Genomic DNA, 115,343 nt, shown 5'->3' with positions numbered 1-115,343 from the left:
CAAGGTTCCAGCCCGCGTATACTCGCAGTCTTTGTTGGCGGGGCGTGTCCGTTAAGGAGCCAGTGACTCGCGCGACCCGGGTGGAGCCGTTCCAGACATACTTGGTCGGCACATCGTGGTCGCGAACTTCGAAGAACTTATTGACGTATAGAACGGAGGTCTGACCAGGACTGACCTGCACGGCAGAAATCGACGGAGGCGTCAACAACCACAGCGAAACCAGGACGAAGGCGAAGTGCAAAGATCCAGAATCGTGGCGCATCACAGCAGACTTTCTCAACAGGTTGTTCATTCGCAAAAGGAAGCTCTCACCCCTACGCAATCAACGGGCGGGCCGGCATAGGCACGTGCCGCGTTCACGTACGATTGAAGGGCCTGTTCGAAGTTACGATTAGCTTCATGGAACTGATCGACGGTCATTCCCGCCGCACCATGGTACTCAGGTAAGGGGTGGCTGAGTAGATAGTTGATGTACGCCCGACCATGTTGCGCTTCGTGAAAACGAAGCGACGTGTTGCCCGCGGCAGTGTCGTCATCGGTCGTGCCTCGACCATAGGCAGAGTAGGCCTGGGGATTCGCTCCCCTTCGGTAGACTGTCTGAAGAGAAACCGTAACTCTCGGCGAGCGCACCGACCTCACAGTTCCATCCCTTCGCACTCGAGCCGTCGGGGCAACCACCTGCCAACGCAAACCGGTTTCCGCACTCGATCTGTGACTCTCACCGGTTCGGCTCAATCGCCGCTGTGTGCGGTCATGCTCGATGACGATTTCAGCCCGTGGTCGATTAGGATTATCCGACCGTAGAGGGATGCGATTTCGACGTTGACGGTCCAAGGACGCACCGTCAGTGGGTAGAACCGGGGTGGTGGCATCCAGACCATCGGCATCCGTCCACCGAATCGGATTATTCCCAGCGTAGCCGTATCCATGTAAATGCATCTGCGGATTAAGTCGAGGGTCTGCGAGTCCCCGTTGAGTCCGTTCACTTTCGTTCAGAACCGCAGCCGGATCCACCGACAGAAAGCGCGCCACTGCAGACTGAAAGTACCTGGCTTCCAGATAGCCAAGGAAAGACTCTTGATCCAGCTCCTTCTGCACAAATCCATAGGCGTTGTCAGACGATGTCTGTCCGTCGGAACGCCTCACCCCACCAAACGGAAATCGGCAGGCAGAATGTTCTCGGCTCCCGGTCCCATCAGTGACCAGAGCTACGGATCCGATATGATCCAGGTGGAAATAATGGACGCTTGAAATTGGGTTCAGCTCAGGTAGATCGGTCACCATGCTCGGGCGTAGGTACAGCACCTGCCCAGGAGCCAGCTCCAGCTGCCTGTTCGGATTCGAGGACCAGCCGTATGGAAACTGTGCTAACCCGACCCCCGCGGAAGCATCGAAACCCCAAACTAAAGAGCCTTGGATGCCCGGAGCAACGACAGACCATCGTTCCAACCCGCCTTGAATGAAATCTCCATCCGTTCCAATGGATCGTCGCGCGGGCGGCAGGTAGTTTCCCAGTAGAGCCCAGTTGGCCTGGGTCGAGCAACGCAGCCAATACACCCCGGGCCCAGTCACCGCTTGCGCTGGATCCAGGGGCAAGAAGCTGGCGAGGGAGGCGCTCCACCGAAACCATGTGTCAGCGACGGGAACGGCGGTTGAGGATCCCGTCAACGCATCGGACACCGCTATGGAGATCGAGTTCCATCCGGGCCAAGAGCGAACACGCTGCACCCGTGGTCGGGTGGACAAGGATCCCGTCACCCGAGCCACACGTTCCTCAGCATTCCAGACGTACTTCGTCGGGACATCCCGTTCGCGGACCTCGAAGTATTTGTCAGGATAGAGCACGGAGTCGATGGGGGTTCGCAAGGCGCCTAAGGCGGAGGAGATACGGGAGTTGTTAGAGTCGGAGCGGGCTGCTTTTTTTTTACACGTTTGCTAATGCGCCGATCTGTGTAGTCGTAGCTATACTCGACCCGCATGGTCTCGTCCTCCGCAGCAACGAGGCGATCTTGAAAGTCCCAGAGGCAACTGAGCCCGTCGATTTCAAGCATGTTGCCGTTGGAATCGTAGGGATAAGATCGAGCCGAAGCATCAGACTGAGGGCTCCGGATCGCGGTAAGGGCATGAGGTCCGGGTGGATCAGCCGGGAGTCGACCGCGGCGCGATCGCGAACCAGCTGAGCCTCCATAGCTCATCGAACCCAGGTTGGCGAGCGGACGTCCCCTTTCGTCTCGATGATCCAGGTCGGAGGTCTGGGCCAGCATGTTCCCGATGCGATCGTAGCGATACTGAATCGCTCCATCGTTACGAGTCGCCTGTCCGGGCAAAGCGAATGAATACTGCGCCGACGTCAATCGGTAGAGGTCGTCGTAGTCGAAGATCTGGGTGTTCCGCCGTGGATCCCCCGCTGGCACCGCGCTCCCGGGCCGTTGATCGGTGATTTGTCGAATGTTCGAGGCATCATCAAACCTATACGTGAAGTGCAACAACTCGGTCTGCCCCAGGAGCGGGTTGACTCCGACCGTCATCAATCGAGTCAATCGGAGTCGAGTGTCGTGTTGGTAGCTGGTTCGAATCCCGTTGCCATAGTCCACCTGTGCATGTTGGCCGGATGGAAAGTAGGAAAGATTGGATATGATGGTCCCATTAGGGCCACCAGGAATGCGTTGCAGCAAACTTCGCTCGTTGTATTCGTAAGTGACCTCATCGTTGTCGGGATACACGACCCGGGTCACCCGATCGAGGGAATCGTAGGAAAAGCCGGTGCGATACGAGACCAAGGCCGGATTCGCCGGAGCGTTAGATCCCTGAAGCGTGGGATAGAAGACGGGGTCAGAGATCCGCTTCACAGTCGCGGCAATGCGGCCTCGGTCGTCGTACGACATGTGCTCTTCCCCGGCAAGGTCCCAGACATACGCCAGCATGGCGATGGTGTTTTGAGCGGTAGCGGTAGTGGTGTCTCCCTGGTCCAGAGCGAAAACCGGCGAATCATAGAAATAGGCGACATCAGGTCGATTGTTACGGGTGAGAGGAAGGGTGGGATCGAAGCGGCGATTCGCTGAAAACGGCATGCCTTCATCATGGTAGTCCTCAGTCAAGATGCGATTGGCTCCGTCGTAGGTGTAGCTGATCTTCTGCCCCTTGGCATCCGTACTCTCAAGAACATTGGATCCCTCGTCGTAGACAAGGAACATCGAGCCACGATTCGGGTCGTCCAGATGAACTTTGCGCTTCAGGCCATCGTAGGTGAAGGTCTTCGTGTTGCCTTGAGAATCCGTGATCGTCGTGAGTTGATCGTTAAGATCGTATTCGTAGCGTGTTGTCCAGGAGTTTACGGAGAGTGAACGCGTACCATCGTCGTTTAAATGCGACGTCTCCTGGACCGCGATCAATCGACCCAAACCATCCGTATGTTGGATCGATGGAGTACCAAACTGCGGTGAATTCGGGTCGATGTCGTTTTCATCAAAAAGCCGAGTGAGAAGGGGTTCATACTGCGTGGTTCGAAAGGTTCCGGTGGGGTCTGTAACCCTCAACGGCCGTAGCGTGGCGTCGTAGAGAGTGGAGGAATGCTGCGCCCCGGCCAGCCCAAGCTTCTTCAGCTCACCCCCATCCTCAAATGCTCCTTGCCATCCCGCTTCCTCGATATGCTCGTACCCGAGCTGTTCGTCCAAGCTGCCCCTGCGAAGGGAGAAGAACGGATTCAGAATTCGCTCGGGTTGTTGACGGGCGTTGAACATTACGGCTTCGGAGACGACCACGCGTGGAGCCGTAGTCCCCAACGCTGGCTCGGCTTCTTGTTTCGCGAGCAGCTTGCGACCGAGTCCGTCAGTAAATTGGCGACTGAGCAGATAATGATCCCGCTTCGTAGGCATGCTTCCAGGTGGCTTATCCAGGGCCCGAGTCTCCACGTAGTTTACAACCCCGCGATCTCCTGTGGGGACAGCCACCGCGTAGGAGAACTCCGCACTCGGATACTCCTCGGTGTCGTATGGCTTCACCAGCCGCGTCAGTCGACCAAAGGTGTCATAACCGTAGGTTGTTGAATGCCCATTAAAGTCGGTGGAGGACGTCACCACGGCGAATCCAACATCATAATTGGCCTGAAACGTGAAAGGCTCCTTCCCACCACCGACGTAGATGGATTCACGGATCGGGAAAGTATGGAAAGCGTCATCAAACTCAATAACCCGGACGTGTCCAGCGGAATGATTCACGAATCCCCCAGGAGCCGCGGCCAGCGGATCCAGGAGCATGACCGCGTTCCCATATCGGTCATACTGAGTTCGCGAAGCCTGCACCACCGCGGAAGAGTTTGAAGGAGAGATCCAGGCGCGCGTCAGAGTCAGATTGCCAACTGTGACTTGTCCAAAATTGTCTCCCGAAAAAGTCGGATCGTCGTAGAAAGAGTCAACTCGCGAGACAATTGCGCCCTGTTCGTCCGTCACCTCCTGACGCTTGGGCAAACGGAGGATCCAGGCATTTGTATTGATGGCATATTCGGTGACCGTGGCACGCTCATCATTCCACGCTGACCGATCACCGCTTTCGACCACGCCGTAGTTGACACTCCGCGTTTGATTGCCATATCGATCGAACTCAACCTCCGACTCGAGAAGCCGTTCCGTTCCCTGACCAAGTTCCTGAATCACCTTCCTCGATGCCGTGGGGTGCACCCAGTGGATGGGCTGTCCATTGGTCCCTTGGAAAAGCACGATCGGGGGCACCGTCCACGCAGTTGTCTCGTCGGTGAAGACCTTCCCGGCCTCGGTTTCAATGGTGGACCGCAAAAGCAGTCCCTTCATACTGTCATGGTTGTGCCCGACATCAAAATGGGATCGAGCCACGAGAGTTGGCGCGGTCGCATCTCCGAGCTCGATCTGCTCGACGCGGGCGAATCCGCGGAATTGCTTCTCCACCGCATCGTAATACCCATCATGATAGCGGAATCTCGTCACATACTGATGTCCCAGCGAATCGAGATTGGTGACGGAACTCACCACCGTAACCGGGAACGGAAGCGCATTCGTCCACGGCTGCCGAGCAGCCAAGTCCTCAAGCATGTAATGCGTGGAGGAGGCATAACCAAGAAGCGTAACCCGTCCGATTCCATTGGAAATGGCGGTGAGAATATTGGGCGCGAAACCGCAGTTGAGCAGTTTGCCCAGATCCACGATTCGTAGCCGCTGCTCGGCCGTCGAGTCAGCGTAGACCAGATCGGCGGATCCATCCCCGTCCAAATCTGCCCAGCGAACCACTGCAGTCGCACCCACCCCGGAGGGCAATCCCGTCATGATCTTGCGCGAGCTAAACCGGTAATTGCCCAGGTTGATCCAATAGTACAGCGCGCCCGGCGCCGCGCGTTCGATGACGAGATCGGCCAAACCATCACCTGTGATGTCCTGGAGCCTTGCGACGTCGCGCTGAGCTGACTCAATTCCCTCAGAAATCGGAACGGTTACGGCGGGGCCAAATCGACCATAGCCCAGTCCAGGGCTCACGGTGACGGAACCCAGCCCAATCCTGGTGATGTCCGGAACCCGATCGCCGTTGAAATCAGCGATCTGCACGCCGATCTGGGTGAAGAGTGCGCCGGAACCGTTTGAAACCGTACGACGTCGAGAATACTGATTATGCCCGAGATTGAACCACACGCGATAATCGACTCCCCCGCCCGACGCGACGCTCTGGATGATATCGATGCGCTTGTCAAAATCGATGTCCGCCGTCCGAACATCCGAATTACCAAATGGACTGGGAGGGGCCGAGTCCTGCACCGACATGGTTTGCCTGGATCCCCATTGGAGATTCGCCCGGTTCGCGAAATAGTAGACGTTGTTGTTGAATGAGCTCGCCACCAGGTCAGCAAGTCCATCTCCATCCATGTCGGCCAGATGAACGGCGTTGGAAGAGAGCGCAAAACTGTTAGCCCGGGCATCCCCGCCAAGGTCAATCCCAGCTGACCATTGCAATGCGGGACTGCCATTGGTCGCCGTCAGGCCCAGATTGAGATAGGCCCGATGCGGAGTCGCAGAACCTTGAAAGGTGCGCAACACATCCGGAAGCCCATCCCCATTCACATCCAGCAGATCGGTCAGTGGATTATCCATGACCGAAGGCGGAGCGTTCAGACTCGAGAGAATCGCATCCGTGGCCGTGAGGCGATCCGGCGGATTGCAGATTGAGTACCCAAACCTGGACGACGGCAGGGTGCTGACACCGTCGGCCCCCACCGGTGTTACGGCGGCGAGGAGAGACCAATGGGTATCCGCACCCGCATAGTCCAAATACGCCAGATCATAACGCCAGTTCAAAGAATCCGGAATGCCGTCCTGGTTAAAATCGCCGCGAGCGTGGTCTGCGAGGAGGGGCCCTTGGGTTCCGACCACGATGCGCTTCAGCCGCTTTCCAGTCCGCACGAGAAACCCCGAGCGCCCATCCTCGAACCAGTCAGCGCGATCTTCATACTCAAAGGAGACAAAATGGAAATGACTCCACGGGGGGGAGCCTGGCCCGTAACGGATCTCCTTGAGATAGACCTGATTTGTGTTCTCTGCGCCAAGACCTTTCGAGTAGGAATAGAGGATCACATTCCCTCTGGTGTCCGTCTCACGCTCGATCAGCCAGCAGAAGACCTTATTGGTATCTCCAGTAACCCTTGCGTCACTGTTCAGGCCGAAATCCAGTCGAGTCCCATCGGGAAGTGTGCCTTCCCAGGCTTCGCCCGTGCGTCGATACCGGACGAAAGGACCTTCGTTCTTGCAGAAATAGTCTCCATTGGCCAGCGGGACCAACTCCTCCTTCGAGTCATTGATGAAACTCTGATACCGTTTCGACCAATCATCAACGCTCGTCGGGGCGGGTTCCCCGTCGTACAAGGGAATACCCTGATCGGTGCGCCGTTGGATGCTAGCGATCGGCAGGTGCCAACCAAACCCGAGAATCCCGTTACCTCCGCCCCCCTCATAGGCCAGAGCCAGCGAGGGCGTTTGCCCCGCGGTCCCCGGAGGAACCTTGAGCGCCACGGAATACTTGGCCGTGCCCGTGTTCAAGGTAGGTTGAAATGATTCGCCCAACCCTTCAATGGATCCAGGTCCCTTCGGCACGGAAATGGAGTTTGCCGAGACTCCGGACTTATCCGCCCCGGGAAGTAACCCGCAGCAGAGAGTCATCCCGCTCAACAGCCAGGCTTTGGCCTGACGGGCATCGACGCGAAGCGGAAGTAACCGGAACATTGTGAGATCGGGCGAGAAGGGTTTAGTTCCCTGAATAGGAGTAGGTGGAAAACTCGAGTAGAATGTCCGCGAGTCCTTCTCCATCGCCCAAAGCTCCCTGGACGAAGGTGCGGATGCCGCGATCGGGATCTACACCGAGGAGATCTCCTCCCAGAATGATCAAGAGCCATCGAGTGTTCCAAACCGAGCGTCCCACGAGACGCTTATAGGCCTGCAACTCCGGATTTGTGGGCGTGCCGTTAAGCCCCCCATCGTGAAAAGCCCGCATCTGAGAATAGCGGCGGATAGCGAGGAAAGGCTCTCCTTGACTGTTGTCGGCGATCGGGGTCCACAGCGGAGCCGGGAAGCTGGACCGCAGATCCTCCGTTGAAAGGGGAGGAGGCATGAACTGGTCGAGAATCTTCCATTCGCGACTCACCGCCGCGCCTGCTCCTAAGGTGATTGGACTCAGCAGAACGTCGTTGCCAACCGGAACCAAGTAGACATAGGGCGTGCTGTTGAGGGCGGAGGCATCATAACCGATGAGGCGTACGCCCGCCGATCTGATCTTAGTCGCGAAGTAGGATGAGCTGAAGTTGGCGCCACCACCTGATTCCGGCCAACCGAAGAAGTTATGGCGGAAGAGAATCGCGCTGCCGAATGGGATGACAATGCCCGGCTCTTTGCGCCCACCCAGCCCAAATTGCGCCGGCGGTTTGCAGTAACGGTTGAACTCCGGTATCGCGGAGACATCTGGAACTACGAGGGAACTGAGCCACGCTCGCCAGTTGGCACTGCCCGCATCGTTGGTCAGCGAGCGGAACAGTCCGGCACGCATGGAAAACGTGAGCTGTTCCCTCGAGGCATTGTTGAACCCCAGTTGGCCCTTCAGGTTCCGTCCGGCATCGCTCCAATTGTTGTTCATCGCCCATAAGGCGGCGGCCAGTCCGCCATCCCCCCTCCTGCCCGCGCCTGGTCCGGGCTGGGGATTTCCCGTACCGTCGATCACCCCCACAGACCTGGCTCTCACAATGTCAGTGAGGAGTGCAGCGCCGGGAGTCCAGCGACTTTCCGTGTCGCGCAGATTCGTTTCAAAGTCGTAGGCCGCGGCCGCAAAGTAGACATAGCGCGCCGCCATGTCGAACTGAGCCCGGTACTGTTGTAGCGCCTCATTGCGGAAGACCCGAAATGCCATATCTTTGTACCGGTACTCCTGCACCTGTTCCGCCGTCTTTTGTCGAAACCGCAAACGCTCCTCCAACAACCGTTGCCCACGGCTCAAAGTCGACGCAAAGCGTCCGCTCGCCTGTTGCATCGCCTCCTGCTGGGTATAAAGCTCCAGCCGAAGCGAAGCTTCTTGTCTGAGTAGCTGCTCGATCTGTGCGATCTGTTGAAGGACACCTTGTTCGTGTCGCAGCGTTGTAAGCTCGATATTTTGAGCGTTCTGCGCGGATTCCTTAGCCTGCTGTTGAACTAGTTCGACCAAGGACTCCTCGTTCGCGAGTCCCGTGAAGATCTCCGTTTTGACCGAACTCGAAAGGAGAATTGCACTCCTAGCGAGGGACGTTGGATCGAATGAAAAACCCGCCGAGGTCGGTAGGGCCTCGGCGAGAGCATTGCCGAGCAGGCTTTCAATCCTCGCTGTCTTTTGGAAATCTAGCTGAATCGAACGGGAACGACGAATGCTAGCATTCAGGTTATCCTGTGCGGCCGTTCCCGCACGCAGCACTCCAACCTCGGACGCATCCAGGTTGTATTGAGCCCGTAGGAGCGCCGCTTGATCCTCGATATGCGCCAGGAGCCCTTCATACTCGGTGAGGGCTCTTCGAAAACGAGCCGTCACCTGGAGCAGATCTGAATGCGCCATCTGCAACTCCCCAGGGGCGCGTCGAGCGCGCGTCCAAGTGGAAGGCTTGACGAGGCCTAGCCCGTTCGCTGCGAGATGATAGGTCACGGGAACCGTCCTCCGCGTCAGGTTCCCATTGGAGTCCACTTCGGTATCAGTCATCAACACCGTGAACTCGCGTCCCAACGGGGGAACCTCCCCAGTGATCTCCGAATAGTCATGGTACATGTAGTGGAGCAGATCGGGTCCGTTCGGCGCGGCCGCATAGGCCGGATCGTCCGGGTAGGGGTAGCCGAAGACTTCGACTAGGCGGTTGGTGAAGTCGTTCTCACGATCCCTTACTGTGTCCTGAAATTGACCGATGGTGTCGGCCTGTCCGCGGAGGCGCTGGGTGGATGCGTTAGCCCGGTTGAACACTCCAATCGCGTTGTTCATGGATCGCCTCGCCCGGTCCAGGATCTGCTCAAAATGGGTCTCCCCCGCCTCGACTCGGGCCGGATCGATGTCGAATGGAATGACGTTCTTGGCGATGCCCAAGGGGTTCAGCCCGGCATCGGCCTTATCCAACTCATCCTGGATTGAAGTATAACTCCCAACGATCTCGCGCAGTTCTGTCACCGTGGTCCGATCAACCTTGATGGTGTCATCACCAATGGCCACGGGAGGTAAGAGTGCATTACCCGTCAGCCAGTCGAAAAACGCTCCCTGACCCGCGCGGGAAGCCCATTCAGAGAGGCCCCACGAACGCTCAAGGTTCGCATCAAGGTAGCCTTGCCATTGCCCATCAGGATCCTCAACGTAACGGCTCCGGTAGGTCAGGTTCACTAACTCAGCTCCGGTTCGAGCTTTCGCAGCCGCCACCTCGGCAAATTTTCGCTCGTGCTGATAATTGACGGGCACTTCCCCCACCCCACCAGCCAATTTCACGAATTCATGAGTCACCGTCCATTCAAACTCTGGATTCCGCAGCAAACGGTAGAAGTTTTGGATAGCGGTCAGATAATGGCCCCAGGCATCACCGTGTCCTTGGGGCCAGATTGTCTGCGCATCGGCCGCATCGACCCTTCCGTCTCCACTTCGGTCCTTGATATTGTAGTTCAAGACGTAAGCGGGCTCGGCCTGAAACCCGGCGGCCATGCTCGGAGGGAGCCGATTGTACACCGGGTGGACTCGCACATTGCGCCTAAAGGAATCATCAAGCCCCCGCAACAAGGCCAATTCCTCCATGAGCAACGAGTCAATGCCCGCCTGATCCATAAAGCAGTGCACAGACGAAGCCTCCACTCCGTAATCCCCGCCCGTGGTCACAAACCCAATGGTAGGATCCGCAGCGTCCGCATAAGCTTCATTGCCCAATAGAAGATAAATATTGGCGAGCTGAGCCGCGGCTTGAAGAAGAGCCCGATTTGCACCCATATCCTTGACCGGAGGGGTACCTTCGATACTCATCTCGATCCCGCGCTTCAAAATCGTCTCGTAAATCTCGATCAAGCCGAACTCCTCGGAGTTTTGGAGGGCTGCAGCGTTCAAGGGGACTTTACCCACCCAGCGAGTTCCAGCCTGGCTGATCACATTGACAATCGTGTCAGCACTCGAGTTCACCAAGTCTGCGTAGCGTTGGTTGAAGAAATTGATGTTCGCCAGAACCCTTTTGATCCACCCCTCAACCAGCGCCGGTTCGGTGAACGCGGTGAATCCCGTGCCGCAGGGATTGGCTGAGTTCGTAGTTCGCCAGCGGCAGCGATACCACCAGTCACCGAGGCTCCGAGCCCCAGAACCGCTGATCACTTGGGTCACGGCTCCTAGTTCCGGTGCCGGAGTGAGATTGATCCAAGCCGGAGAATCGGGAGCCGGTTTGGTCGGCCCGGCGTGATATTGCCAATCGAAGAGATAGCCGTCGGCTTGGCCACCGAAATCGCCGGAGTGACGCAAAGTCACTTTCTCATCGAACGGATCGTCGGGATAAAGCACTTTGGTGTCCCCACGATACAAGGGACAATTCACTCGAATAATATCGAGGCTAACCGGCGATCCGCGGCCAGCAGGAAGGCCTGCCTCGGCTTGGATCACGTTGTTGAACGCGAGCGTCACGTAGCCGGCACGGCTCGCCAACCCCGCAGTCAAGGCAAAGGTATCGGCGAGGGTTTGAACTGTGTTGTCTGGAACCACTCGCACTTGACCAGCACGAAGGGCGAGCTGACTCAATGTTTCCACGAAGCCCCCCGCATTACTGAGTTTTTTCAAATCGTCAAGATCGCTCTCGTTGAGGACATTCAAGAGCAAGTATCCCGAGGGTTCCTCAGTGCCGAATTCTTCGACGAAGCGCCCATTGAAGTTCAGCTTCCCTTCACTCGGCACCCACCAAACGCGAGAACGCAAATGCGGGGGCAGAGGAACGAAAAAGACCGTCCCATCCAGAAGATTAGTGACCGTCTTACCCGCCATATCCGGAGGCAATTCCTCCAGGGGGACAGAATAAAGATGGCTCGCGTCGATCAACCGTGCGCTGCTACCCGGAGCCGCACCGAGTTTGCTCGATTGCTCATAAACGACGTCGACACTGGTCTGCCCCCTGATGCTGGGAAGACCGAATTTTGCTTTGACGAGCGTTTCGCCAACCCGCAACTCCGGAACGTCTTCGGGCCAGGTGATCTGATACCGCATATCAGTCGGAACGCCTGGAGTTCCCCCCGGACGACGATCTAGCCATGGGATCGCGGTTCCGGCTGGTGCAAACCCGGGAGGGAAGAAGAAGTCATCTCGAACCTTGGGATAGAAGAACCGCATGACAATCTCCGCCGGCCCTCCGTCGTCACCTGCTGCGCGAGCCCAGTAAAACTGCTTTCGATCTCGCCAATAAGGGCCCCTCACAGCGGTGGTGTTCGTCTCCCATCCTAGGAACTGACTCACCGGATACGGAGGTTGGATGAGTCTTCCCGCTATCCCCGAATAGCGGAAAACTTGCGAATTGGTTTCGGCCACTACGCGATAGACCTTTATCGAGGGTTGGTTCGCCGGATTCAAATACGTCAGCAGGACGTAGGGCTCTGAATATTGCGGACTGCTGGTTCCCGGTCGATCCCCCAAGTCATCACGCAAGGCATAAACGGCCTGCGAGGGAAGCTCGTCGTCCTGCTCTGTGGCCGTCACTGTAACGGTGGAAACCAAGCCGCCGGACGCAGTCAACCTGAAGGTCGCTTGGCCATCCTCCAAATCCTGATCGTCCTCCGCACTCACGAAGATCGACTGCGGCACATTCCAATTCTCGCTTGTGAACCTTAGGAGTACTGGCCCAGCATCCAGATCGAGATCTCCTGAGAGGTGAGCAGCCCCAACCGATACTGGTGTCATCGGAGGCTGCGTCAGCCGCACATTCAATGTCCGCGATCCGCCTTCAGGAACACTGAGCGCCGTCGCATCCACGACCAATTGGAGCTCGTTCGTATCGGCCTCTCGGATCGGCACGGTGACTCTTCCGAACAAACCACCCGAGGCCGTCAGGGTGATGGCTGAGCTGCCGTTAACCGATTCCGCTGAATCGAAGTTGGTTCTTGCGAGGAAGTAAATGGTCTTGGGGTGGTTCCAATTAGCAGTAGTAAAGTTGGTTGCGGTGACAATGGCACTCCGATCGAAAGAGGCTAGTAACTCGGGCGCCCCAGTTCTCGACGGAGAAATGCTGACCACGATGTTCTCCGTAGGTGGGTCGCTGCCGAGGACGGATAAGGAAGCCGTGGCAACACTCCCCTCCACGACTACTACACTGTCCTTATCCAGTCGCAACTGAGGTTGTCGACCCCGGCCGGCAAACAGCAGAGCGTGCTCCTCGTTCGGGTTGAACCCAGGAAGCGCGGGATCGTTCTGAACATAAAGCGTAGGAGTTTTGAGACCAGCGAGACTTCCTCCTCGTTCGTTGGCAATGACGATCGTATCGGGACCTTCGGGCCATCGCGGCCTGTATCGCACCGCTTTGGATGGCCACCCGATATCTCCCGCGGATCCTAGGCTGGAAGTCAGGGGGTTCCAAAGCCGGCTGGCTCCTTCGTAGAGCACCAGGACTAGATCATCGGTCGCGGTGTCCGATCGGTCGCGGTTGACCGGGATGATAGGTCCCTGCCGAGTCACTGGATCATAGTAGCCGGGTGCCGCGCAATATCTGCTAAGTTGCCGCAGCGAGTTCACTAGCATAGCAGGTCCGCCAAACGCCAAATCATGGCCCAACCTTTCCGCATCAATCTCCTCTCCGATCGTCGCCTGAACGTTGTCCTGCAGATAGGCCGGATCGTCCCAGCGCACGGTCTTGACGAACTGAAAAGCGACATTTGCTGATGTTCTAGGATCACCCTGTGACAGGAGCAGCACGCTGCGCCCGGGGCCAGAAGCGCTGAATCGTCGGCTGGAGCTGACTTCAGAAGCATCAGTGCCTACCCCAGCCTCTTGGAAAACCCGTGCGTGAGTATAGAGCCCTCCATTGTCCAAAGCCACGGGAGGAGTCTGGGCGACATGAGTTTGAAAGCGGGTCGGATCATTCGGCCAGGAGACGGAATAGTTCATGGGAACACGAGGGCAGGAAGCTTCAGAAAGGCCCCAGGTGACCGACACGGGTCCTTCCTTTAGAGCGAACAGCCTGCGTGATGGGTTGTGCCAGATAGCGGCATCCGAAGGGTTAATCAGCGGCCCGATAGCCGGCACACGGCTCAGGTCAAAGCCATCCGGAGGCGGAAGCTGCGCTCCGATCGAAACGGATTGGGCCGGATTCGGATCTATGATGATCGGAACATCGAGTGGACGATCCTGGGGGTCCACCCATCGGATCAGAAAGCTACCTGAGTTGAGTGCATACAGCTTGCGCGTGGAGGGGTCCCAACAGAACGCATCCGCAGGGATGCTGCTCACGGGCCCATCCGGGTTCTTGGCATCGGGAGCAAAGGAGAGTGGAGGTCGACTTATAGATTGGCCTATGGTGTAGCGAGCAGCACCATGAATTCGACCCAAGTACGTCAAACCGGCTTTCCCAAGTTCGGTAAATTCTCCTCCAATCAAAATTTTTCCATCGCGTGGCTGGACGGCCAAGGCCCTAACATTCCCGTTAGCACCTGGGTCAAACTGGACATCGATGCTTCCATCGGGATTCAGACGCCCGATACGCGAGCGGGCCTTCCCCGCGAGAGAACTGAAGAGGCCTCCGGCCACAATTTTCCCATCCGGCTGCAGGGCGAGTGCGGTCACACTGTTGTTTGCATTCGGGTCGAAGGTCGAATCCAGTGTGCCGTCCGCGTTCAGGCGAGCGATCCGATTCCTGGGAATTCCGTTAACGGAAGTGAAGGATCCTGCAAGCAGAACCTTCTGATCCGGCTGTATCACCAGCGCACTGATCGCACCGTTTACCGGACCAGCCGGCACATAGGAAACATCTAGACTCCCATTGGAGCCAAATCGGGCCAGGCGCATCCGAGCAGCCCCGGCAATTTGTGTAAAGCCACCTCCCACCAGGAGCCTGCCATCCGGGAATTCACCAAAGGCGTAACCGAGTCCCAAATCGTTCGGTCGTGGATTGAAAGCGGCGTCAAAGTCACCCGTCGCACTCAATCTGGCTAGATGCCCCCAAGGCTGGACTCCAACAGAGGTGAAGAGCCCTCCGATCGCAATCTTTCCACTGGACTGGATAAACAATGCGCTGATTGGGAAATCAACCTCCGGCCGGAAAGTTGGATCAATCGTTCCATTTGGCATCACTCGTCCTAAGAAGCTCTGAGCCTTACCGTCCAGTTTTTCGAAATCACCACCAAGCAACACTTTTCCATCCACCTGAACGGCTAGTGAAGCGACTGTTGGAAAGAAATCTGCTGAGCCGAGCATGGATGGTTTAAAGGCATTATCCAGGGCTCCGTTGGAACCCAAGCGAGCAAGCCCGTCTCTCCGTGTTCCGCCGACCTGAGTAAACGAACCACCGGCGAGGACTTGTCCATCGGATTGCACAGCCAGGGATGCGACGAGACCATTGGGTTGCGGTTGAAAACCAGTATCAACATCACCAGGATCCGCGGATGCGGCGCGAGCCTCCAAACTCCTGAACAGAAGGACTAGTAGCGAAAAGATCGTCGACCACTCGCGTTGTCCCACTCGAGGTGCATGATACATCCTATTCCAAAAATGTGGTTTCATGAGAAGTCATTCACTGAAATGATTTGCTAGTCACCGCCCATCATTCAGAACGGGGACATGAGAGGCACGATGCATCCGGAAAGTGCCGGTGCAGACCAGAGGCGTGGCGTGCAACCCCTGAACCGTCTCCTCGTAGACGCCACCGACCTGGGTATCACCCCATCCCGACAAGGCAAACCCGTCGGGATCGCTCGCGCCAAACTGAAGCCGGATCAATCGATCCACCGAGGGCGATTCCGAAGTAGAGTGTTGTCCGGAGGCACTTACCTTCACCTTGAGAGAAGCTCCACGATCGTCTCGGTTGTCGTGATCCGGATGATAGGAGTGAACGAACGGGTTCAACGGGTCCGCGTAGTCCAAGTGCACACTGCAGCTGAGGACGGTACCCGCGGATCCAAATGGACCGTCACCGGCGAACAGGACAGGCTCACGAAAAGAGAAGGCGGCGGAACTCAATCGCCGCCCCACAGCTTTGCCATCGCGTAGAGCCGTCCCTGTAAACGCCGCTGAAATCTTCGCTTCGTCCGTCAACAAGACATAACGTCCGGGAGCTGTAATACTCCCAGCCGCGTTGGTCTCCCCGGGCCGCCACATCTCCAGAACCCGCTGAAGCAACTTGGCTTGCCCCCCCGAATCCAAGTGAACAAGGATTCGGAAAGAAAAATCCGCTCCGGTTTGAACCGGTTCGGAAGGGTTGGCGGAACTTGGTTGGCTAACCTTTTTGATGGAAACGTTCCCCACCCACAACCCTGCACGAGGATCGGGCGACGTCACATCAGCTAAAGCAGCCCCGGCACGGCCCCCACCCTGCGGTCCCTCCGATTTCACAGGAATCAGCATCCGGGTCGTGCTGGCGGAGTCGGTGACCTCCAGCAAGGATTGGAACAACGGCTTCGCGCTCCCAGTCGTCGAGGCGAAGCGCGTCATGTCCCGGCGACGCACCTCCAACCTTAGGTCCCAAGCTCCGCCCGGAGGGATCGTTTGAGTGAGCTCCGACGGCAGATCTGCCCAACCCAATTTGCGGCCAGCGAAATCGTTCAACCAGTAGGACATCGGCACGGAACCCGCCAACGGGGGGAAATTGGGTCCCGGAGGTGAGGTCGACGCCAGCTGGCGGATAGTTACGGTCCGAGGAAGAGTGGTGGACGAGTTTCGAATGTGGAGAGTCTCCTCGGTCAGACTTTGGCCAAAATCCAAGCCGATGCGGCGATCCAATTGTACTTCCAGTGGGCCGGCATAGTCCGGTAACCCAGTCGAGCGAATCCAGAATGCCTCACCACGTACCATGGGGGTTGAGTTCGGTTGATTCAGCTGGATCCAGAGTCCCGAGGCATTCAACCGATAGATCCTTCCGGTCGCTAGGGCCGGCGAGTTGGTGAAAAAGGCCTGGAAAGTCGGCGTCGCACTGGTAGGAAGAGAGAAGCCAACGAAGTTGAGCGAATCCGCGAGCCAATCGGGTTTACGCACGACCGGCGTGCCTCTTACCACCCATTCCATCGGTACCGCGTCGTCTGCCAGCTTGATCAAATAAGGACGCCCGCCTTCCAATGTGAAAAGCTTGTTCTGAGAAAACAAGGCACTTCCGGGCGGAAACCACGTCAGCCAATTGGGCGCATTGGCAACCAACTGACTCGGATTGTCAATGAACTGGATCGCCGTTTGGCGTCGGCTGAAACGCCAGGCGCTCTCGACTCGCAAACCCGCGAACAGCGTCTCACATTCAGCCGGCTCTGGCTGCACCTCCAAGTAGACCGCGTTCCACCCAGGGCGCAAAGTGATTGGCTGTGATGCCCACTGCGCACTTGCCGTAAGCGTGATGCCGAAGACAACAACCACAACCGATCGACTCCACCATTCTCCAAAAAGGGATTTCATGGTTCGATCTCCAATCGATAAAAATAGTGTCCTGTCCCGCTGGCACCAGGGTCGATCACCGTATTAACGGGCGGAGTCGCCACTAAGTTGCTGCGAACCAAGGTCAGTCCTAAAGCGGAGGGAAGACTCGCAGTCGCAACGCTCGCAAGGTTCGTTCCACGCCACAAGCGATAGGAACGCCCGTCCACACTTTCCCAGTCGACTTGCATCCCACCGGCAGGAAGAGCTGCGTAATTCACGAACTGAAACACGGAGCGCGCATCGGTCGGGTCCGTGCCAGCCTCGAACTCCGTTCCATTTCGCATCCCATCGCCATCGTCGTCCCCTTCAGGGTCCGCGCCGATCGCGCCGAAGTAACGAAGTTCCCAATCGTCACAAAGCCCGTTCCCATCGACATCCGAGCAAGGAATAGAGACCGTCAAATCGACACGCTCGATTCGGCCGCGGGAACGGGAGGACGCTGAGAACGAGGACTGAGCGGGAGCTGAGAAGGACACCAGCAGCCCATTCACTCGAACGTGCGAGTGTTCGAAAACCACTGCCGATGCGGTCAAATCGAGAGTGTTGGTGGTTACCGGGCCCGTCACGACAGTTTCAGCGGGGACTTCCAAAATATAAGAAAACCCGGGATAGTTACTCACCACCGTATCCAGAGAAACCGTGCGCCCGGTGGTCGACTTGCGGATTTGCCATGTCAATGAGCCGCTCGAAAGACGTAGGTTATGCTGGGCGAGGTTGCGAATCGTGCCGTAGAAGATCAGGGGAGGCTCGGGGATCCCCTGCGCGAAACCACCTTCATAGCAAAAACATAGGACTGCTGAAAACACGGTGCGAGCGAGACCTACTGAAAGCTTAGGAGAGTTTTTCACGCAATATCTTCTTTCCGCACAAGTTCAACGTTCAGCAACTGTGTATCCGAGACTACCTGGGACGCTTGATCATCCAGACAGCCGGTTCGCTACTTACAAAAGGAACTACCAGCGGAAGTCACAAAATTTATTGCAGGCCAGCTCCTGGGTCGCGGACCATCGGAACGAGCTTTGCGGAGCGCGGCGCTCAATGAAAACGGTGGTCTTGCTGAGGATTTAAGGGATCATGCCTGGGGTTTTGGGCCCGTCTTCGCCCCTCGGCGGGCTAGGGGCGTCCGCCTACGTTGAAACTTCTAGCACAGCCGATCGGCCCCTTGAGCCTTCAAACGATGGAAAATCATCAGTTAGATCTCGTTCACATCCTAGACATCGGAGTGCTGGTAGTCACCCAGGCTAAAATAGAAGTAGCCCTCCTCCCGCCACTGTCCCAGCGTCTTGGTGACTTGCTCATTCTTGCGTCGATCGCGGTAACGTCTACTACCGCAAGGTTCTGTTACCCTAGGACCCCCACATCCCGGTGGACTCGGTCTGGCTCGGTTCGCCAGTCGATCTCAACTTCGATCCAATAGAGCTGTCCGTCCCTAGTCTCGAACAACCAGCACAATCGCTTGGGATTTCCTGCACGCAGCTGCTCGCGCAGATTCTTGAGAATACCGCCATAATTCTTGTTGCCCTTGGTGTTCGGCCCGCCCAGCGCGGAGATGAGTGCCTGCTCGAGGTTATTGAGGTAGTTCGCCGCTGAAGCCTCCTTCGTGGTCACCTGCAGGACGGCCACGATCCGCTTCACCTTGTCGCCGTGCTCGGCCATCCGCCGCCGGATGTCCACACTCTGTCCGACGTAATACTTTCCATCAGGCCTCTGATACACATAGATGCCCAGCACCTTGCTGGCCGCATCCAAGGCCACCGCCTCAATGGCGAAGTCGACCGCCAGATCGATTCCGAGTTTGGCCACACAGCGCGCCGTGGCGACCGCAATCCGTGACAGGATCCCGCGCTCGATGGCGGCGGTCAGTCCAAAGCGATCGCTATAGTTCGGCGGACTGTTGTTCAGGAAGGCATACAGGTTCGGCAGGCTTCCCTCCTGGCGCAGCGGGTCCTCTTGCAGGAAACGTCCCAGCACGGGATCGTAATAGCGAGCCCGGTAATAGTACAGCCCGGTCTCCGCATCCCACTCATGCCCTTGAAACCCAAAACGCCCCACCAATCCGGATTCATCCGGGTTGAGGATATTCCCGAAGGAATCATACCGGCGCTGGGCAATGAGCCCGCCGGTCGCATCGCTCACCCCCAGCACCGTCTCCTGATCGTCCAACAGGGCCCAGACGGGTGTTCCGTTCGCAGCCCACCGAACGTGATGTTCGTCGGGCCGATCGCCGTGCCCGTATCGAGCTATTACATTGCCCTGCGCATCCAAATCAGCCCACACGTCCAGCAGGTTGTGCACTGACCGGGTGACTTGTCCTCCCGTCCGGCGCGTTACGCGCCGGTTCAATAAATCATACTCGAATGACGTACGACGCACCTCGGCGCCCCGCAGGTCCAGGTCGAGCACCTCAGTCATCCGATTGCGATGGTCATAGACATACCGAGTCGTGAGCCCCGAGACCCGATTGGATCGAGCGATGATATTGCCCTCGCCGTCGTATCCGAACACCCATTCCTGAAACTCCGTTATCCGGTTGTTGCGTCCTACCCGGAAATCATCCCCTACCCGATTCTGAGCAAGGTCGTAGCGATACACCTCGGCGGGTTGGGCCGTATGGAGGACATTGGTCAACTGGCCTGCGGCGTCATAAGCGAACCGCGACACTTCCGTCCCTAGACTGCGCTCCAGCACTTCTTGAGCAGCGTTGTGGCGATAGCGTAATCCCAGGACCGACGCGCCAGCCGCGCTGCGATGCGTGACGTTGGTCGTGGAGCTGAGGCGGTTGTAGGCATAAAGGCTCTCGCCAACCCGCTGCTGACCACTCAGCCCCAGTCCTCTCACCACCGAAGTGCGACGTCCGGCGACGTCATGGTCGAACCGCGCAAACACCGGGGAGAATCCGTTGCCCTGCCACCGACGCGTCTGCAAGCGTGACCGATTGTCGAACGTGGAGTCGACGCGGAAACCCAGGGAATCCGTTACTGACAAGATGTTGGTAAACGCGTCGTAGTTGTAGTTGAGCGAGAAAGCAGGCACGCCCGGAACCCCGCGACGGGTCGATTGCTTCAGCCGGCTCAACGGGTCGAACACGAACTCTTCCACGATTCCCCCGTCCCGAGCCTCCACCAGCTGACCTTCAGCATCGTGCCGATAGAGAATCTCCTTCACCTTCACCGCCCCGTCCCACCAGACCTCGTTCGTCGGACGGTTGGCGGCGTCGTATCCCATGGTAATCCTACGCCCATTGCGATCGATCGATTCCGTTCGGTTGCCGACAGCGTCATATCGGTTCGTGAAGCCACGACCAAATGGGTCGATGGCTTCCGTAACCCGGTTCAATGCGTCGTAGCGGAACGTCGTGACGTTGCCCTCGGGATCCTGGATCTGGGTTCGGTTGCCGTTGGCATCGAATTGGAAGCGAACCACTCCGCCGGCTGGATTCGTGATCGAGGTGATCCGCCCGACGGTATCATAGCCGAAGGCGGTCGTCCGTCCCATGGCGTCGGTCCGGCTGGCGAGCAGGTTTCCTCGATAAGTGAAGCGGAGGACCTGACCCTCCGGGTCGCGGGAACTCAGAACCCGACCGGCGTCGTCATAGGTGAGCACGGTCTCGTTCCCCAACTCATCGACCTCCCGAACTAGCGCGCCCAAAGAGTTGTATTCGAAGGCACGCACACTGCCGTCCGGTTGAACGATCCGTGACGGAGAGCCGCACGCGCAACCGTTGTCATATAGAAACTGCTCTGAATGCCCATTGAAATCACTCACTGAGGAGAGCCGCCCCTGGGCGTCATAAGTGCGGCGGGCGACCGCTCCCAGCGCATGGGCTACGCCCGCAACGCGTCCCTTGGAGTCCAAATCGAAGGCGACAGGGGCTCCGCCCGGACCGGTGATCATGGTGGCCCGTCCGAGGGAACCATAGGTCAACCGGGTGACATTCCCCAATCCGTCCACAACCGAGGTGAGGTTCCCCGTGGAGTCATACGTTTTGCGAGTGACCACTCCCCGGGCGTCCCGCTGCAACACCTCGTTGTCGTTGGCATCATACTCAAACTCGGTGACTCCACCGAGGGCATCCACCCGCCGCACCTCGTTGCCCCGATCGTCATAAACCGACCGCGTCGTGTGGCCATTGCCATCCGTAAGCACACCGGTCAGGCTGTCGGAATCGAACTGCTGCCGGATCGGGTTCCCCGCTCCATCCCGGACTGCCAGCAGAACGCCGTTGGCGTCGAACTCAGCCCGAAGGATCGCATTACCGAGCGCATCCACCACATTCGTCAGCAAGTGCGGCTGCAGCCCATGGTAGTCGAATCGCACGGTATTGCCTACCTGATCGTTGAATCGGCGCAGATCCCCGACGGCATCATACTCGTACCGCAGCCGTTTGCCGGCGGGATCGACGATCTCCGATATGCGTCCCGCTGCATCCCGCACGAAGGCAATGAACTCGTCGGGTTGAGTGGCACCCGCAGGATAATGAAAGACCCCCTCCTTCCGGTATTCGACGCGATTTCCCGTCGGATCTTGAACGCGTCTAAGTCCGAACGCCTGGTCATACTCGTAGACCAACCCATCTCGCGTTCTCAGCCGATAGCCACTGGGATCATAACCGACCAACCCAAATCCCGAAGTAAAACTCCCATCCGACCGCACCTGGTAAGCCGCCGGAGCCTCCAAAGGCTCCAGTCGATCCAGCACGCCGGGATCTGACACGAACGCCGGACGGTAGAACGCTCCGAACACCAGCGCACTCGACGCAAACTGGGGCTGGAAGGTAAACCCAAGCCGCCGTCCATCAGGTGCGGTCAAATAAACCCGAGTCTTCACGGTGAACGTGCTGCCCTGCCCACTGAGGCCGACGAAGGCCTTTTTCCCCGTCTCCAGCACTTGTGCGTCTTGCACCGCCAGCGACCAACCATGCCCAAAGTCACCCGACCGCTCGCTTTGCCGACTGTCATACGCTCGCGTGATCGTGATCGGGATGCCGGCAAGCGGCACTTCCAAATCGACATACTCCACGGCGAGTTCCCCGAACTTTAAACTGCCCGCCACGCTGATCTGAGCAGCTTCCTGTCGTCCCTGGCCATTCCGATCGAAAACGCTCAAGCGCAGGACATACCCCCCGTTGATCAACCGAGTGGGGTCAAACCGGCCCAACGTGGCATTGGAGACAGTGAATGTGTTGGCTGGGAATGTTCCCCGGCTAAGCGCGCGAAATCGCAGTCGTGGATCGCTGGTGCTCAGTTCGGCGCTGGCGAAATCGCCATCGAGAGGAGCCACCTCCAACACATAATTCCGCAGCTCCGCAGAACTCGTGACACTGGCAATCACCGGCACGGGCCGGGTCACCACCGCTGAGTTGGTCGGTGATTCGAGCAGGATCTGCACCGTGCCCACGGCGTTGGGATCCACCACGAAAATGCGGTTGGTGATGGACGTGCGATTGCCGGAAGCATCCACGGCACTGGCGATAAGGTCCACATCCTCCGAGACGGGAAACTCAACCAGAGCCAAACCCTCCGCTGACAGCACCACCGGAACCGGGCCGATCGTCAGACTGGTCTCCTCGACCCCCACATTGTCGGTCGCGTCCACCCGAATCGCCACTTCGGTGCCCGCCCGAACAAAACGCACTCCCTGACTGTCGGTTAGGTTGTAGGCCACCTGCACCGCCACCACCGGCGGCTCTTGATCGGCCGCGAGACGGACGAAGGACTGCTGAGTGTTGGAAGCACCATACTCATCGGTTACTATCCAGGTCACCGGAAAGGATCCCGTGGCACTGGCGGAGGGAAGCCATCGGACGCGTCCCAGGTTATCCACGTTTATGCCCGCAGGCCCCTGGACCGCGAACGATAAGCGATCGTTCTCTGCATCCACGGCTTGGATGACGTCCGTGAACAAAAGTCCGGGAACCGCATTCGTCTTAGGACGCGAGACCAGTTGCGGCGCGGAGTTAGGACGGGCCACGACGTTGAATTGCTGTGCACCCGAAGCACGGGCCGGGTCACGAGCCACCAGAATCAGCGTCTCGGATCCCGCTGAAGCAGGTGTCCAAACGAGCCGAGCCTGCGTTCGACCCGGCAGGGCACTCACCGGCGTCAAGGTGGCTCCCGACGGCAAGCGCACCGGCTCGATCGAAACGACGTCGCCGTCCGCATCCGTCGCCTCCACCACATAAGTATAGGGACGCCCTACCCCAGCCCCGCGCAGCGGATTCGAAACGATCACCGGCGACCGGTTGGCATTGAAGTTGAACGCATAGAGTGTGTAGCGCTGTGTCGCTTCACCACCCCGCCCGTCCGAAACGACCAGTTCCACGACATGAGGCCCAGCCTGCGCGGCCGTGGGGGTCCAGGTAAGTGCTCCCGATCGGGAGTCGAGCGCCATGCCTGCCGGCAACGGCGCGACTCCCACCCGCCAGGTCAACGCATCCCCGTCCGGATCCGCACTGCGCGGCACATACAGATAGACCGTGTCGAGTTGGGCTTCCGTCAACGGAATAGAGGTGATCTGCGGCGGACGATTGGCCCACAACACGTCTATTTGGAATTCTTGAACATCCGGTTCTCCATACGAGTCGCGGACCTCCACCACAACGGTTGGCTGACCCACTTGATCCGATCGAGGCACCCACCGCAGGGTCCCCAGGATCGGATCGATCGACAGCCCGGTCGGACCCGAAACGATCGACCAGCGCAACGGGTCGTTCTCCGGATCCACCGCCCGCAAATCATAGGCATAAACCTCACCTACCGCGGCGCCCGACACGGGGCGACTGACAATGGTCGGACCTTGGTTCTGGATGGAGGTCTTCACCTGAACTGCGAATGGCAGATCCGCACTCCCGCCACGCCCATCGGTCACCCGAAGTTGAACTCGATTGCTGCCCAAGTCACTCACACCCGGTTGCCAGGAGATCATGGCAGCCCCCAGCGGCGCTTCCGCGCTGGTGACCAAACGCATTCCCGCGGGGGCAGACACCAGAGTAAACGCAAGCAGATCACCATCAGGATCCTCGGCCCATACAACCGAACTGTAGCTGCCGTTCAGATGCGTCTGAGCTCTCGGTTGGCTCACGAATACCGGAGGTTGATTGTTCGTATCGGTGACCACTTCAATCACGAAGGACTGTCGCGCCTCCGCTCCGCTGGGATCCGTCACTCGGACCTCCACGGGATACGATCCCAACTGCGCGGACGACGGCGTCCATTCTAGAATTGCCGTGAAACCGGAGAGGCTGGACGTGCTGAGGGTCAGGCCCAGGGCGGCAGGGGCGGAAAGTTGGAAGGAGAGGAGCGAATCCTCAGCGTCCTGGGCCCGAACTTCATAGCGATAGGGTCGATTCGCCGGCGCTCGAAGTTTGGGTGCCGAGGCGATGATGGGTGCCGAGTTCTCGGCCAACACCTCGAGGGTGTAGGATTGCACGGCCAGGCCTCCAAACGGATCCTGAGCACGAATCACCACTACATGACTTCCCAGTTGAGACAGGGAAGGCACCCAAGACACCACGCCATCCCCACCCACCACCAAGCCTGCGGGTGCCAGGACCACTTCGAATCGAAGAGCGTCCGCGTTCGCATCGGTGGCTTGGGCCGTATACACATAGGGCCGCCCAGCGAGTGCTCGCTGGGCTGGGGTAGACACGAATACGGGCGCAACATTGTCCAGACTGCTCCGAACCTCGATCCGATGAGAAACAACGGCCGATCCACCTCGACCATCGAGCACGCGAAACTGGACATCGAAGCGGCCCAATTGCGATTCCGTCGGCCGCCATTGGATTCGTCCGGTCTGAACATCCAGAAGCATTCCCGCAGGAGCGTCGGTTACTTCGAATCGGAGAGGATCCTGATCAGGATCCCGGGCGCCAAGCACTGCGGAGAAGAGCCGGTTGACCCCGGCAAGCGATGGGAGTGTGCCCTCGAACAGGGGGGCTCTATTCGTGCCGGAAGGTCGTATGGTGAACTCCTGCACCGTGCTCCCTCCACGTCCGTCCTCCACCCGGACTGCGAAACTCACTGGATCGGACGAATCGCCGCGCCAGCGGAGCAAGCCGGTAATGGGATCCACCACTGCCCCAGTCGGTCCATTCACCAATTTGAAGCGAACCGGGTCGCCTTCTGGATCCAAAGCCCGAATCGGATACACATAGTCCAAGTTCCAGCGAACAGGGATTGACCCAATCACGTTGGTGGTGCCCGGTCGGATGAACTGAAGCTCGAAGGCCCGGGCATCGCCCGTGCGAGTCACGCGATAGGTAAAACGAGCCGTATCGCCCGAGCCAATCCCACTCACGATTCCAGTACGGTTGCTGAAGACGACCGAGGGATCGGACGCGATCAGCTCGAGGCGCAGCTGACGCTCGATGCCCTCGACGTTCACCTCCACGAACGCCCGGGTGAACGACAGGGCGTTCGATCCACCCTGTCGCAGTAGGTTCAAATCCCAAGTCGCCCCGCCCGTTTCGAAAGCGAGGGGCACGTATTGTTGTTGCAAGGCCGGCGCTCCCACAAAGACACCGTTGGACCCGATTTGAAACCCACCCGAGCCATCGGGAAGGTAGGCGTTACCCACCGCATCCAAGCCTATGCCAGTAGTGCCAACTCCATCACGCAGGGGTCCATCGAGAATGGTGTTCATGCGAACTCGTTGGTTCGCCGCGACGTTCAACAAATTGCTCAGAGTGACGGAGGCATTGACGACATCGCGATCCTCGTCGGTGACGAGCACGAGGTTCGCTGCGGCCGTCAAGCGGAAGGGCAGTTCCGCCAGCGCCTTAGCTACTCCGTCGTAGCCGTCCTCAACCCCTGATCCCGACGTACTGAGCAACCGAGTGGCGCCGGCAAAAAACGCGGCGGAGCCGAAGTAGTTGCCCACTTCGCCATAATCCAAGATGAGGCGTTCCCCGGCGCGCCCCTCCAGCCAAAACACATCGGCTGACAACCCGGACTCGAGGGCTCCAATATGGCTCACCGTCGCCGTTCCCGGATTCAAACGCGAAGGTTCCAAGAGTCGAAACTGGTAGGCCGAAGTCGCGTCGCCCACACCGTCGACCGTCAGTCGGTACTCGGCAGGCACCAGATCCAGCAGGCTCAACGGATTGGAGGGATCCACCGTCGAGAATGGTCGCGCCGATACTTCCACGCCCGCCGGCCCTTCGAGCGACCAGGTGAGAGATGGAGTGGGACTGACGGAATCGAAATAGAGTTGGGTTCGCGTCGGGAGACGAAACCAATACACATCGCGTTCTCCGGAAGCTGCAATGTTTCCACGGTTCAACTCGCCCAGGGTCAGAGGTTGCTGCGAGTCCGAGTTCAACTGGAGGGTGAAGGCCAGGGTCCGCGCCGCCGTTTCGCCAATTCGTCCTTCCAGCAAGAGATAGTGTTGCCCCGGTAGGGCGAGTGCTCCCAACTCGATATCACTGCCGAGCACCGCATCCCCCAGGACTTGGCCCAGCCGGTTGAGGACGCGCCATCGACTGGTGGTCGTCCCGCCCGTAAGGCCTCGTCCATTGAGGTAGAGACGCTCCCCCGCACCGCTGAAACGGTAGAGTTGCGTGGAGTTCGGCGGATCCATGCTCAGCTCCACCGGCACCCCGGGAAGCAGCTCAGTGGCCTCGTCCAGTCGGCTCAGGAAGAAGCGATAGGATCCAATGTTCGTTCCCACCCCATCGACACTGAGTTGGTACTCACCAGCAACCAGATCGAGGGTCGGGTTCGGAGAGAGATCAGCCGAGTCAGACTGATCGAAGCGTCGGTTGACAACATTGCTGCCCGCGGGACCGCGCAAGCTCCAGATGAACCCGCTTCGGAATGTGCGGGAGTCAAAGTAGAGCAAGGATCGGCTGGCGAGATTGAACCGATACGAATCCACCTGGTTGGTCGCAATCAACGTGCCCTCCACCGGCTGGCCCAGCGGCAGCGGCGTTCCCACCAGTGGAGGAATGGGGAGACTGTTGGTCGGCACCAGACGGAACCGAGCGGACCCCGGCAGCGCATCCAGTCGCGAGCCCTCGATGAGCAGGGAGTAGCCGCCGCTTTGGTTCAAAGCGACATTCGGAACATCCGTTCCTAGCGCGACGTTGAATAGGATCGAGCCGTAGGGACTCACCAATCGCATCCGGGCATTGGCAAGGTTGGTGCGAGTCAGGGCGTCGAACGTCAATCGCTCGCCAGCAGCGGCCTCTAGGCGAAACACCCGAGTCTGGTTGGCGGGGTCGAGCTCGACTGTGGTAACGGTGTCGATGGAAAGAGGACTGCCATCGGAAAGATCCAGCCAGCGGAAGGCAAATGAACCGGTCGCTTCAGCCACTCCGTCCACCGTCATCCGATAGCGCCCGGCCGGCAGATCTAGAAGAGGATTGTTGTTGTCCCCCGCATCGGTCTGGTCGAATCGGCGGCGATCCACGAGCAGTCCGGCGGGTCCGTTCAGAGACCAGACCAGGGTGTTGGTGTGAGCCAAGGCATCCAAGTACAGGAGGGACCTCGTAGCCAGATCAAACTCGTACACCGTCTCTTCACCGGCTCGCGCCACGGATCCTTGAATCCGTTGCCCCATTGCGAGCACAGCTTGCGCTGGACGACTCAGATCGAGTCGGAACACGAAGTCTCGCGGCGTGGCGTCGGCGGGGGCTCCCTCTATCAGGAGCGTGTAGTCTCCGCCCTGGGGTAGAGCAACAATCTCGAGATCGGTCCGCAGCGAGGCCGCTGCTGCGACCTGCCCGAACGGATCGATGAGCCGCCACCGACCGGTGTTGGGGCCGGAGACGGTCCGCATCTCCAAGTAAATGCGTTCCCCCGGTGCGGCGCTGACGCGATACAGCCGCGTCGCATTGGCAGGATCGAGCTGCCCCGCCGTATCCCGAGCTGCTTCGAGAGCCAGAGCAGCCGAGAGCGGAAGCCAACGAAAAGCGTACGCCCCCACCTGGCCGGAGGTTCCTGCGACAATAAAGCGATAGTCGCCCGCCGCGAGATCCAAAACCGGAGTCCCATCGAAGCCCGTGGAGTCGGTGCTATCGAATCGCCGCGCGTTCACAACCACTCCCAGGGGGCCATTCAGAGTCCAATGGAGCGCGCTATTGCTGAGCGAGTCGACATAGACCAGCGTTCGTTCTGGCAGGGACACCGTGTACGTATCCTGTTCGCCGGGGCTGGAAATCTCCCCGGAAATGGGTGCCGCCGAGGCAAGCGCTTGGACGGAATCCTGATACTGGTTCAACTGAAGAGAGAAATCGCGACTGACCGATTCATTGACTCGGCCCTCCAAAGCGAGCAGATAGGTACCGGCATGCTCCGCCGGCCCCCAAACGAAATCCGCATCAAGATTTGCGGTCACCAAAGGGGAGCCGACCGGATCAAACCAACGCCAGCGGCTACTCGTCGCCCCACCGGTCAGAAGCAGCATGTCCCCGTAGATCCGCGCTCCCGCGGCCACTTCCACCTGATACAACCGAGTGCTGTTGGGCGGATCTAATCTACCCGACAAGGTTGTGTTCGGACTGAGGACCGGAGCCGCAGCGGGGCGACGAAGCGCGAAGGCATAACCGCCGATCCCATTCGCCGCCGCCGACACGGTGAGCCGGTAGAAGCCTGGAAAACCGGTGAACGTGGGATCAGAGTTGTCGGACGAGTCGGAGCGATCGAATCGCAGTCCGTTGATCACCGTCCCCGAGGGTCCAATCAGGGTCCAGGTGAGCGACGACTGATTGGTGAGGGAGTCAAAGTAAAGCAGTTCCCGCTGGGAGAGCCGGAACACATAGGTGTGCTCTTCCCCGACCCGAGCCAATCGGGCGAACACCGCCTGATCGAGCGTGAGCGGAAGCTCGTTGGTCGAATGCAGCTGCAACCGGAAGGTGAAATCACGGCGGTTGGTCTCGCTGCCCCGCCCCTCCAACAACAAAGCGTAAGTTCCACTCATCACCAGCGGCCCGCTCTCGAGGTCGACACTCAGTAGTTCATTCCGCACGATTCGACCCAGGGGATCCACCAACCGCCATCGGGCGGTGGTCGTGCCTCCCGAGAGCGTTCGTTGGTCGACGTAAACGCGCTCCCCCGCTTGGGCCGGAAATTGATAGAGCACGGAACGATTCGCCGGATCCAGCGCCCCGGAAATGTCGGTATCGGGCGTCATCATTGAGCCCTGATTGAGCTGCGAGAGTCGGAAACTATAGGCTCCCACATTGGTTCCCGTCGCATCGACAATCAGTTGGTAGTCTCCAGCCACCAAATCCAAAACGGGTGAGTTCTGGTCGGCCGAATCGGATTGATCGAAACGTCGCAAGAGCACATTGGTGCCCGCGGGTCCCGCCAAAGTCCACAGCCAGGGACTGCGATGGGTGAGCGAGTCGAAATAAGCAAGGGTCCGGTTGGTCAGGGTGAACCGATAGGCGTCCACCTGATTGGTGGCCACCAGATTACCCTGCACCAGCTCCCCAAGGTCCAGCGCAACGCCATCTCGGGGGGCCACCGGCACGGAATTCGTAGGTATCACCCGGAAGGAAAAATTGCCCGGGGCACTGTCCTGCCGCGAGCCTTCCACGAGTACCACATAGCGGCCGGTCTGATACTGCCCCTGCACTCCTCCATCCTGCTGCAAGCCCAGACCAAAAAACACCCCCCCATAAGGTCCAACGAGACGCCACCGGGCATTGGGCAAGTTGGTTCGGGTGAGGGAGTCAAAAATCCATCGGTTTCCTGCGGCGCCATCGAATCCAAGCATTTGGGTTTCAAACCCGCGTTCCAGCGAGATGGTGACAGGCGTGTTCAAACCGGCGGTCGGAGCGTCCGCGAGATTCAGCATCCGGAATCCATACGCGCCTGTGAAGTCACCCACGCCGTCGACCCGGAGGTCATAGTTCCCCGCGACCACTTCGATCACCGGGTTGGCAATGTCGCCGGCGTCCGATTGATCCATTCGACGCACGTCCACCACCACTCCCGAAGGCCCGGTCAAGGTCCACACCACGCGATTGGTGTTCACCCACGAGTCCAAATAGAGGAAGGCGCGCTGAGCAACGGCAAATCGGTACACCTGCTGCTCTCCTGGCAGCGACAGTGCTGCCTGCACGGCCTGCCCCACGACCAGCGGGCTGGTGGTAACGACCGGCTTCGCGACTCGGAGTTGGAACGAGCGACTGTTGGTTTCACCAATCCTGCCTTCGACCAAGAGCGAGTATACTCCCGTCACGGGCGCAGCCGGCACCTCCAGATCAGTCCCCAAGACAGTGTCGCCCACGGTCACGCCCGCCGGGCTGATCAACCGCAAGCGGCTGGTGGTGTTGCCGGCAGCCACCGATAACACATCGACATACAGGCGCTCTCCCTCGTTGGCGACAAAGCGGTAGGCCTCCGTCCGGTTGGGGGGACTCAATTGTCCGTTTACCGTCTCACCCAAGGTGAGGGGGACAGCATCCAACAGGTCTAACAGGCGGAATCGAAAGGGACCCACGGCATTACCGGAACCCGACACCACGAGCCGGTAGTTCCCAGCAATCAAGTTCAGCACCGCCCCGTCCTGATCATTGGAATCCGTCTGCCCGAAGGATCGATCCCGAACGACCTGTCCCGGCGGGCCGAACAAGTTCCACACCAAGCCGGCGGATGGATGTAAGGAATCCAGATAGAGCAGCCGGTTGCTCGCCAGCACAAACCGATACTCTCTCTGCTCGCCGGGACTGACAATCGCCCCCTGAACGTCGTCGTCGAAGACCAGGACGGAAGGGCCGTTGGTCTCGCGCCGCGTCAACATCTGGTAAGAGATGGGATTGGGATCAGTCCCCCCTGAAACCACCACTCGATAGATGCCATCCACGGGCAAAGGAACCGGCAAAGGATTGGAGGCACCGGAGAAGGTGCGACTGGTCAGCAAAACGTTGTCGGGGCGGTAAATGGATACAGTCCACGGACCACCCGCGACGGGAAATATATGGCTGTACTCCTGCCCCCCAGGATGCGAGAAGCCTACCAAGGCATAACGATTGGGTCCAATGCCACGCGACGTGAGCGCCCGGTCCAGATCGTCGATCATGTCCCCAATCCAGGCCTGTTCTCCGGCCATGGACCCAGACTGATCCACGACGAACGCGACGTCCGCGGAACCCGCCAGCGCATTGGTCGCAGGCAGTTGAAAAGTGACCGTTCCTTCGAAGGATTCGCCATCCCGAAGCGGTAGATCCAGGACGGTCGGTGTCACCGTTCCTTGGGGAATTGTAATCGGACCGGCGTATTCGAAGAAGGGAAAGGGTTGGCTGGTAATGATGGGCGGTTGGTTGTCGGGGTCGCCAATCACCTGCACGACCCAACGTTGCTCCGCCGCGCCGCCTCGACCATCGGAGACTTCGACCACCACCGACTGAGCACCCGTTACCAAGCCTCCATTCCAGCGAACCTCGCCGGTGTCGCCCCCTACGGTCATCCCGATCGGGCCCGTACTGAGAGAATAGCGCAGCGTATCCCGATCGGGATCCTCGGCACGGGCGATGTAGCGATAGGGCTGCCCGAGCAGATTGGTCACCACCGGATCCGAAACGAAACGCGGCGGACGGTTGGAGCTGAGTGTGCCGACGCGCAGCAGATACCCCTGCTCTGCCGAACCACCCCGATCATCGCGAGCCAGAATTCGCACCTGGTGAACTCCCAGATCTGCCGGACCAGGCGTCCAACGGATCGATCGCCGCGCAGCATCCAACGCCATTCCCGAAGGGCCCACGACCAGCTGATGACTCACGGGGTCACCGTCTGGATCGGCCGTCAGGAAGAGATACTCATAAGGTTGTCCCACGGTCGCCTGCGCCAACGGCGCGGTGCGGAATTCGGGCGCTCGGTTCATCCGTCCCAGCACCGCGGCGTCGAACCGGAAGGGCAGTCGGTCCGGGTTGAAGAAGGCCAGCGTCCGCGGAGCAGTCACTCCCCCCGGAGGCAGCCCATCGGGCGGGAGGGCAACGCTGAAGTCATAATAAGGCAGTCCATCCTCGCTGAGTCCATCCTCGCCCACGAGTCGCACTCCGGCAGCAGAAAGCCCGCGGCTGCCTACGAACAGTGGTCCGTGGAGTGTGGACAAGGAGGCATTGCTGAGCACCGTCTCGACATAAAAACGCTGGGAACTGGGATTGAATGAAGTGCGCCGGAAGTGCAACCCAATCCGAGAAGTGACATCCTCTAAACCAACGACGCCGTTGGTGCAAAGAACCCCAACGAAGACTTGGGTGTTGGACACAGACGAATATCCAGGCGCCGTCGCGACCCATTCCAAAACATTGCGTCCGGGAAGAACCTGCCAAGCGCTGAGCACTTGTCCTCGCTCGTCGATGTAGTCCACCGGCTGGCCATTGACGGTGATGGAGGCACGCACCTCGGGCGACAGATCCACCGCCACGACCTCAGCCTCCAGCAGCCGGGGTCCGACCGGCACCGACTGGTGTTGGGCGGGGGAACGAAGTGTCAGCCGAAGCACGCCTCGGTCGCCCGATATGGGTCGGCCTTGAACCGCTGACAACAACTGCGGCTCGAAGCCGGAAAATGAAAAAGAATCGACTCCGCATGGACGAGCATCCAGGCCCGCCAACAGAGTGGACAAGGCAGGCGGAGGAGACCCGCGCAGGTCCAGGCCGGAGTCCATGGCACCCACGCTCACTTCAGTGATCGTGACCCTGGATCCAGTATCAACATCGTTGTTCAGCAAGCGAATGACCAAGGTGTAGGGAATGCCCGGGACCAGGGTTCGGACATCGACTGCCAGGACCCCCGTGGTGAGCGTGGGACCCGCCGGGACCAGCGCTGTTCCCGGAGCCAACGCAGGGGGGAAACCCTCAGTCACCTGAAACAATCCGTCCAAAAGGGGTGGTAGTGGGCTGATCGAACCGGCCGCCTGGGCGTTCGGGATACCGCCGCCCTGCAGCGAAAGTAGAACCGAACTCCCGACCATATCCAACAGGGAGACTTCGAACGTGTCACCCATGCCCGGTCCGGAAGACCGATCAAATCTCAGATCTTCGAAGCGGAGGCGCAGCGCCTCGGCTCCGAGCGGGAGAGTGAACACTCGTTCGATACCCGTGACGAAAGACCTCCCCTCAGTGAGCACCGCGTTACAGGAGCCTCCCGTTCCATAGCTCACTGAACCAAGCTCGCTCGTGCCCGGCCAATGGCCCGTGACCAAGCGACGCCATTCGCGGCCATCGTTCGCGAAGGCGCAATCTCCCACCACCACCCGCACGTCGTCGCTCACCGTGGCATCGCCATCGAAAACCGAGAAGCGGAAGACATAGTCCCCCGCGGAGGAGAACGAGACGCGGGTGACCTGGTTGTCCACCCGCGCGAGTGCGTCCACGAGGGGCCCCGAAACCTGAGTCCACCACGAGGTCAGCGTGTTCAGTGGAAGTCCATCATCGGAACCCATTCCCGACAGCAGGGCCTGGTTTCCTAGGGCTATGAACTGATCGGGGCCGGCCTCGGCGTTCGGGATGGAATGGTAGATGACTTGAATGCTGGCGGAGTTGGTGTCCTGGCTGTCTCCCACGGAAAGTCGGAACACATGGGATCCCCGCTGGGCGAGTGTGACGCGGGTAACCGCCGAAGTGGGGCTCTCAATCTGCGCCGTTCCCGGACCGCTCAGTCGGGTCCAAGCGTAAGTGAGGGGTTTGCACGCAGCGGGCAAGCCGTCGTCCGTCGCTCGTCCGACCAGCAGCACCTCCGGTTCTCGCACGACCAACTGAGGGGGCAGATCGATGGTCGGGGCCTCGTTAGTGGGGCCGACGCTAAACTCATAGGCCCGGAAGAATCCACGGGGGTCGGTCAAGTTCGCACAACAGACGAGAAGAGCTGGGCCGGTCAGGGGCACCCGACAAACATCGCGCCACGACGCACCATCATGCACGTTCGTCGTGCCCTCAATCTGATAAGTCCGCCCGGGCCGGCCGTAAAGAATCAACTGAGGCTTCTGGTCCGACGTGAGCGAGGCTTCCAGCATCCCCCCCTCTCCGGAGATTACCACCCGCCCCACCTGAGTGGTTCGATTGGTCAACGTGCGGCCAGACGCGGTCTGGATAACGCTGTTCCCGATCAGGATGGTGGCCGCGCGGGTGGGTTGACCTTCGACAGCGGTGAAGCAGAGATCGGCGACATCCCCTCCGCTCGACACATCCAGCGGTTGACCGGCACAGGTGGACAATCGCACGAGAGCTTGGGTGGGGGACAGAAACGTGAGGTTGCTCGCGCACAGTTGGGGAGCGATGGGTTGAACGGAGAGGTTGGTCAATGTGCCCGCCGGAAATGTCACCGTAAACTGGATGTTCGTTACGGGCTCGTTGGCCGCCTGGGCGATTCCGATGCACGAGTCCTGACCAGCCAACACCACCGTCGTGCCAATCGCCACTTGGGCGAATTCGGTCACCACCACCTGGAATTGCTGGGTGGATGACAGACTAGGCTGTCCGCCGTCGGAAACCTTCACCACAAACCGATTCGTGCTCCCGGCACTCTCGCGGGACGGGGTCCAAGCGATCAAAAAGTTGGTACCGCGCAGTACCCGCGTGAGGGTGTTGCTGGGTGCCTGAAGAAGTTCGAAGCTCAGGGCCTGCGCCGGAAAGTCCGGCTCAATCGTTCGCAACGTGGTGGTAAATCGCTGACCGATATTGATTGTTTGATTGGTCACCAAGGACAGGAGCACCGGCGGGGAGTTGGACTCCGGGGGCGGCAGCACCACGACCGGTCCCGTTGTGTGGGTCAGAGTCGCGAGGAGGGGCGCGCCCGGGGAAGCCGTCGACACCAGCAAGGTGGGCTCGGCCACCTCAGGAAGGATGGGGATCAACTGAAGGGTCGGCACCTCCTCGGAAGCAAAACCGACTGGCAAGCCCGCACTCGGAGCAAAGTCCCCCTGCGCCTGAGGTAGGATGGCAAGCAGTCGCAGCGACAGGCAGAAGAGCAGGAAGACGTTGAGGAAGATCCGATCGAGCAAACAGCGCTGGAGCATATAACAAATGACGTTGGTGCGCAGACATCCCACGACACCACCCACCCGCTCAGGATCGGTGACGTCGCCTGAATCTACATTCTTTAAAATTAAACAAGGTTCAGACCAGTGGCAAGCTGTGGGTGGAAGAATGTCGGCCGACGATGCGAACTGGGCGTGACTATTTCCGGGCGCGGTAGAATCGACTGGATTTCGATCGGGTGCCTAAATCCAAAACCGCCGTGGGGGATTCCTGGAGAGTGATGCTCAACCAGGGGGTCCAATTCACCCCGTTCCCCACGCCATCGTTTCGCTCAATTATCAAGGATTCGCCAATGGGCCCGTAACAATCGAGTCGAAGGCCACTTTCGTCACGCTGGGCGCGCAGAACCGGCTGGCGGCGAACTCCCGTTCCAACCCCGCTGTTCGCTGGGTTGCCCAGATGCTTGACCCAGGGTCCCGGATCGATCGGGCCCGTCCCTTGGATGCAATAGAGCGTGTGGTCCTGCACTCCCACGAAGATCGATCCGTCCGACCCCATTGCCGGTGACGTCGTCACAGGCCCGATGTCAGCCTTCCACTGAGTCGTTCCATCAAATCCGTCCAGCGCAAGCAGCCCAGTATCCGTACCCAGGTAAAGAGTGGCATCGGCTCCGAGGAGCGGAACGCCCGTGACATGGATCGGCGGGTCTGACTCAGCCGGGGATGATCCTCCCCAATAAAGTTCACCCGTCCGGGAATCCATGGCAAAAGCCGATTGACGACCGGTTTCAATGTCACGCCTGACTCCGTAGAGGGTCCCGTCCGCCGCGGCCACTAGGAAAAGCACAGCGAAAGCATCTCGGCGCCATGGCGAGGCACCGTAGGCCCAATTCAAGGATCGGAGGCTCGGTTCGCCCACTTGGGGGAATGGCCCACCAAACCTACGAAAATTGTTCCCCACGAAAAGGGTGCCATCGGCCTGCATGGCTACGGCGCTCGGTAAGAATTCCGCAGGAATGGACCACAGGGGCGCACCGTCCGTTGCTCGAACCGCATCGAACGTTGCCGATGTTGCGAGATAGATCGTTCCTCCGGAGTCGACAAACGGGGGCAACTCCGGGACGAAATTCAGCGGTTTACTCCAGTTCTCCTCACCCGTCAGCGCTTGGAGAGAAGAAAGAGTGATGCCACTCTCCGAGGAACGCACCACGAAGAGCGTTCCCTCCGGCGTCACTGCCGGCGGGTGCCAAACGGTCCCTCCACCCTGTCTCCATCGAGTCCGTCCCGATTGAGCGTCGAGGCAAATCACTTCACCCCCTCCGAGGCGACCAGAAGAACCCATATACAGCGTTGAGTCGGGTCCGAGAACCGGAGCAGTGAGAGCCGCTGCTCCCGTCTCCACACTCCATTTGGAGAAACCGGCGCGCCCTTCGAGCGCGAAGACGTGACCTCCCGCTGTTGTGACAAAGACGGTATCGTCAGGTCCGACCGCCGGGGAGTTCATGGCCTGCCCGCCCCTTTCTAAACTCCACTTGATCTCACTTTCCCGCACGGAAAACACAGCAGCCACTTCCCGATTGCGGTCCATCGTGAGCGAGAGCGAAGTACTCAGGCCGGCCGCATCGCCTTCCCAACCGAGAAACTGCCGCCTGCTCGCTGGAACCGCTCGCAAGGAGACGACCGTGCGCGGCGAGTAAACCGACTCGGCGGGTGTGATCTCCACGGAACCAGGACCGACACTCCGGACCGCGAGTGTGTAGCCGATTTGGACTTGGAGGGAGTCGCTGTTGACGGATCCCAAATGATTCGAGACCACGACGTGATAAGTCCCGGCGTCCACTTCACCGGCAGCGAATCGCAACAGAATCGAATTGGTTTCGCCTGCAAGAGGTATGCCGTTTCGGAACCACTGATACGTCAGCGACGAACCTGCAGCGATGACACCCACTCGCACTTCCTGGCCGACCGCAATCCGGGTGGACCTAGGCTGGCGGACGATGCGTGGAGGCAACGGCTCGACGGAGACCGCCGCACCCGTGTTCCTCAGATCGGCACGAAACTTTGGCCAGGCGCTGGGGGCCAACGCAGCAGTCCCCTGGATGGCCAGCAACTTCGTCGATGCTGCCACATACACCAAGCCATCCGGGCCGATGGTAGGAGCGCCAGAGAATGCGGTCGGGGACCGGTGTCGGAAAAGCTCCTGACCGATGGAGGCATCCAAAGCCACCAGGGATTGGTCATTCTGGGCGATGAAGAGGGTTCCGTCTGCCGCTAAAGCCGGGCTGAACGAAGTGCCCGAGGACGACACCCAGGTCCACTTCTGGACACCGGAGTCCGGATTCACCGCCATCGTGCGACCCGAAGTATTCACAAAATACACGGTTCCATCCTCGCCGATCACGGGCGACTGCGAAACGATTCCGAATCCAGTGATCGACCATCGCTCATGCCCCGCCGCATCGAGCGCGTGCAACCCGCCAAAATCGTCGCTGAAATAGATCGATCCATCCGCGCCAATCGCAGGAGAACTCGAGATGGAACCCGTTGAATAATCCCATTCCGCCTTCCCCACGGGCGATACGGAGTGGAGCTTTCCTCCTCGGCTTCCGAAGATGACCGATCCAGAGGCAGTGACCGCGGCCGAAGAGGAGATGGAAGCACCGGCCTGAAACTCCCATTTGAAGGCAGCGTTGGGTCGAAAAGAGGCAAGATGGCTGACGCCGTTTTCCGTTCCGACGTAGATGCTGCCATCCGGACCAATCGCGGGCGATGCGCTCACGGGATAGGAAATGCCTATAGTATCCTCGAACCGCCGAAGGCCGGTGGTCGCATCGAATCCATAGAGATGACTGACATAGCCGTCGTCGAGATTGGATACGAGGTAAAGAATTCCGTTGGTCCCAATGGCGGGAGAGGAATCAATATGACCCGGCACCTGCTTGATCCACGCAAGACCTCCGGCGCGCGTCTCCAGGGCGATCACTGTTCCAGCGCGCGTGGTCACATAGATGAGTCCGTTGGACCGGATCGCCGGTGTCGCTGTGATCGCAGCCTGGGCGTCATACTGCCAGACCACGTCTCCGGGAAGAGATGCGAAGGTGGCCACCAGATGCATGTTCGATCGAAGCGTTAACACCAAGGGATTGGCGTTCCCCGAGGCATCCCCTCCCCAGCCGAGAAACGGCCGACCTTCTTGCGGCTTCGCAATCACGCTGACTCGGCTTCCGGGAGAATACATCGATTGTCCTGGCGAGAGCTCGACGGTGCCGGAGCCACGCGTCTGGATCGAGATCGAAACCCCAACCACAACGGCTATCCTCCTACTCCGCGCGAGGCCTTCGGTGTTCGTGACGTCCAAGGAATATGTGCCTTCGTTGTCGCGAAGAACCTTAGGAATGACATAAATCGGTGCTGTGGCCCCTTGGATCGGCTTTTCGTCACGATACCACTGGTAGCGCAGGTCTCCGCCTCCCTCGGCCACACCGCGCAAAATCCCCAGCGATCCTTCAACCGCGAGCAAATCGTCGCTTTGAGCGACGATCCGCGGTTGCCCTCCACCAAAACCTCGTTGCAGCCCGTCGTTCGAAAGAGCATTATGGAACTTAGGCCAGGCCGCGTCTGCGAGAGGCGCACTTCCGGCAAGGGCGTAAAAGGTGGATCCAGCCCCGACATAGACCGTCCCATCCTCGCCGATGCTGGGCGAACTGGTAATCGGCCCCGCACCGCGAAACCGCCATCGAACCTGGCCGGTGCTGCTGTCCAAGGCAAAGAGAGTTCCTTCTTCGGTTCCAACCACGATCGTGCCATCGGCTGCCACTGCGGGAGCTCCGCGGATCGTGGTTCTGGCGTCGAACTGCCACCGCGCTTTTCCGGTTAACCCATCCAGCGCGAACAGCATTCCGTTGTCGGTGCCACAATAGACGGTATTCGCAGCATCGATCACCGGGGATGAACCAACGGGGCCGGCCGCGTTGAATCTCCAGAGCAGCACACCCGACTTCATGTCGAATGCGTAGATGAAACCGTCGTCCGAGCCTATGTACACGGCGCCGTCTCTACCCAGCGCGGGAGAGGAACGGACTCGGCCGGCCGTGAGAAAGCTCCACGCCAGGCCTAAGCCTGACTTCTTCACGCAATAGACTTGCCCATTATCACTTCCGAAAACGATCAGACCAGCCGAACTGATGGCTGCCGAGGATTCGATGGAGGCATCGATGCGGTAGCTGTCGGCCGGAACACCGCTTCTCGAAAAGCGTTGGAACGCTGCGCCGGCGGCACCCGGCCCATCGCCTTGATATCCGAATCCGTCGTTGTCGACCGCCGGCGAGGCGTTTAGTTGCACATAAAGTCCCAGGGGGTAATCCCAGAGAATCGAGCCTGTGGAAGCATCGAGTGCGATCCGCCGCCCACCGATCGTGCCTCCGTTCGCGCTCACGATCAGCCGGTTATCTTTCGTGAGCGCTGGGGAGACCGGGACGGATCCACCGATGCGTGTCTTCCACAGGAGCCTGCCCCTCTGTGTATCCCACCCGCGGACAAACCCATCGTCCGCACCAACAAACACCGCACTCGCATTCAACGCGGGAGAGGAACGGATAGCTCCTCCAACGTCGGCGCGCCAAACGAGTTCTCCCGGCTCCATCTCGAATATCGCGGTGATGCTCTTGTTCCCGTTCAACGGCACGAAGAGCCGGTTGGTCGTGCCTGATGCATCTCCCGACCAGCGAACGAAACGCCGGCCCGCCGTTTCGAGTGCGAGCAGCACCGCGGCTGGCTCGTTAGCCAGATACGTGATCTGCACCTCTCCTTGGCCGCGCCGAAACACCTCGAAGCGATACCCAACACGGAGCGTTGCTGGAGCGGTCTCCACCGATCCGAAGAGGTTCGTCACGCTCACGTGGTAATTACCCGCCTGATCTTGACTCGCGTGTGTGAAACTGAGCGCCTGGTTGGTCGCCGTAGGAATCTCCTGACCGTTGACATACCACTGGTATCGCAACGGAAGCGCACCGCTTGCCAGCACCCCGAACTGCACGAGTTCCGATTCGGCCGCGACCACGCTCTGAGGCGTGGTTATAATCCTCGGGGGACCGGAGAACTGGAAGTTACCTGTGCCGTTGTTGGCGGCGTTCCCTCGAAACGTCGGCCATCCCGTGCTGGCCAACGGCGCTGCACCGGCGATCGAGTAGAAAACGTTTCCGGCACTCACGTAAACCGTTCCATCGGGTCCTACGTTCGGGCTGCCTTGAACCGAACCACCCAGCTCCACTTCCCAAAGAGTTGTCCCATCGGAAGCCTTGAGGGCGCTGAGTATTCCGCTGGTTGACGCGGTATAGAGCGTTCCATCAGCGGTCAACGCGGCCGATCCTGCGATGGGAGCGCCGGGCCCTCGACGCCATTTGGTTACCCCGGTGTCCCCATCAATGCCGTAAAGATACCCTGCCTCCGTTCCCAAGTAGACCACGTGATCCGGTCCAACGATGGGAGATGCGCTGATCTGAGAGTAAGAAAGAATTGGGCTGGTGCCATAACCCTCAAGTTCGATGTCCCATCTTTTCACTCCCGTCGCGCCATCGAGCGCATAGAGTTTGGAGTCATCGGAGGCGATAAAGACCACGCCGTCATCACTGACCGCTGGCGAGCTTCGGATCGCTCCCCCTGTCCCGAACGACCATTGTTCCGCTCCAGATTGCCCGCTTAAGGCGCGAAGCTGGGTGTCATAGGATCCGACGTACACGGTCCCATCAGGGCCGAGCGACGGCGAACTGACCACCCAACCGCCGGTCGCGACCCGCCAGCGCACAGTGCTGCCTCGAACCGCGGTGATCTGCTTTCCTTCCTCGCTGCCGAAGAAGATCGTACCGTCGGGTGCGACGGCCGGGGAGGAATTGACCGAATCCTGTGGGATGTAGGCGGGAAGGCGCTGACCCGTTCTTCCATCGAACAGGGCGTAGATCGCGCTGACATTTCCGTCACTCGTCACCGCCGGAGAAGCCGACTGGTAAACCTCTGATCCCTCCCAACGTTTCTGTCCCGTTAAGGGATCAAGCGCATAAATTCGGTCGTCGAGTGGAATCTTCAGAAACACAGTGCCATCCGGACCAATCGCGGGGGTCGTGGGGGTGCCCGAACGAGTTTCGAACCGCCATCTCACCTCGCCCGGCTTGAACTCGAACCAGGCAGAAATCTTCTTATTGGAATCGATCACCAGGCTGACTTCATCCGTAGTCTCAGTTAGATCTCCGTTCCACTTCAGAAACCGATGATCATTGGTGGGTGACGCTCTCAGCGTCACTTTTGTTCCAGGGAGATATAGCTGTTGTGGTGGATCCACCTGGACGAATCCCTGGCCAACGATCTGCACATCCAAAGAATAACCACTCGTGAGCTCGGCAGCACGGCTCAGGGTATGTCCGGCGAGATTGGTGATTTCGACCTGATATCGGCCGCTGTTCGTCAAGCTGACACGGGGGATATAGTAGGCAGAATTCGTGGCTCCCACGATCGGGTTTCCTTCGAACAGCCATTGGTAGCCCATGGGAGTTCCGCCAGTCGCCATGACATACATTGTCGCCGGTGCCGACTCCGCCACGCGAACATCCATTGGTCCAGAGAGGATCTGTGGACCTCCGTTGGTCGGTTCCAGAAGGGAACGCCCGTTACCCAGTGGATTTCCCCTATATTTTGGCCAGGGCGAAATCGCAGGCCCAGCGGTGCCTTCGAAGGCATACAGCAAACCGTCATTCGAAGCCACATACACCGTGCCGTCGGCGGCGATGGCTGGGGAGGAAACCACCACTTCTCCGGTTTTGTGCTTCCATAGCACTCGCCCGCTGGCCCCTTCAAACGCGTAGACATATCCATCGTTGCCCCCCACGTACACCGTGTGATCGGCGGCCACGGCTGCGGTGGACCAGAACTGCTGGTACGATTCAAAACTCCACTTCATTCGACCCGTATACTGATCCAAGGCGAAGAATTTGCCGTCGGCCGACCCGACATAAACTGTGGCGTCGGGACCCAGCACCGGGGAAGCGAGTGTGCCGTTGCCAAAAGCCCAACGGCGAGAGCGTGTGCGAGGTTCAATGGCGACGCACACATTCTGACCGGTGGTCAGCAGGAGAGTGCCGTCGAAGCCGATAGCCGGCGACAACCACTCGCTGGAATCGATGGCCAGCGACCAAAGCCGCTTTCCGGTGGGAGAGAGCGCCGTGAAATCACCAAACCGCCCCGCCACATAGATCGTCCCGTCGTCGCTCACCACAGGTGAGCAGTTGATTTGCCCGTTGAGTGGGAACGACCACTTCTTCGATCCTGTGGCCGCATCGAGCGCGTAGATTTTCCCATCAAAGGAGCCGATGAGAACGGTGCCATCCTCGGTGATGGCCGCCGAAGACTCGATCTGACCATCAGTCGCGAACTCCCACTTTTTCGCGCCGGTCGCTCCGTCGATTGCGTAGACGGACTGATCGATGGAGCCAAAGTACACCGTTCCTTCAGGCCCGATAGCTGGCGTTGATTGAATCCGATGCCTCGCGCTGAAGTTCCATTTTTGAGCACCGTTTGATGGATCAAAAGCGAAGAGCGCCAGCCCGCCGATGTAAATAGTCCCATCGCGACCGATTGAGGGTGAAGAAATCGTAGCCCCACAGGGTGCCGTCCATTTGACTCGGCCGGGTTCCGCGCTCAGCCCGTATTCAAATTCAAATCCCAATACAAGAAGCGCAGCCAAGACCGCACCTCTGCCAGTTTGAATGGGGCTCCAAGTCATGGTCGACATTTAGAAATGCCGCACCTAGGGTCAAGCTTGAAACAAACCTCCACCATTTCGCGCGGCTCTGATTATTTCAGGGTGAGGCTCGGTCTTTTGTTCGAAGTTGATCGAACACAGAGTCCTACCCATCCGACCTGTTGCCCATATCAACACCGTGCCACTCTCCCTTTGAAAGTTTAAGGAAATAGGCGAGATCGGCACGAACCGATCTTCACGGATCGAAGAGTCCAGCAGGCCCATATAGCTGCAAATCGGGCTTGGCCAGCGGAGTGATCGGAGTCGCGGCGGGAGCCAGTCACATGGTCGCCCTCAAGGAGGACGGTAGCCTTGAAGACCAATGGGGGCGTCATCGCCTGGGGCAGCAACGGCGATGGGCAAGCCACCGTACCGACGTCCGCGCAGAGCGGCGTGAGTGCGATTGCGGCAGGTGGTTTCCACACGGTGGCGTTGAAGGTTGACGGCAGCGTCCATGCGTGGGGACTGAATTCTGCAGGCCAGACGACGGTACCGATTGAAGCGCAAAGCGGGGTCATTGCCATTGCCGCCGGGACATCGCACACGCTGGCGTTGAAAAACGATGGGCGGGTCATTGGGTGGGGAGCGTCGGGCATCGACTACGGCCAGGCCACCGTACCACTGGGAGCACAGCGTAACGCAATAGGCATTGCGGCGGGAGGTTTTCACTCCGTGGCACTCGTATCTCCATCGGCCCCCGCCATCATGACGTCGCCTACGAACTTGACCGTGTACGCGGGGGAGCATGTCACCCTAAACGTCGTGGCGAACGGCTCACCATTGACCTACCAGTGGCGCAAAGATGGAACCAATCTGATGGGAGCGACGGACGCTACCCTGAGGTTGCCCGGTTCACGGTTGGCCGATGCGGGCACCTATACGGTGCGCGTGAGCAACCTGCTCGGGAGCGTGACGAGTGACGTGGCGCTGCTGAGCGTAGCCCCTCTCCTGCCTGGCACCGTCGTGGCTTGGGGACGCAACGATGAGGGGCAAACAACGGTGCCCGCTGCAGCTCAGGGCGATGTAATCGCGATTGCGGCCGGACACGGGCACACCGTGGCTTTGAAGAGCGAGGGAAGCGTTCTTGCCTGGGGCCGCAATACGGATGAAGACGACGAAGTATCGGGACAAACGGATGTTCCGATCATGGCGCGGAGCGGGGTGATTGCGATTGCGGCCGGAAACTATCACACGGCGGCCTTGAAGGAGGATGGGATGGTCCTGGCCTGGGGCGACAACCATTACGGCCAGACGACGGTGCCTCTGGCCGCGCAAGCCAACGTCACCGCCATCGCCGCGGCTGCGAACTACACCCTTGCCTTGAGAAATGACGGAAGCGTGACGGCGTGGGGAGCCGTCTTCGATGTCCAAACGCCCGTTCCCAGTGAGGCACGGACGGGGGTCATCGCGATCGCGGCAGGACGCGATCACGCCTTGGCCCTCAAGCAGGATGGGAGCGTGATCGCATGGGGACGGAACACCTTGGGTCAAACCACGGTGCCGGTGCAGGCGCAAAGCGAGGTGATCGCGATCGCAGCAGGTGCGAAGAACTCGATGGCCATAAAGGCTCATGGAGGGATTTTGGTGTGGGGAGACGACGATTTTGATCAAATTCCTGGGCCTCTCGCCGCCCAGCGGAATGTGGTTGCGATCGCTGCTGGTTACGCGGTGCTCTTTGCTTTGCGAAGCGAGGGAAGCGTCGTGGCCTGGGACGTTTTCGGCGAATACGGCGAAGGGATCGTGCCATTCCTGGCGCAGAGTGACGTCACCGCCATCGCGGCGGGACCCTATCACACCGTTGCGCTCATCGGAGGGCCCGTCGCATTACAGGCCAGGCGCAGCAGGCAAGACCTGATCCTTTCCTGGCCCCTGGATGGGTTCTCCTTGCAATCAACGTTCAGTCTGAAGACACCGGTCACTTGGACGGATGTTCCCACTCCCCCAGCGCGATCGAGCGCGCATTGGGCAGTCACCAACACGTATTCCGGAAGCGAGCAATTCTATCGGTTGAGGAAGCAGTAATCCTCAGTTTTCTACGAGCTGAAAAGCCTGCAAGAGTTCGGCGAAACAACCGCCCAGTCCAAGACTGCATCCCCCCGTGACGGTTGAAGACGGCTTCTCATAGTTTTGACTCTTATAAAAAGACAGCCGAAACGTTTACGGCAGCGATTGAACCGATCGGTGTGAGTGCCGAGGAACCACCTCATAGGCACTACCAGGATCGGCTGGGGAGTTCCTACCATCATATTCAACCTGAAGTTCCCCCTTGTTGAGTGGGTCCGTTCTGATTGATAGTGATTGAACAGGAGTAGCGGAATCTGCTTAACTGTAATAATGCTCTCCAAGCCTGCCCGGGAACGTTACGCCCCTCAGACTCAACTGGGGTTTATCAAAAGTATCGTCAGTGAACTCCGCGCCGGGTGGGGAGTCACACCCTTCACCGGTGCAGGAGTGTCCGCTAGATCGGGCATTATCACAGGACTTCAATTTGTGGACTATCTGACGTGGACCATCTTCAGAAGTGTTGCCTCCGCCAGAGATCTCGAAGCGTGCCTCGGCTCCGGTGCCGTCCGGTGGAACGTCCAACTCGACGGGTGGCCGCGGATCCCAAAGCCTTCGGAAGTGGACACCACCCGAGAGTGGGTATTCAGGGAGTTCGCCCTACTTTGCCGACAGCATGGTCTGAAGGCCATCAGGGATGATCAAAGCGCTACGCTGGTCCTTGCGCGCTTGATCCCCGAAGACGCCGACTCCTCTCCTCAGCCGGAGTTCACTGCGGCGAACCTGGATACCCACCTTCGAAGGCCACTTGTTCCGGCGATTCTCCGCTCTTGGCCGCAAACGAACGTTGACGATGTCGGCCTCAAGCAGTTGCTGCGGTTATTTCACGCAGAGGACGAGGCCCGCGGGGTGCTCACCCGGGTTGGATTCTCCCCTGAGTCGGAGGAGGCGGTGGTAGAGCAGGCCATCCGATCGCTTCATGACTGGCGAGGGATGCTGGAATTTCTGGCCCGATTGAGAATCCGCAGACCAAGTGGGAAAAGGAAGGAGGGAGGCAGTTTGGATGAACGGGCCATCGGAACTACTTTTGTCGGGGAGCGTGATCCAAGTGTCATTGACCGGTTCAACACGCACATCACCGTTGGAAGGAAGCCGAATCTGACACATTCCATGATCAGTCATCTTTCCGGCCCATTTCGGGCGAGGATGGTGCTGACGACAAATTTCGACGATCTCCAGGAGCAGGCATTTCAGCAACTCGACCTCTACTACAGGGAGATTCCAGTGAGCAATAAGGGAGAACTTCCCTCGGCCGACACCGTGCACTCCATGAACTGTATCGTGAAGCTCCACGGGTCCCTCATCGAAACTCGGGCAGACTTCTCCCTCGACGAGATCCCACTCCAGCCCGACAAGGAAAAATTCTTCGATTATGTCCGAGGGCGCTCACCAGCCGCGGAAGGGCACAAGTCTGGGGAAGAGGGCTTCCTTCCAACGCATCTTCTCGTTTGCGGTTACTCTGGCAACGACGCCCGCTGCATCTCGATGATCAAGTACGTCCTGGACCGTTCTCCAGACTCCAAGCTTTTCTGGGTATGCTATAATCGCAATGATCTCGAGAGATTGGGGTCACTCTTTCCCGAAGAAGCCTACTGGAATGGTCCGAGGCAGCGGATTTTCGCCACGATCACCGACCGTAGCGACCTGCTATTCCTGGAGCTTTACCAAGAAATCACCTTGAGCCTGCCCAAGGGTGGTTTCAGCTATCACTATTCCCATGATGTTCCTCCAGAGTTATGGGATCCGTCCCAAGGCGCAACCAAGGGTTCTGGCCACGCCAAGGAGGTGAACAACATTGTTTCTCGAGTGGTCGCTCGAACGAAGGAGGTCGAGGATCACTTGAGGCAGTCCTCTGATAAAAAGTCAATCAACCCGAAATCACGAGCCCAATCTGCAAAGTGGCTGCCCTTCTGCATAGAGGCCTGCCCGACCGATCCCAACTCCGCAGCTAACAGGGGAACAGGCCTCACGGGGATTCTCAAGGACGCACTAACGGAACTGGCGCACCGAAAATATTCGTCGATCTGGCTTGAGATGGAAGACTTCGCCGACGCCGAGTCGCTGCTTCACAACCTACTTCAAGTCATTTCCCTTAGGCTTGGGCGATTTCAATTGGAACATGCCGTCCTCTTACCCATACGCCTCAAGCAGATGGTAACGGAACCCCAGAACGACTGGGATGGGCCTACCATTGCGGCGTGGCAAGGAATCGTTCAAAAGAGTGTAAACTACCTGGGAATCCAACCTGAAAGGTTCGCGATATGCCTCTACGGTCGGAACGTCCCGGGGATGTGTGCAGGGTGGGACGGTTCACCTTGGACCGAAAAAAGCTACCGGACATTTCACTGCATCATCACCGCTCTTTCGAGGCTTGGGTTTGTGATCATCTACGCGCCGCTGACTCGGCAACGGGTTGACTCCTGGAAGGAGAAGGCGGCCGAACTCAACCGAACAGCCGACGCTTTGCGAAGGCTGGCTTTAGAGAAACGGGGCCGCTTTCTGCGGATGAAGACCCCTCCATCCATGAGCCACAAGCCTGAGGCGGAGAACATCGAGCCAAGAGCTGACTGGGCTGATCTGTCCATTGAAAGGGATAAACAGCGGATAATCCCAGATCGGATGGAAGTGATCCGATGCAAGCCAACGCAGACTGAGAACCCGATCCTTAAAACCTTGGATGCAGTTGTAACCGACCGGCTCTGGAAAGCCTATATGCACTCAGGCACGCATGGGGACGAAGACTGGGGTGGCATCGTCGACGAGATGCGGTTTCTCTACATGTCGACACTGTACCGCCGGTCTCGACCACACAACGTCTTTACGACCGAACCTGTGATGCCTTCGCCCTTCGCGAGGAGCAGTTGCGGCCTGGACAACGATTGGGTCCGAAAACGGGACGCAGAAGCGTATCTCGAAGTCTATCGAGATCGTGGCCTGCTTTGGCGAAAGCCAGGTGGTAACCATTGGTATTACCGGGATGGCAGGCTGGGCGTAAGACATTTGCTGGAATCGGCGGCAGGGCTTCCGTCCGGAGACCCCAATGGTAGTGACAGGGTTACAGACTGGCCTGCTCAGCTGGAGGCGCGGGGACACTATTGGGCGGCGAAGTGGTATTTCCGAGCCTATTGCACAACCTTCCACGCGGTGCCGATGTGCGAGGCCTATTACCATCTCTTCCAAAGTATCAAAGCAGTGCCGATCGCACGCAGGCCGAGCAGCCCGATGACGCCGGAAGAAGACTCACCAGAAAGCATCACGCGTTACCGCAGATTCCTGTTCGTTCGCGCCCTCACGGAGCTGGTCAAACTGGTAAAGCTGGGGCGCACGTCGCTGCTGTTCTGGCTGGACCGCCCGGCAGCGGAGGCGTGGTTCAACGAGGAAGCCATCGCGCAAACACTGGGCAAGATCAGCCAAGTGCATGAAGACCTCTATGGCGCCACCTCCTCAGGTAGCCAACCCCTCAAGGATGCCAAGTTCGCGAGTGCCGAACATGGGCTAGCTTTGGTTCGCGAGCTAGCCGACGAGCTTACCATCAGCCGGCACAGTTTCGCGCGGGAACTCGCACTCCCAAGCTCGCCTTTGCTGGCTGCCTGCCAACTCCAAGGTAACCAGGAAGGTGCCAGCGTGAGCGAACTCGAGATTGAGAAGCCCGAACTGTTCGCAGAGGCGACCACAAGCCAGAAAGCTAAGGACTGGCGACGCAACTTCAAACTGAAAGCCCCCGCTAAAAACCCAAGTGCGCGGCTCCTGAACGAGACTCTTGAATCGGTGGTGTCCACGCTGATCAAGAAGCCGGATAACATCTACGTCAGCCTGCGAAAATCGATTCACGGGAAGCTCAGCGAGGCGGGCGTCTGCGAGTTGCTCCCCCCGCTCATCTCAGCACTTGATAAGCTGGCCTATCAACACGTTCGTAGGGCGAAGATCCTGGACTTTGTGCAAACGCTCAAGTTGAGCGAAAAGCCTGAAGATCATACTATCTTCCTGATTCCTTCTAGCTTAGCAGGTCGGGAGGTATGGAAGGAGTTAACCATTCTAACACGGATCATCTCCGATCTTTGCGACCTTTGCCCCCCATCCCTCATCGAGTTCGAACGATCACTGCGCAGTGAGGGCTTATGCCTTCTGGCCCTGGCGTTAGCCCGGCTTGGGAGGTTTCACCAGGCGTACCGGCGGCTCAACGAAGCGGAGGCATTGCTCTCCAAGCTGCCCCGAAAACAGGAGGGCGGGGAGATCGCGATCATAGAGCTGCGGCGCGGGGAGGTCCATTTACAGCAGGCGCTAATGATTCAAAACCTCCGCTGTCTTGGAAAGTTGGAGCCGCGGCAGCAGACCAAGGCAACGAGAAATGAAGATCAGGGCCTGATGCGAGCCCTGACTTATTGGCAAACTCCCCGAGGAGCGCGATCAGATGCGAAGGCAAAGACCCTCGCCGACCAATGGAGTGAACAGTATGGCCCATGGGAGGAACTCCAAGGTATTCAGGGGGAGCGCCTCCTTACGGCCAAGCTGGATGATTGCTGGGCAAGTTTGGAAAATGCTGAGAAGCTGCTTTCGGGAAAAATTCGCACGACGCAGTGGTGGGGGCGTCTCTGCACGCTGAAACTGAGGCTATTCGCCTCCCTTCCACGAGAAGAAGATCTTCACTACAGGCCTCTGGCATGGAGAAAAAACGTGGAGCGTCCGGAGGAGCTGCTGCGTATCGTAGAGCTGGGGCGGGCTGTGTGGCCTGATGACCCGTTCCGGCGACTCAGGCTGGCATTCTACTTTTCCAAAGCTTGCGTAAGGTCGGACGGAGGTCGGATGCTAAGGGAGAACCCGGCCGCGTCCGACGTCTTAATGGAAAAGTTCGAGCTCGTTGGAGGCTACGAGGTGGGTAAGATGCCTCTGCTGAAGAACTGCATTGACGGGTTAGCCAAATTCAGAGAGCAGCTCAGAAAGCGGAAAACCGTACGGCCATTACGGAAGTCCCGCCGGAGATGAGGTTAGGTCGCGTGGAGAAACGAAATTCGAGAAACCGCTCCAGGGAGGCTGGCGATGCCCCGAACCTACTTTTCAACAACCAGCCCATATCGGCTTGCCATTCTGTTGACGGAAGATCGCTAGGGGACGCGCAGGGGCAATAACGAGTGGCGAGAAGGGACGGGCTGGAACGCTGAACAGAACAGGAGGTTGTCTGTGCCCCCCACGGTGTCAATGCGGACACAGACTATTTTCCATGCACCACTTATGAAACATGGATCATCAGCCAGCCACTTTCATGGCACAAACGGGAAATCCAAATTCATGCTGCGCAGTTGCTCCCGGATCCGCCGAAGGTCCCAAATCTCCACGCCTCCTGTCTCCCCTGAGAATAAGAGTTGTGCGTCGTCCCTGGAAAACATCAGGTTGCGCGGAAGGGCCTGGTGGGGAAGAATTGCCAATTCCTCCCAACTGTCAGTCGCCACCAACCGTATGTGTTTGTCGCGACAACTCAATGCCACCATATGTCCATCGTGACTGAACTCTGCAGTAAATTCTCGTTTGAGCGGCGAGGCCAATTCAGTATGGATATTCCCTGTCCGAGTGTTGTAGACTGTCCACCCGTCTGAATTATGGTGGCGAGCCAACAACCACCGACCGTCAGGACTTAGACACGGGGAAGCCTCACCGACACCATGAGGCAGTTGGTGAAGCAATTTCCCAGTTTTACCATCCCATAGGCAAAGAATCATCGATTGCCGACCTTTATTCTGAGTGCCAGCCACCAGTTTTCCGTCACCACTGATGGTCAGGTCGGAGTAACCGCTAGCTTCTGGTTCTACAATGGAGGGAGGGTCTCCGAGGTGCAGAAGTTGAAAACCTCCACGATGCCGAATCACGGCATGCTGTTCATCCTCGGAAAGGCGAAACCAATCATAGCCGTATTGTGAGAGAGGCCAGCGTTGGGCGGACATCTCGAATATACTAACAGGGACAGCTTCAACAGGGGTAGGAATCTGCATCCAGAACCCCTTTCCATCCTTGGAATTTCCAAGACAATAGAGGGAATTGAAATCGCCGCTGAACCTTGCCGCCTGCGTTCCTTTGGGCAAGTCAATTCTCCTGCTTCCCGGTATGAGTGCCAAGAACTGTGCGCCATGTTCTTCGTTACCACCGGCAATCAGCCCCCGCGGGGATAGATCCACAACCCAGCCGCCCTGTTCCAATTGCGTGCGCCTCAGTTCAGGTGCCACACTACACTTCCATACATCCCACCGCGGCAGCTGATAGTCCCTCCAGCACAACCTCTCACCGTCCCGGCTGATCTGAAGCGCATTTCCAGCCCATTGAAGTTCCAGCAGCTTCTCGCCCGTGCCGGAATTCCAAAAACATGTGCTTGCGTCCCAAGAGGTGGTGATCAGAATTTCCCCTGAAAATTCAGTCATCCCAGAAATGTGATGAAGGTGTCCCCGGATGGAATTCCGCTTCTGCTTGGTAGTCACATTCCAAAGATGAACCATACAATCACCAAGCTTATCATCCGGTCTCTCAGCAACCGCGATATGCTCTCCATCGGCCATCCAAATGGCGCAGGTAATGGCGTGGCCTCCACTTGCAGGCAACTCAGCCATGGTGGCACCATGGACGACATCGAAAATCCTCACACTTTCTTCCGCGTGTAGCATCCATCGATCCCCTCTTGGGCTGAACAGACTGGCTCCGCTAACACCTTCGACGAAAAATCGGCGATGGCCCGTGGAAATCTCGTGATACTCAGTCCCTCCGGGATGAACACTCATCAGCCCTTTTCCATCCGCAGTAACATCGAAATAGGAGGCCGCCCGATGAACCTTTAGAAGTCGCATCGGCGGGACCAAATGTTGAGTATTGCGAGGGTTCCAAATAACAAAATCCCCACCTTGGTAGAGCCCATATACCGAAGAATCATCCTTGGACCAGGTCCAACGAGCCAGCTTAGGGGTTGACACTTCCAAATCACTCGGCGGCGCAAGTTGAGAAACGATCTCGTCATTGTCCACCGACCGAACGATCAAACCGCCAGATGGATCGTTGGTGGCGTAAAGTCTCAGATTGGGATCAAAAGCCAGCCCACGCGTGGGTCCTTTACGAAATGAGGGTATCGTGCGCCAAGGCATGGCGTCGGGTAAGGAAAAGGCTCGGAAAGCCAGAGTCCGCAACGCCGTTGAATTGGTATGCTTGGCCGCCTCTCGAATGAGATCCAACGCCCGGAATCGCTGTCCTGACGTTCGAGTTTGAAGCAGGGCATGAGCGAGATTCATTTTGGATTGAAAAAGCGCTTGTTCTGCAGCAAGGCGAGCCTTGGCTTCTGCTTTTTGCATGGCTTCCAATTCTTTTCGAGCCGCATTTGCCTGCTGTTCCTTGGTTGCTGCATAGTACCAACCTGCACCTACGAACACCAGAAGGCAGGCTGCTATCGCAACCGCTCTTGTTGCCGCAGCCAGTCGCCGCTGAAGCCTATGAAGCTTTTTGACCGAATGCCCGGCGCGCAGTAGGAGTAAATCTTCCTGCATCGCCCGCGCAGATGGATACCGCTGCTTAGGATCGTAGGCGCAAGCCCGAGCAATGATTTCATCCAATTCCAGAAGCTGATCGGCGTCCGGACAGGAACCGAGCTCAGTGATGGGCTCGGGGTAAGACTGTCGATCCTTTCCCGTACTGATCTCATAGAGGACCTTGCCCAAGGAGTATATGTCGGATTGAGGTGTCCCGGTGCCTTCGGGCGCGGCAAACCCCTCGGTACCAACATTGGACATCGTTGCGTCCACCCCGGTCACCAAACCGATGTCAGCCAATTTCGGAATGCCATTAACGAAGATGATGTTGGAAGGCTTTACATCGCGATGCACCAGTCCGCTCAAATGCAGGTGATGAAGCGCTTTGGTGAGAGAAAGTGCGATTTCCAAACACTCGGCTACCGGAAGACGCCCCAGTGCCGATTGAGCCAATTCTGATTTCAGCGTGCGCGGGAGATAGTTGCGGATGGATTCGGTTTGGAGTGTTTCCGACACGGATGCTTCGTCACTCGGAAGGCCCTGCTTTCTCAAGGGAGGCAAGTCTCCGCCATCCACAGGATCAGCCAACTCCATCACGTAGTAAAAATAGCCTTCAGTATCGTTGCGGCCCACGTGGAGAATATCCACCTGGCTTTCGTGGGAACGCGAGATGGGCTCAAACCGCTGGATACCCCGAAACTCGCGATCATAGGGGCGGTCGTCCGTGAAGGTAGATCGATACACCACTTTCAAGGCGCGGTAAGTGCCCATGATGTTTCGGGCAAGCCATACCGTCCCATAGCTCCCGGAGTCGATAATGCGAATCAACTCATGGTCAGGGATATGAGGTGAAATAGTGGATGGATGGACTCTTGGTTTGGCCGAGGAAACTCCTTCGAGTGCCATGAAAATCCTTGTGTCGGAAAAGTGTTAAGGAACGCTGAAGATTTGTGACATCAGCGAGCCGAAGACACAAGTGCAAGTTTGGAGAAAATTGCCTTGAGGCCGTGCACTCGGATCACGGCCCGCGCGGACCCGGATGTTGAAGCGACGCAATCCGGAATCTGAGGCTTACGATGGCTCCCGATCCTGAAGTTTCTTCATTTCCCGCCTGAGCTGCAGCCCAAGCCTGTGCTTGACCAGATAAACCTGGGCGGCGCTCACTCTTAGCGCCTTGGCCACCTCAGACGCGGGCTTCTCCTTAATTACGGCCAGATAATAAATCTTGAAGTGGACGGGATTGACCTGGGTTTTGAGACTTTCGATCGATTTGTCGAGCAGTGCTTGCCTCCACTCCGTCTCCCAAACCGCCGATAGATCGGCCTCCCGCTCTGGAATTCGCGAAACGGGCGGCGTCCCAGTCCCGGGGCCACCCATATCCACAAATCGCCCCTGCGGGGGACGCTTACGCATCTGGTCGACTGCCCTGCGCCGAGCAATGGTAAGAAGCCACACTCCGAAGGATCCCTGATCGGGATCGGTGTCGAAGCGTGAAATATCTTTGGACACTGAAATCAGTGTCTCTTGCACCACTTCCTGGGCTTCATCATGGGTACAACCTAGTTTCATTGCGAATCCATGGACAATTCCGCCGTAAAGCGAGCTGAACTCCTTCCATGAAGCCGGGTCTTTCCGCTTGAGGCTCTCAATTAAAGACAACCTCGTCTGAAGTCGGTCGCCAAGCTTACGATCTTCACGCTTACTAGACATAGAGATAATCCATTCCAGAATAAACTCGGGGCAAAAACGCAAATCTTTCAAAATTTCTGCCTCTCTCTTCACTCGGTGGTGATGGCATTGTTGCCTGGAGCTTTACCCCAGCTTCCACTGTGGAACCTCAAATCCCCCCATTCAGACCTCAAGCTCAAAAGAGCATCCGTAGGGGGTCTGTCGCTTCAAGACTGAACTAGGATTCGTTGATGTCGGCCGACCTCATTCCAAAATCTAACTCCGAGCCACTTAGAATCCCTTTAACATTTCTTGGCCGGATGATTACATCGGTGTCCGTGTTTCGTCGTATGACTAAGCCCCTACGCCTTAGTTCTGGCATCGCGTGTCTGACCATGCTAAGTCTAAGCCTCAGACTCCTACACCCAACGTTACCTACCAACCCTATGAAACCTCAGAAGAGCTACGCGATGGGCATTGCCGTCCTTTTGCTGCTTGCGTTCCTTGCGCTACGTACAGTGGCTGATCCAACTAGCATCCCAGGTTTAGTCTCATGGTGGCCAGCGAACGGAGATGCGAACGATCACGCAGGCTCGAACAACGGAACCCTTAGCGGAGGAGCTTACTACTCTACGGTTTCAGGATCAGCTTTCAATTTTGATGGCCAGCAGGATTATATGGAAGCGCCAACCGACAGCCTGCCGGTAGACGATCAAGATCGAACCATGTCTTGCTGGTTCCGGATTGAGGAATTCCAACCCGAAGTTGAATCGATGCTCGTTGGCTACGGAAGATTCGGCAAAGAGCAGCAAGCGTTCGTCATCGGTATGGTAGCCGATGGCCGGGTCTACGTATCGCAATGGGGAGACGCCGTCTTTGGTCGAGCCGTCGAACCAGGGCTTTGGTATCATTTAGCAGGGACTGTTGAGAACTCCAACGTGCACCTCTTCTTGAACGGTGTTGAAGTTGCGAGCAAACGCATGCAACTGAAGACCACTCAGGGGCAATCGCTAGTTGCGGGGAGAGTACCAGGCCCCCTTGGCAACATCAGGCGGACACACGGACAGGTGGACGATATCGCCATTTTCGATCGCGCACTCTCACCAGAAGAACTAGGAGCGCTTTTTGCGGACGGATCGAAAGAGCATTGCGACTCACCACGGGTTTTGGACCCAGTCCAATCGATCCTGGTGGCAGTCGGTGAACCGTTCAACCTATCCCCGCGGGTGTCCCGTTGTCCTGGGATGGTGTTCCAATGGATGAAGGACGGAAAGAAACTTGATCTCGAGTCCAACGCTACGCTCTCACGGGATAGCGCCACTACCGAAGACGCGGGATCTTATGCACTGATGCTCACCGACGATTTAGGAACCATCACATCCCCAGTAGCGTCAGTTGAAGTGATCCCCATTCGGATCACGAGGCAGCCAATAAACCTTTCACTCCTGGTCGCCGATCAAGCCACGCTCGAGGTAGATGGCTGCTGCTCGGCAAGCACCCTACAATTTCAATGGTTCAGGAATGATCTCCCAATGGCCGGGGCAACGAACCGACTGCTGATTCTTCCAGCCGTGACCTTTTCAGACTCCGGCGACTACTCAGTTGTCGTCGCGAACAGCCTCGGTTCAACCACCAGTAAAGTCGTCCAACTTGTCGTAGGCTTAGAGGAGAGTCTGGGGCTGGCCCTTGGAGTGCCTGAGCTTGAGTGGACAACCTCGGGAAACGCCCTTTGGTTTCCAACTACCTCCGTTGGGGGACATGCGTCAAATAGAACCGCACAAAGCGGCGACATCTCCGACGAAGAAACGTCGGAGATGTCGGGCTCGTTTACCGGACCAGGCATAGTCACTTATTGGTGGAAAGTGTCGTCCGAGCAAGACTACGATTTTTTATCGATCGCCTTGGATGACGCACCTCCTATTCACAGCATCTCTGGGGAAGTCGAATGGAGCCAGGTCACCATCCCGATCTCGGACGGAGTCCATAAGCTGTCCTGGTGGTTTGCGAAGGATGAGGCGGTGAGCACGGGAAGCGATGCAGGCTGGGTGAGCGAGGTTCGATTCGTCGGCAGCCCAGTATTGAGTGGAACCGCGCTGCGTCCGAATCGTATTCAGCTCAGCTTTCAACCCACGAGCGGAATTCCCTACCACCTCGAATCTTCGCCTGAAATCTCGGGGCCATGGTCGCAGGTAAATGCCCCATTCATCGGAAGCCACGAGCGTTGGTCAACAGTGATCGAGGGGGAAGGAGTATCCAAAGTCTTTTATAGGATTGTTCTGGATCTTTGAACCCGTTGCGCCGCGCCAACTGGTGAGGGGTAGGCGTTGATGTAACCCCGAAACAGCGGTTCATCGTAGTCCACCGGCTCCAACCCTGGCTTTGTCGCTCTGACGGACTTTCGGCCACCGGGGGTGTCGGAGGAACACCTTGCTGGAAACGGAGAGGCTCAGTCAGTGAGCTTGGAGTCAAGAAACAGATGTACCTCAAACTGCTTCGATCCATGAATACGGGAGCTCCCATGCATGCACGAATCAGCTTACGAGACTGAACTCACCCAGTGGAGTGGCCATCGCCTCGGACGGAAGTCTGGTCCTATCGGATTAGGGGAACCATTCCGCGCGTCGGGTGACATTCAGCGCGCCAGTCATTAAACCACTCAACTTTGGACAGATCTCGATTGAAATGATCCCAACGCGTGGAGGCGGTTTTACCGTGCTTCGCGCGTTTCACAGTGACCTACCCTTTCTTGGGAGCTGTTTCGAGCATCCATTCGTAGACGGGTTGAACCTCGAGTTGCGGGGAGTTCAGCCCCGCCACGGCATCACGGTCTAAAACGAGTAAACGTTGTACGGCATTTCGATGATGGCCGCCCGCTTCGGTGAGTGCGCGCAACTCCCGTTCCTGCGTGTCCTGATTACTCAGGTCCGCGCACACCTGAATCAATTCCTCTCCAGAGGCCGGATGACGTGCCAGGAAATCCACTTCCAGTCCGCTCCCGGTCTTCACGTAGCCAACTTCCGCGCCACGCCGCTCCAGTTCGAGCAGCACGGCCGTTTCCAGCGCATGCCCCACATTCGAGCGTCCACTGGCATCGAAGGCCCGGATCAAGCCAGTGAGTTAGATGTGTCCTTCTGTAAAGGACAGGTATTGGATAATCCAACCTTTCAGGAAGGCCACCCTGTTCTGTGCGCAACACCGGGTTCGAAAAGGACCTGAAGTCAGTGCAAAGGTATAAACATGACCTCAGCAATCCAGCCGGATCACTGAAGTCGGACGTGCCACCGGTCAGGGTGCTGGTGCTGATCGGAGCCCAACTGGTCCACGGTCACCCACACTCGCTGGGGTTGTGTTGGCAGCTTGTAAACCGCTCTGGGGCCCATCATCTGACCAGGATTCGGGGAGCATCGGGGGAGAATCCCGCATGCACACCACCTTTTAAAAACGGGAAAAACAATTCCAGTGGAAAACGTCGCGAAGAGACAGCGGCTTTTGCTGGAGTTTTTGAAGTTTGAATGGTGCGCGATACAGGGCTTGAACCTGTGACCCCCACCGTGTCAAGGTGATGCTCTACCACTGAGCTAACCGCGCATCCAAAGAGGTTGGTCACCGCTTTTGAATCGCAGTGACTCGATGAAAATAATGGCCGACGGCGGGAGTGGCAAGGCTTTTATATCAAGGTTTTAGGTTTTGTAGGGTCTAGCTCCACCCGACCCATACCCACCCAAGCCCACGCACGGAAATAGCCCCGCTGTGTCCATTTTCCCGGTCCGGCAGGATTCCGTCGTTCGGCGGCCGCGAAATCCGTAACAAACAGGTTGGTGCTTCCTATCCAAGGTGTTAGTGTTCGCTACCCCCCCGCTGGAGGCCTTGCCCCCATCTGGGGTGAAGTCGGCTGACATCCCGGATGGGCGCCGTCATCTTTTATCGCCGTCCACTGGAGACGGTCGTGGTCACGTGGTAAAACTATAAACAGGTCTCGTCGGACCTGCCGCTGGCGCTCGCTGCCAGGGCGCGTCTGCCGGTTAAGCCTCACCGCCGAAGTCTTATGTTCATTCTGTTCAGCCGCGCCTGCGCCTCGGGTAGTTCTCACCGACAACGCCTGCTGCTTTGGGTGTTGGTGTGCGGGTTAGGATTCCTCTCCGCAAGCCGATCTACCGCAGCAGAAGGCTCCACGGTCAATGTCGCGTCGGGCCGACCGGTCGCCACTTCCGGCCCTACCTGGAACGGCCTGGTCGCCAGCTCCTTGACCGACGGAAATCCCGCCACCTTCTCCCATCCGCTGGCCAGCTCCGGCACCCTTAACTATTTCTTCGAGGTGGACCTCGGCCGATCCTACAACCTGGAGCGCATCCTGATCCGCAACCGTAACGATGGCTGCTGTCCGGAGCGACTTTCCCGTTACGGCGTGGAAATCTACTCGGGCGCGGGCGACGTCGTCGGCACGCTCAACTGGAGCGCCACGATCCGAGCCAACAATTCGAACTCAGGGGTCGGCGGCGTGGATACGATCGTCGCCACCAACAGCCCCAACGGAAATTTTCAGGGCCGATTCATCCGTATCGTCAACCGAAACAGCGCCGCCTACAGCCCCCAACTAGCCGAGGTTGAGGTCTATGGCACCCAGCCTCCCCTCGTCAAGCTGCTGGAATCCGACGACGACACACTCATCACAGGACAAAGCACAACCCTCCGCTGGGAGCTAATCAATGCGACAACCGCCACTCTCTCTCCCGGCATCGGACCGATCGCTCCCACCAACGGTTCCGTCACCATCCAGCCCAGCACCACCACGGTCTACACCCTGACGGCCAGCAACGAGGCCGGAATCGTGACGGCCTCCCTTCCGATCGGAGTGAATGTGAACTTGGCCCCCCCGAAAATCACTGAATTCATGGCCAGCAATGGAGGACAACTATCGGATGAGGATGGTGACAAATCGGATTGGATCGAGCTGCACAATCCCAATCCTTATAGTTTGAAGCTGGGCGGCTACTCCCTGACCGACAATCCCACCAACCTGACGCAATGGACCCTGCCCAACGCCCGGATCAAGCCCTACGGATTCCTGATCGTCTACGCCTCGGATAAGAATCGCATGGATCCGGCGGGGGAACTCCACACGAACTTCAAGCTAGACGCGGGTGGTGATTATCTGGCCTTGGTCGCTCCCGACGGAGCCCAAATTCTGCAGCAGTTTCCCACTAACTTCCCCGCGACCAAACAGTATCCGCGACAACGGGAGAATGTGAGCTACGGCATCGAGACCAGTGGAAAGCTCGGTTACTTTCGGCCCGCCAGCCCGGGAGCCACCAACGGCGTGGCTTACGATGGAGTCGTCGGCGATACCTCCTTCAGCCTGGACCGGGGGTTTTACGAGACGAATATTGTGGTGGCCATCACCAGCTCCACCGACGGTGCTCAGATCCGATACACCGTCAATGGCAAGGACCCGAGCCCAACCAACGGCACCCTGTACACCCAACCTATTCTGATCACCAACACGACGCTGCTTCGGGCGATGGCCTACAAACCAGGCTGGGCTCCCACCGATATCGATACCCAGACCTACCTCTACCTCAGCAACGTGGTCAAAGCCTCGGTGATGAAGACTTCGATCACGCGACACGCGACCTACGGACCGCAAATGATCCAAGCGCTGCGGGATGTGCCTTCGATCTCCTTGGTGACGTCCTCCCCCGCCAACGACACCACCGAGGTGGCCAGTTCCTTCGAGTGGCTCAACCCGGATGGGTCCCCCGGGGTGCATGCCCGGTGCGGTACTCGCTGGTTCGGCGGCGCCTTCACCTTCTTCGAAAAGAAGAGCTTCCGGCTCTACTTCCGATCGGAGTATGGCACCAGCAAACTGCGCTATCCTGTTTTCAAAGGCTTCGAACAAGGAACCACGCCGGTGGAAGAATTTGATGAGCTCGAGCTGCGAAACGGTTCGCACGACATGGTGGATCGGGGATTCTATATGTCCAACGTGTTCACCGACGACACCCTGCTGAACATGGGCCGACTCAATCCACATGGACGCTTCGTGCACCTGTATCTCAACGGCACCTATTGGGGGCTGTATCACCTGCGCGAACGTTGGGGCGCTGCGATGCATTCGAGCTACCTGGGCGGAACCAAGGAAGACTATGAATCCATCAACGGAAACTGGAATGTCGGAGGCTGGGCGGACCCCGGCACGCCTTATGATGGAGACGGCACGACCTGGGAGAAAATCAAAGGCCTCCGCCGCAACTATGACGGAGTGAAACCCTATCTGGATGTGCCTGAATACATCGATTACATGCTGATGTGGATGTTTGGAGGGAGTGAGGATGAATACCGATGCGTCGGTCCCAAGGGTCCAGGCAGCGGGTTTAAGTTTTATCTGAACGACGCGGACGGTTGGTTCTGCGGCTCTTTCTATTGCGCGGCCGGCGATCGCACCAGCCGCGGTGCTCCAGGAAGATCCGCCGGCGACGGACCGGGGAGCCTGTTTTCAATGCTGTACGCCGAAAACAATCCCGAGTACCGCATTCTCCTGGCGGATCGCATTCACGCTGCTCTTTTCAACGGCGGACCGCTCACACCGGAAAGCAACCTGGCGCGACTCAACCATCGCTGCGACCAGATCCAACGAGCGTTCTACGCCGAGGCCGCCCGCTGGCTCTATCTCAATCCAGCCGACTGGGCTTCACGACGCGACGAGATGCGCCGAACCTGGTTACCGGCTCGAACCGCCCAGGCGCTGACCGAATGGCGCAACGCGGGATTCTATCCCAAACTCGAGGCTCCTTCCCTGTCTCAGCCGGGCGGAACGGTCCCAGCGAATTACGTCCCGGAGTTCAAAGGTCCCACCAACAAGACGATTTACTACACGCTGAATGGGGAAGATCCACGGCTACCCGGAGGGGCTCTCTCGGGCCAGGCCCTGCCCTACCTACTCACGTCGACGAACCAATTCTTGGTTCGCGCAGGTTCCACCTGGCGATGGTTCACCGACAAGGCCGGCCTGGGCCGCAGCGACGTCATTCCGGGCAACACCAATTGGTCCGCCGCCAACTGGAAGCATCCAGAGTTCAACGATGTCAGTTGGGGCGCAGGACCGGCCGAGCTGGGTTACGGCGAAGGAGACGAAGCCACCGTCATTCCTTCCGCAGAAGGAACCAACCGGTTTTTCACCGCCTACTTCCGTCACGCCTTCGACGTGCAGCAGCCTAGCAGCATCACCACCCTCAGCCTGCGTCTGAAACGCGACGACGGGGCGATAGTCTATCTCAACGGCAACGTGGTCACCCGCAGTTCCATTGCCGGAGGAGTGGTCACCGGCGCCACCCAAGGCACCACGGCGGCCGATGATGGGAAGACTTTTGTGATCGTCACGGTCTCCCCCGCCCTGCTCGTGTCCGGACGCAACGTTCTCGCGGTGGAGCTGCACCAAAACATCCAGGGAGATGACGCCAGCTTTGATCTCGAGCTGATCGCAGCCCGTCCCCGCGCCCTTTCCGAGATGCTTCCGCCCCTCGCTCACAGCACTCTCATCCGAGCTCGGACGAAGGATGGCAACACCTGGTCCGCTCTGAACGAGGTTTTCTACCAGGTCGGATCCTCCGCCGTCGCTCCGGGCGAAGTGGTGGTCAGCGAATTGAACTTCAATCCGCCGGGCGCGGATCAGAGCGAGTTCATCGAACTGGCCAACCTTTCGGATCGGGCGGTCAACCTTCGCGGCGCTCGCTTTACCAATGGGGTGGATTATGCGTTCGCCGACAACCGCAACACCGTCCTGATTCCTGGTCAGCGATTGATCCTGGTGAACGACCTCTTTAATTTTCAGCAACGCTACGGCATCGGAGTGCCGGTGGGAGGCTCCTACTTCGGAAGCTTGAACAACGGCGGCGAGGAACTGACGTTGGTAGGCCCCTCCGCCGAGGTGATTGCCTCCCTGCGCTACGACGGGGCTCGGCCTTGGCCCGTGGAGGCGGATGGCGGTGGATATACCCTGGTCCTGGCTCACCCGGATCTTGGCCTGGATAATCCCATCGCCTGGCGGACCAGCACGAGCACGAATGGGAGTCCGGCGGACACCGATGCAACCTTGTTCAGCGGTTCGCCAACCGAGGACCGGGACCTGGACGGTCTGCCGGCGATCGTGGAATACGCCTTGGGAACGAGCGATGAGGATGCCAACTCCGGCCCGGGGTCCATTGTGCCCCACCTGGATGAACAAGGCCGGTTCACCGTCACTCTACCTCGTCGCCTAAGCGCCGACGACGCCCGCCTCGTCGTAGAAACCTCGGCCGACCTGGCGCAATGGACACCGGCCTTATTGCTGTCCACCCGAACCCTGTCGGGTGGGGTGGCCGAAGAGACGTGGGGAATGCCCAACGTCCTGCCGCAAGCGTTTATCCGCGTGGTGGTGAAAGCTCGGTTTTGAGATCGGGACCAGGTTCAGAGATACCACATTCACCTGGCGGCGAAAGGTCGCCGTCACTTCTTCACCGGAAGCGGACGGATCTTGATATTGCGGAAGGAAACCTCGCCATGGTCACCCTGAAGCGCTAACCAGCCGCTCGACGCCTTGGCGAACTTCGGCATCGTGCCAAACTTGCTCTTGGCAACCCGCGCTTTGAAGTCGTCGCTTCCCACGACGTAGTTCACATAGCGCACGCCGTTCATCTCGTGAAAGCTGCCATCCGGGCTGATCACGATGCGCAAACGGTTCCACTTGCCCGGAGGCTTAGTTGCGTCGATGGGCTTGCCGGTCTTGGGATCATTGGCTGGCTGATAGAGCGCATAGAGCCATCCCGCTTTCTGACCATCCTTGCCGCCAATATTGTCCTGCAGCTGAATCTCGGGTCCGGTCTGCCAGGCGGTGTCACCCTCCTCCGTTACGTGGAACATGATACCGCTGTTACCGCCCACCGAAATGTTGTAGTCCAGCTTAAGCTCGAAGGCGTCAAACTTGTCCGCAGTGACGATGTCGCCAGCGTTGTGCGGATCGACACAGGCCAGTGTTCCGTTCTTAACCTGCCAGCCAGGTTTCACTCCCTGAGCCTTGAAATTGTGCCAGCCCTCCAGCGTCTTCCCGTCGAACAACAGCCGCCATCCCGCCTTCTTCTCGGAAGAAGACAGACGGTTGTGCGCGGCGGAGCCGGAGGTAGCAATCCCTACCACCAGGGAGCAAAGGGCGACTGAGAGTGTAAGAGAACGGTGTTTCATGCGGCGAACGATACAGAAACCCGGAAGCCTGACAACCGTTTTGGCTCATCTGTGAGTCTACGCACGCCCGATGGGCCGAGACGGCCCACACTACAGCCGAGGATCCGGATCGTATCCGCTCACCGGGTCACCAACCGGAAATACCTCGCGCCCAGGCTGACCGATGGCAGATCGACGGGGCTGGTGGCAGGATCGGCCAGAACCGTCCAGCGCACCATGTCCGCAGATTCCTCGAGCCGCAGCGGTCCCGCGGAAGGAGCAGACTCAAACACGAGCCGAACGCCTTGAGGAGTCGTAAGGATACTAGTGAAGTACGGCTCCGGCACACCCGATCTCAAGATCATGCCATTGTTCCCGACCGTGTAGAATGAACCATCCGCCGCAGCGAGCACATCATGCAGATTCTGAGAGGTGCGGGAGCGATGGTGCATCCAATCCTCCGTGACCCCGGTAAAACTCACCATGACGCCATCGTTGCCGACCACAAGAAACCCGCTCTCAGAAAACCGAACTCGGCGCAGGTTGACGGACTGGGACCCGAGCGGCACCAAGTGAGGCGCCGTAAAGGCTCCGGTGTGACTGAAGGGACGGGACGGATCCCCGGTGGGAACCAGGACGACCACCTGACCGTCGTTGCCCACCGCGACAAATCGTCCATCTCCAAACGCGACATCCCGCATGCGAACCCCGACATCGAGCGAAAGGTACTCCCAATGGATCGCATCCGTAGAGTAAAAGAAAGTGCTCACAGCGGGACCCGTGCCACCATTTCGGAAATAACCCCCTGCGACGAGCCAATAGCCAGCGCCGTAAGCCACCCCTTCATGGTCGCTCGGGGGATCGGTCCTCACCGCGGACCACGCGATGCCATTTAGCGACGTAAGGATGTCCCCTCCTTCACAAACCGCCACCCATCGGTCGGCCCAACTCAGGCGCTGCACATAGTTGGTCGTCTCGGAATTCCGGTTGGACCAGCGAACGGCATCTGGTGAGGTCATGATCCTTCCGCCCCGCCCCCCCGCGACCACCAAACCAGCGGCAGAATGCACCGTGTGCAGGTTGCGTCCGCTTGACGTCACTTGGCGCGTCCAGGTTTGACCATCCAGCGAGGTAAGGATAGCGCCGTCGTCGCCAGCCACCACCACCGTATCTCCATGCTGAGTCAATCCGTAGTAATCCACCGTGTTGGCAGTGAGGCTGGGGGACCAGTCGATGCCATTGCTGGAACTCGAGATCGTTCCCGCCTCTCCAACCGCCCAGAACCGGCCTTCCGCAAAGATCACCGATTCCAACTCCTGGCGTGTTCCAGTGTCGCGTGCCGTCCACTGCCGTCCGTCCTCTGCGGTAATGACGGTGCCTGCTGGAGGATAAAAGTTCGAAGGGTTCTCGTCATCGTGATAGACCGCAGCAACAAACCGTCCATTTCCAAACACCAAGGATTGAATCCCCTGGTAAGTGCTCATGAACGGGAGCCACTGATCTCCGTCCGCCGAGATTTGACCGAACTGCCCATACCCTCCCAACGCAACATACTGGCTGTTCCCAAAGGCTACAAAGCCAGTCGGCTCCCCCAAGAGGCTGCGCATCGCAGGTCGCCATTGAGCTCCGTTGGCGGAGCGATAGAGATACCCTTGATCACTGGCCCAGAACTCTCCGTTCACAAAGTTTACCCGATCGGACCGCGTCCATCCATTGTATTGGGGCGTCCAATGGATACCGTCAATGGAAGTATAGTTAAACGCCGGAGTGACGCCCTCTGGACTCCCAGTGAGGACAAAAACCCCATTCCCAAAAGCGATGTCCACTGGAAAAGAAGAGGGGCACGGAACTGACGTCCAGCTCTCTCCATCTGTGGACGTCAGGATGATTCCACTGAAGAACGAACTAACGGACGTGCCGCCGCCTGGGAAGGGATAACCCGTAACAGCTCGCGTCGTTCCTACAGTCACGAAACGTCCCTGCCCGTAAGCAACCGCACCCAAATCGCAGTCCGCCTCGATGATCGATCGATCCCATCGCACGCCATCCACGGAAGTCACCACGTTGCCTGACCTCCCCACGGCGACGAATCGGCCGTCGCCCCACGCAATATCCAGCAACCGGCTTCCTTGAGGACGCGGCAAGTTCCAATCCCATCGATCAAGCCGCGTGGCATCACGCAAGCTCAGTGAAAAGGAATAGCGGGCCTCGCCGGCGGTATTGCGGGCCACGATCTCGTAGTTTCCAGCATCCTCCGCCTGAGCACGCTGCAAAACCAAGGTCGAATTGGTCTCGCCAGGGAGGTCGACTCCACTTCTCCGCCATTGATAAGTAGGCAGCGGCCCTCCCACGGCCCGTGAGTGAAGGGTGACCACGCTCCCAGCGACTTCGGTAGTGTCCACCGGAACCACGACGAACTGGGGTGCTTGAGCCACGACATCCAATTGAAGCCCGGCGCTCAGCGCTGAGTGCAGAGAGTTGGCCGCCTCCACCGTGTAGAGGGCGGAGTCGTCAGGGCTCACATTGGGAAAAACGAGCGTCGCGTTGGTAGCCCCAGTGATGGGGGAACCATTTCGATACCACTGGAACCGGGGCTGAGGCGCCCCTGAAATGAGAGCTCCGAGAACCAAATCGTCGCCCAGCACAGCGGGGAGCGGATCGCTCGCGCTGATGCTCACATTCAGTGGATATGTTTCGAGCAACACGCGCGCCACGACACTGGTCGCGCTGCCGTAGGTGTTGCTCGCGACGAGGAAGTAGGCACCGGTGTCCCCCGAGGTTAAGGACGGAAACAGCAAGAACGCATCTTCGCCGCCTACGACCTTCACACCTTCCCGATACCATTGAAAAGCCGTCTCTGGAATGGCTGTCGGTTGCGCCCAAAGGAGCGCCCGGCCTCCCTCCGAACCTGACACATGGACTGGGCCATTGAACAGCGCGGGGACCACCTCCACCTGAGCCAACTGGCTGGTGACGGCCCCAAACGAGTTGGCCGCGACGACTTGATAAGTCCCCGAGTCTAAAGACGTCGCCGCGGGGAACCGGAGCCGATTGCTGGTCGCGCCGGCGATGGGCGCCGAATCCTTCAGCCACTGGTAGCGGATCGGTTCGCTTCCCTTGGCCAGACTATAGAGTTCCCCGGAAAACCCCGCCGCGAATCGCGTGGTCCCTATGGGATAGCCCTCCAACACCGGCGGAACAGGATTCACCGTAACCTGCGCGACCCTGCTGGTGACGCTACCGTACTTATTGCTCGCGACGATTTGGTAGCTGCCCGAGTCCTTGAGTGAAATGGGTTCAAAACAGAGGAAAGGAACAGACCCAATCTTATAGACTTCTCCATCGCGGAGCCAGGTATAGCTGGCCAGCGACGAAGAGCTCGCGACCACGGACAGGCAGTATCCGAACATCCCGTCCGGCGCAGTAAACCCGGCCAACTCAGACAGCAACGTGAGCGGCACAACCTCCAAGTCGATCGTTGAAGTGCTCGCCATGCCGAGGTCGTTGCTCGCGCGAAACTCGTACTTTCCCGCCTGAGCGGGCAACGCCGGATTGAAGGAAAGGATGCCCTGGGTCTCTCCCGGAAGGGCAACTCCATCCTTATACCACTGGGTGGTCAAGGGTGCTCGACCGCAGGCCACCACCGACAGCGACTTGGTGCCACCCGCATGGACGCGCGTGCCGGTCTCCAATGAGAACACTTGGGGAGCCTGCGCGTCGCTTCGGTTCAAAACCAGCCCATGGCGGTTGAGCGAATCCATGAACCGAACGCCCCCCAGGACGTCGGTCGCGCCCACCTTCACGGGAACCGAAACCCCGACGGCAACACTCCGGCCGCGAGCCGCGTTGATCCAGGCCAGGCCGGCCTCCGTCAGTGGGATTGCCACTTGCAGATCAGCGCCGAGTCCGTCGAAGGAGGGAGGCTGCGCCACGAAATCGCGACTCCCCAGAAGTTCTCCGTCCGCCAGATCGGAAAAGGTCTGGGCACGGTCGCCCGAGAGGTTGATCAGAAGGTCCAGCGGCGTGACCACGGGACGCAGCTCGATGCTCTCGCCCCCTGAAGGTGCCGTCGCGGAATGGATGGACACCCGCAACTCAGCGGAAACATAGGGAAGCTCGGAGGGAGGGACATTGAACACGAGAAACCCACGGTACTCACACGGATTCCCCCCCGGCAACTGGCCAGCAACCAGGAAACCCGAGGCATCGAAGCACGCGGATCCGTAGCTTCCGATCCGAATGGGCGGGGTCACGCTGACACAATCCGCCGCGCCCACTTTCGTGGAAGCGGCCAGCCAAGCGATCACCGCAACGAGGAGGAAACACGCACAGGGTAAGGGACGTTTCATAAAATGATTTCGAAATGGTTCTCACTCTTCCATACGACATCACGGACCAAAACCCGACACACTCGCTGGAAAAAGACTGGTTGCATCAATAGTTCAAGTTGGGATCCGACTTCGGATCGGTAGTCCAGACCAGGCTCGTTTGAGGCAGAATCGCGTAACCACCCTCTACCACCTCCGAGCCTCGCTTCGTTTCCACGTGGCCGTCCAGGAAACTAAGGGTTCCCCGCTGCTGATGCCGGGTGACAAATCTTGAAGCGTAGGCACTCGGCTGCCCCAGGTCCTGATCAATTTGTCCGGGATGAACCTTCGGTTCGTCGGGCAGGCGGTTGTCCAGAAAGGCCACCGTCGACGAAGGCCGCACCACCGAGCCCAACATGACCAGCCCGGGCGAACTGGGTCGAACCAGCTTGGAGTTCATGGCGACTGAGAAAAAAGTCACCTGATCCTTCGCCGCACCGGAGGGGAAGGTGGCCGAGGGACAATGCATCAAACGCTCGCGCCGGTAAAAGTCGCCGCGGACCGCCGAAGGGGCAAAGTCGGCCGCCTCAGGCTGGTCAATAAGCCGCGGCAACGCATTGTACCAGACATCGGCCGCCAGAGGATGCCTCACCTGAGCCCACAGATTCAGAACCGTGCCACCCGGAATGAAACTCTCCCGCGGCAGCCGATCCTCGCTCTCCGCGGCGTACATCGTCAGAGCGACGGTCCATTGCCGCATTCGGTTGACACAGGAGATCTCATGAGCGCGCGCTTTTGCACGAGTCAGCGCCGGCAGCAACAGCGAAGCCAGCACGCCTATGATAACTACAACCACCAATAACTCGATCAAGGTGAAGCCCCTGTTCGGCACTGTGCACTGGGAACGAACTGGGTTCATGGCGATGGCAAGTTGGCGATGACTCGATAAAAGCGCAGCCCTCCCCGCGCATCCCCATCCGTGGCTTTAAGCGAGACTCCTTCAGCGAGCAACGACAGCAGAGGAATCCAGTCCGCCTGGCTCAAGTCGTCACAGTATTCGAGGGAATAAAGGTATCCCGCTTGGGACGTCCACGTGACGGTCACACTTTCTCCTTCCGGAACGATGGAGATCAGGCGGGGTTGAAGCACTCGCGGGGGCGGCGCGGTGATCCAACCTGGCGATCCGATATCGTCGCCCGCGACGGCTCGAAAGGCGCCACGCTGACCTTCAATGCTTAGCTCACCAAACTCAGCCAACACCGGATCAAACCATAAGCTGACGCCGCGCGTATCGTTCACGAAGGACAGGCTGACGATCACGTCATCCCGCGAAGTCGCCGTCGCATTCCACAGATACAAGGAATCCCCCAAGGCATCGAAAGAGTTGCCTGCAAAGGAAACGATTTGCACCCCGGGAGGAAGGTTCTCGGCTCCCCACCAGTTGAGAAAGTCCTGCCGGGAAAGGTCAGAAACAAACAGTATTGATTCGCCAGGTTCCACCCAGATGGCGTTGGTGATCACGACCGCTCCGGCAATCACCCCGGGTGTATCGTCGAAACGGTAGCCTTGAAGGGACACGCGATTAGACTCGAAATTCGTCAACTCCCACCAATCCCCATGTCGGTGCAGCGCGTTGTTGGTGGAAGCGGCCGCCATCACTTCCGTCACCCGCAGGTCGGGAGGGTCCACCACCCGAAGACGGGCGACGGCGCTGGTCGAACAAAGAAAGTTGGCTACTTCCACCGAGACCACCCCGCTCATCCCTGGACTCACGAAGGGCAAGGCAAAGACGGCATTGGTGGCGCCTGGAATAGCAGCCCCATTGAACCTCCATTGATAGGTCGGCAGGGGAAACCCTCGCGCCAGCACTGAAAACACTGCGTCCTGCCGGGGAGTGAGTTCCAGGTCCTCCGGTCCACGGATCACTCGAGCACAGGAAAGCGCGGTGCTCACTCGAAGCTCGGCTGGAGCGCTCAGCAATGTTTCCACATCATTGTTCATTTCCACGGTGTACAGCCCAGCCGAGGCGGCGACAGCGTGGGGGATGGTCAGTTGGCTCTCGTTCGCCCCCGCAATGGGCACGTTGTTCCGACGCCACTGATACCGCGGTTTCGGCATGCCCAATGCGCTGACAGAAAATGCCACGGGGGCTCCGGCATCCACTTCGACCGAGGCTGGGGCTTGCAGAATTCTCAGCGGCACCGGGCCCATGGTGCGGCCCGGAGACCCGACGTCGAGTCCCCCCGCAGCGCGAAACGCACCCCGTTGCCCCACTCGGCTTAAAGAATCAAGCAGGCCCGTCTCTGGATCGTAGGTATGGGTGGCACCCGGTGCTGCGGAGTAGAACTCAACGCGATCCACCAAGCTGGTGGCCAAAGCGGTCACTTTCCACAACTGAACCGCATCATACTCCTGACTGAACCCGGGGCCGCGATAGAACAGCACTTGCAGCGGCTGTGGAAGGTTTCCCACTCCCCACCAGTCGTAAAACTGTTGAGGAAACAACGTTGTCACCACGTTGCTGCGCACCAGGATGATCGACTCACCGGGGCCGATGCTCTTTCCCTGAAAAAAGTGAGGCTCTGCCGCCTCAAACCCGGCGCTGTCGCTCCACCGGTACGCGCTCAAGTCGATTCGCGTGGATCCAAAGTTGGTCAATTCCCAAAAATCCGGCCGTTTCGGAAGGACCGCTTCGGAGGCGTCCGACATCACTTCCGTGATGGCCAGTTGCGCCGAAGCTTGCGGAAAAAGGGCAAGGCTGAACAGAACGGCGGCCACCACCCAAGGCTGCAGAGCGGTTCGATTTCGGAACCAGCATGCTCTGTCACTGACGATTCCAGGCCGCATCGTTAACGTCGCGCTGAGTCGGACAACACGCGAGCCGGGGGAGAAGGTTTGAAGGGAAAGGAATCACCGATTCGCGACAGCCAGCTTTCCTCCAATGAGAACGTGGCGGGCGTCATCAGCTCAAAGCCCACCGGATGATCGGGCAGCAGTGCCATCCAGGGCTCCCCGCGCAGCGAAGTCAGCGCCTCCCGTAGGCCATTCACCACCCGCTCCTCCAAGCCAGCCCGGGCGACCCACATGGATCGACTGCTCACAAACTCACTGTCAGAAATGGCGGCAAGGCCGCGACTGTGATTGATTTGGAAGGCTCGGAAGGCGGCAACCCCGGCATCGTAGCGTCCGCTCAGCACGCCCTCGATGACCTGAGCGTGGCTATGCAGGTATCCGATGCGGCGAATCGCCTCCTCAAACCCCAGTTCGCGAACCTCCTCGCCAAACTCCAGGCTGGAATCCAGAAAGTCGTAACCCCCGAGTTGCGCGGCATCGATTCCCCGGCGCGCCAATTCGATCTGAGCCCGGAAGCTGACGGTGGAGTTGGTCTCACCAAACGCCACCCGACGTCCTTTGAGGTCGGCAAGAGATCGGATCTCCGAGCCGGCGCGGGTGAAGAGCACCGCGAGCTTCGGATCGGTGACTGGCACCGCGATGGGCTGCAATCCGGGCACCTGTTGCCGGGAGCGAAGGAAGGGCAACGCACCGCACCGAACAAAATCGAGCTTTCCAGCGCACAAATCGGCACGACAGTCACCAAGGTATTTATAAAATCGGACGTCCACCCTCGCCGGACGCCCCACCCGCAACTCGAGTTGCTGCTCAAGATAGGCCAGCAGATCGGCGTAACGCTGAGCGCGGCCCGTCGGCGAGTCCTCGGCCATCAAACCCAGGACGTAGCGGGCTGGAGCCAGCTTGCTTGAAGTTACCGCGACCGGTCGATTGGCGATGGCTGCGATCTCATCGGATCCCACCAGCATGGAGTTGCGCTCACCATTCGACCACAAGGTCTCGAGATTCTCGCTGACCATCCCGACGGCACGAGCCAGCAAACGCGTGGACTCCCGGTTGGCGAACTTGAGCTCCGTGGCGAGCAACGCTTGCTTGTTTTTCTCCCGATTTACCTGGATCAACAAGACCGATGTAGCCGTGAATCCCAGGACCAACGTGAGCATGAACGAGGCTAGCAGTGGGTTCCGCCGAGCCCAGCGCGCCGATCGGACCAACAACGTCTGCGGCTTGGTCAGGATGGGCTCACCGCTTTCCCAGCGCTCGAGATCCTCGGCCAGCGCCAATGCCGAGGGATAGCGATGACGCGGATCCTTCTCCAGACATCGCAGGCAGATGAGCGCGAGAAACGTATTCACCTGGGGTCGGATGGCCGTTGGGTGCAACGGTGCCTGCTCGATGACCTCGCGCAGCGTCTGCACCGGTGACTCCGCTCGAAAAGGAGGTTGTCCAGTGAGCAGCTCATACAGAATCGCTCCCAAACCATAGACATCCGTGGCTATCGATGACCCCTTCCCGCATGCTTGCTCGGGTGCCATGTAGCTCGGAGAGCCCATAACATCGGCTGTGCGCGTGAGACTGCCATCCTGAATCAGCACCTTGGCCAACCCGAAGTCGATGAGATGCGGCTCGCCGTCAGAATCCACCAGAATGTTGGCCGGCTTCAAGTCCCGATGCAGCACCCCGTGCTCATGAGCATAGTGGACCGCGCGCACGATTTTGCAGAACTGCACGAGGGAGAAAGAATCTCCCAGAGACCCATTCACCCGAGTTCCTGCCTTCACCTCCACACCGGAGGGAAGGAACGCACCGGCCAAGCGGGTCGAGAGCGGTTGGCCGTCGATCAGGTCCATGCTGAAGAACCAGACCCCGTCACAAAAGCCAACCTCATGGATGGTCACGATGTTGGGGTGGTGGAGTTGGGCAGCCGCTTGAGCCTCGGTCTGAAATCGACGCACTTGAGTCGAATCGGCGGCCGATCCGGCTCCAATCACCTTCAGCGCCACGACACGGCGAGTGGAGACCTCCGCAGCTCGATAGACCCTCCCCATTCCGCCGCGCCCGATTTCACTGAGCACTTCATAGTTGCCCAATCGGGCCCCCACGACCAAATCCTTCGTCAGCACCGGTGAGCCAGGGTCAGCGCCGAAAAACGCAGTGGAATCCTCGCTCGCGGCCAGCAAACCTTCCACCCGCCCGCGCAACTCCGACCGGCCCTGGCAGGCAGCCGCTAGGAACGCCTCCCGAGCCGTCCGATCGGGTAGCAATCGGGCGGCATGAAAGAGGGCTTCCTCGACCGAAGCCGATTCTGAGGTATCGCGCGACATCATGCGTCCATCCTCCATACGTCGTTTTGAGGTCAAAGCCGACAGCTCAGCCCAGAAAAAGCGTCAGCTCGGTCGAATCCGGCCTGCCGCCCAACGGTGGAAAAGGATCAAGCCGTTCACGCCGACTCCCGAATCGCTTGAATCAGCCAGGCCTTGGCATAGGCCCAGTGACGTTCCACCGTGCGTTCAGAAAGCCCGAGCGCCTCGGCGACCTCCCGATCGGTGAAGCCCACGAAGAAGCGCAACTTGACGACTTCGGCCTTGATGGGATCCATGCCGGCCAACTGGTCCAACGCGTCGTGGACCTGCAGCATCCGTTCGTCGGCCTCGGGGGCAACGAGTTCCAGCTCGTCGAACTCCACCCGGTCTTGCTCGCCTCCATGACGAATCCGCCGACGGCGACGCGCCTTGTCGATCAGGATGTTGCGCATGGCCTCCGCCGCTGCCGCGAAAAAATGACCTCGATTGTCCCAGCGTCGTTCTCCGGGCGGTCCGAGTCGAAGCCAGGCTTCATGCACCAATGCCGTTGGCTGAAGCGTCTGGCCCGCAGGGCCCCCCGCCATCTTGTAAGCCGCCGTGCGACGGAGTTCCTGGTACACCTCCACCAGCAAAGCCTCGGCCGCATGGACGTCCCCCCGTTCCGTTGCCCGGAGTAGTTGAGTGATGTCCTGCATAACGAGTTTTGATACGGTCAAATAAAGTCGTGGCGACAGCTTGAACGCTAGCAGGCTCCGGTGATTTAGCCAGCCGAAAACCGTGCGTGGTCCCGACGGGTGGCACGGCTTTCAGGGTGCTGCTGAATAGGGGGCTGACAGACCGGGGGGGGCGCTGCGCTCCACACCCCAGCTTATCTCTTTGAACCCGGCGGGTTCTCGGCTTCGGCCTCCGGAACTCCGGCGAACGGGGGGTGTGGCGATGGGGCATCTGAGTGTGAGACCCCTCAATCGGGAGCCACCAACGGGACGGAAACATGCACGCGGGTAAAGCTTCCGGGCTCCGATTGGATGGTGGTGGTGCCGTGGAGTTCCTTGGCGCGACGAATGAGATTGGCGGTCCCGTTGCCGGAATGGCCAGGTGATGGCAACAGGGTCATTCCACAACCATTGTCCCGGATGGTCAGTTGCAGCATCCGGTTATCGATGACCGCCAGCGTCACGGCAATCTCACTCGCTCCGGAGTGTCGCAGCGCATTGTTGATCGCCTCCTTCGCCATGAGGATGATGTTGCGGCGGAAGGTCGAGGAGAGGCTCATCGCGGGTAAGGATTCCTGAAAATCGAGCTTCATGCGGACCCCGCTGTCCTCGAGCTGCCGAGCGACCTGCTCCCGGAGATAAGCCGCAAGATTCTCAAGACTATCGTAACTTGGATTCGTAGCCCAGTTGAGGTCGCTGATGCTGGCGGCCAGCTCGCGAGCGTTTCGGGCGATGCGGTCCAACGTCGGAACAGCCGGCGATCCCGAGGGGGATTGGAGCTTGGCGGATTCCCCTAAAATGGCGATCTTGGTCAGGGTGGGACCGAGGTCATCGTGAAGGTCGGATGCAATCCGGACGCGCTCCGCGGCCATGGCTTCTCTCCGCTGCAAGTCATGCTGCTGGCTGAGCGCGACCACCCGCCGCCAATGCAATCCCAGGACCGCCAAGATTATGCCGACGATGACCAAGCCTAGGAAGAGACGGGTTTCCCAGAAATAAGGTGCGATGGTAAAATCCAGAATAGATTCCCTCTCGCTCCATTGGCCGCGGTTTCGGGTTCCTTGGACTCGGAAGCGGTAGTTTCCCGGTTTCAGATTCATGTAAAACGCAGCCCGCAGATGCCCCGGCTCCGACCATTCGCTGTCGTAGCCGTCCAGGCGATAGCGAAAGGTAATGCCTTCCAACCGGGTGAGGCAGATGGCTGCAAAGTGGATTTCCAGCTGGCGCCCCGACCCTTCGGGCAACTCAAATTGAAGGTTTTCGCCATCGGATTGTGGCTCCGCGGACACGTCAGAACCAACGGCGTTGTGGGCCGTAAACGCGAACTCCCGCTTGTTGACGAGCAAGCGCTCGATGACGATCGGCAGGGGCTGCGTTTGCAGGTCGACCCGTCGCGGATCAAAAGTGGCCAGCCCGTTACGGGTCGCCACCCAGATGTGGTTATCAGGCGTCCTGGCCAAGGTGGGGTTTCGCGCCGTTGCACATTCAGGCGTCAAAAGGCCCTCAGGTACGCCCAGGGTCAGGGAGGAAATACGTGGTGTTTTCCCGTCGAAGAACGCCCTCAGTTCGGACGGAGAGACTCGGTGGATCCCCTTCCTTCCGGTGAGCCAAACATGTCCCAACCCATCCTCGATGGCTCCCGACACCGAATCATCGGGGAATCCCTGCTCGGAGCGCACGATTTGGAATCGTCCGTTTCGGTAGCAACTGAGGCTCGCCTGCCCCAGCACCCAGAGAGTGCCCTCGCGATCGAACAAAACGGGAGAACTGGAATCACTCGCCAGACCGTCCGCGGTTGTAAACGTCTCCTTCTTGAGGATGCCGGTCGGGTGATCGAGGGGAGGAATGCCTTTTTGGTTGTTATCCGGTTTGTCCACTGTCAGCCGGGTGACTCCACCACCTCGGGAGCCAATCCAGATGCAGCCCGACTTATCTTCCACGATTCCCACCACCTGCGCATCGGGAAGCTCTCGGCCTATGCTCCATTGTCCGGCAGCCCTCCCCTCGAACTCGGGTTTCGGCTGCCACTTTCCGCCTGGGGTTCGCACGTAGCATTCAGGCCAGACCCACGCCAGCCCGTTTTCGTGAGCGATCCAAAGCCGGCCATCTTGACCGGCCAGCAAGGTGTTGGCTGGGTGGAACCGCAGGCCGGTGATCAGCATTTCCACCTTATTGCTAGAAACCACCCGCCCCAAGGATTCGCCCGACGGCGAAAAGACGCACCAGATTGTGCCATCCCCCGTTCTCGTCTGACAAGCGACGTGGTGAGGAAGGATGGCTTGCGAGCTTCTTCCCGGCTGCCAGCTCTGCAAAGCGAGGGTGCTCCCGACCCATAGGTTCGTCCCTTCGGTCACGCTGATGGTGTGGATGTCGTTGGCGGCCAAACCGTCCTGAGTGGTGAACACGCGGATTAATCGTTCCTGAACCAAGTGGAGACCATCCTGCTCAGTTCCGAACCATAGACCGCCTTCCCGAGTTTGGCAGAGCGAAACGATATTGGGAGCCGCTGGAAGTTCGGGGATCGCTATGGATTCCAGTTGGTCGCCCCGAGCCCTCAGCAACCCGCTGCGCCCACCCAAATAGATTTCGCTCGGGGAACTCCCGGCCGTGAGCGTGGCGTTGAGGGTGCTACGAGGCACGGACTGCCAATGGAAGGACGGCAAGCCCTTGTCGGCATACACCTCAGCCCACCAAGTGGTGATGGGGTCGCCGGAAATCCAGATCCGAAGCTGCGTTTCCGGCGGGAGGCACTGAGCGCTCGAGAGATGCACGGAAGGCGGGCTGCCGGTGGCATCGGACCACAACCCGGTGCTCAACTTGGCCGCCACCGTGAGGGAGTGAGCTCGACCGTCCCAGAAGAGGAGTTGAGCGGGCTCAGCGGTCGCGATCCAAAGCCCCTCCGGCGTGGCCTGCATCCGCTCCACTCGGCCGGGGACCGCCACGGAGCCGGAACTGACTCCGGTGGCCGGATGGTAGCGTCGCGCGACAAAGGGACCTCGCGGAGATTCGTTTCGCTCCCCTGCCATCCAGAGCCAGCCGTCGTCAGCAGGGAGGAGATGCCGGATGAAGAGCTCAGGTAAGCCGTTGGTGAACGCCGTGATCTCGATTGCTCCTACCAGGCTGGTTGCGGAGGTTTGATGGGAATCGATCGCTGGGGACCCGACCAAACTCTGGCTGTTTTCCCGAACCGGTTTCGCTCCACGAATGCGCAGCAATCCGCCGAAGGTGCCTGCCCAGAGGGTCCCGTTCTTCTCCTCCGCCAGGCAAAGGATGTCGTCCCCGGTAATACGCAATGCGGGAGTGGTGCGTTGATCGAAGGACCGAAAGTTCATCCCATCAAACCGTGCTAATCCTCCTTCCACGCCAACCCACAGATAACCTTCCCTGGATTGAAGCAGCGCCTGGACCATGTTCCCGGGCAGACCTTGCTCCGTGGTATAGCGCTGATAGAACCAGCCGTGCGGCCGATTGGTGGAGATGAGTCGCGATACCTTCGGGGACACGGGGCGAGCCATGGCTTGGCTGCGGGCAGCGGAGCCCCCCGGGACGCTGGCTGGAGGCACGCCAAAGGAATGGATCAGCTTGATTTCCGTGTCGGTGAGAATGCGATCGTAGACGCCGAGGGCGCGCATGGCCGCATGGGTCGGTTGGTTGCCCCGGATCGAGTTGCCCACGAGGAGTGCGGAAGCCTCAGAAGGCCAAGGTCGTTTCACCCGTCCGACCAGCACACGCTCGCCATTCTTCCAGACTCTGCTGGTGCCGTCGTCCAGGTGAGCAACCGCCAGATGATGCCACTGCCCCCGCTCCAGCATGAAGCTTTCTGGATTAGGCTCTTCGGTTTTGCCGAGTTGGCTGATCATCAACACAAGCTTATCGTTTTCGTTGCGCGTCTCCCCGAACAAGCGCCAGTTCGCCAACCCGGCCTCCTGACTGAACAACGTCCAGCGGAGGGCACTTGGAACGTTCAGATGGACCCAGACCGAGATCGTATGGATTGCGTTCGTAATGGGCGGCTTGAGTTCCACCCAGCCCGTGGAGCGCTCAAAGATCGTCTCCTGATCCAGGGTTGGCGTTGGGGGAGGGAGCACTCCCCTAACAGTGCCTTCCGTGCCAGTGACCTGGTCTCGGGCATCGAACAGGTTGTGCCAATATCGGATCAAGCCTGCGGTGATGGGCGGTTTGGGCACCAACACATTCGACCTAAGATCCTGATGTTGAATTTGATCTGTAGAAGCAGCAGCGGGAGCTAATAGGGGCGTAGTGGGCGATCGGTCGTCCACCGTCTGAGCGATGCCGTTGGTAATGGTTAAGGCGATGCAGCAGCCGATTCCCCCCACAAGAACACCCCTTAATCTAATAAACCTTTTAAGTCGCTCAGAAACCACGTCTCAGATTACGTCAGCGGTCTCGATGGGCACAAGCCTGGAACCGGCTGCCGGGCTCGACTCACACGTTTAGGGGACTAGACGATCGGCCTTAAATCTGTAAACTAGATAAAGATCCTTAAAGGCCGCTCCGCAGGAGCGCCAAGGCGTAACTGGATCTGCATCAAAGTGTTCAATTTATGCCGGGGAGGTGGGGGAGCCTGGAGATGTAGGTGGGGCCGTCCAAGTCCGGGTCAATACCCGAGGCACCGGCAGCGAGCTGTATTCTCCGTCGATGCTCTTAAGCTTGCTGGTCTACAGCTATGCCACCGGGGTGTTTAGCAGCCGCCGCATTGAGCAAAGCACCCATGAAAGCGTGCCGGCTCGCATGGTCGCTGGGGATAGCCATCCGGACCACGACACCCTCTGTGCCTTCCGTCGCAACAACCTGGCCTTGATCAACGAGAGCTCAGGAAGAAGCGGCAATGAATTGAGGCGAAATGGACCGAATCTGACCAGTTAGACTCAGTTTCCCCCACCCCGACTCGGAGTCGGGGTGGTTCTAGCAGGCCGACGCCCAGCAAGCCGTGGAACCAACGGATAGCCCTGGCGGGCACCCTGCAGAACGATATTCAAAGTCCGACGGCCTGCTAGGCGTGGAGCCTCACTCCAACCTGCCAAACGCCTTCATGACTGCTTCCGTTCGGCTGCGGACATGCAGCTTTTCATAAATGCTGTGTAAATGGGTTCTCACCGTTTCCACACTCAACTTCAATTCCTCGGCGATTTCCTTATAGAGGTAGCCCTTGGCTAGCAAACCCAGGATCTGGGCTTCCCGCGGAGAGAGGCTCGCAAGATCCTCCGAGGTTGATGCCGGCTTAGCGGAACGCGGTTGTTCTCGAAAGGCATCTACCAACTTCCGGGCGATCGGGGCCGACATGGGAGACCCGCCATTATAGAGTTCGACGATCGCTTCTATCAACCGAGGCGGGGCGGTATTTTTCAAGAGATAACCAGAAGCCCCTGCTTCCAGGGATTGAAAGATCCGGTCGTGATCCTCGAAGATGGTCAACATCATCAGCTGGATCTTGGGGTGGGTGCGTTTGAGCTCGCGAATCCCATCGATTCCAGAAGCGCCTGGCAAGTGAATATCCATGAGCACCACTTCGGGCGGGGGTGCCGTTTGGATTTGAGCGAACGCCTCCTCCACGCTTCCGGCCTCCAGCACGCACCGGAGTTGTGAAGAGCTATCGATCACCGCCTTAAACCCGTTTCGCAGAGTGCTGTCGTCCTCGACGAGTCCAACAAGAATGGCATCGGTAAGTGCTGTCATGCGTCGCTCCCCGATGATGCACTTCCTGAGAGGAAGGACAACATCTGAAACGGGTGTATTTCCTCGCTTGACCCAACCGGTCATTCGATTACTTTTTTCTAAATCACGCCCGAAAAAGGAGGAGAGGGGTCGGACGCGTGACGACCTGGTCTTTGCTCCCCCTGCGACGATGGATACGTTTATGAATCCGAGATCTACCTTGGGTGCGCTTTTGAGCGCTTTGCTGTTGCTCTGGACTTCCCCTGCCCGGCTGGCTGCCGCAGGTCCAGGTCCGGACATCTCACTGGCCACGGTGTCCCCCCACTACGAAACCAGCACCGCCTCCGTGTCTGCCTGGCTCACCTCGGTGTTTGAAGTGACGTCGGTCACAGCCACTCTCGACAACGGCCAGGTGACGCTCTTTTCAACTTACCCCGGCATCTGGACCAATTCAGTTGGTTTAGCCGGGCTGCGGCCAGGGACCAATACGGTGCTGGTGGAGGCCGTCGATGTGTTGGGAAATCGCACCCGCTACACCAACTCGTTCCGCCTCGACCGACCGCCGGTCGTGAGAGTTCTCTCGCCGGTCGAAGAAGCGGTGGTGCGAGGTCCCTTGCTGGAAGTGGAGATAGTCGTGGAGGACGACGAACCCGATCCGGAAGTCCGGATCGAAGCCTCGATCTTCGATGGCACCTCAACTCTGATGGCCCGCATCGCTCCAGCCACCAACCGGGTGCACACGCAACTGACGCTGAGCGGACCGGCTCCCCACACGCTGGTTGTGTTTGCCTACGATCGTGGGAGAAATCGGACGACGCTGACGCGTCCGATCTACGGCGGGGTGAACTGGGACTTTTTGCGTCCTGTGGTCCAAGACGCCGGGCGGATTCTGGATTTCGTGGGAGATCGAGTGCTCTTTTCCCAGGGACGCGCGCCGCAGGATCCAGCCATTCGGTCGTTTGTGGTGAAGACCCTTCGCGGCGAATGGATATCCCGAGTCGATTTCCCCAAGCTTTCGGGATCCTCCTGGACCGAACATCCCGCATTCCTGGCGGACTGGGGCATCCTGTTGCCGGGCACCGATGATGGGTATGAGCTGAAGGATGGCCGGATCTCGGACCTGGCCATAAATCGAAGCTGGCCCGCGCAGGTTCGGGATGGATTGGCATTCTGGTACGCTCGGGGTGGATACCCAGTGACGTATTCCTTGGGAACCTTCGGATTCTTGATCGGCAGCGACGGCAAAATGCCGTTGGCGTTGAGCGCCGGGCGGGATGTTTTGCTCGCCTCGATCACTCCGCCCGGGCAGTTGGATCTTTACCTGAGCCGTCCGGATGATCCTTCGCGCCCGTTAGTGAATCGGCAAATCACCCAGGTAACCACCCTGAGTTCCGAGGAACAGGAGGGTTATGTGATCCCCTCCTCCGACTCCCCCTTGGGATTTCGCTTGAGTCACGAGCTGAGTCTGCCCGCCACCGACGGGACCAACGTCGCTTTCTACAAGAATCTTCAACTGCGCCTCTTCACGCCCGCGGGTGAGGTATTGCTGGCCGACCGGGGCCAAGTGGCCCGGAAGAGCGGGGCGCTGGACGTTCAGGTTGAATCGGGTTGGGCGGCCTATCCGAAGTTGAATCCGGTCAATGGAGCGACTCAGATATGGACTCGTTCTCCGGATGGGACGGTTCAACAGCGTACGTTCTTTAGTGCCCCGAGTACTCTGGAAAAGCTCTTCCCAAATGGCTGGCTCACCTACGTGAGTGGCACCGTTCCAGCCTTGGACCGATACCTCTCCATCCCAGGGCAGCTTCCCCTGCGGCTCTCCGGTGAGCAAGGGCGCGTGGCCATGGTGGACGGCACTCTGTATGTCGCGCATCACAACACCCTCTTTCGTTTTGTCCCGAGCCGATTGACGGTATCCCGCTCCGACGGCTCGTTTTGGGAGCTTCGGGTTGAGGGCATTGGTTCGACTTCGTATCGGGTGCAGAGTTCGGAAAACTTGGTGGATTGGGTTGATTTGGCCGAGTTGTCGGTCGGCGGCGTATACCGCGATCCTGCTCTCGATTCCTCGCGTAAGTTTTATCGGATGGTTCCGAAACCCTAAATATCAGGAAGCCCCGAAAACGCGGGGATCTTCATGTTCTCTTAATGCTTGTGGTGTAGAGTGAGCATCATGAGAACTTTGATCCGCCTGTGTATTTCGGTGGTGTTGAAATGCCTGGTGCTCGGTTCGTGCTGGTACGTGGCAGCGGCAGATGGAACGGTTGTGCTGCAAGTGACTGGCGGCGAGGTGCGTTTAAAGGTGGATGGGGACAAGGACGAGGATTGGCTCCTATCCACCAGCAGCAACTTGTCGGACTGGATTACCTTGAAACAGCTGGGGCCGCTGCTGTCCGGCAATGACACCAACGCGGCCTGGCGAACGGTGGGAACGGCCGGGGAGCCTTCCGCCTTCTTCCGCGCGGAGAAAACCGCGGGGCTCTATGACCCCAAGCTGTTTCGGACAATCTCGATCACCTACACTCAAGCGACGGCGCAAGCCTTCAGCAACGCCATGCACCTGGCGCGGCAGAATGAGCGCAATATCTATCTCCCCCTCCTGGGGATGGACAATGGGGCAACGAACCACCACATCGGCGCTCGCTTTAAGGGGAATACCTCGTACACGGGCGGTGGGGGCGGAGGCGGGCCTGGAGGGACCAGTCGTGGCCCGGTTCGCAAGTCGATCAATCTGCAGTTTGATTTCGTCGTGACGAATGCGGACCTGATGACGTATTCCACGGTGAACTTGAACAATGCGGCCGGTGACGAGACCGTGATGCGAGAGCCCCTCTATTTCGGGGTGATGAGCCAATACACCCCTTGTCCGAAGGGCGCCATGTGTCAGCTGTTCGCCAACGGATCCCTCTGGAGCGTCTATTCGCTGATTCAACAGGAGGATTCCGTGCTCATTAAGGAATGGTTTCCCAGCAACAATGGCGATCGATGGAGAGCTCCCAACAATCCAAACTCCACGGCAACCACGGCGTTTGGCTATCTTGGCAACACGAATATCAGCACCTACCAGAGTCGCTACACGCTCAAAACCGACAACGCCAGCTCGGCGGTGGCGTTTGGACGACTCGTGCACGCGATCGATGTTCTCAACAACACTCCCGCGGCGAACCTTCGCGATGCGGTGGAGGATGTGTTCGCCATCGACAACTGGCTCTGGTTCCTGGCCATCGAGAACATTTTTGCGGACGACGACAGTTACTGGAACAAAGGAGCCGACTACGGATTCTACTACGAAATCGAGAGTGGCCGCATTCACCCCGTCGAGCACGATGGCAATGAAGCGTTCGTCGCGGGGGATGCCACCCTCTCGCCGGTCTTTGGCGCCACGAGCGCGACGCGCCCCTTGTTGTACAAACTTTTGCCGATCAAGGAACTTCGCCAGCGCTACTTAGCTCACATGCGCACCGTTCTCAGCGAGAATTTCAATCCCAGCGTGATGACTTCCAATATCCAGGCCTTTCATGCCCTGAGCGTCCAGGCGCTGATCGCCGATCCGCGCAAGGGGATTACCATGGCGGCCTACACGAATGATCTCGTGGCTCTCAGGACCTTCATCACAAACCGCTACAACTACCTGATGTCGCATGCAGAGCTGACTCCGTTGCAGCCGAACATTGTTTCGGTTCAGGGGCCAACGGAGCCGGTCTACGCAACCCAGGCTGCCGCGATTACGGCTCACGTTGTGTCGAGCGGCAGCGGAATTCACTCCGTTTGGCTGCATTTCCGCGACAAACCCTATGGACGATTCACCACCCACCAGATGTTGGATGATGGAACACACGGGGATGGGGCGGCGAACGATGGCCTGTTTGGAGCCGTCACGAGTCCGTTTCCCGCAGGAAACAAGATTCATTACTACATCGAAGCCCGTGCCAACAACGCGGCTCAGGCGGCTCGTTATGCTCCAGCCCGTGCGGAGAATGTCACGTATCACTATGAAGTTGCGCTTTCCATCGGCTCCCATCGAGGGGTGGTGATCAACGAGTTAGTGTCGGAGAATGTCAGCACCCTGGCGGATCCTCAGGGCGAGCATGAGGACTGGGTCGAACTGCGCAATCTCACATCGAGCCCGGTGGATCTGACCGGTCAGTATTTGACCGACGATCCAGCATCGCCTCGGAAGTGGGCTTTTCCCAACGGGACCGTGGTACCCGCCCATGGTTATCTCCTGATCTGGGCGGATGAAGATGGACTGGCGGTGCCCGGCCTTCACGCGAGCTTCAAGCTATCGAACCAGGGGGAGGAGCTACTGCTCATCGATGCGGATGCTCGAAGCAATCAAGTCTTGGATCGGATCCAGTTTGGGCCTTTGTCGAGCGATGTTTCCTACGGAAGGTCCGCGGCCGATGCGGATCATTGGTCGACACTGGTTCCCACACCGAATGCGGCCAATCGCTAGCCGTAGCAAGGAATGGCTGACGCAGGGACCGCGGTGTCATTGACGCCCACTCGCTCTTCCGCTGTACTCACTTCGGCGTCATCGCCACAAAGACGGGAGTTTTAACCGACTACCACCGTCAAACAGGGCGTGACGCTAAGTGCACTGACATGAAGAGACTGTTCATTCTCATCGGCTTACTTGCCGCAGGCCCCCTGCTCTGCCTCGGGGCGAAGGCACCAGCCCGGGACGCGGACTGGGCAGTGGTCGATAAGGCCATCGCAGCCGGTCTGCCGAAGACCGCCATCGAATTACTGGACCCGATCGCGAAGCAGGCCATCGCCCAGAAGACCTGGGGCGAGGCCGCGCGAGCGATCTGCCGTCGGATCCAGTTGGAAACCGAGATCCAAGGCGGGCTAGGCGAGGAGAAAATTCGACGTCTGACGACGGCCTTGCAGGAGAATGCCCAAGAGCTCCAGCCGATTCTTCAAACCGTCCTAGCCCAGGCTTACTGGGACTACTTCCAACAGAATCGTTGGCGATTCCTTCAACGCAGCAGCACGTCGCAGGCTCCCGGCAACGATTTCACCACCTGGGATCTCTCGCGTCTTTTCCAAGAGATCGACCGGCAATTTCAAGCTTCCCTCCGTGCGCAAGCATTCCTCAAGGCCACCCCGGTCGCCTCCTTCAACGGTATCCTGGTCCCGGGCACCGTGCCGGATTCGTACCGCCCGACCCTTTACGATTTCATCGCTCATGAAGCCCTGCGCTTTTATACCTCCGGAGAACAAAGTGTAGCCCGGCCATCCACTGGAATCGAATGGCTGGCGGATGTCCCGGTCTATGGAGTCATTCCTCTCTTTGGAACCGCCGCGGAGTTCACCCGAGCAGCAAAGATCGAGCGGCGCGCGAATGAGTCTCCTGAGGAAAAGGCGCTGTTCCTGTTCCGAGACCTACTGCTCTTTCACGGGAACGATGACGATCCCAGCGCCCGACTCGATGTCGACCTCGCTCGAATCCAGTGGGCCTCCAATGTAGCCGTCGGCGAAGCGCGATCGCGCCTGCACCAGGAGGCCTTGAGTCGCTTCGCCACAACCCACCAGAACCATCCCCTCTCCGCCAAAGCCTTGTTCCATCTGGCGGAAACCCACAGCGAAGCAGGCTCACCCGCCGAAGCGCATCGAGTCGCGACACAAGGGCTCCAGCGTTACCCGAAATCCCCCGGAGGCGCCCTCTGTCGGCAGCTGATCCAAGCCATCGAAACTCCCAGCCTCCAGCTCGCTGCCGAAAAGGTCTGGTTGCCAGATGGCAAGGGACCGCGCGCCCCGCTGGAGATTCGCTACCGCAACATCACCAATGTCTCGTTAAAAATCCTCGGTTCCGATTGGACGAACCACTATCAATCACCCGGCCTCTGGGATGAAGGTATACGCCGTCGCACCCTGGCTAAAACGCCAGTCTGGCAAGGTTCCTACGCCATCCCTAACACTCCAGATTTCCAAGAGAAGGCGCTCGAGCTGGCCCAACCCACAGGGCTCCCTCCCGGATTCTACATACTAGTCGCGAGCCCGGACCCTGGTTTCACGGAAAAGAAGGGCCCTCTGGCCTTCACCACGCTCTGGGTGAGCGACCTTGCCTTGATTACTCGACCGCGCTCCGGCCGGCTCGAAGGATTCGTGCTCGATGCCGTTTCCGGTGAGCCGATCCCCAGCGCCAGCGTCCGTCTCTTGCGATTCAACCATCAACGACCGGCGCTCCGATTGTCGTCCACCCTAACGACGGATGCCCTGGGAACATTTCAATCGGAAGCAGCTCCCCCCGGGCAAGGTTACCTTCTCGAGGTGATATCCGGAAACCGACGCGTTGGATCCTGGGAAGCCGTTTCCTGGAATCCAAAACTCGCTCACCAGCCTCAGGAAAAAACCCTCCTGTTCACGGATCGATCGCTCTATCGACCTGGCCAAAGTATTCAGTTCAAAGGCATTCGCGTTCTGGCCGACACCGAGCGCAACACTTACGAGCCGGCCAAAGGCTCCATTACGTTGGTACTCACCGACGTCAACGGTCAGGAGATTGCGCGGCAGAAGCACCGAGTGAACGAATACGGATCCTTCGCCGGCACCTTCACCGCCCCCAAGGATCGTCTTCTCGGCATGATGTCGTTGTATGATCAGGCCCACCCGGAGAGCCGCACTTCCTTCAACGTGGAGGAATACAAGCGTCCGAAGTTCCAAATCACGCTGTCTCCCACCCGCCAGTCACCACGGTTGACGGAAAGCGTGAAAGTGGACGGCCTGGCACTCACCCTGACCGGCATGCCGGTGGCCGCTACGGAGGTCCGCTGGAGAATTACTCGAACTGCCGAGTTCCACTCGCCCTTCCCAACCGCTCCGTTCCACCGCGGTCGCGGGTTTCCGCGCTTTGGCCCGCAGGGGAATCCTGAGGACATAGGCTCGGGATCAAGTCAGACGGATGCCGACGGCCGGTTCACGCTGGAGTTCGTGGCGCGTCCCGATCTCAAGACCCAGCGAACGAATGATCCGGTCTTCGTCTTCAACGTGCACGTGGACATCACCGATTCGAACGGGGAGACACGTTCGCAGGATCGAGCGTTTCGCATCGGATACCGGACCGCCCAACTGACCGGCACGGTGGCGGAGTGGCAGACCCCCGGGAGTCCCGTTCGCCTTGAGGCCCTCTGCCAGGACTTGGAAAACAATCCGCTCCAGCTGCAGGGAACGGTTTCCGTATTCCAGCTTCGACAGCCGACCAACGTCGTGCGCCCGACCCTCAGCGGCCGGATGAATCGCTTCTCCGAGTTGCCGCAGCCCACGAAGGATCCTTCCCAGCCGGAGTCCTGGGACTTGGGAGCACGCGTGAAAGCGGAGCCCTTCCGATCGGACGCCGAGGGCAAGACCTCCACCCAACTGACGCTAGCCACCGGAGCATACCGCGCCGTCTGGACGAGCCGCGACCGAGCGGGGAATCCGGTTCAGACGGAGGTGAGCTTCCTGGTGGTGGATCCCGCAAAGAACCGCTTCCCCATTAAAATCCCACAATTCGTCGGCGCTCCGAGCTGGACGTTGGAACCCGGGCAAACTCTGTCGGCGATCTGGGGCACTGGCTACGATGAGGGACGGGCCTTCATCGAGATCGAACATCGTGACAAACCAGTGCAGCGATTCTGGACGCCCGTCGGTGCCACCCAGCACGCGGTAACCCAGCTCGTGACGGAAGCGCTCCGCGGCGGCTTCACCGTTCATGTCACTCAGGTGCGGGACAACCGAGCCCTGCTGACCTCGCATCAGGTGGAGGTCCCGTGGAGCAACCAAGAGTTGGATCTCCAGTGGGAACATTGGACCAGCCATCTCGAACCGGGCAAACCGCAAACCTGGAGCGTGATCGTCAAACCCAAGATCCCAACCAACGCCGTCGCGAATGCTAAGGGTGTATCTGGGCAACTGACCGAAATGGTAGCAGCGCTCTACGATGCATCGCTCGATGCGATCAAACCACACGCCTGGCACGAACGCTTTGACATCTTCGGCAACGGAATGTCTTTTATTTCGCCCCAGTTCAACAACCGGGAAGAAGATCTCCAGTTCTTTGCCGGCAGCTGGCCTGAGCCGCCCGATCCAGGACTGATACAGGAACTCTACCGACGGTTCGAGGATGGTTCGGGCGTCGGCGACTCCCGCGGTCCGCGGTGGGGGACGGTTCTGCCCAGCCCGATGATGGCAGCGCCCGCGGCGGTCATGGATTCCACGGCGCGGTTCGCCGTGGCCGCTCCGGAAATCGGATTGGGAGGGGCAGCAAAAGCAATCGCTGCGGGCGCTCCGCCATCACCACCGCCTGCCCCTGGTCGCCCAAACGCCCCGCCACCCTCCTTGGGCGCCGTAACACCGCGCCGGAACCTCAACGAAACCGCCTTCTTTATTCCTCAGGCGCTCAGCGACTCGAATGGAATCGTGCGCCTCACGTTCACCATGCCCGAGGCGCTCACCGAGTGGCGCTTCCTTGCCTTCGCTCACGATCAGCGCCTGCGTTCTGGCTCCCTCCAAGCTCGAGCCGTCACCAGCAAGGAAATCATGGTCCAGCCGAACCCACCTCGATTCGTTCGGGAGGGCGACGCCCTGGAATTCCGCGTGAAGGTGTCCAATAACTCGAGCAACCGCCGGCAAGGCAAGGTTCGACTTCAGTTCAAGGTCGCTGTGGACGATCGGCCAGCCGATGCCGACCTAGCCAACACCCGGCCTGAGCTGGCCTTCAACCTGGCTCCCAAAGAGTCGCGAAGCTTCAGCTGGTCCATCCGGATTCCCGATGCCATGGGCTTCCTAACCTACCAGGCGGTGGCCTCCACCGACCGATGGAGCGATGGGGAGGAAGGTTTCCTGCCCGTTCTCTCGCGCAAGATCTTCGTCACGGAGTCGATGCCACTGCCGATCCGTGGTCCCGGCACCCAGGAATTTCAATTCGACCATCTGCTGCAATCGGGCGCTTCCCGCTCGTTGATTCATCAGGGACTGAATGTGCAGGTGGTAAGCCATCCAGCCTGGTACGCCGTTCTCGCCCTGCCCTACCTCATGGAGTTCCCTCACGAGTGCAGCGAACAGACGTTCAACCGGCTCTACGCCAACTCGCTGGCCCGTCACGTCCTGCACTCTGATCCCAAGCTCAAATCAGTATTTGAGGCGTGGCGAGCGACTCCGGCCCTCCAAAGCCCCCTGGAAAAGAACCAGGATCTCAAGTCGGTGTTGATTGAGGAAACGCCGTGGTTACGACAAGCCCAAGACGAAACGGAATCGCGTCGCCGGCTGGGCGAGCTGTTCGCGCCCGGCCGCATCGAATCGGAAACGCAACGGCTCCATCAGCAGCTGCAGGAGATGCAACTCAGCGATGGTCGCTGGCCTTGGTTCCCCGGAGGCCCCGGCAACGACTTCATCACGCTCTACATCGCCAGCGGCATCGGCCGATTGCGACATCTCGGCGTCGACATCCCGATCGACACTGCCATCCGCGCTTGGGGACGCTTGGATGCTTGGATCGTCGAGCGCCACCGCTGGATCCTTCAGCATGATAAAAAGGAAAGCCCCCACTTCGATTCCACCATGGCTCTCTACCTTTACGCTCGAAGCTTCTTTCTCAAAGAAGCTCCGATTCCTCCCGCCTCTCAAGGAGCCATCGCATTCTGGCTGGACCAAGCCCGACGTCACTGGGTGCGGCTGCCGAATCGCCTCTCGCAGGGTCACGTTGCCCTCGCGCTCCAACGCTGGGCCGACCCGACGACTCCGTTAGCCATTGTCAAATCCCTGCGGGAGCGTTCCGTGTCCACGCCCGAGCTGGGCATGTTTTGGCGGGATACCGAAGCGGGATGGGGCTGGCAACAAGCACCCATCGAGACCCAAGCGATGATGATCGAAGTGCTGGAGGAGGTGGCCAAGGACCGCAAGGCGGTTGAGGATTGTCACGTGTGGCTGCTCAAGCAAAAGCAGACGCAAGCCTGGAAAACCACCAAGGCCACGGCCGATGCCGTTTACGCGCTCCTCCTCCGCGGGGTGAGCGGGCTGGCGAGCGATGCCAAGGTTCAGATCCAGCTCGCTGGGAAACCGATCGAAAGCACAAAACTGCCGGGACGTCTCTCCACCCCCGAGGCCGGCACCGGATTCTACGAGAAGCAGATCAATGGATCGGATGTGCGACCCAACCAAGGTCGGATCACGTTAGCCAAAACCGATCCAGGGGTGGCTTGGGCTAGCATCCATTGGCAATACTTGGAAGACATCTCCAAGATTCCTTCACACACGGGCACCCCGCTCCAGCTCAAGAAAGCCCTCTACACGAGGAACACCAGCGGCGTACTCGTCCCGATCAGCGGCCCCGTCACAGTTGGCGCCGAAGTCGTCATTCGACTGGAACTACGAGTGGATCGCGATGTCGAGTTCGTGCATCTGAAGGACCAGCGCGGCAGCGGTCTTGAGCCCATCAACGCACTGTCCCAATACAAGTATCAGGATGGACTGGCTTACTACGAGTCCACTCGTGACACCGCCAGCCACTTCTTCTTGGACTATCTGGCCAAGGGGTCTTATGTCTTCGAATACAGCACTCGGGTCCAACATGCGGGCGAATATCAAAGTGGACTGGCAGAGATCCAATGTCTCTATGCCCCCGAGTTCAACAGCCATTCCGAAAGCATCGAGCTCCGTGCCCGGGTAAAGTGACATGAGCGTCGGAACGAACTATCGCGGTCGGTTGGCTCCCTCGCCGACGGGCTACCTCCATTTGGGCCACGCCCGAACCTTCGCCACCGCTCAAGAACGCGCCCGAATGCAGGGAGGCACGCTCATCCTGCGGAGCGAGGATTTGGATCGATCGCGGGTACGACCCGAGTTCTGCCAAGCCATGCTCGAGGACCTGCGCTGGGCTGGGTTCGAGTGGACCGAAGGACCGGATGTCGGTGGTCCTTACGCTCCCTATGTCCAAAGCGAGCGGTTGGATCGCTACCGAAGCGCGCTCCGAGCGCTTCAGCGCACAGGTGCCGTCTACCCGTGCTCCTGCACCCGAAAAGACATCCTCAACGCCCTTGCGGCACCGCACGCGGGAGAGGAGGAGCCACTCTATCCGGGAATCTGCCGTCCGAGATCGTCGGGGGTCGCCATCGACCAGACCCGACGCTCCCAGTCCAAGCACGCGTGGCGATTTCAAGTTACCGAAGGCGAACGGATCGATTTCATCGATGGACATTTCGGTCCGCAGTCGTTCGTCGCCGGGAAGGACTTCGGTGACTTCGTCGTTTGGCGAAATGATGACTTACCCGCCTATCAGCTGGCGGTGGTAGCCGATGACGCAGCCATGGGAATTACGGAGGTGGTGCGCGGAGCCGACCTTCTTTTATCAACCGCGCGGCAAATCCTTCTGTATCGCGCCTTGGGCTTGGCGATCCCCGCGTTTTACCACTGCCCTCTCGTCCTCGACGAGAATGGCGAACGCTTGGCGAAGCGACATGATGCCCTGAGCCTTCGAACGCTGCGGGCGGAGGGGAAAAGACTACCGGTCGATTGGGTGTGAATTAGAGCGGATGAGGCCCAGGCTGAAATCGACGAAGAACACACCACGATGATGCGGGCCTTCAGCCCTGGGCGTGTGTGGGGTGAGGGCACCTGGGGTTGCCACCCCAGGCTGGAATAGTACTGGACCTGCGGCCCGTGGACTACAACACCACGGATGCATCCCCTAGGCATTTAGCCAGTCGATGCTTGGTTGGGGTTGATATTGGATCGATGACTGCTCGCCCCACAGCACCAACGGTGCGCTTCATCCCAGCCTGGGGTGACAACCCCAGGTAACAACCCCTTCCCGTCCAGGGCTGAAGGCCCGACATACGGCCCCCGGGTCCTTCGCAACCTGACCACCTGCCTCGCCCACTTCCTCTCCCGCACCCCCCTCCCCTAAACAAGCTTGTCCCTCCAGGAACCCGACCGGTAGAGTCGTTCCGTGAACACCAGTTCGTCGAAGAAGCCATCCCGGGAACAACTCTCTGTTTCCATCGATCTCTACCGTCGGATGCAGCTTATCCGGCTCTGCGAGGAGCGGTTGGCCAAGGCTCATCAACAAGGATTGGTCCACGGAGCCTGCCACACGTACGTAGGACAGGAAGCCATCGCCGCCGGCGTTTGCAGTCAACTCGAGGCGCGCGACATGATTTTCTCCACCCACCGTGGCCATGGACACGCACTGGCCAAAGGATTGGAACCGGGACAGCTCTTCGCCGAACTCTACGGGAGAGAAACCGGTTGTTCCCGGGGACGCGGTGGCAGCATGCATCTGTTCGCGCCCGAGGTGGGCATGATGGGCACCAGCGGGATTGTCGGTCCTTGCATTCTCCAAGCGACCGGTGCCGGATACAGCTTCAAGCTTCTCAAAACCAAGCATGTCGCAGTCGCTTTCTTTGGCGATGGTGCCGTCAACAACGGCGCTTTCCACGAAGGACTGAATCTCGCCAGCATCTGGAAACTCCCGGTGCTGTTCGTCTGCGAGAACAATCGCTTTGCCACCGAGGTTCACTTCGCCTATGCCGCCGCCAATCCAAGCGTGGCCAGCCGCGGTGCGTCCTACAACATGCCCGCACAGGCCGTCGACGGAAATGACGCGCTGGCAGTCATGGAAGCCGCGAAGGAAGCCGTCAACCGAGCCCGCTCCGGAGGAGGCCCCACATTGCTCGAATGCAATACCTACCGCACTCGACCTCACTCCGAGGGCATGGGCGATTTTACCTATCGAACTCGAGAGGAAGTCGAGGAATGGAAATCGAAGTGTCCTATCAAGCGGCTCCGGACCCATCTCTTGGAGAACCAACTCGCGACCGAGGCTGATTTAGAAAAGATCGACCAGGAGATCGCCCGACAAGCAGAGGCGGCTCATCAGTTTGCCGAAAAGAGCCCCGAGCCCAGCCGGGAGTCGGCGGCGCTGCATATCTTCGCTGACACCACTTCACAACCAGGAACCGACCAGGCTTCCGGATCTCCCGTGGCCCCTAGCACGACAGGTCGGCAACTCACGTTCATGAAGGCAACGCTCGAGGCCTTAACGGAACGGTTCTCTCAGGATCCCACAATTTTCGTGTTGGGCGAAGGCATCGGGAAACGGGGTGGCAACTTCGCCACCACCACCGGACTCTACGACATCTATGGACCCGAGCGACTGTGCGACACTCCCATCTGCGAGCGGGGGTTCGTCGGTTTGGCGTGCGGCGCAGCCATGAGCGGAACTCGACCCGTCGTTGATTTTATGTTCGCCGACTTCGTGCTCGATGCCGTCGGCGAGATCATCAACCAGATCGCCAAGATTCAGTACATGAGCAGCGGACGAATTAAGATGCCGGTGCTCTTGCGCGGCTGCATCGGCATTGGCCACTCCGCGGCGACCCATCACTCGGGCAGCTACTACTCAATGTATGCCAACTTCCCCGGCTTACGCGTGGTGGTCCCTTCCTCCCCCCACGACGCCAAAGGCTTGCTCAAGACCGCTCTCACTTGCAACGATCCGGTCCTGTTCTTGGAGCATCGCGAGCTGATGAGCATCAAAGGTCCGGTTCCCGAAGGAGATTACGCGATCGAGTTTGGCCAGGCCTCCATCGTGAGGTCCGGCCGGCATGTCACCGTCGTCGCTCTGGCGCTGATGGTGCACAAGACGTTGCAAGCGTGCGAGACCCTGGAAAAGGAAGGCATCTCCGTCGAATTGATCGACCCGCGGACCGTGGCTCCCCTGGATACCGAGACCATCCTTCAGTCGGTGAGCAAGACGGGACGACTGCTCATTGTGGACGAGGCCTTCTCTCCTTGCGGGGTAGGCGCCGAAATCGCCGCGCAGCTCGCGGATCGCGGGTTTGATGAGTTGGATGCCCCGATCCGACGCTTGAATGGCATTCACACTCCTACCCCCTACAGTCCTGCGCTGGAAAGCGCCGTGGTTCCCGACGTCAATGCCATCGCCCAAGCCATCCGCGATTTGGTCAACGAGTAGCTACCTGCTCTAATCTCATGCCTATCTCGATTCAGATTCCGCGGTTGGGTTGGTCCATGGAAGAGGGTATTTTCACGGGCTGGCTCAAGAAGGAGGGCGACGCCGTTAAGTCCGGGGAGCCGCTGTTCACCCTCGAAGGCGAGAAGGCAGCACAAGACATCGAGGCTACCGAGAACGGGATCCTTCATATCCCTGCGGACAGCCCCAAGGCGGGAACAACCGTCAAGGTGGGTCAGGTCATTGGGCAACTCCTCCAGGGCAACGAATCCCCGACCGCGGTCAGCGTTCCAAGCGCACCGTCGCAATCCACCGCCACCAACGGCCGAACGGACGCCACAAGGGAACCGAGTGCACCGATGGAGGATCGAAAACAGTCGCCGACCGCAGCAGGTTCGCAGCCGATCCAAGGCAGCGCTTCAACTCAGACATTTCCGGTCAGCCCCCGAGCCCGTCGTCGTGCGGCCGAGTTGGGCGTCGATACGCGTCCACTCCAAGGCAAAGGTCCGACGGGAAGAGTCACCGAGGCCGACGTGGTGCGCGCCGCCGGGAACCAGCCCAAACGCGTCTCGACGCTGTCGACCATGCGACGCACCATCGCCGAGCGAACCGCTGCGAGCTTCTCATCCATTCCCCACTTTTACCTCCGTTGCGAGATCGACGTGACCGCGCTCTCCGAGCTGCGACAGGACCTCCTGCCCAAGATTGAAACGGAGACCGGGGTCCGGTTGAGTCTAACCGACCTAATCATCCGAGCTCAGTCGCGCGCCCTGGCAGCTTACCCCACCGCCAACGCCGTCTGGATCGACGATGACATCGTCCAACTAACGTCGGCCGATGTCGGGTTAGCCGTGGCGCTGTCGGAGGGGATCACGATTCCGATCCTGCGGTCGCCGGGCACGGGCTCGATTTCCGATCTAGTTCGCCAACGTGCCTCGAGCATTGCCTCAGCCCGAGCGAATCAGCTCACCCTCGTCCAACTCCAAGGGAGCGCCACGTCGCTTTCCAATCTCGGAACGACCCGGGTCGATGAGTTCGCTGCAGTAATCCCTCCCGGAAACAGCACCATTCTAGCGATTGGCCGGGCGACGCTCCGTCCGTATGTTGTGAACGGCAAACTGGAAGCGCGGAACACCCTCAAGCTCTGCCTCTCCATCGATCACCGAGTGTTGGACGGCACCCCCGCCGCCGAGTTCTTGGGCCTCATCTGCGACTTTCTGGAGAACCCGAGCAAGCTGGTGTAAGCGGTTGGCGGTCGCTGGAGCCCTCCATGTGGAGTGCGGCGGCACGACCTCTTCTTTACCTCCAAAGGTGCGGACTAAACGAATTGGAGGGGATCCTCACTGGTTGGGTGAGCTCCTGAGCCCGAAACCGAGAACCCGCAGGGTTCAAAGAGATTAGCCGGGGTGTGGAGCGCAGCAACACCCCCGGTCCGTCGGCCCCCCATTAAACAGCACCCTGTAAGGCGTGCCACCAGTCGGCGAAGAGACTGACGAACGGATTAGGTTAATTGAGTCGGGTGACGCAAGTCTCCGAAGTCGGTGGCATCGCTGCGCGATGCTCCGTACGTTCAACAGTTCCGGGGGTGCGAGCACCCCCGGCTAGATCTCTGTGAACCCTGCGGGTTCGGGCCCTGCCGGCAAAGTCACAACGTCGGCAAACCCAGAATTCGTAGTTCAGAATCCAAAATCCAAAATCGGAATGCATTGAGTTCTCAGGAACTTCTGCTAAATTCTCTTCGCTCCATGAAATTCAAGCCGTTCATTCTCCTAGTCGCTTTGTGCCTGGGCCTGATTGCTATCCTCCCCACCTCCACCGCCCAAGCCGCCTTCGCTCCCACCGAGGTAGGCAAGGTGGTCAACGGAGTTCAGGATGACTTCACCGGGTCGACGCTGCGCACCAATTGGCTGGTGCGCGGCCGCAACGTCTTTTCTGTCAGCGACGGGATGCTCCACGTGGGCTCAGCCACCGGCGATCCCAACCACCTTCTTTACGAGCGTGTCACCTATCACAACACCATCCAGGAGGTGCTCGCCCGAATTCGAGTGACTCGGTTCGACAGCGGTGACGGCCCACGCGCAGGGATTGCCACCTCTGTCAGCGTCGGCAGCAGCCAGGGAATCAACCTTCATTTTCGGGATGAACCGGCGCCCGGAGACCGTCACGTTGAGTTCCTCGACGACACCCGAGCCTGGGCTTCGGAGTTCCCTATCCCCTGGCAAAACGATGCCTGGTACTGGCTCCGACTCCGCCACGAACCGAACGCAGCCTCCCTCGGCGGCACCAACGACATCTTTGGCAAGATCTGGAAGGCGGACGGAACCGAGCCCGAACCGGCCAACTGGCAGCTGACTGCCAACTACACTCCCATGCGCAGCGCTCGGGCCGGGTTCGCCGGCATCAGCGCGGGCAGCCTCGGATCAACCTCCGAGTTCGACGTGGATTATATTTTGATCAAAGCATCCGGGCTTCCCAGCATTACGGTGTCCCCGGCGATCTTCATCGAGTTGCCGGTCGCGATCACCCGTCAGCCACAACCATTGACCGTCACGGAAGGCAGTCCCCTGCTCCTGGCATTCGGATGGACAGGTAATCCAACCCCGAACTTCCAATGGTTCCGCAACGGGGTTCCCGTTCCCGATGCCACCAACGCGAGCTTCTCCGTACCGGCTGCCCGGCTGACCGATGCTGGCACGTTCTCGGTTCAGCTCCAGAACGTCGTGACCAACATCCCTCATTCCGCCACGAGCGAAAGCGCAGCGGTGCAGGTCTTGCCCGACACCCTTCCCCCCTCCCTCCGAGACCTCCGCTCCTTAAGCGCCGACCAGCTGCTCGTGCGATTCTCGGAACGCGTGCTCCCTAGTTCAGCATCCGATCCGACTCGCTATGCCATCGAGAGCACCGGCAACCCGGTGCGAATCGATTCAGCCAGTCTCGATTCTTCGGGAAGCAATGTCGTGCTGCGGGTCCAATCTCTGGTCGAAGGCGCGACGTATCGGTTGCTCGTTAACGGAATTCGGGACACTTCTGTTGCCGCGAATACCATTCTTCCCTCGACCGCCCAACAGTTCACGGTGTCCTTCTACGAGCCCGCCGCAGTTGGCGAGGCTCAACCGATCGGAGGATCCGTGGCCGTTCCCGGCGGCATCAACATCACCGGCGGCGGACTGGACATTGGAGGAGGATCGGACCAATTCCAGTTTAGCCACCAAATCCGAACGGGTGATTTCGACGTGCAGGTGCGCGTCGAATCCCTCACTCCTACCGATGTCTGGTCGGAGGCAGGCCTGCTGGCTCGCGAAACGCTGGCTCCCGGAAGCCGTTTCGCGGGAACCCTCGCGACGCCTTCCATCAGCGGCGCCTACTTTCAATATCGAGCCACCAACAACGGAGTCGCCGGGACCCTGGGCTCGTTCCCCGTGAATTATCCCAAAACCTGGCTCAGACTAAAACGAGAGGGAAATGCGTTCACCGGTTTCGCTGGCTGGGACGGCCAGCACTGGAGGACTCTGGGCAGAACCAACCTCTCTCTGCCACAGAGCCTCTACCTGGGCTTCGCTGCTTCGAGTCATCGCACGAATCAGACCACCACGGCGGCTTTCCGCGATTTTTCTAACGTGACGAGCGCGAGCACCGCACCTCTCACGTCCTCTGTGGAACCGCTCGGCCAAAGTAGCCGTCGCACCAGCCTGGTGATCTCCGAGATTATGTACCATCCGGCGGACCGAGCCGATGGTCGCAATCTCGAGTTTGTAGAACTCTTCAACGCGCATGACATCCCGCAGGATATCAGCGGCTGGCGGTTGGACGGGGCGGCGGACTACGTCTTTCCGATTGGAACCATTCTGGCACCAGGGACTTTTTTGGTCGTGGCGGCTTCGCCTGCCGACCTCTCCGCTGTCACCGGTTTGAATGGAGTCTTAGGGCCTTTCTCCAATACGAATGCCCTCCCTAACTCCGAAGGTGTTATCCAACTTCGAAATCAGATGGGAGCCGTCTTCCTGGAAGCCCATTACAGCTCGGAGTCGCCCTGGCCGGTGGCCGCCGATGGTGCCGGCCATTCGCTCGTGCTCGCCCGCCCCTCCTACGGTGAACGCGAGGTCGAAGCCTGGGCCGCCAGTGATCAAGTGGGCGGCTCCCCCGGAAGCCAGGAATCCGTCACCGTCGATCCCCTGGATCACGTCGTGATCAATGAGTATCTGGCGAATCCGGGACCAGACCGCACGGACTTCGTTGAGCTCTACAATCACAGCTCGGTGGCGGTGGACATCTCCGGCTGCCTGCTCAGCGATGCCGCCCACACCAATAAATTCAAAGTGCCCTTTCCAACAGTCCTGCCACCGCGAGGATTTGTCGCTTTCCATCAAGCAAGTTTGGGGTTCGCCCTCAGCTCCGCGGGCGAAACGCTCTACTTGCGCAATCCCTCCGGAACCCGGGTGCTGGATGCGGTCCGCTTCGAAGCGCAGGCCCACGGAGTATCGTCCGGACGCCAACCCGACGGAGCTCCGCGGTTCACTGAACTCGCCTTCCCGACTCCCGCTGAAAACAACACCCCCCCCTATCCGCGTAGCGTGGTCATCAACGAGATCATGTACCACCCCATCTCGGGTGAGAACGACGACCAATATGTGGAACTCTACAATCTCGGCTCCAACACCGTAAGCCTGGCCGAATGGCAGCTGTCCGGTGGGATTCGCTACACGTTTCCTGCCGAAGCCTCGGTAGCACCCAACAGCTATGTCGTGGTGACGCGAAGCATCGAGCGTATGCTCGCTCGGTATCCCGCCCTCAGCAGCAATCAGGTCTATGGCGATTTCCAGGGTAGCCTCTCCCGACGCGGCGAGCGCATCGCCCTGAGCATGGCTCTGCCCCTTTTCTCCACCAACAATGCCGTGGTGACGACTCAGATGGGACAGGTGCTGGTGGATGAAGTCAGCTATCGAGATGGCGGACACTGGGGACAATGGTCCGACGGGGGTGGCAGCAGCTTGGAGTTGAAGGATCCTCGCAGTGACAACCGGCTGGCGGCCAATTGGGCTGATAGCGATGAAACCAAAAAGGCACCCTGGACCTCGGTGGAAGTGCGGGGCGTGCTGGACAACGGGACCTCCTCGGCGGATCGGTTTCATACCTTGCTCCAAGGACGGGGAGAATGTCTCATCGACAATGTGGAGGTGCGCACTGTAGCCGGTGTCAACGTCCTGACCAACTCAACCTTCGAAACGAGTGCGGCCGGTTGGACCGCCGAGGGCACCCAATCAGCCTCTTCCTGGGAACCGACCGAAGGATTCAACAGCAGCGGGTCTTACCACGTCCGTGCGGTGGATCGCGGCGACAACCAAGTGAATCGGATTCGGGCTCGCATCGCTCCCACGCAGCTCCCCAATCGTACCAACACCATTCTCGCCAAGGTGCGCTGGCTGCGCGGGCATCCGGAGATTTTGTTTCGGCTGAGCGGCAATTGGCTGGAGGCCGCCGTGCGCATGGATCTGCCCACGAACCTGGGCACGCCCGGCGCCCGGAACAGCCAGACGGTGGCGAACTCGGGCCCAGCCATCAGCGAGGTCACCCACAACCCGCCTGTTCCTGCGGCAGGCGAATCGGTGGTCGTGACCGCGCGAGTTCACGATCCGGATGACGTCACTGCCGTGGAACTCCGCTACCGGATCGACCCGAGCACGAATATCGTGAGCATTCCCATGACCGACGATGGCAGCGGAGGCGACTCGGTGGCGGGGGACGGCCTTTACGCCGCGACCCTGCCCGGGCAACCGCTCAACGCCCTCATCGCCTTTCATGTGTGGACCACGGACGACGCCCTACCCCGCGCCTCCGCCACCTTCCCGCCGGATGCCCCGAAGCACGAGGGCCTGGTTCGTTTCGGAGAAACTCTGCCGCCGGGAAATCTCCCTTCCTATCGATTCTGGATGACGCGGGCGGCTTTCACAGCCTGGGATACACGAAACAACCTGAACAACACCCTTAACGATGTGACCTTCGTCTTAGGGAACCACCGGGTCATCTACAACGCCGGGGCGACCTACGCCGGCAGCCCGTACATCGGGCCGAGTTTCGATACGCCGACGGGAAGACTGTGCGGCTACACCGTAGAGTTTCCCAGCGATCAGCCTTTCCTGGGAGACACCGCGCTGGTTCTGGATTGGCCGGGCGGACATGGCAACGAAACCACCGGCATCCAGGAGCAGATGGCTTACTGGATCGCTCAACGGATGAACCTGGCCTACAGCCATCGCTACTTCATTCGTCTGACCGTCAACGGCGTTACCGACATGCAGCGAGGCGGTGTATTTGAGGCTGCGCTGCAGCCGGCCGCCGAGTTTCTCGAGCAATGGTCGCCCGGAGATAGCGAGGGCGACTTCTTCAAAATTGACCGCGCCTTCGAATTCGACGATGGCGGCAACCGGGTCGCCGATCCCGAGCCCCAGCTGCGGATTTATCGGACTCCCGACCTCGTCAATGGCGGGTTCAAAAAGAAGACCGAGACCTATCGCTGGTATTGGATGAAGCGATCCTTCGAGAGCGCCAACGATTACACCAATCTGTTCGTTGCCGCCGATATCCTGAACGCGACCGGCCCGGAACCCTACACCTCCCAAACCGAGGCACTGATCGATGTGGATCAATGGATGGGGATCTTCGCGGTAGAGCATATCATCAACAATTTCGACAGCTGGGGTCATGACATCGGGAAGAACATGTACATGTTCAAGCCGCAGAACGGTCGCTGGCAGATCTACATGTTCGACCTCGACTGGCTGATGCTGGTCGCCGCCGGCAGTTATCCCCCACAGAGCGGACCTCTCTTCATCGCCGACGATCCGACCGTCACCCGAATGTATGGGCATCCACCGTTCCGCCGTGCCTACCTGCGAGCCGTCCAGACCGCCGTCGACGCCGCCTTTGATCCCTCCCAGTACGAACCGGTGATGGATGCGAAATACGCTTCATTGGTCGCCAACGGAGTCAACCGTGTCGACGGTCAGCCGCTGGACAACCCCGCCGCGCTCAAAACCTGGTTTAGGCAGCGCCGGACCTTCCTGGTCTCCCAGCTAAGTCCGGCAGCTGCTTCGTTCGCCATCCTCAATAACGGGGGCCGGGACTTTACCACCAATGGCGCCTTCGCCACCCTGGTAGGCACCGCTCCCTTGAGCGTTCGCGGCATCCGGGTCGATGGAGTCGATGCACCCATCCGGTGGACGACCTTAACGAACTGGTCCATCCGGGTGCCCTTGGCTCCTGGCACCAATCAGCTGAGTTTGGCGGCTTATGACCTGGCGGGTCAGGCGCTGCCCCAGCTAAGCGACAGCATTAAGGTTGTGTCCAGCGCCGCGCTGCAATCGGCCGTCGGCTCCGTGGTGATCAACGAGATCATGTATCATCCGGCTCGCGCCAACGCGGAGTATGTGGAGATCTACAATCGCTCGGCGACCAGCGCGTTCGCCATCGGCGGATGGCGGCTGGATGGGATCGACTTCACCTTCCCGGAGGGCACCGTGCTCGACAAGAACAGCTTCGTGGTGGTGGCGAAGAATCGGGATGACTTTGCGCGAACCTACGGCGGGGCGATCGCCTTGGCGGGGCTGTTCACCGGCGAATTCGATCGAACCGGAGGGACCCTGGCCTTGGTGGCACCGGGAGACTCCCCAAGCCAGGATGTGGTGATCGATCAAGTCACCTATGAGAGCACCGCCCCCTGGCCTCTGCAAGCGAGTGGGACCGGCCGCTCGATCCAACTCGTGGATGCCAGCCGCGACAACTCGCGAGTCGCCAATTGGTCCGACGGCTCAGCCTTGGTGCCGGCTCGCCTCCCGACACCCGGGACCACCAACTCCGTCGCCCGTGCCTTGCCGGAATTTCCGACCATCTGGCTCAACGAAGTGCAGCCGCATAACGTCGCGGGGCGCCGGGACGATGCCGGGGACAACGATCCCTGGCTGGAGCTCTACAACAGCGGCAGCTCCGCGATCAGCCTGAAGGGGTGGCACCTGACCGACAGCTACACAGATCTCACGCGCTGGGCATTTCCGACCAACACGATCCTCAACCCGGGGCAATTCCTGATCGTGTGGCTGGATGCCGAACCCGAGGAATCGACCCCATCGTCACCTCACGCCAGCTTCCGCCCTTCTCCCGAGTCCGGCTCCCTCGCCCTGGTATTTCCGCTGCAGGGTCAACCGGCGGTGCTCGACTATCTAAACTATCAAGGCATCCGGGCGGATGCGTCCATTGGATACCATCCGGACGGCCAGACCGGCCCTCGGCGCTCGTTCTTCTTCCCCACGCCGGGCAGCGCGAACAATCCGAGCGTGTCGGCCTTACCGATCTTCATCAACGAGTGGATGGCCGCCAACACCTCCTTTTTAGCCGATCCGGCCGACGGTTTGTATGACGACTGGCTGGAGCTCTACAATCCCAACGACGTGCTCGTGGATCTGTCGAGCTACGCGTTATCCGACCGTCCGATCCTGGTGGATCCCCGGTATAACCTGCCCGCCGGGACGACGATTCCGGCCAAAGGATTCCTGCTCGTGTGGGCCGACAGCAACCCCGGCCAGAATACCGTGAACGGCCTGGATCGACATACCGGTTTCCGAATCAACCAAGAAGGCGAAGGCATCTGGCTGTTCGCACCGGATGGTAGTGTGGTGGACACGGTGCAATTCGGCTTGCAGTCGGACAATATCAGCGAGGGGCGCTGGCCCGATGGCGGTTCGGATCGCTTCTTCATGACCCGGCCCACCCCGCGTGCCGCCAATGTGATATCCGACACCCCTCCGGTGGCGCCGCGCATTTTGAGCGCCGGCGTTACGGCGCAGGGCACCTTCCAAATCAGCTGGAGCGCCGAGGTTGGGAAGCAGTATCGCGTGCAGTACCGCGACGCCTTGGCGGGCGGATCATGGATCGATCTCCCGACGGTCCAAGCCACGGAGACAACGGCCTCAACACTGTTGCCCGTGGAACAGCAACCACAACGATTCTATCGCGTTCTCCGACTGCTGCCGTAAGGGGTAGGTCGTAGGTGGTAGGTGGTAGGTGGTGGTGCTAGGTGTCGGGTGGCACTTGGGTCATCATCACTCATAACTCATCACTTCTGTTGTGCCGGGCGGCCAAGGGCCTCGTGTCGCGACCCCAGCGGGGTCGTAGAAAATAGCCGGGGGTGCGAGCACCCCCGGAACCGCAAAAAACACCAAGCATCGCGCAGCGATGCCACCGTCCCTACGGATCACGGAAGCCCTCTACCGCTTTTCGGCACGCCAGCCTTTTCCAACCGACCCACCTACCCTCTGGCCTCTTCCCACTAACAACCTCCCTTCGATCCGTGTGATCCGCGTGATCCGTGGGCAACAACTCGGTTCGGATTTCGATGGCTGAAGCCAAGGTCTGCTCACCGTCTGCCTTAGCGCAGGGCTTCGGCTTTAGCTGTTTCCACAAGGAGAACATCGAACCCAGTGTCGACTTTATAGGGTTGAATCTTTTGAGATTCGGGGAATGTTAGGACCAGTGACGAGCGAGGCCGCCCCGTAGTCGACCCGAGTCCCAACGGGACTCCTCGCCACTCCATTTTTTTCTGGACCCATTGCACCCATTAATTGCTACAGACACGGTCGCACATCGCTGGCGGCTTTTCGATGTCGGCCGTTCGAAGCGATGTTGTCGATGCACTACGACCATTCGGTTGGCCTCACCAAATTCCAACTCGCACACCACTCCCCGCCCGAGTCGGTCAGTTCTGGCGTTCTCCGTTAGACTGATGAGAACGAGCCTTTTCCTCCTTTCATTGCTGTTGGTGGTATCCTCAGCCCCTCTTTGTGCCGAGGAACCGCAGAAATGGGGCGAATCTGGCGCTTACACTAAATGGCTTCGCTATGCGTATGAAACCCGCGTCAAATATGAGTTCGTCAAATTCCTTCCAACGATTGAACAGTTTCCCAAGTTGCTCGAACTGGCCCGGCTTACGGATGCTACGCCAAAGCTCATTCACGATCGACAGATAGCCGTCAGCCAGCTGCGGACGATCTCCCGCTGCAACTTCGAGAAGTATCTGTACGCCAACTCCGATTTCGAGGCGGAGCATCGTGCCGCGATTGAGAAATGGCAGCGTTGGTGGGACGTTTACGGTAAGGATTACGCGGAGCGCTTTCGGCACGTTGGCAAAACGTATCCCAAAGCGTGGGCACGACTTCCCGGAACCCTACGCCTCAAATGTCCCACATACCCTCTCCTCCTGCCCGAATCCTGGTCGACAACTTTGAGCTTTCGATCCGGAGACTATTGGGGTGTTACAACAGAGGAGATCCGATTTTCGGTGTCGAAGAGTCGATCACAACTCACACGGAAGTATTCGCACGGAATGCCCGGAAGCTCGGGGTGGAAGCACGAAGAGTGGAAAAATCTAACATACGATGAAGCACAGCAGTTCCTGGCGATGATCATCTATGCAGTCGACAATCCGTGGTTGTTCGCGAATGAGTCGATCGTCAAAGGTCGATCCAAAGATGAGATCGGCTCGATACGCGGCCGCCCGAGACAGTGGTCAAACTATTGGCCGCACGTCAGCTGGACTGGAATTCTGGACGCATCCGGCAACATCGTCGTCAATGACGACGTCCGGAATTGGCACAGCAGCGACTACGATCGATACAATAAAACCAATTTCGACAGCTCAACCGGCGTCGCCTATCGCGTGCTATTGAAAGCGTTTCCCGACCCGAGCTGGCGTCCATCCCGCAGCCGATGGATTGCGGCCGCCGCTCCAAAAGGCGAAGAACCGAGCGAAGCACCCGAATGAGAAATGTCTTCTCCGCGGCTTTGACGTTTTAAAACTCGGGCCCCTCCCCATCGACACCCTCCCTTCGATCCGTGTGCTCCGCGTGATCCGCGGGCAAAACCTCGGTTCGGGTTGCAGGAGCCGCTCGTCCCCATCCCCCACCCTCTCTGCGATCTTCCCGTCTCTGCGGCTTAAATTCGGTCGGTCCCGCTCTCAGCCTAGGCCCACTTCCCCGGAATCGGCTTGCAGTGTCAGGCACACCCGGCAATATCACCCCTCGCCGGACGGACCGGTGCGACAGGTTGCTTCCATAGCTCAAATGGATAGAGCAGCGGTTTCCTAAACCGTTGATCCAGGTTCAATTCCTGGTGGGAGCACCAACCTTAAGCCACCGATGTTTCGGACTGACCTGAAACACGACCTCCTCCCGGTTTCCACTCGGCCAAAAACTCCAGATCGGCCTCGACCGCCGCGCGCTCAAAGGGTGCCAGGCGATCCAAGGCACCCAACTGCCGCTGAATCCAACTACACAACGGAGCAAGGTCACCAACCTTGAGTGGTAAAAGGTTCTCCACGATCAATGGAAGAGCGCCTCCACACGGGATACTAGCCTCCGGCGGCACCATTCCGTGGAACCAACCGACCGGCAACGCCGAAATGTCCAGCCCCGGATGACTTGCCCACCACAACAGCCGAGCGAGTGGCAAACGAAGTCCAGCGGTTCTCCTGACCTCGGATCCCGGCATCTCCCAGCCCACGTCCGGGGTTTCACGCAGTCCCAGCCAGAGCTCCCCTTCCCCATATCGCCAGGCGAGCGACGGCCGCGGACCCGCCCACGTTCCGGCCCGATTGAACCGTGGCTTCAACTCACGCAGAAGCGCAGCCTCCCGCGCCAAGGCCGCCTGCTCCGATTCTTGAATCTCCCAGTCGACCTGAACCACCAACCCGAGCATCCGCAGCTGACGCTTGGGCAATCGATCGGGGTTCGCCACGCGATAGCTGTTCAACCGCTTGCGCAGGCTCTTGGCTTTCCCCACATAGACAACGGTCCCAGACGCATCCCGCATGAAGTAAACGCCCGGGGCCGACGGGAGGTTCAGGAAAAAGTCTCGGCCCAGCCGCTCCACCAAGGGACGGCTGTCCGGAAAGAGAAGTCGCTGCGCCGACGCCACGCTTGGATTCAAACGAGAACCACGACCGAATGCCAGACCATCTCAAGAAAATTGAAACTTCCTTGCCCCGACTCGAGTCCTTGTTGAGACATGAGAACAATACTCGCCCTCTGCACCCTGACTCTAGGACTCTCCCTCACCACCCAGGCCGGCCCCATCGTGAAGGGGTCCGTCCCTCCCGACGCCGGATGGGTCGCTCATCTGGACCTGGATCGGCTCCAAAACTCCAAATTGGGCGCTGCCCTAATCAAATCTTTCATCGAACCTAAGGCGCTCGAAATGTCGGATGCGCTGAGCAGCTCCTTCGGAATCGACCTCGATTGGCGGAAGATCCACGCGATCACGGCCTACGGAAAGCAACTCGCCAAGAACCCGGAAAAGGATGCCGTCTTTTTGGTGCAGTCGGACCTCCCGCTCCAGGCGACCATCGATCAGCTGACGGCTGCTTTGAAGGGCAACGGTGCGGGTGCCAAAGGACTGTCCTTCACGCGAAGTCAGATCGATGGCTTCGAGCTGCTCGCCCTCAACCAAGACGCCTACCTGTCGCTAGCCACCACCAATCTGCTCGTGTTGAGGAAGACGAAGGAAGCCGTGACCCGTGCCCTCAGCCAATTGAAAAATCTGACGGCTCCGGGCGCGAAGACATCCTTGATGGATGAAACGTCGGGCACTGACCTTCCCCTCGCGTGGGTGGCAGCGAGTGGCGCTCTCGCCGATGGGTTAGAACTACCTCCACAGGCACAGGTCCTGAAGAAAACCGACGGACTGCGACTGAGCGTCAGCGAAGTGACCGAAGACCTACTGGCCAAGCTGACATTCAAAACCAAGACGGTGGAGGTCGTGGAGCAGCTTCAGCAGGCGCTGCAGGGTATCTTGGCTCTCGCCACCCTCGGAACCTCCGAGGACAAGCGAGCGCAGCAGTTGCTCAAAGGAATCCGGGTGGAGCGCAAGGATCAGGATGTCGAGGTCGGGTTCCGCCTCCCGTTGGCTGAGGTTTCCAAGTGGATGGAGCCCAAGGCCAAGAAACAACGCGCCGCCCGGCAGTGACGTGGTCCGTCGGAGGAACGGATGGGTCTCACACAGGGAGCACAGTGGTCACAGAGGGAAGCCCGAAGTGACCGCCAAAAAGGATGTGGTGGCCCGCGGATCACACAGACCACACGGATTAAAACGGGACGGCGGAGTCCTCAGCGGTTGGTCCCTTCCGTGTGGTCCGCGTGGTCCGTGGGCAACACCTTCCTCGGGCAGCGGGTTTCCTCGTTGTGGCTTTGTGCCTTCGTGTGAGGTATCCGGTTGCCCCTCCGAACGCTCCTACCGCGCCCGTTTCATGAGGGCCTCGATGTCTTTCACCTCGATGGGAATATCCGCCATGAGATCTTCGTTACCTCCGTGGCGAACCACGATGTCGTTTTCGAGGCGAACCGCGAAGCCCTCCTCGCGAATGTAGATACCCGGCTCGACGGTCATCACCCAACCCTCTTGCATCGGCTCGGTGGTGAACCCGACATCATGAACATCCAACCCCAGGGGATGCCCGACGCCATGCATGAAATATTTTTTGTAGGCCGGCCGATCCGGATCCTGCTTCCGAATGTCCGCCTTGCTGATCAACTTCAGTCCCAAGAGTTCTTCCTGCATCATCAATTCAGCATCCTTCTGCCACTCGATCGGGAGCTTACCCGGAGCGGCCAGCTCGCTCACCCCGCGCATGACCCGGAGAACTGCGTTGTAGACATCCTTTTGCCGACGGGTGAAACGGCCGCTCACCGGGATCGTGCGTGTCATGTCGGACTGGTAGTTTCCGTAGCTGGCGCCAACATCGATCAGGAGCAGCTCTCCCTTTTGACAGACTTGATCGTTGTCCAGGTAATGCAGGACGCAGGCGTTCATGCCGCTCCCGATGATCGGAGTATAAGCAAAGCCTCCCCCACCCCGGATGAATTCGTGCGCGAACTCCGCCTCGACTTCCATCTCATTGACACCGGGCTCCACAAAGCGCAGGACCCGCCGGAACCCGCGCTCGGTCAGCCGACAAGCCTGGCGCATCATCTCGATTTCCGCCGGCGATTTGACCACCCGGAGTTGATGCATCAACCGAGCCAGCCGCTGATAGGAATGCAGGGGAAACCGCTGCTGTAGGTCCCGGATGAACCGAGCATCCCTGGTCTCCACCTCAATCACCGCGCGCTTGTGCTCGTTGGAGTTGAGATACACGTGCTCGCACTCGCACATCAGCCGACGCAACATCATCGGAAACTCCGACAGCCAATGGACATTTTTGATTCCAGTCCGTTCGCGCGCCTGCTGCTTGGTGAGCTTGTGTCCTTCCCAGATGGCAATGTGATCATTCGTCTCGCGAAGGAAAAGAAGCTCACGGTGCTTGGGATCGATCGCGCCCGGGTAAAGCAAGAGGATACTCTCCTCTTGGTCCACCCCCGTCAGGTAGAATAAATCCGCATTCTGCCAAAGTCGCAGGCTGCCATCCGCGTTGGTGGGCAGGATGTCGTTGGCGTTCACGATGGCCAACGAGTTCGGGAGCATCATCTGAGCTAGCCGGAGCCGGTTGCCCACGAACAGTTCCGACGGAATCGCATGATATCGCATAGTTCTTCAATAAAACACAGACGGGAGACAAGGACGTTAGACGCGCCCGATGCCTTGTCTTAACCGGAAGAGGCTTCAGGGGCAATGGAGAAGAGGGTGAGCCGGGATAGGAAGGGGCCAGAGTTTTAAACCGCAATGGACGCGATGGACGCGATGGGACAACCAGAAGGAAGGAAAAACCAGGACTCTTCTTTCTCCTCGGACATAGCGTCCTTTGCGTCCATCGCGGTTCAATAAATCGGCCGTCCCTTGGCCATGTCCTCCCGATGGGCCGGCACCGCCCAAACTACAATTGTAGCGTCGTCCGTCCCTGGACGATTCGCCAGCCCGAGCGCGGCGGGTCCCGATGGTCTCACGCCAATCTCATTGAACCAGGCCCGAGGGACTGAGAACTGAACCGCTGTGGACGGGAAGGCCGCAGAGCGGAAATCCGATTCCCTTGTTCGCCCCCCTGCATCCGTTTGATTCTTTTGTCCTTTTGCGTTTTTTGCGGCTAATGAGGGAGCCCCTGCGGACAAGCCTCGTTTGTTTAGGTTAACAGATCTTTTCATATTTCAGCGGTCGACCCATTCTTTGTTCGACCCTTCGATACGGAGGAGGCCGGTAATCTCCTGTCCGTCGCGAAGGACGATGTAAGCATCAGCCCCCGCCACGCTGTCCCAGCGCAGCCTCGCCTTTCCCTGGGCCACCGTGATCCCCGAAGCCAGCGATCGGATCCCCTGCGGTCCCACCGCCACCACGGAATATTGATGCTTTCCCGTTCCATCATCCGAGATCACGCGTGGTGCATTTGGCACCCCCATGGCGGTCGCAACCACCCTTCCGCCCCAGATCTGAAGTGTCTCTTCGGCATACGGGAGCCCGCCGCCGCCATAGCCGCCACCGCCCAACGACATCATCCCCTGCCCGATCAGGGCATCGGTCAAAGGTTCGGGATGGTGGGGCCGGAACGTTTGAAAGCGCAGCCGGCCGGGGTGATTACCCCCCGTCAACAGGTCAGGCGCCATTTCCGTGGGCTCCAGGCTTTCTCCTTGAATGATGGACATCTGCCGCCAGGCACCCTGAACCCAAATATTCCAGGAGATATGGCCCGGAGTCCGACGTAGGGATCCATTGGTTTCCAAGGCATGAAATCGATCATCAAACGGATCATCGATCTCTCCTTTGATCAACCGGCTGCGCACCCAAAGCCCACCGGGCCCATCGCCCAAGGATCGGGCATAGATTCCGCGAGGAATCTGCTGAGCCTCATACCCCCGCTCCCATTCCTGGCCGGTGTCCGACACAATCAGTTCCCTCCGCACCACCAGCCGATCGACATCGATCTCCTTCTTGAGCCGAGCATTCTCCTGCTCGAGCAGTTCAACTCGTCGCCTCAAACTGTCGAGGTCACGCTTCAGGTTATCAAGGGCGTCATCAGCGCGTGCCCCAGTGACACCGCCAATGAGGCAGACGGCTACTACACACGCATTCCATGGACTACGCATAGTTCCTGCCTTTGATCGAGGTTGTTGGTTGGTGGATGTTCGCTGGACAATCCAAGTTCGAGCCCAGCGGAACCTAGGCTGGTTGTTGGCCGATTGTCACCTCGAATTCGTTAAACTGACAAAGGAGGATAGGTTGCCCCCGAACCACCGCACACACGCGAAAGGAGACCAACTTCTGAAAGACTCCGAAGACCAACACCACTCCCAGCGTTGCTTGGGGGAGCTGTTAGGGCTCTGCAACTCCTTTTAGTTTCGCGTGTTTAGCGTGTTTCGCGGGCCATTCATTTTCCTGTTTAAGTTAAAGGGCGCGGCAGTATCCTGGAGGAGGCTTGCTGGAGAGTGTCGAAGGCACTCGCCAGCCCGAATGCAGCCAGCGGTTTAGCACAACTATGGCCACCGACCCTTTCAACTTCGTCACGACTCGCTGGAGCCTGGTGCTCTTGGCTGGCGAGGGATCGGAGCTGGCCATGGGAAAGCTGGCCGAGTCCTATCGAATTCCCCTGCATACCTATATCACGGCCTTAGGCTACGCGCAGGAAGCCGACGATCTCGTCCAGGATTTCTTCGCCAGTAAGTTCCTTAAGGAGGGTTTCCTCCACAACACCCAAAAGGGAGACCGAAAGTTTCGGACCTTCCTGAAGGCGTGCGTCCGCCACTTCATTATCGACACCAAAGATCCCTGCCGACGGCGCCGAGCCCCAGGTGATCGACCCGGCGATCTGAGCCTCGAAATCGAAACCGACGACGGTACCTTCACGCAACAGTTTGCCGCCAGGGAGGTGGCAGCAGATCTGGCTTGGGACCAGGCCTGGGCCAGAGAACTCCTGCAGCGAGCCCGGGAAAAGCTCGAAGGCGAATGCGAACGCGCGAGCAAAGTGGAGCTGCTCCATCAGTTCTATCGCGTGCTGGACGAAGAACCCGATGCCCCGTCGCGAAGGGATGTGGCTCAAGCCTGCCAGATGACCGAGGGAGCGGTCGGAGTCGCCTTCTATCGCATGCGGGAAAGGCTCAAAGCGCTCCTGGTGGATGAGATTCGTGAGACAGTTACGAATCCTAACGACTGGATGGAAGAGCAACGTCATCTCGTGTCGGTGTTCTCCGTCCCGTATCATCGGAGCGACCTCCCGGATCCCCTCCGCTGAGATGCCTACGCCCATCCAAAATTCTCCGCGCTGTTCCAGATGCGGCAGCATGCTCGAGCACGGAGGCTGCGTGCGATGTCTGCTCGCCGAAGCGGGCCAGATTGCCCCCATCGGTCGCCGGCCCCTGTGGGAGGAGTCCGACGAGATCGACCACTGTCTCCAGATCATGGACGATTTTGCGCTCATTCGGCCGCTCGGCAAGGGCGGCATGGGTGAAGTCTTTCTGGCCCGACAACTGACCACGGGACGACTGGTTGCCATTAAACGACTGGCTCCTCAGGTCGATCGTGCCCGGGTGGATCGCGAAGCTGCGGCGCTGGCTGCGTTGAATCACCCGAACATCGTGGGAATTGTCCAACGCGGCGAACACCAGGGATGTGCCTACCTGGCCATGGACTATATCGAAGGAGACAACCTGGCCGAAAGGATGGCCTCCGCTCCCCTCCCCATGACGGAGATCATCCGAGCGCTCCGCTCAGTGGCGCGGGCTTTGGCCTATGCACATGGAAAGGGAGTGTTGCACCGTGATCTTAAGCCACAGAACATTCTCATCGATCCGAATGGCGACCCCCACCTAACGGACTTCGGAGTGGCACACCTCGACAACCAGCCCACTCTCACCGAGACGAATGCGATCATCGGCACTCCGAGTTACTCGGCCCCAGAGCAGCTTGATCCGCAGCTCGGCCCGGTCTCGCAGCGCACGGACATCTACGGACTCGGTGCCACACTCTATCATCTCCTCACTGGGAACCCTCCGTTCCGGGGGGAGACTTTGCAACAGATCTGCCACCAGATCATCACCGTCGATCCCATTTCGCTTCAGCGGTTGAATCCGTCGATCCCGCTCGATTTGGAGGTCATCTGTCTCGCCTGCCTGGAGAAATCGCCAACCCGACGCTATCAATCCGCCGGCGAGGTCGCCGACGAGCTCGATCGCTGGCTGGAGAACCGCCCCATCCTCCGTCGTCCAGCCGGCGCTCGTGAACGACTGCAGCGCTGGTCGTATCGACATCCGGCGCTGGCTGGGTTGTCGGCTGTGACCGCCTTGCTGACTCTGTTAGGCATCAGCGGAATCCTCTGGCAATGGACGATCGCGCATGAAGCAAACCGAAAGCTGGAAAGGGAGATCTCCCGCGCGCGACGCGAGCTCGCGGAACAGCATTTTCGATCCGGAGATACTCCCGAAGCATTGCGAACCCTCTCCCGACACCTCCGAGACCAGCCCGGTGATCCATCGGCGGCGAGCCGCCTCTGGGGTGCCGTGGCGCGACGGGGATGGGCCCTGCCCCACTCGGCGGTTCAAATCCCCGATCTCATTGCCGCCGGGCTGCTCCATCCGAACGACGTCGAACTCGTCCTCCTTACCGCCAAGACGGTCACCTCTCCCAGCTTCGATCTCCAAATTTACCAGGGGCACTCCGGTGCTCGCACATTCGGACCCAGCGCCGTGGGCGGACAAAACGGAAGCTGGGGCTTCTCACCGAATGGAGACGCATTCGTAACCCTTTTCGAGAACCGCCTTCAGATCTGGGAGACGAAAGCCTGGTCGTCTCTGAGCCTCACACCTCCACCTGCTCCGACACTCCTGGATTTCGCCTGGCACCCCACCCAACCCCTGTTCTTTTGGGGGGAAGGGTCTAACGTTCTCACGGCGCAGCTAGAGAACCTGGCCGTCAAAGAGCACCACTCCCTACGCCGCTTTTCCGCTCCCACCAACCTGACCTCACTATCGCTGTCGCTCGATGGAAACATTCTCGCGATCGGCGATGCCCGGGGCTCGGTTCGAACGTGGGACACTCGATCCATGGAACTTAGCCTCCAGCTAAATACGGGAGACAGCCCAGTGCGCGCGGTTGCCATCCTGCTCTCGCCCCCACGTGTGCTGGCAACGTTCACTCGTCCTGCCTCCCTCCCTCGTCCTTCCCGTCGAAACATTGAGAAAATCACCGGGATGTGGGAATGGCCGTCCGGACGTCCTCTGGCCTTCTTCACCAATAGCAGCTTGGGTCACGCCAGCTCGGCTACCAACTACGTGATCCTGTCAGCCGGTTCAGACGTTCACCTGATTGAGACGACCCGAGGTGATCGACTCAAGGCCTGGACGAACGCCGTGTCACCGGGGTTTAACTCAGACGGGCACTACCTGGGATTGGTTGAGGACCACACGCGCTTCACTTGGATCAACGTGGAAACACTCGGGCCGTGCGGCGACCCCATCCGCCATCCCTGGCCGCTGGAACTGCCGTCGTTCTCGCTCAAATCTGGAAAGGCGCTGATTCCGACGAGCCGGGGAGACGCAACCGTTTGGAACTCGCCTCAAACCAACACGCTGCCCTCGCGTATCGGGAGCAATGTCGTGCGGTTTGCCAGCCATCCCCAGGAGCCCTGGATCCTGGTGGCCGAAGGTCGCCTCCTCCGCTGGATCCAACCGCCTGATCGAGAGAGGGCCTCCGCCTCCCTCAACGGCTCATCGTTGTCACTGGCCATCGCCCCTCATGGAAACTGGGTCGCGGCGGGCGGGAGCAGGGGGCGATTCAGCTTACTCCACGGAGATTCCTTGCGTCTGTCGTGGGAACGAACCGTCGATACCAACGGCATCCAAACACTCGCGTTTAGCCCAGACGGCACTCGCCTCGCTGGTGGAACCCATTCCGGAATGTTTTATCAATGGTCAGCCCTCGGCACGAATCCCACGCTGGTTTCGTTGGATCTGAGCCAGGGGGCTCCCCAAACCTACGGACGCCACGACGTGCATGCCATCCGTTACCACCCCCGTTTGTCAAAAATAGCGGTGGCCTGCGGCAATGGCCTCGTCTATCTACTGGAATCAGGAACGACGAACGTGATTCATCGTCTCCCGCACGATGACGTTCCCGTCTTTGATGTGCGCTTCAGTCCGGATGGACAACGGTTCGCCATCGCATCCTTCCGAGGTTACGCTCAAGTGTATGAGACGGAGTCGGGCCGTCCTCTCGGGTCGAGACTGGCACACGACGGTGCCGTGATGTCCGTGGATTTTAGCCCGGACGGGACGCGGCTGTTGACTGCTTCGGACGACGAACGGGCTCGCGTCTGGGACCTCACGACAGGACACGTGCTCTCCGTAGCAAAAGGCCACCGGAAAACGGTCTTTAAAGCGCTGTTCTCGCCCGCGGGGGATCAGTTCCTAACCACATCGGCCGACGGTTCCGCTCGGATCTGGGAGACAACCAGCGGCTTACCGTTGGACGAACCTCTCCCCCACGCTTCACCGGCCAACTCCTTTATCGCTTGGCTAAGCCCCCGTTCCATCGCTGTACTGGCGCCTGGAAATCCTGTGCTGCTCTACCCGCTACCTGAATTCCAAGGGCCGGCACCTGCTTGGTTTATGACGGTGGCGGATTCGCTTTCGGGATTGGCTTCCCGCCGATCCAGTGCTGAGGAACTGCTCAAACTTAAGGCTGAACTCAGGGAAATCACCAATCCAGGCCCGTGGGAAGCATGGGGCCAGTCCCTATTGGCTCCCTAGCAGCGCATGCCGGACGAATCCTGACGTCCCCAACAACCCCGAGTGTAGGAGCCCGCCCGAACTATGGAGTGCTGGAGCCCTCTACAGCTTTAGCACCCCCCGGAGGGGGATCCCAGCTCCGCTGGGAAAGGCAAAGCGGTAGAGGTCTACCGCACTCCATATCTTCCGCCATCGCCTGTAACGTTTGGAAGGCAGCCTCGTGTACGGAGTGTGTCCCCGATTGGGACAGGGCAAAATCATCGCTCCCAGCGGCGGGAGTATGACCAAAGCGCGACGAAAGCATGAACCAAAAGCGAGATCGGCGACCAACCGCTGGCGGGATTAGCCTTGTTCGCGGCAGGAAAAATCGATAGGGTATAAGATAGCAATCACGTTTATGTTCTCGCCTCATCCTTGCGTTACGGGAGTCGACGGCTCGCAGCAGTCATGCGTTCCTCATTCAGCCACGCCGCCCTCGTGCCGGTCCCATCTCGGACCCCGTCCCAAGCGAACTTGGATCTTGGCGCTGGTGATCCTGCTCGCCTGCGCCATGCAGATGCAGTCGGCAGACCAGGCATTCACGATCGGCCTCAACCAAGTCGTTGCGGACGGCATACCCGCGACGGGCGCAGGTCGCATCGAGAACCCGGGGGACACCGACACCTACACATTCACAGGTACTGCGGGCCAGCGGCTTTACTTCGACGAGCGTAGCGGTGCCGGCTGCGATGCGAAGCTGAAGTGGCGCTTAACGGATCCGGATGGGGTTCAACTCTTCAACCAAACCTTCGCCTCGCTCGACCAATGCGGTTCGGGTCCGGACGCTGGAATCCACACGCTCGCGAAGTCTGGTACCTACCGCATCCAAGTCAGCGCGCTCACAGGGGTGACCGACACCTATTCGTTTCAGGTTCATCTCGCCACCCCCCAACAGTTCTCCCTAAACCTCGGCCAGACAGTGACCAACGGATTTCCCTCTCCGGGCGCTGGAAACATCGAAACCCCCGGCGCGACGGATGTCTATACCTTCACCGCGAGCGCTGGTCAGAAAGTTTACTTCGACGAAATGACCGGGGTCGGCTGCAGCCCATTCCTGCGTTGGCGCCTGATCAACCCGCAAGGCGGGCAGGTGTTCGACCAGGTCTTCGCGGCCGTCGATCAGTGCGGATCGGGGCCCGACGTCGGCATCGTCACGCTCACGAACGCCGGCTCGTATTCGCTCACTGTCTACGGCGTTCAGGACTTCATCACGCCGTATGCCTTCCAAATCGTGCCCATCGTTCCCCAGCAGTTCGCGCTCAACCTCGGCCAAACCGTGACCAACGGGTTTCCCGCCGCCGGCGCCGGCAACATCGAATCCCCCGGAGCCACCGACACCTACACCTTCACCGCAACCGCCGGTCAGACTGTCTACTTCGACGAAATGACCGGGTTCGGCTGCAACCCATTCCTGCGTTGGCGCCTGGTCAACCCGCAAGGCGGGCAGGTGTTCGACCAGGTCTTCGCGGCCGTCGATCAGTGTGGATCGGGGCCCGACGTCGGCATCGTCACGCTCACGAACGCCGGCACCTATTCACTCACTGTCTACGGGATCCTGGACTTCACGA

Annotated in this window: 40 protein-coding genes and 2 tRNA genes (1 of these 42 running past the window's edge); 19 read left to right on the top strand and 23 right to left on the bottom strand. The window is 59.2% G+C overall.

The genetic code is table 11. The features are described 5' to 3' along the window. The 8 genes from JNN07_07820 to JNN07_07785 all read right to left on the bottom strand — a co-directional run. Positions 1 to 292, bottom strand: part of the annotated coding region (locus JNN07_07820; protein ID MBL9167633.1) for a hypothetical protein (this coding region is incomplete at its 3' end). The annotated region extends 1,342 nt beyond the left edge of the window; 292 of its 1,634 annotated nt are in view. After that, positions 289 to 1,866, bottom strand: coding sequence for an RHS repeat-associated core domain-containing protein (locus JNN07_07815; GenBank protein MBL9167632.1), 1,578 nt, complete (start codon positions 1,864 to 1,866; stop codon positions 289 to 291). The genes JNN07_07815 and JNN07_07820, both read right to left, overlap by 4 nt. A 5-nt stretch (positions 1,867 to 1,871) precedes the next feature. Next, positions 1,872 to 7,235, bottom strand: coding sequence for a VCBS repeat-containing protein (locus tag JNN07_07810; GenBank protein ID MBL9167631.1), 5,364 nt, complete (start codon positions 7,233 to 7,235; stop codon positions 1,872 to 1,874). A gap of 22 nt (positions 7,236 to 7,257) precedes the next feature. Continuing rightward, positions 7,258 to 15,222: a hypothetical protein gene (locus JNN07_07805; GenBank protein MBL9167630.1), complete on the bottom strand. Its 7,965-nt coding sequence runs from the start codon at positions 15,220 to 15,222 to the stop codon at positions 7,258 to 7,260. 30 nt (positions 15,223 to 15,252) lie between these two features. Continuing rightward, positions 15,253 to 17,097, bottom strand: a complete 1,845-nt coding sequence (locus JNN07_07800; GenBank protein MBL9167629.1) for a hypothetical protein — start codon at positions 17,095 to 17,097, stop codon at positions 15,253 to 15,255. Continuing rightward, on the bottom strand, positions 17,094 to 17,966 hold the full coding sequence (locus JNN07_07795) for a hypothetical protein (protein ID MBL9167628.1): 873 nt from the start codon (positions 17,964 to 17,966) through the stop codon (positions 17,094 to 17,096). The genes JNN07_07800 and JNN07_07795 overlap by 4 nt, the downstream gene beginning before the upstream one ends. Positions 17,967 to 18,459: 493 nt before the next feature. Beyond that, complete coding sequence (locus JNN07_07790) at positions 18,460 to 35,085, bottom strand: putative Ig domain-containing protein (protein ID MBL9167627.1); 16,626 nt, start codon at positions 35,083 to 35,085, stop codon at positions 18,460 to 18,462. Between the two features lie 160 nt (positions 35,086 to 35,245). After that, positions 35,246 to 42,817, bottom strand: coding sequence for a PQQ-binding-like beta-propeller repeat protein (locus tag JNN07_07785; protein MBL9167626.1), 7,572 nt, complete (start codon positions 42,815 to 42,817; stop codon positions 35,246 to 35,248). 330 nt (positions 42,818 to 43,147) lie between these two features. Between JNN07_07785 and JNN07_07780 the strand changes: the two genes are divergently transcribed. Then, a complete protein-coding gene (locus JNN07_07780; GenBank protein MBL9167625.1) occupies positions 43,148 to 44,857 on the top strand; it encodes an immunoglobulin domain-containing protein in 1,710 nt (569 codons plus the stop codon). Between the two features lie 312 nt (positions 44,858 to 45,169). Then, complete coding sequence (locus JNN07_07775) at positions 45,170 to 49,879, top strand: SIR2 family protein (protein MBL9167624.1); 4,710 nt, start codon at positions 45,170 to 45,172, stop codon at positions 49,877 to 49,879. Positions 49,880 to 50,154: 275 nt separating this feature from the next. Here the strand turns inward: JNN07_07775 and JNN07_07770 are convergent, their stop codons facing one another. Continuing rightward, positions 50,155 to 53,298, bottom strand: a complete 3,144-nt coding sequence (locus tag JNN07_07770; GenBank protein MBL9167623.1) for a protein kinase — start codon at positions 53,296 to 53,298, stop codon at positions 50,155 to 50,157. Between the two features lie 165 nt (positions 53,299 to 53,463). Next, positions 53,464 to 54,174 (bottom strand): sigma-70 family RNA polymerase sigma factor, encoded by a 711-nt coding sequence (locus JNN07_07765; protein ID MBL9167622.1) that lies wholly within the window; start codon positions 54,172 to 54,174, stop codon positions 53,464 to 53,466. Positions 54,175 to 54,311: 137 nt separating this feature from the next. Between JNN07_07765 and JNN07_07760 the strand changes: the two genes are divergently transcribed. Further along, positions 54,312 to 56,348 (top strand): hypothetical protein, encoded by a 2,037-nt coding sequence (locus JNN07_07760; GenBank protein MBL9167621.1) that lies wholly within the window; start codon positions 54,312 to 54,314, stop codon positions 56,346 to 56,348. 448 nt (positions 56,349 to 56,796) lie between these two features. Here the strand turns inward: JNN07_07760 and JNN07_07755 are convergent, their stop codons facing one another. Beyond that, positions 56,797 to 57,168, bottom strand: a complete 372-nt coding sequence (locus JNN07_07755; protein MBL9167620.1) for an ATP-binding protein — start codon at positions 57,166 to 57,168, stop codon at positions 56,797 to 56,799. Positions 57,169 to 57,573: 405 nt separating this feature from the next. Next, positions 57,574 to 57,648: transfer RNA gene (locus tag JNN07_07750), tRNA-Val, on the bottom strand. Between the two features lie 457 nt (positions 57,649 to 58,105). On the opposite strand from JNN07_07750, the gene JNN07_07745 reads away from it, so the two are divergent. Then, on the top strand, positions 58,106 to 62,488 hold the full coding sequence (locus JNN07_07745; protein ID MBL9167619.1) for a lamin tail domain-containing protein: 4,383 nt from the start codon (positions 58,106 to 58,108) through the stop codon (positions 62,486 to 62,488). 53 nt (positions 62,489 to 62,541) lie between these two features. Here JNN07_07745 and JNN07_07740 read toward each other — a convergent pair whose 3' ends face one another. The 7 genes from JNN07_07740 to JNN07_07710 all read right to left on the bottom strand — a co-directional run bounded on the left by JNN07_07740 (position 62,542) and on the right by JNN07_07710 (position 77,762). After that, positions 62,542 to 63,273 (bottom strand): DUF1080 domain-containing protein, encoded by a 732-nt coding sequence (locus tag JNN07_07740; GenBank protein ID MBL9167618.1) that lies wholly within the window; start codon positions 63,271 to 63,273, stop codon positions 62,542 to 62,544. Between the two features lie 119 nt (positions 63,274 to 63,392). After that, positions 63,393 to 67,601 carry an immunoglobulin domain-containing protein gene (locus JNN07_07735; protein ID MBL9167617.1) on the bottom strand — a complete coding sequence of 1,403 codons (4,209 nt, stop codon included), beginning with the start codon at positions 67,599 to 67,601 and terminating at the stop codon, positions 63,393 to 63,395. An 85-nt stretch (positions 67,602 to 67,686) separates the two neighbouring features. Then, complete coding sequence (locus JNN07_07730) at positions 67,687 to 68,478, bottom strand: prepilin-type N-terminal cleavage/methylation domain-containing protein (GenBank protein MBL9167616.1); 792 nt, start codon at positions 68,476 to 68,478, stop codon at positions 67,687 to 67,689. Further along, positions 68,475 to 70,406 carry a lamin tail domain-containing protein gene (locus JNN07_07725; GenBank protein ID MBL9167615.1) on the bottom strand — a complete coding sequence of 644 codons (1,932 nt, stop codon included), beginning with the start codon at positions 70,404 to 70,406 and terminating at the stop codon, positions 68,475 to 68,477. Before JNN07_07725 ends, JNN07_07730 begins: the two co-directional genes overlap by 4 nt. A gap of 2 nt (positions 70,407 to 70,408) precedes the next feature. Next, on the bottom strand, positions 70,409 to 72,769 hold the full coding sequence (locus JNN07_07720) for a protein kinase (protein MBL9167614.1): 2,361 nt from the start codon (positions 72,767 to 72,769) through the stop codon (positions 70,409 to 70,411). An 80-nt stretch (positions 72,770 to 72,849) separates the two neighbouring features. Beyond that, entirely contained in the window at positions 72,850 to 73,407 is a 558-nt protein-coding gene (locus JNN07_07715) for a sigma-70 family RNA polymerase sigma factor (protein ID MBL9167613.1), read from the bottom strand. A gap of 266 nt (positions 73,408 to 73,673) precedes the next feature. Then, on the bottom strand, positions 73,674 to 77,762 hold the full coding sequence (locus tag JNN07_07710) for a hypothetical protein (protein MBL9167612.1): 4,089 nt from the start codon (positions 77,760 to 77,762) through the stop codon (positions 73,674 to 73,676). Positions 77,763 to 78,000: 238 nt separating this feature from the next. Here JNN07_07710 and JNN07_07705 point away from each other — a divergent pair, with 238 nt between their 5' ends. Further along, positions 78,001 to 78,312: a transposase gene (locus JNN07_07705; protein MBL9167611.1), complete on the top strand. Its 312-nt coding sequence runs from the start codon at positions 78,001 to 78,003 to the stop codon at positions 78,310 to 78,312. Positions 78,313 to 78,453: 141 nt separating this feature from the next. On the opposite strand, the gene JNN07_07700 is transcribed toward JNN07_07705, so the two are convergent. Further along, positions 78,454 to 79,122, bottom strand: a complete 669-nt coding sequence (locus tag JNN07_07700) for a response regulator transcription factor (protein ID MBL9167610.1) — start codon at positions 79,120 to 79,122, stop codon at positions 78,454 to 78,456. A gap of 181 nt (positions 79,123 to 79,303) precedes the next feature. Between JNN07_07700 and JNN07_07695 the strand changes: the two genes are divergently transcribed. From JNN07_07695 to JNN07_07650, 10 genes are all read left to right on the top strand, one after another. Continuing rightward, on the top strand, positions 79,304 to 81,202 hold the full coding sequence (locus JNN07_07695) for a hypothetical protein (protein MBL9167609.1): 1,899 nt from the start codon (positions 79,304 to 79,306) through the stop codon (positions 81,200 to 81,202). 69 nt (positions 81,203 to 81,271) lie between these two features. Beyond that, on the top strand, positions 81,272 to 83,554 hold the full coding sequence (locus JNN07_07690; GenBank protein ID MBL9167608.1) for a CotH kinase family protein: 2,283 nt from the start codon (positions 81,272 to 81,274) through the stop codon (positions 83,552 to 83,554). A 149-nt stretch (positions 83,555 to 83,703) separates the two neighbouring features. Continuing rightward, on the top strand, positions 83,704 to 89,754 hold the full coding sequence (locus tag JNN07_07685; GenBank protein MBL9167607.1) for a hypothetical protein: 6,051 nt from the start codon (positions 83,704 to 83,706) through the stop codon (positions 89,752 to 89,754). Position 89,755: 1 nt separating this feature from the next. Beyond that, the gene (gluQRS, locus tag JNN07_07680; GenBank protein MBL9167606.1) at positions 89,756 to 90,601 is read left to right on the top strand and encodes a tRNA glutamyl-Q(34) synthetase GluQRS; all 846 of its coding nucleotides are present in this window, start codon (positions 89,756 to 89,758) and stop codon (positions 90,599 to 90,601) included. 426 nt (positions 90,602 to 91,027) lie between these two features. Further along, on the top strand, positions 91,028 to 93,055 hold the full coding sequence (locus JNN07_07675) for a dehydrogenase E1 component subunit alpha/beta (protein ID MBL9167605.1): 2,028 nt from the start codon (positions 91,028 to 91,030) through the stop codon (positions 93,053 to 93,055). A 17-nt stretch (positions 93,056 to 93,072) separates the two neighbouring features. Beyond that, positions 93,073 to 94,296 (top strand): 2-oxo acid dehydrogenase subunit E2, encoded by a 1,224-nt coding sequence (locus tag JNN07_07670; protein MBL9167604.1) that lies wholly within the window; start codon positions 93,073 to 93,075, stop codon positions 94,294 to 94,296. A gap of 501 nt (positions 94,297 to 94,797) precedes the next feature. Then, positions 94,798 to 102,078, top strand: a complete 7,281-nt coding sequence (locus JNN07_07665; protein ID MBL9167603.1) for a lamin tail domain-containing protein — start codon at positions 94,798 to 94,800, stop codon at positions 102,076 to 102,078. 199 nt (positions 102,079 to 102,277) lie between these two features. Then, positions 102,278 to 102,445 carry a hypothetical protein gene (locus tag JNN07_07660; GenBank protein MBL9167602.1) on the top strand — a complete coding sequence of 56 codons (168 nt, stop codon included), beginning with the start codon at positions 102,278 to 102,280 and terminating at the stop codon, positions 102,443 to 102,445. 379 nt (positions 102,446 to 102,824) lie between these two features. Next, a complete protein-coding gene (locus JNN07_07655) occupies positions 102,825 to 103,862 on the top strand; it encodes a hypothetical protein (GenBank protein MBL9167601.1) in 1,038 nt (345 codons plus the stop codon). Positions 103,863 to 104,145: 283 nt separating this feature from the next. Next, positions 104,146 to 104,221: transfer RNA gene (locus JNN07_07650), tRNA-Arg, on the top strand. A 3-nt stretch (positions 104,222 to 104,224) separates the two neighbouring features. Here JNN07_07650 and JNN07_07645 read toward each other — a convergent pair. After that, positions 104,225 to 105,025 carry a GIY-YIG nuclease family protein gene (locus JNN07_07645; GenBank protein ID MBL9167600.1) on the bottom strand — a complete coding sequence of 267 codons (801 nt, stop codon included), beginning with the start codon at positions 105,023 to 105,025 and terminating at the stop codon, positions 104,225 to 104,227. A 78-nt stretch (positions 105,026 to 105,103) separates the two neighbouring features. Between JNN07_07645 and JNN07_07640 the strand changes: the two genes are divergently transcribed. Then, entirely contained in the window at positions 105,104 to 106,060 is a 957-nt protein-coding gene (locus tag JNN07_07640; protein MBL9167599.1) for a hypothetical protein, read from the top strand. 264 nt (positions 106,061 to 106,324) lie between these two features. Here JNN07_07640 and JNN07_07635 read toward each other — a convergent pair whose 3' ends face one another. Together JNN07_07635 and JNN07_07630 are read right to left on the bottom strand one after the other, a co-directional pair. Beyond that, positions 106,325 to 107,617 (bottom strand): aminopeptidase P N-terminal domain-containing protein, encoded by a 1,293-nt coding sequence (locus JNN07_07635; GenBank protein ID MBL9167598.1) that lies wholly within the window; start codon positions 107,615 to 107,617, stop codon positions 106,325 to 106,327. Positions 107,618 to 108,171: 554 nt separating this feature from the next. Then, positions 108,172 to 109,104 (bottom strand): hypothetical protein, encoded by a 933-nt coding sequence (locus JNN07_07630; GenBank protein ID MBL9167597.1) that lies wholly within the window; start codon positions 109,102 to 109,104, stop codon positions 108,172 to 108,174. Between the two features lie 389 nt (positions 109,105 to 109,493). Between JNN07_07630 and JNN07_07625 the strand changes: the two genes are divergently transcribed. The 3 genes from JNN07_07625 to JNN07_07615 form a co-directional block, all read left to right on the top strand. Further along, a complete protein-coding gene (locus JNN07_07625) occupies positions 109,494 to 110,246 on the top strand; it encodes a sigma-70 family RNA polymerase sigma factor (protein MBL9167596.1) in 753 nt (250 codons plus the stop codon). Between the two features lie 49 nt (positions 110,247 to 110,295). After that, positions 110,296 to 113,757, top strand: coding sequence for a protein kinase (locus JNN07_07620; GenBank protein ID MBL9167595.1), 3,462 nt, complete (start codon positions 110,296 to 110,298; stop codon positions 113,755 to 113,757). A 376-nt stretch (positions 113,758 to 114,133) separates the two neighbouring features. Next, on the top strand, positions 114,134 to 115,343 hold a 1,210-nt coding region (locus JNN07_07615), incomplete at its 3' end, for a hypothetical protein (protein ID MBL9167594.1).

The organism is Verrucomicrobiales bacterium (assembly GCA_016793885.1).
Taxonomy (GTDB): Bacteria; Verrucomicrobiota; Verrucomicrobiia; order Limisphaerales; family UBA11320; genus UBA11320.
The sequence above is the reverse complement of the archived record's forward strand: the minus strand, read 5'-3'. Positions and strand labels throughout refer to the sequence as shown.

Excerpts from the sequence above, each read along its gene's own strand:
- JNN07_07810 (MBL9167631.1), bottom strand. The coding sequence starts at position 7,235 with ATGTTCCGGTTACTTCCGCTTCGCGTCGATGCCCGTCAGGCCAAAGCC.
- JNN07_07805 (MBL9167630.1), bottom strand. The coding sequence starts at position 15,222 with ATGAAACCACATTTTTGGAATAGGATGTATCATGCACCTCGAGTGGGA.
- JNN07_07800 (MBL9167629.1), bottom strand. The coding sequence starts at position 17,097 with ATGAAATCCCTTTTTGGAGAATGGTGGAGTCGATCGGTTGTGGTTGTT.
- JNN07_07790 (MBL9167627.1), bottom strand. The coding sequence starts at position 35,085 with ATGCTCCAGCGCTGTTTGCTCGATCGGATCTTCCTCAACGTCTTCCTG.
- JNN07_07785 (MBL9167626.1), bottom strand. The coding sequence starts at position 42,817 with ATGACTTGGAGCCCCATTCAAACTGGCAGAGGTGCGGTCTTGGCTGCG.
- JNN07_07775 (MBL9167624.1), top strand. The coding sequence starts at position 45,170 with ATGCTCTCCAAGCCTGCCCGGGAACGTTACGCCCCTCAGACTCAACTG.
- JNN07_07770 (MBL9167623.1), bottom strand. The coding sequence starts at position 53,298 with ATGGCACTCGAAGGAGTTTCCTCGGCCAAACCAAGAGTCCATCCATCC.
- JNN07_07760 (MBL9167621.1), top strand. The coding sequence starts at position 54,312 with ATGTCGGCCGACCTCATTCCAAAATCTAACTCCGAGCCACTTAGAATC.
- JNN07_07745 (MBL9167619.1), top strand. The coding sequence starts at position 58,106 with ATGTTCATTCTGTTCAGCCGCGCCTGCGCCTCGGGTAGTTCTCACCGA.
- JNN07_07740 (MBL9167618.1), bottom strand. The coding sequence starts at position 63,273 with ATGAAACACCGTTCTCTTACACTCTCAGTCGCCCTTTGCTCCCTGGTG.
- JNN07_07735 (MBL9167617.1), bottom strand. The coding sequence starts at position 67,601 with ATGAAACGTCCCTTACCCTGTGCGTGTTTCCTCCTCGTTGCGGTGATC.
- JNN07_07730 (MBL9167616.1), bottom strand. The coding sequence starts at position 68,478 with ATGAACCCAGTTCGTTCCCAGTGCACAGTGCCGAACAGGGGCTTCACC.
- JNN07_07725 (MBL9167615.1), bottom strand. The coding sequence starts at position 70,406 with ATGCGGCCTGGAATCGTCAGTGACAGAGCATGCTGGTTCCGAAATCGA.
- JNN07_07715 (MBL9167613.1), bottom strand. The coding sequence starts at position 73,407 with ATGCAGGACATCACTCAACTACTCCGGGCAACGGAACGGGGGGACGTC.
- JNN07_07700 (MBL9167610.1), bottom strand. The coding sequence starts at position 79,122 with ATGACAGCACTTACCGATGCCATTCTTGTTGGACTCGTCGAGGACGAC.
- JNN07_07695 (MBL9167609.1), top strand. The coding sequence starts at position 79,304 with ATGAATCCGAGATCTACCTTGGGTGCGCTTTTGAGCGCTTTGCTGTTG.
- JNN07_07690 (MBL9167608.1), top strand. The coding sequence starts at position 81,272 with ATGAGAACTTTGATCCGCCTGTGTATTTCGGTGGTGTTGAAATGCCTG.
- JNN07_07685 (MBL9167607.1), top strand. The coding sequence starts at position 83,704 with ATGAAGAGACTGTTCATTCTCATCGGCTTACTTGCCGCAGGCCCCCTG.
- gluQRS (MBL9167606.1), top strand. The coding sequence starts at position 89,756 with ATGAGCGTCGGAACGAACTATCGCGGTCGGTTGGCTCCCTCGCCGACG.
- JNN07_07670 (MBL9167604.1), top strand. The coding sequence starts at position 93,073 with ATGCCTATCTCGATTCAGATTCCGCGGTTGGGTTGGTCCATGGAAGAG.
- JNN07_07665 (MBL9167603.1), top strand. The coding sequence starts at position 94,798 with ATGAAATTCAAGCCGTTCATTCTCCTAGTCGCTTTGTGCCTGGGCCTG.
- JNN07_07660 (MBL9167602.1), top strand. The coding sequence starts at position 102,278 with ATGCCACCGTCCCTACGGATCACGGAAGCCCTCTACCGCTTTTCGGCA.
- JNN07_07655 (MBL9167601.1), top strand. The coding sequence starts at position 102,825 with ATGAGAACGAGCCTTTTCCTCCTTTCATTGCTGTTGGTGGTATCCTCA.
- JNN07_07640 (MBL9167599.1), top strand. The coding sequence starts at position 105,104 with ATGAGAACAATACTCGCCCTCTGCACCCTGACTCTAGGACTCTCCCTC.
- JNN07_07635 (MBL9167598.1), bottom strand. The coding sequence starts at position 107,617 with ATGCGATATCATGCGATTCCGTCGGAACTGTTCGTGGGCAACCGGCTC.
- JNN07_07630 (MBL9167597.1), bottom strand. The coding sequence starts at position 109,104 with ATGCGTAGTCCATGGAATGCGTGTGTAGTAGCCGTCTGCCTCATTGGC.
- JNN07_07625 (MBL9167596.1), top strand. The coding sequence starts at position 109,494 with ATGGCCACCGACCCTTTCAACTTCGTCACGACTCGCTGGAGCCTGGTG.
- JNN07_07620 (MBL9167595.1), top strand. The coding sequence starts at position 110,296 with ATGCTCGAGCACGGAGGCTGCGTGCGATGTCTGCTCGCCGAAGCGGGC.